Below are 111914 nucleotides of genomic sequence, written 5' to 3'. Positions count from 1 at the left end.
TGCGCTGGACGATGAGCGGGGGGATCACAGCGACGCCCGCGCCCACGACGACGAGCACCGCGGTGAAGACGAGGGACCACGTGTAGGGACGGAAGAGGGCGACCACGCGGCGCCCGAGATGCGGGATCGCCGGTGCGGCCGCGTTGAGCTTCTTCTGCGCCTCGATGTCGACGCCGCGGAAGCCCGGGTGCCCCCCGCCGCCACCACCGCCGCCGCGCATGCTCACCCGATCGAGACTACTGACGGCGGCGGACGTGAGGGCTAGGATTGCGCCATGACTTCGACTCCCGAAACCCCTGCGCACGACGGCTCCGACCTCGCGGCGCTGCGGGCGGAGATCGACGAGCTGAAGTCGATCCCCCAGGAGGAGCTGCTCAACCCGCTTCCCTCCGGCGTGGAGGAACGCGAGCCCGCACCTCGCCCGACCGACGCGATCGGCTCCGAGAAGTGGGACCGCCCCGCGTCGGAGGAGACGCTCGAGAACTAGCGTCCGTTCTCGCCCGGACCCTCCCCGAGTGAGAAGCCGGAGCGATCCGGCCCCCGCGGGAATGCCGTGTCGGACCCCGCAGTTATCGTGATGGTTCGCCGTCTTCGGCACGGCCGTCGCACCGCATCTCCGCATCGCCGATCCCCGCGCTCCGCGCGGCGATCCGCCCTCGCCCAATCCGATCGACCTTCCCGAGGAGACGACCTATGGCCGCCACCGACATGCAGCCCGCCACCGGCAGCGTCGGCATCCCCGCCGCCGCATCGACCCCGACGCTCGGCCCCCGCGAGAGCCGCGTCATCTGGCTCCTGCTGGCCGCGGCGTTCGTCGCGATCCTCAACGAGACCACGATGGGCGTGGCGATCCCCCACCTCATCACCGATCTGGGCATCACCGCGCTGTCGGCGCAGTGGCTCACCACCGCGTTCATGCTGACGATGGCCGTGGTCATCCCGATCACCGGATTCCTCCTGCGGCGATTCACCACGCGCGCGATGTTCATCGCCGCAATGGGACTGTTCTCCCTCGGCACCCTGGTCGCGTTCCTCTCGCCGGGATTCCCCGTGCTGCTCATCGCGCGGGTGGTGCAGGCCTCGGGCACGGCGATCATGATGCCGCTGCTGATGACCACTCTGATGACCGTCGTGCCGGCCGCCATCCGGGGCCGCATGATGGGTCGCGTCAGCATCGTCATCTCGCTCGCCCCGGCGATCGGCCCGACGCTGGCCGGTGCGATCCTGAACACCTTCGAGTGGCGCTGGATCTTCGGCCTCGTGCTCCCGATCGCCGTCGTGGCCCTGTTCGTCGGCGCCCGCTGGATCCACAACCTCGGCGAGACCACCCACGCCCCGATCGATGTGACGTCGGTGATCCTCTCCGCGCTCGGCTTCGGCGGGCTCGTGTTCGGGCTGAGCCAGCTGGGCGCGGGTGGCCACGGGGGCGGGGCGGAGGCCGCCGCCGCGACCGCCGCGTCCACCACGACGCTCGTCGTGGCCCTGTCCGTCGCCGTGGTGGCGCTCGGCCTCTTCGGCTGGCGTCAGGTCGTGCTCCAGCGCACCGACGACGCGCTGCTCGACCTGCGGGTCTTCCGCAGCACCAACTTCTCGCTCTCGATGGGGCAGATGGTGATCATGTCGATGGCGTTCTTCGGCGCGATCACCGTCGTTCCGCTGTACCTGCAGAACGTCCTCGGGGCCGACCCGCTCACCGCCGGGCTGGTCGTGCTCCCGGGTGCGCTCGCCATGGGCCTCGCCGGTCCTCTCATCGGCCGCATCTACGACCGCCGCGGCACGACCGTGCTGCTCGTCCCCGGCGCGATCATCACGAGCGCGATGCTGTGGGTGTACACGACGTTCGGCACCGAGACTCCGGTGTGGATCGTCGCGATCGCGCAGACGGTGCTCTCGCTGGGGCTCGCCCTGTCGTTCACGCCGCTGTTCACCGCCTCGCTCGCATCGCTCCAGCCGCGCTTCTACTCTTACGGCTCGGCGGTCGTGGGTACCGCTCAGCAGGTGGCGGGCGCGGCCGGCATCGCCCTCATGTTCGGGGTGATGGCCGCAGCGTCCTCGGCGGCGTCCGAGGCCGGCGCGAGCGAGGTCGCCGCCGGCTCCGCGGGCACGCACGCCGCGTTCCTCACCGCGGCGTTCCTCTCGCTCCCGCTGCTCGTCGGAGCGTTCCTGATCCGCAAGCCGGCCGACGAGCCGATGGGCGCGCCGGCAGGGCACTGACTCCCGGGCACGGCGACGCGGATGCCCCGCCCCCTCGACGTGGGGCGGGGCATCCGCGATTCTGGTGTCCACGGCGAGCAGACAACCGCCGCGGACGGAGGCGCACATGATCGTGGACACCCCGAACCCGGACTCGGCCACCGGCCACGTCGCGAAGATGTACAGCGACGATCTCGAAGCCGACGGCCTTGTTTACGCCCACACGCGGGCGATGGCCGTCAACCCTGAGGCGCATCAGGCGTTCGAAGCCCTTCTGGGTGCCGTCATCCCGTCGATCGGGGTCCGCACGTACGAACTCGCGACGCTCGGGGCCGCCCGCGCGATCGGATCGCCGCACTGCCTCCTCGCACACGGTCGCAAGACGCTGCGCGCGGACCTGATGGATGAAGAGCAGCTCGAGCGGCTCGTCCGCGATCCCGGCGACGCCGGCCTGAGCGACGCGGACCTCGCCGTGGTCGACTTCGCTGCGCGACTGTCGCGCAATCCCCGGGAGATGACCGATGCCGACTCCGAGCGCCTGCGCGTCGCCGGTTTCACGGATCGGCAGATCGTCGACATCACCCTGGCGGCTGCTGCGCGCAATTTCCTCAGCCGCGCGCTGCTGGCGCTTGCGGTGCCCGTCGACGAGGTCCCCGGCCTGTCGCCCAAGCTCACCGCCGCCCTGCTGTCGCCGCTCGAGACCTGACCCCATCGCGCTCGCGCTCGCGGTCACCGGCCTCAGTGGTGGATGAACGCCTTGAGCAGGATCAGCACGCCGCCGAAAGCGGCGGTGAAGACGGCGCTCAGGAGGCGCGGCCACCAGTGGGTGCTCCACTTCGCGACCGCCGCCCATCCGAGGGCGCCGAGGATCACGGTGTTCACGATCAGCGCGATCCACAGCGAGGTCGCGTCCTCGATCACGCGCGTCGTGCCCAGGAGGAGGACCAGGAGGGGCGCGACCGCCGCAAGCACCATGCCGGACGACTGACGGGCCGCCGCGCGGATGCTCGCGCGAAGTCCGCCCTGCCCCTCCGTCGCCGCGAGGCGCCCGAGGGTGCCGGCGTACACGTGAGCGGCGTAGAACACGAGCACCGTGACGAGCACCGTGACGAACGCGCCCCACGACCCGCCCCCCGCGCTGACGACGATCATGCCGGAGACGAGGATGAGACCGTAGATGGCCTCCTCGGTCATGAGGACCCGCGCGACGCGCGGCGTGATGTACAGCTGATCGTCGGTCATCGGTGGGTCAGCCCCTCGCCCCGCCGTCGACGATTCAGACGGTGCTGCAGCTGCCGCCGCCGCAGCACGAACCCGCCGACTCGACCACCGTGAGGAGGTTCTTGTCATCGGTGACGGGCTGGAGGGTCGCGGGAGTGGGAGTCTGCGAAGTCGTCATGACGCCATGCTACCCGCGCACGCACGCGCGGGATTCCACGGCGTCATAGCACCACACCGCCCGTCTGACACGTCGGACAGTACTGCGCGGTGGTGCTCGCGAACGAGAAATCCCGCACGGTGTCGCCGCAGACGGGGCACGGCTCTCCGCCGCGACCGTGGACACGCATCGCGGCGACCTTGGCGGCTTTCAGTTCGTCGATGGGGATGCCGCGCCGCGCGTCGATCGCTCCCCTCACGGTCTCGACCGTCGCGCGATGGAGGCGATCCACCGCATCGTCGTCCAGTGCTGCGGCGTGCGCCACCGGTGAGATGCGGGCGGCGTGCAGGATCTCGTCGGAGTAGGCGTTCCCGATCCCGGCGAGCGACTCCTGCTCCTGAAGGATCGCCTTCACCTGCTTGCGGCGGCCGCCGAGCGCGGCGACGAGGTCCGCCCGAGAGAATGCCGGATCCGCCGGGTCGGGTCCGAGCTTCGCGATCGCCGGCACGGCGATCGGGTCGTCGACGACGAAGAGGCCGAGGGACACCCACGTTCCGGCATCCGTCATCTCCACCGTCTCGCCTCCGTCCAACCGAAGCTCCGCCAACGCGGGTGGGGCGTCGGTGGCCGAGGCGTCGGCCGCGGGCGTGTCGTCGGTGGCGTCGCGCCACCGCATCCAGCCGTGGCGTCCGAGCGAGACGACGAGCGCCGCGTCCTCGCCCACGTCGAGCGCGACATGCTTGCCGAAGCGACGCGCCGCGGTGATCTCGCGCCCCGACAGCGTGGACGGCGGCGACTGACGCGTCTTCACCGTGCGGAACTCGAGGATGTCGACGTCGGCGATGCGACGGCCGGCGGCGCGCCGCCCGAGGAACTCGACGAGCGACTGCACCTCGGGCGACTCCGGCATGACCACATCCTGGCACCGGGTTCCGACATCGCGCGTCAGGTCAGGGCCTTGCGGAGGAACACCTGCTCGATGCCGTCGTCGCCCTCGACCCGACTGGACTCGCGGTAGCCCGCACGCTCGTAGAGGCGCAGGTTCGCCTCACTCAGCGACCCCGTGAAGAGCTCGGCCTCGAGGCATCCGGCATCCCGGCCCCGCTCCTCGACCGCGTCGAGCAGGCGAGAGCCGATGCCCCGGCCCTGCACGTCCGGCGCGATCGCGAGCCGGCCGATGAGCAGGAGCTCGCCGTCGGCGCGGGCACGGACGACGCCCAGCATGCGCCCGGCCTCCCGCGCGACGCAGCCGACGTTCTCGGCGAGCTCGGCGCGCAATTCCTCGAGGGTCTGGGTCAGCGGCGGCATCTGGACGCTGTTGTAGATCAGCGCCTCCTGCACGAAAGCGGCGCGCTGGAGGGTCAGCGCCTCACCGGCGTCCTCGGGCGTGATCGGCGAGATATCGATGACGTCGTCGGGCATGTCCCCTGTATACGCGGCGAGCGACCTCAGAGGAAACCCCTGGACAACCCTCAGATGGTTAGGCAGGCGAACCGGAATCAGCGTGTGCGCGGCGGCGCAGTACCCTTCCTCCCGTGGGAAGACTCCTCTACGGCAGCGACGGACAGGCGTTCGAGATGGACGACCGCGTTCTGGCGCACCTGCGCGTCGTCTTCATGAACAAGCTGCGCCGCGCCGAGCCCTTTCTCTTCCACTACAGCGAGCACACCGGCACGCGCAGCATGTGGGTGCACCCGGCCGTCCCGATCGTCTTCCACTTCTACGGCGGACGACCGCCCGCCATCAATCGGGGCTGGATCGACGCTCTCATGCGCGAGGCGAACAGCGCGCACGGCCTGCGAATCGTTCCCGAACCCGAGACCGCGGCGCCGCTCGAGACCGCCGAACCGCAGATCTGAGCGGGGTCAGGTGCACTCCTCATCGACCTCGTCGGCGATCTCCTCCAGGAAGCGCGCCAGATGCTCGGCCTCCTGAGCGCCGAGGCGGCTCGCGAGGTCCCGGATGCGCGCAGCCAGCGGGTCGATGTCCTCGAGGTCGGCCGATCGGTCCACGGGCACGACGCGCTTCGAGCGTCCGTCGTCCGGATTGCGCTGGAACGAGATCAGACCGCCGCTGTGCAGGCGATCGAGGATGCTCGTGACCGAGGCCGCAGAGATCCCGAGGTGGTCGGCGATCTGGGTAGGGGTCACATGCTCGCCCGCATCGGACTTCTCCAGGATGTAGCGGGTGGCGGCACGGGCCGTCTCACTCGGGCCGCACTGGGCCTGGCGCCGGCGGGCGAGTCTGGCCTCGGCGAGCCGCAGGCGCTCGACGGCCCGCGCGGCCGCGGTGGCGGCATCCTGCTCCGAGGCGGACAGGGACGTACTGATCGACGGAGGCACGTCCCTCTTGTAACCGGGCACGGGCGCGCGTGTCAAGGCCGCCAGAGGGCCGCCCGTCCCGCACGTGGGACTGAGGGTTCGGAACCCCCATACAGGTCTGAAAATCCGAAGTCAATCCCCTGGACGGATCCCGATTCCCGACGGACTCTATCGTGCTTGCCCGCAGCATCACCCGGAGTCCCCGTGCCGCACCTCGACATCGCGCCCGTCCCCGCGCGCCGCCCTCGCCTTCCCTCGACCACCCCGTGGCCTGCCCGCCGCTCACGTCGAGCGCGTCCGACGGGCGGTCGCTCGTGACGTCCGGGGTCGTGCGGTGGCAGTCCGCACGGACGGCCAGTCCCGCCGAAGCGCGGGAGTCGATCACGGAGCTGTACTCGACCACGGTGGATTTCGCCGCGACATCCGACCGTCGGTTCGGCTACGGGATGTCCGCCGCCGAGGACGACACCGTCTCGGTCGCCGCGCTGCGGTTCGAAGGCCGGTGCCGCTCGGGAGCGGAGTCGTTCGACGACGTGGTGATCGCCCACGCGGTGCGGGGTTCGCATCGGTGGCGGGTCGGGGAGGAGCGGGGCATCGGTTCGGTCCCCTTCATGATTCCGCCGGGCGTGGAGCTGCGCGTGGAGTTCACCAGCGCTCACATCCGCACCGTGAAGCTGGATGCCGCGTACGTGCAGGATGTCGCCGAGTCCTTGAGCGGCAGCCGGGACGAAGTCTTCCGCGCCGAGGGAGTCAACACCCGCCGGCGCCACCCCGGACTCGTGGCCGAGGCCCTCGCCAGCCTCGAGACGATGATGGCGCAGTCCTCGGTGCGGGACTCCGCGCTCGTCCGGGCTCAAGTTCGGCGCCACGCCGTCGTCTCCATCCTGAGTTCGTTCCCGCTCGTCGAGCTGGATCGACAGCCGGACCGCGGCATCCAATCGCGTCGCGTGCGCCTCGCGGTCGCGTTCATGGAGGCGCACGCGCACGAACCGATCACCGTGGGTGACATCGCGATCGCCTCGGCGACGACGACACGCTCGCTGCAGTCGGCGTTCCGTCGCGCGTACGACATGACGCCGATGCAGTACCTGCGGCAGTTCCGTCTGGGCCTCGCGCGCGAGGAGCTGCTCGCGGCGCCGGCACCTCGACTATCGGTGCGGGATGTCGCGTTGCGATGGGGCTTCGCGCATCCGGGTCGATTCGCGCAGCAGTACGCCGCGACTTTCGGCGAGCACCCGTCTGCGACGCTCCGCCGGTAGCGATCTGCCCGCGTGATTCGCTGTCGAGCCGGACTCTGGGCAGCGTCTCGCCGCAGCCGATATGGCACATGCCAGCGGGGAGACCGCGAGACCGCGTCTAGGCTGATCGGGTGCGCGAGTTCGTCCGAGGAGCAGCCCTGCTCGCGCACGGGTTCGCGTTCTGGCGCTCGCGGCCGGGGCTGATGGCCCTGGGCCTCGTCCCCGCGGCGATCGTGGGCGTCGTCTTCCTCGCCGGCCTCATCTCGCTCGGCGTGTTCCTCCCTTCCGTCACCGACGCGCTCACCCCCTTCGCCGACGACTGGCCAGGGATCTGGGCGACCGTGATCCGCGTGACCGTCGGCACCGCACTGTTCGCCGCCGCCCTCGTGCTGGTCGCGGTGTCATTCACCGCGCTGACGCTGATCGTCGGCGACCCGTTCTACGAGCGCATCTGGCGAACGGTGGAGTCCGACGCCGGAACGACGGTCGCCGAGGCACGGTACGGATTCTGGCGATCGGTCGGCGACGGGCTGTGGCTGGTCGTGCGGGGCATCGGGGTCGCGCTGGCGGCGACGCTCATCGCCCTCATCCCCGCCGTCGGCGGCATCCTCAGCACGGTCTTCGCGGTGACCTTCACGGGTTGGCTGCTGGCCGACGAGCTGACCTCGCGCGCGTTCGTGGCCCGTGGACTGCTGCCGCGCGAACGCAAGGCGCTCATGCGCAGGCACCGCGGACGGATGCTCGGATTCGGTGTCGCGACGCAGCTCTGCTTCCTCGTCCCGCTCGGCGCCGTGGTCACCATGCCGGCCGCGGTCGCGGGCGCGACGCTGCTCGGTCGCGAGGTCGTCGGCCCGTCGCCGGACTGACGTCGGCGATCAGGACTTCCGCGGAGAGGCGGCATCCCACCAGACGAGCACGCGGGAAGCGAAGAGCGTCAGCCACTTCGAGGGCTCCCCCTCGGGCACATCGACGTCGAACCACGTGCGCCCCGCGAGCGGCGTCGTCTGCAGCCAGCGCCCGTCGGGCTGACGGGCGGCACGCACGACCTCGACGGCGTCGGCCAAGCGCGGGTCGGGAGCGATGCCGTCGTGCAGCGCGGCTTCTCGGAAGTAGTCGAGCGCAACAAGGGCGCTGTAGCGATGACGGTTCGGGTAGACGAATCGATCGACGAAGGGCCCCACGCGCTCTCCGGTGCTCGCCCGGTACAGCAGGCGCCGCGTCAGCAGGTACTCCTCGCCGCGGCGCCGCGCATCACGCAGGCTCGTGTCTGCGGTGAGCTGCTCGTACTGGAGCAGACCGCGCAGCGCGTTGAGGGTCGAGTGGAACGACGACCGCACCGAGTCGCCCTCCTCGGCCTCGCAGTTCCACCCGCCGTCGGCCAGCTGGTGCTCGGGGAACCAGACGGCGAGCGCGGCGACATCGGCACCGAGCCACGCCCCCGTGGCCAGGGTGTACGCGTTGATGCAGACGTCGACCTCGCCGCCCCAGTACGGGAGATCGTCGTAGTCCCACCTGCTGTTCGCGTCCAGCCGAGCGGCCGTGTCGGACAGGGCCGCGGCATCCGCCCCCCACTCCCGGAGGTCGCGCAGCACCCACGTCGTGGCGATCCACGGCTGGCCGGGCTGGTTCGGCTCATCGCTGTCGAAGAAACCGGCGGGAAAGAACGAGCCGCCGGCCCATTGCCCGTCGGGATCCTGCTCGGCGAGCAGTCGCGCCCCGTACCCCTCCTCCGTCACGCGAGCCCGCGTCGCCTGCCACCGTGCGGGCGGAGCGCCCAGAAGGTCGCGCTCGACCTGCCATCGGAGGGCCGGGTCGGAGTCGAGCAGCCAGTCGCGAACGGTCGGTGAGATCGGCATCCCTGCACGCTACCGATCCCCGACGACATCGGCACCGCCCGCTCCGCCGACGAAGCCAGGGACCGCCGGTCCCTGGATGAACCCGCCCTGAATAGGTCGCCGCAACCCGCGCAGGATCGAGGACGACACGCGCACCACCACCTCGAGGAGAACCCATGCCGCGCACGATCGACATCCCCGTCCCCGACCTCTCCGGCCGCACCGCGCTCATCACGGGCGCGAGCGACGGCGTAGGCCTCGAGATCGCCGCCCGGCTCGCCCGCGCCGGCGCGGACATCCTCATGCCGGTGCGCAACCGGCAGAAGGGAGAGTCCGCGCGGGCGCTCATCCGGGAACGCACGCCGGGCGCCGACATCCGCCTCCTGCCGCTGGATCTGTCGTCGCTCGAGTCCGTCACCGCCCTCACCGAATCGCTCCGCTCCGGCGGCACCCCGATCCACATGCTCATCGCGAATGCCGGCGTCATGACCCCGCCGACCCGGCAGCTCACCGCCGACGGCTTCGAGCTTCAGCTGGGCACCAACCACCTCGGCCACTTCGCGCTCGTGCTCGGTCTGCTGCCGCTGCTGCGCGCGTCCGGTGCGCACGTCACGAGCCAGGTGAGCGTCGCCGCCGATCAGGGCGCGGTCAACTGGGACGACCCGAACTGGGAGCACGACTACGATCCGATGAAGGCCTACAGCTCCTCGAAGATCGCCTTCGGGCTGTTCGCCAGGGAGCTGCAGCGTCGATCGGATGCCGCGGGCTGGGGCATCCGCAGCAACCTCTCTCATCCGGGCATCACCCCGACCAACCTGCTGTCCGCTCAGCCGGAGCTGGGTCGCCCCGACGACACCGCCGCGGTCCGGGTCATCCGCGCGATGTCGCGCCTCGGCCTCTTCGTCGGCACGCCGCAGAGCGCCGCACTGTCGGCCGTGTTCGCCGCCACCGCGCCCGACGCGCAGGGCGGCCGACTCTACGGTCCGAAGGGATTCCGTCATCTCGGCGGACCGCCCGCCGAGCAGCCGCTGTACTCACGTCTGCGCAGCGAAGAGGATGCGCGGCGGGTGTGGCGCCTGTCGGAGGAGCTCACCGGCGTGCGGGTGCCCGCGTGACCGAGGAGGCGAGGATCGACGGTCCCTGGCTGGCGCGAGCGGGATGCCGCAGACTCGGGTGATGGACAGAGCACAGCTGGCCGACTTCCTGCGACGTCGGCGCGAGGCCCTGCAGCCGGAGGACGTCGGGCTGCGCCGAGGGACGCGCCGGAGGACGGCGGGACTCCGGCGCGAGGAGGTCGCCGCTCTCTGCGACATGTCCACCGACTACTACAGCCGCCTCGAGCAGGCCCGCGGCCCCCAGCCGTCGGAGCAGATGCTCGCCGCGATCGCCCGCGGGCTGCGCCTCACGCTCGAGGAGCGGGACCACCTCTTCCGCCTGGCCGGACACACCGCACCGGTGCGCGCGCTGCGCAGCGAGCACGTCTCCCCCGGACTCCTCCGTATCCTCGACCGCCTCTCGGACACTCCGGCGCAGGTGATGACGGAACTCGGAGAGACGCTCGCGCAGACCCCCGCCGCGCGCGCACTCTTCGGCGATGAGACGCGCTTCGAAGGATTCGCGCGCAGCGTGGGCTATCGATGGTTCACGGATGCCTCGGCCCGCGATGTCTATCCGGCCGAGGACCACGCCCATCACTCGCGGGCGTTCGCGGCCGACGTCCGCACCGTCCACGCGAAGTTCGGCGCGTCATCGAGAGCCGGGGCGATGGTCGCCGCGCTCCTGCGGGAATCACCGGAGTTCGCCGCGATCTGGGCCGATCACGAGGTGCGCTCAACCCATGCGCGCGAGAAGCGGCTGCAGCATCCGGAGGTCGGGGTGATGGACCTGCAGTGCCAGTTCCTCATCGACCCCGAGCAGGGGCAGACGCTGCTCGTGCTGACCGCCACCCCGGGGACGGACAGTTACGAGAAGCTGCGGCTTCTCTCCGTCATCGGCACCCAGGAGGTCAGTCCCAGTCCAGGTACTCCTCGATGATCGTCGCGGTCTCGATGGGATCGGAGGACGGGAAGAGGTGACCGTGACCCGCCAGGGTCTTCACGCTCGCTCGCTCGGGGGCGGTCGCCTGCAGCCGCTCGCCGTCGGCCGGGGAGTTCACGTCGTCGTCCGCCCCCTGGACGATGAGCACGGGGATGACCGGCGCCAACGGGATGTCGACGTCCTCGACGCCGAGCAGCAGCAGTCCGTTCGCCCGATCCGAGTGGGCTCCGACCGCCTCGCGGGCGACGGTGCCGCCGAAACCGTGCCCACCGATCCAGGCGTGATCCCAGCCCAGGTGGTCGAGGACCGCGATGACGTCGTCGGCGTGCTGGCCCGCCGGCAACTTCCCTCCGGACCCGGCGCGATAGCCGATGCGCACGACGTGGAACCCCGCCTCCTCGGCGAGGTAGTGGCCGACCACGCCGAGGGCATCCTGACCCCGCTCGGGCACGAGCACGAGCTTGACGGGACCGTCACCCTCCTCGACGAACGGAATGCGGCGGTCCTCGGGCTCGAAGTACCGGATCTCGGTCACGGGGGTCCTTTCGGGTGCGGAATCAGACGTTGAAGCGGAACTTTGATGCTGAATGCATCGAGTTCCACATCGCTGCAATACCCTTGATTTTCCGCGGGTTTCTACGCGTTCTGGTCCGTTTGAATTCGTACGGATTCAAACGTCTTGCGGACTTTCTGCGGACTACGAGGTTACCGAACGCCATACGAGGACGTGCGCCGCTCACCCATGTCCGATACCTCATCTGAGCCCAGGATGATCAGAACCCGGTGCAGCTGACCGGCCGTGCCAGCGACTTGATCAATTGGTAGGCCGGGTTCGCTTGCTGAGAGCCTGACGGCTCAGGCCAGTTCGCGATGAGAGGGATGCCCACGACTCTCCCTCGCTCCGGAGCCTCCGGACCAGCACATCGCGTTCGGCGAGCAGCGCACGTTCGTGTTTGTGCAGCTTGCTGAGCTCCTTCGAGAGATCGGCGATGCGTCGAAGGTCGACGGAGCGAGATGCGCCGCGCTGATCAATCCGTGTCGCCACGCCCTTTCCGATTCGCGACGGGGATCGTCGCGTCTCTGCGGTGGTCACCGGACCCCGCGTAGCCTGCTCTCCCCGTGGAGCATAGAGGGGACGCCCGAACGCGTCGAAGCCCTGCTGATCGACTCCGAGAGCCACGCCTCCTTCCGACTGGCTGTCGTCGTCCGAGTGGGAGGTCGTGGAGCGCTCGGTACCGTCAATCGGCTTCCTTTGTCGCCTTTTCGTCATGCAACCAGGTTGACGTGCGATGCCAGTGAACTCAAGCCGTCGAGAGCCAGCCACCATTTGGTGCCTGCGTGCATCGCCAGTTACGTTGCTGCCTCCGAATTGCTGGTTGGCCGATGGCGCGCCCTGGACGAGTGAGGGTCGGTTATCGCGTGCGGGGTATGGCGTCCATAAGCTCTCGGGCTGATCTTTCCGTTCGGGCGGCCCCGGTTCGCACGCGGCGGGAGGACGCTTTCCGGATAGTTCTGTCGCTTTCGCGAGCAGTTCAGGCCTTGTTCTTCCGCGTGAGCCGTGGGGTGGTTAGTGTGCGGATTACGCACCTTCTTGGACGCCCGAGCCTGTCGGTGATGATCGCGTGGTTGGTTGTCCGAGGGGAAGTGCTGTGGCTGGTCGACGTTCACGGTTCGGGTTGTTTCTGGGCGGCAGACGCGGGTGGGCGGCGGTGTCTGTGGTCACGACGGGGTTGCAGGTTGCGTCGGTGACGCCAGCGCAGGCGTTGGTGGTGCCGCTGGCGTTGCCGACCGCGCCGACGACGACGGGGGTGACGGGGGACCGGCCGGGGGCGACGGAGCTGTCGTTTTTCGTGTCTGATCAGACCACGGTGTTCGTCGATGTGGGCTCGGGGAACCTTCGCGTGCAGAACCGGAGCCTTGCACTTCCCGGGGTGACGGGGTCGGTGGGCATCGGCCAGTCGTACAACTCGCGCAGCACGTCGGCCGGGTCGACGTCGACGCCGGCGGCGCATCGGTGGTCGTGGGATGTCGGTGGCGCGGGGTTGTTGTCGGCGGGTACCGGCGGGAAGGTGGTGTACACCTCGGGTGATGGGGCGACGTGGGTGTTCACGCCGGTGTCGGGATCGCCGGGGGCGTTCACGGCACCGGGTGGGGTGATGGCGGATCTGGCGGCGGTGGGCTCGACGTACACGTTGACGTGGCGCAAGACCCGAACGGTGGTCACGTTCAACGCTGACGGGCAGCCCACCTCGATCGCGGACCGTAACGGCAACAGCACCGCGCTGAGTTACAGCGGCGGCATCCCGTCGACTGTGGTGTCGACGGCGGGGCCGACGCCGGCTCGCACCGCGGCGTTGTCGTACTCTTCCTCGACGTACACGCTGACGGTGACGCAGACCTCGGGCGCTTCGAGCCGGAACGTGAAGTACGTGAAGGACCCGTACTCGAACCTGGTGAAGATCACCGACGCCAACGGCAAGGACACGCTGTTCGGGTACAGCGGAAATCAGCTCACCTCGATCACGGCCCCCGGTGGTGCGGTGATCGGGATCAGCTACAAGTCGGGCACCGACAAAGTTTCCCGCATCAGCCAGAACAACACCACCGCCGGGTCGCCGGGCACCTCGCACACCCGTTTCGAATACGCATCGGGCACGCAGACGTTGGTGGCGCGGCCGAACACGAACCAGTCCGCGTCGGTCAGCTCCGTTCCCCACATCACGTACACCCTCGATTCCGCCTCGCTCCTGGTCACGGGGTCGGTGGATGAGATGGGCCGCTCCCGTGCGGCGACCTACACCCCCAACGGGGATGTCGCCACCGCCACGCAAGGCACCGGCGGGGGCGCGTCCACGACCACCGCGACCTACGGGGCCAACAGCGGCGACTCGCTGACCTCGGTGCAGTCTCCGGCTGGGGCGACCGCGTCAGCGGCGTACACGAACACGGCCGCGTCGACGAAGTACCTTCCGTCATCGACGACGGACTCGGCCGGCAACACCACCACGTACACCTACAACGGGGCGGGCAACCCGCTGACCAGTTCGAACGCGCTGGCTGCCACGAACACGCTGACGTACAAGAGCAACGGCACCGTGGCGACCGCGCTGGCGCCGGGAAACGGCACCAACACCACCCAGTACGGGTACAACAGCAACTCCCAGCTGTCCACCCTGACCCCGGTGACCGGGTCCTCGCTCGGATCCCGCGCGTACACCTACGACGACTTCGGTCGGGTGCGCACCGCCACCGACGGCAAAGGCGTGACCACCACCTACAGTTACGACAACCAGGACCGGCTGCTGTCCACCGCGTTCACCGGCGGCACCGCGACGGTCACCACCACGTACACCGACACCGGGCTGCCCGCCACCAGAGTGGACGGCAACGGGACCACCACCTACGGGTACGACCAGCTCGGCCGGTTGATCACCCGGGTCAACACGTTCGCGGGCGGCACCATCAGCTACGGGTACGACCTGTCCTCCAACCTCACCTCCGTCACCGACAGTCGCGGCACGACCACGAACCAGTTCGATGATTCCGGGGTGGCCACCAAGATCCTCTACCCCTCCGGGTCGGGTGTGAAGACCCTCGCGATCGGCACCGATGACCAGGGCCGCCGCACCGATGTGTGGTTGGACACCAACCCCACCAACTCGGCGTGGAAGGGCCACACCCACCAGGACTACGACGCCAGCGGCCGCGTCTCCCGCTCCATCGCCGAAACCGTCGACACGGGCGGCAACCCGGTCACCGTCACCGACGTGTCCTACTGCTACAACACCACCGGCACCCCACCCACCTGCGGGACGGGGGCCGCCACGGACCGGGCGAAGCTGCAATGGGAGCGGAACAACCTCACCGGGCAGGTCACCACCTACGGGTATGACACGGCCGGTCACCTCACGTCCGCGGCCCAGACCGGCGGCACCAGCCCCACCGCCTGGACGTACACGTACGACGCCCGCGGGAACCGGCTGACCGCCACCGCCACCGGCGGGGTGAGCTCGTCGCAGACGCTGACGTTCAACGCCGGCAACCAGGTCACCACCGCCGGGTACAGCTTCGACGGGGCGGGGAACATGACCGCTGACCCCGCCGGGACGTACACCTACAACGGGGCGCAGCAGATGACCGGTGTCAGTAACGGGTCCGGGTCGTTCGCGTACAAGTACGCCGGGACCAGTCAGGTCGAGGTGGTGCAGCAGCAGACCTCCACCACCACCTACAAGCTGGTGTACGGGCGGCTCAACCAGGTCGGGATGCCGGTGATCGAGCAGGCGAAGATCGGCAGTGTGACGGCGTATGTGGAAAACGACCCGGTCACCGGGCAGCCGCTCATGCTGCGCACCTCGACCGGCGCGGTCAGCTTGTACGTGTACGACGGCACCGGCAACCCCACCGCGATCCTCCGCGATGTCACCGGCACCGGGTACGTGTACACCTACGACCCGTACGGGCTGGCGACCCTCTCCTACACCAGCGGCGGGTCAGGCACCGGGCAGAACCCGTTCCTGTTCAAAGGCGGCATCCAAGACCGCGCCACCGGGTGGGTCCACTACGGCAACCGCTGGTACAACCCCACCACCGGCAGATGGACCCAACAAGACACCCTCGACGCCCCCATCGACCCCCAAAACGCCAACAGGTACGCCTACGCCGGCTGCGACCCCATCAACAACATTGATCCCACCGGCCAGCTAACTTATTGTCAGCAACTCAATTCCGCCGCGGCGTTCTTCGGTGTTGTGGCCGCTGGAGCCACCGCCTACGCCGTGTACACCTCTCCGGGAAACGCCGTTCCTGTCGCCGGTCAAGTCAATACGGGCGGGGCGGTCGTCATTGCAGCTCTTACTGGATTGGCCGGTGCATTCTTCTTCGCCCAGGGAGTACTCGCAGGATGTTGAATACGGTACTGCTTGCACTGGGATTCGCGGCGCTGTTCGTCGCGCTCGCTGCGTTTGTGCTCAGACGACGCCAGAGACGACCGCAAACAAGGTCGGAGTTGGTGTCACTCGGAGCTCTGCTTGCGGTTGCAGTTGTTCTGTTCGTCGTCGTGGTCGTTCGCGTGTTACTGCCTGAGCAGCAATGAGCCTGAGCGTAGGTACAACGACGAAGGGTGCCGCTGCCACGGTCACCGACAGTCGAGGTACGAACGCGAACGAGTTCGATGATTCCGGGGTGGCCACCAAGATCCTCTACCCCTCCGGGTCGGGTGTGAAGACCCTCGCGATCGGCACCGATGACCAGGGCCGCCGCACCGATGTGTGGTTGGACACCAACGCCACCAACTCGGCGTGGAAGGGTCACACCCATCAGGACTACGATGCCAGCGGCCGCGTCTCCCGCTCCATCGCCGAAACCGTCGACACGGGCGGCAACCCGGTCACGGTCATCGACGTGTCCTACTGCTACAACACCACCGGCACCCCACCGACCTGCGGGACGGGGGCCGCCACGGACCGGGCGAAGCTGCAATGGGAGCGGAACAACCTCACCGGGCAGGTCACCGTGTATGGGTATGACACGGCCGGTCACCTGACGTCCGCGGCCCAGACCGGTGGCACCAGCCCCACCGCCTGGACGTACACGTACGACGCCCGCGGGAACCGGCTGACCGCCACCGCCACCGGCGGGGTGAGCTCGTCGCAGACGCTGACGTTCAACGCCGGGAACCAGGTCACCACCGCCGGGTACAGCTTCGACGGGGCGGGGAACATGACCGCTGACCCCGCCGGGACGTACACCTACAACGGGGCGCAGCAGATGACCGGTGTCAGTAACGGGTCCGGGTCGTTCGCGTACAAGTACGCCGGGAGCAGTCAGGTGGAGGTGGTGCAGCAGCAGACCTCCACCACCACCTACAAGCTGGTGTACGGGCGGCTCAACCAGGTCGGGATGCCGGTGATCGAGCAGGCGAAGATCGGCAGTGTGACGGCGTATGTGGAAAACGACCCGGTCACCGGGCAGCCGCTCATGCTGCGCACCTCGACCGGCGCGGTCAGCTTGTACGTGTACGACGGCACCGGCAACCCCACCGCGATCCTGCGCGATGTCACCGGCACCGGGTACGTGTACACCTACGACCCGTACGGGCTGGCGACCCTCTCCTACACCAGCGGCGGGTCGGGCACCGGGCAAAACCCGTTCCTGTTCAAAGGCGGCATCCAAGACCGCGCCACCGGCTGGGTCCACTACGGCAACCGCTGGTACAACCCCACCACCGGACGCTGGACCCAACAAGACACCCTCGACGCACCCCTCGACCCCAACAACGCCAACCGCTACGCCTACGCCGGCTGCGACCCCATCAACAACCTCGACCCCACCGGCCAATTGACACTCGCGTGCACGTCTGCTCTCCTACGCCTGAGCGGGAACATCCTTGGGCAACTGGTTCGCGTCGCCGGGTTCACCGGTTTGATCTTCGGCGCTTCCGTGATTCCGCCCGCGGCCATTCTTACCGCGGGGGCGCTTCTTGCCGCGGGTTCCGCGATCGGGGCGTTCACCACCGCGATATCCATCAACGACGTGGCGCGTCAATGCTGAAGCGTCGCCTCCTATTTTGGACGTGGGGCGCGGCTGGTCTCGGCGTCGTCGCACTCTTGCTCACACTGCTTTCCGGCCAGTTCGATGCAGTCACATGGCTCACTCTCTTGTCACTCATCCTCAGCATCGCTGGCGTGATAACCATCGCCGTCAGCCTGAGCAACAAGAAGCCCGAGGAATGAGGAGCGCGCGTGGCCCATCTATGTGCGGATCGACGTCGGCAGATGACTGGTTCGAGCTCGTCGCCGACCGAGAGACGCGGTAAGTCAGGCATCAGTTCTCGCACCATCCCCCGACCTCCCGCCGACGGTGATGCAGCCGGTCGGATCTGACCTGGCTCCAATGGTTACTTTGCGGTGGCGGTGCAGCACTGGTGCGAGCGGTTGCCGACAAGCCAGGCGTAGGGCATCGCGTCGATAGGCGGCCAGCCAGGGCCGGAGCGTTGGAGATGTCAATGTGGAGCACGCGCAGCGGAGCGAGCATGAACGACATTGACATCAACGAGCGTGGCCGAGGATGGGCATCGAGGCGATTGCCCGTCATTATGGGTCGTGACGTGCTCGGATTCGACTGGCCCGCAGCGCCGGGGCAAGTGGAAAACGACCCGGTCACTGGGCAGCCGCTCATGCTGCGCACCTCGACCGGGGCGGTCAGCCTGTACGTGTACGACGGCACCGGCAACCCCACGGCGATCCTGCGCGATGTCACCGGCACCGGGTACGTGTACGCCTACGACCCGTACGGGCTTCCCACCCTCTCCTACACCAGCGGCGGGTCAGGCACCGGGCAGAACCCGTTCCTGTTCAAGGGCGGCATCCAAGACCGCGCCACCGGGTGGGTGCACTTCGGAAACCGCTGGTACAACCCCACCACCGGACGCTGGACCCAACAAGACACCCTCGACGCACCCCTCGACCCGAACAACGCCAACCGCTACGCCTACGCCGGCTGCGACCCCATCAACAACACCGACCCCACCGGGAATATCTCATCTTCGTGCGCCTGGGACTTGATCGACATCTTTGGAAATTTGACCGCAGCCGCGCTGAACCTCGGCGTACTAGTGGGAGCCTCCTCGACGGGAATAGGCCTCGGACTCGGCGCGCTGACTACGATTAACTTCGTGCTGAACGTTACGAGCGCGGCGTTCGCATTCGGAAGCGCTCTGAGGACATGCCGATGAGCACGACGCCGTCATCAGAGAATGGTGCCCTTCAGAAGCGCCTCGAAGAAATAAGGGTTCAGCTGGTCAAGCTCGCAGCTACCGGCATGCTCTCTGGGGGCGTCGGTCAGGCGGCGGTGTCGCTGGAGTCCAAAAAGCTCGAAGAAGAGGCCGATGCGATCCGCAGGAAGCTACTGGGAGCGGAGACAGCGGACCCGCTTCGCGATCGGGATGTGACCCAATGACCAAGCCCGCGAGGCTCAAGTGGTTTGCGCTGCTCGCGCTCTCGGCGTTCATCCTGCTCACGGGCAGTATCACGCTCGTCTTGACCATTTTGAACAACCGCCCCGGCGTGGCGCTAGTGGTCGCACTCGGCTCCCTGGTGGGAGCCATACTGCTGGGAATTCTGGCTGTTCGAGGTCTGCTGCGAGACCGTTCGAGGCAGTGAGTTGCGTGACAAGCGCGTGCCTCTACGACAACCAGGATCGGTTGCGGTCCACCGTCACCGGCGGGACCTCGTCGTCCGCAGACGGGATGAGTTCACCGCCATCGTCGCGCAACACAAAATTGGTCGCTATGCGTCGCAGCAAGTTTCTTGATGCCGCCAGCAACGGCAACCAAGTAGCGATCCCGCGCCGACGAGTTCAGACTGTCAGTTGAGGTCGAGTCGTCCCACGCGATCGGAGTCACCCTGTGGCGAGCATCAAACAGCGTCCTGACGGCTCGTGGCGCGCCCGCTATCGCGACGAGACGCACAAGGAACTCTCTCGCCATTTCGACACGAAGCGCGACGCCCAGCGCTGGCTGGACGAGGTGACAACATCCGTTATCACAGGGCGCTACGTCGACCCACGCGCTGGCACGATCACTCTCGCGCAGTACTACGCCGACTGGTCGACGCGTCAGCTCTGGGCAGCAGGGACCGTCGTCGCGATGGACCTCGCCATGCGGACATGCACCTTCCGCGATGTCGAGCTTCGTCGGCTCAGCCGGTCGCATGTCGAAGCGTGGGTGAAGGAGATGGCATCGCGGGGTCTGGCTCCCGGCACCATCAAGACCCGCGTCAACAACGTTCGTGGCGTCATCCGCGCGGCCGTTCGTGACCGGAGGATGCCCGAAGATCCGTCGATCGGGGTTACACTCCCCCGCCTGCGCAAGGCCGAGGCGTCAATGCGTGTTCCGACCCCAGAAGAGGTCGGAGCGATCATGGCTGCTGCCGAGTGGTGGTTCCGGCCCTTCGTGGCCGTGTGCGCGTTCGCCGGCCTTCGGCTCGGTGAGGCAGCGGCGCTCCAGGCCGATGACATCAACTTCTTGCGTCGACAGATCCACGTGAGACGCCAGGTGCAGCGGCACGCGGAGAACGAGATCGCGCTGAGTCCGCCGAAGTATGGGTCAGAGCGGGTGGTCTTCGCAGCTGACGAGCTGCTCGCAATCCTCAGCCAGCACTTCGCTGACCACGGCACATTCGGTCCAGAGGGATGGCTTTTCATGGGTCAGTACGGACTACCGCCGCACCAGAACACGGTCGGCTACTGGTGGCGCAAGACGCTCGCGGCCGCGTCTGTCGACGGCATCCGTCTCCATGACCTGCGCCACTTCTACGCATCCGGGTTGATCGCCTCGGGCTGCGACGTCGTCACCGTCCAGCGCGCGCTCGGGCACGCCCGCGCGACCACCACCCTCAACACCTACAGCCATCTCTGGCCAACCGCCGAAGACCGCACTCGCGCCGCCGCCGGCGCGCTCGTCGCGGCGGCGCTGCAATCTGCGGCATCGACCGACAGTGCCGGACAGGGAAGCCGCTAACCACCCGGCGGAGCCCAAACGAGTCGCCCAAGGGTGGTCGTTTCGAGCCCGCGCGGACCCGCTAGCGCGGGTTTTCTGCGGACTTTTTGCGGACTAGATCATCGAAATCCGATCAGAACCCGCGGAATTCCGCGGGCAAGTGACTCGGGTCAGACGTTGAAGCGGAACTCGACGACGTCGCCGTCCTGCATGACGTAGTCCTTGCCCTCGAGGCGGGCCTTGCCCTTCGCGCGGGCCTCGAGGACCGACCCCGACTCGACGAGGTCGTCGAACGAGATCACCTCGGCCTTGATGAAGCCCTTCTCGAAGTCGGTGTGGATGACTCCCGCCGCCTGCGGCGCCTTCCAGCCCTTGCCGATCGTCCAGGCCCGGGCCTCCTTCGGCCCGGCGGTGAGATAGGTCTGGAGCCCCAGGGTGTCGAAGCCGATGCGCGCGAGCTGGTCGAGTCCGGACTCGTCCTGCCCCGTCGAGGCGAGCAGTTCGGCGGCGTCCTCGGGGTCGAGGTCGATGAGCTCGGACTCGATCTTGGCGTCGAGGAAGACCGCCTTGGCCGGGGCGACCAGGGACTCGAGCTCCGCCCGGCGCGCAGCATCCGTCAGCACCGCCTCGTCGACGTTGAAGACGAAGATGAACGGCTTGGCCGTGAGCAGCCCCAGCTCCTTGATGGGCGCGAGGTCGATGCCCGAGGCCGACAGCAGCTCGCCGCGCTGGACGGCGTCGCGCGCCGCCTCGGCAGTCTGGAGCACCGACGGGTCGAGCTTGCGTCCCCGCACTTCCTTCTCGTACCGCGCGATCGCCTTCTCGAGGGTCTCGAGGTCGGCCAGCTGCAGCTCGGCGTTGATGGTCTCCATGTCGCTGCGCGGATCGACGGCACCCTCGACGTGCACGACATCGTCGTCGGAGAATCCGCGCACGACCTGGGCGATCGCGTCGGCCTCGCGGATGTTCGCGAGGAACTTGTTGCCGAGTCCCTCTCCCTCCGACGCTCCGCGCACGATGCCGGCGATGTCGACGAACGAGACCGCGGCCGGCAGGATCCGCTCGCTGTGGAAGATCTCGGCGAGCGTGTCCAGGCGCGGGTCGGGGAGGTTCACCACACCCACGTTGGGCTCGATGGTCGCGAAGGGGTAGTTCGCCGCGAGCACCTGATTCTTGGTGAGGGCGTTGAAGAGGGTGGACTTGCCGACGTTGGGCAGTCCGACGATTCCGATGGTGAGAGCCACGGGGCTCAAGTCTAGTTGCGGAGGGAACGGCGCCGCGCCGAGCGTCAGAGCAGGGCGAGCAGTCCGCGCAGATCGGCGATCGTGTGATGGGGATCGGATGCCACGGCAGCCCCCCTCCGATTGATCCAGACGGCCGTGAGACCGGCGCCGACGGCCCCGCCGACGTCGGCGGTCTGATTGTCGCCGACGTGAATCGCCTCATCGGAGCCCACGCCGAGGACCCCGAGAGCCAGCTCGAAGATCTCGCGCTCGGGCTTGCGGTGCCCTACCTCGCCCGACACCACGACGGCATCGAACCCATCGAGGCCGACCGTTGCGAGCTTGCCGCGCTGGAGCGCGCTCGGACCATTGGTGATGACGGCCGTACGCAGCCCCGCCCGACGCACCGAGGCGAGGACGTCGAGGCTCTCGTCGTACAGCACCGCCGCGGCGGACTCCAGCGCGATCTGCCGCGCGTGGACCGCTTCGGCCGCCTCCCGGTCCTCGACACCGTGCCGCCGCAGCACCGCCTCCCACACATCGAGGGGCAGCGCGTCGGTCGGGATCGTCGACAGCGCCGGGCTCTCGCCGACCCCGAACCAGTAGGCATGGAGCGCCGAGACCGCCTCGTCGACGAAACCCGGAGCGAGCCGCCGCACGACCGCCTCCTCGGAGGCCGCCTGCCGTACGACCTCGTCGACGTGATCGTCGCGCAGCAGCGTGCCGTCCAGATCGAAGCACACCGCCCGGACGCCGATCATGCGGGGTCCACCCGCCACCGCATGAGCACGTTCCCTGATTCCTGCCACTCCCGCACGCCCAGCAGCTTCAGCGCGACGGGCGGGCGGTCGTCGAACAGCGGCACACCCGATCCGGCGATCAGCGGGAAGGTGACCAGATGCAGTTCGTCCACGAGTCCGGCTCGCATCAGGTCGTTCCAGAGCACCCGCCCGAGCAGGACGAGGATGCCTCTCCCCTCGCCCGAACGGAGAGCGGCGACCTCCGACCTCGCTTCGGCGACGGGGACGGTGCGCACGTTGCGATAGGGCGCGAGGTCCTCGGCGGTGATCGTGTCGGACACCACGACCTTCTCGATGTCGAGGATCAGCGCGGCGAACTCGCGGCGGATCGCGGAGGCGCTCGGATCCTCGAGGACGCCGGTCCAGTAGCCGAGATTGCCGAGCGCGGACCGGCGGCCGGACAGCACGAGCGTGCCGGCGTCCCGGAGCAGCGACGTCGTGTAGTGGTCGAAGGTGTCGGCCCCCGCGTAGTCGGGGTGCTGATGCTCGAAGAACGACGCGATGTCGTGGTCGTCGTCTTCGTACCTGCCGTCGACCGTGACGAAGTTGCAGACCGTGAGTGTGCGCATGGGGTCACGCTAGCCCGGACGGCGGACGCCGGGATCGCCGCCGACCGCACAGGCGGGTCGGCGGCGCGCCTCCGCGGCCGCCCGGCCATCGCGGGCGAGGGTGGGGGCGTGGCATTGGACTTCACCGCGATCGACTTCGAGACGGCGAACCCGAGCAATGCCTCGGTGTGCGCCGTCGGCCTCGCCCGGGTCCGCGACGGCGTCGTCGTCGACGAGACCGGGTGGCTGATCCGTCCGCCCGCCGGGCACGACGTGTTCTTCGACCTCAACACCCGCATCCACGGGATCCGGGCGGTGGATGTCGCGGACGCCGCCACCTGGACCGAGCAGCTCCCGGCGCTCGCGGCCTTCATCGGCGATGACGTGCTCGTCGCCCACAACGCGGGCTTCGACATGGCCGTGATCAAACGGACGTGCGAAGCGACCGGCGACGACTGCCCGCCCTACCGCTATGCGTGCAGTCTCCAGGTCGCGCGGCGCGTCTATCAGCTCGAGTCGTATCGCCTTCCGTTCGTCGCCGCGGAGGCCGGCTTCGGGGCGTTCGCCCACCACAACGCGACCGCCGATGCCCTCGCCTGCGCCCACGTGATGATCGACGCGGCCCGACGCGTGGCGGCCGACGACATCGACCTGCTCGCGGAGTACTGCGGCGTCCGGGTCTCGCAGATCGCCGTCGCAGCGCCCCCGGTCACGTCCTTCGTGGTGGCCTGACGAGCGCCGACACCGGCCCGTCTGCGCGCCGATGTCGGCGGCCCCGTTCACGATGGACCCATGGACGCCTTCCTCGTGTCGATCATCGCCGTGGTGACGTTGCTCGCGGGCGCCCTCGCCGGCTGGACCGCCGGGCTCGCGAGGGCCGCCGCTCGCACCGCCCGTGAGCAGGCCGAGCTGCGCGCCCGACTCGCAGCCGCCGACGCCGCGCGGCAGGGTGTGCAGGCACAGCTCGAGCACCAGCAGCTGCTGTACCGCGAACTCGCGGCGCAGGCGCGTCACGACCAAGCCTCCCGCGAAGAGCGGGAGCGACGCGAGCAGACCGTCCTGCGGGCCCTCGCCCCGGTGCACGAGACGCTGACCGCCATGCAGGCGAAGGTCGGCGAGCTCGAGCGCGACCGGCACACCCAGTTCGCGACGCTCGCCGAGCAGCTGCGCAGGGCACAGGAGTCCGACGAGGCGCTGCGGTCGACGACCGAGTCACTGGCCAGCGCCCTGCGGTCGGGATCGACGCGCGGGGTGTGGGGCGAAACGCAGTTGCGGCGCGTCGTGGAGGCGGCGGGCCTCACGCGCTACGTGGACTTCGATGTGCAGACGTCGATCCGGTCGGATGCCGGGGCCGGCCGACCCGATATGGTGATCCGCCTCCCCGGCGACAAGGCCATTGCCGTCGACGCAAAGGTTCCGCTCGACGCGTACCTCGAAGCGAGCGCGATCCCGCTGACGGCGCAAGGGCCGGACGCCGCCCGGCGGCGAGAGCTCCTCGACAAGCACGTCCGAGCACTGCGCGCGCACGTGGACGCGCTCGCGAAGAAGGCCTACTGGTCAGGACTGCCGTCGAGCCCCGAGTTCGTCGTGTGCTTCGTCCCGAGCGAGTCGCTGCTGGCGGCCGCCCTCGAGGAAGATCCGGCGCTGCTCGATCACGCGTTCGGCAAGCGGGTCGCCCTCGCATCGCCCGTGAATCTGTGGGCCGTGCTCAAGACCGTCGCCTACACGTGGACGCAGCAGGACGTCTCGGCCGAAGCGCGGGCGCTGTTCGACCTCGGCAACCAGCTCTACGAGCGTCTCGGTTCGCTCGCCGGCCACGCCGACGATCTGCGCCGCGCGATCGAGCGCACCGTCGACAGCTACAACCGGTTCGCCGGCTCGCTCGAGTCGCGCGTGCTCGTGAGCGCCCGCCGGTTCCCCGGGATCGACGCGACCAAGCTCGACGCCGTCACGGAGCCGGCGACCATCGAGAAGAGCCCGCGTCGCCTCACGGCGCCCGAGCTGCTCGAGGGCACACTCAGCGAGGACGGACCGCCGCGATCGAGCGCGGACGCGTCGAACCTCTCGCGCGAGCACGACATCGACTCCGGCGGAGCGGAGGCCGCCCGTACCACTGCCGCAGCCGACCTCGGAGAACTCCGGAGCCGGATCGCCCCCGCTTCGGACTGACGAAGGTCAGGCGCCGCCGGGCACGAAGCTCAGCAGTCCGATGACCAGCGCCGAGACGCCGACGAAAGCGCCGATCATCCACCATGCGCTGATCTCGTGGCCTTCTTCGCGGCGCACGCGAAGGAGGACATCAGGACGACGGGCGGGGTCCACCGCGTTCGCGACGACCGCCTGCGCGCCCGTCTGCGTCGACGGACTGCTCACCTGTCCGGACATGGGGACTCCCTCGCATCGAGAATTACGTGCGTCACCGTCGACCGCCAACGATTCTGCCAGACGGTTGCCTCGAACGCGTCACGAAACGGTCACAAGAGCCCCACGAGCAACATCTTTCACCGCGACACGCGGCGAAAGATGATCAGAGCCACTTCGACGTGAGGTGCTCCGACGTGATGCGACGCAGGGTTCCCGACGCTCCACGCAGGACGACGCTCTCGGTGTACACGTAGCCGCCCTCCCGGCGGACCCCCGCGACGAGCTGGCCGTCGGTGACACCGGTCGCGACGAAGATCGTGTTGCTCCCCCTCACCAGGTCGTCCGCCTCGTACACGTGGTCGTCGAGCTTCAGGCCGGCATCGATGCCCTTCTGCTTCTCGTCGTCGTCACGCGGCCACAGCCGACCTTGGATGTGGCCGCCCAGCGCCTTGATGGCGCATGCCGTCACGATCCCCTCGGGGCTTCCGCCGATCCCCACGCACATGTCCGTGCGCGCGTTGTGCCGTGCCGCATTGATCCCGCCCGCGACATCGCCGTCGCTCATGAGGCGCGTGCCGGCGCCGGCCTCGCGGATCTGGTCGATCAGATCGTCATGACGGGGCCGATGGAGCACCGATACGACGATCTCGTCCACCGGCTTGCCGAGTGCTTTCGCCAGCAGGCGGATGTTCTCGCCGATCGGGAGGCGGATGTCGACGACGCCGACGCCGGCGGGCCCCGTCACCAGCTTGTCCATGTAGAAGACGCTCGACGCGTCGAGCATCGTGCCGTGATCGGACACCGCGATCACCGAGAGGGCGTTGTTCCTGCCCGCCGCCGTGAGGGAGGTGCCGTCGATCGGGTCGACGGCCACGTCGCACTGCGGACCCCGGCCATTGCCCACTCGCTCGCCGTTGAAGAGCATGGGGGCCTCGTCCTTCTCCCCTTCACCGATCACGATCGTGCCGTCGAAGTTCACCGTGGTGAAGAACGCCCGCATCGCGTCGACGGCGGCACCGTCGGCCGCCTCCTTGGCCCCCCGCCCGATGAACGGCACGGCGCGGATCGCGGCCGCCTCCGTCGCTCGCACCAGCTCGAGCGCGAGGTTCCGGTCGGGGTGGAGGGGGCTCATGTCGGCAGTCAGACTCACCATGTCGCCAGCCTAGCCATGGCCGGTGGTCGGCCACCGTGATTTTCCACGCTCGCAGCGTTAAGGAAGCGCGATTCTTTCGCGTGCGGCAGGACCCGCCCTCGATGGGCGACCTCGCGGCGCCGGAGCATCCTTCGCCGCGACCGAGGCACCGCTAAAGTCGACATGACGCCCCCTCACGACCAAGGAGCACCCATGCCCGTCGCCACGCCCGAGCAGTACGCCGACATGCTGGACCGCGCGAAGGCCGGTGGATTCGCGTACCCCGCCATCAACGTCTCGAGCTCGCAGTCGATCAACGCCGTTCTGCAGGGGCTCACCGAGGCCGGGTCCGACGGCATCATCCAGGTCACCACCGGCGGGGCGGACTACTTCGCCGGCCACACCGTCAAGGCTCGCGCGACCGGGGCGATCGCTTTCGCGAAGTTCGCCACCGAGGTCGCCAAGAGCTACCCGATCACCGTGGCGCTCCACACCGACCACTGCCCCAAGCCCGCACTCGCAGACTTCGTGCTGCCCCTCATCGAGGCCTCCGAGGAGGAGGTTCGGGCCGGACGCAACCCGATCTTCCAGTCGCACATGTGGGACGGCTCGGCCGTGCCGCTGGACGAGAACATCGAGATCGCCCGGGAACTCCTCCCCCGCCTGAAGAACATCAACGCCATCCTCGAGGTCGAGATCGGCGTCGTCGGCGGCGAAGAGGACGGTGTCCAGCACGAGGGATCGAACGAGGCCCTCTACACGACCGTCGCCGATGTCACCAAGGCGGTGGAAGCTCTCGGGCTCGGCGAGAACGGCCGCTACATCTCCGCGCTCACCTTCGGCAACGTCCACGGCGTCTACAAGCCCGGCAACGTCAAGCTCCGTCCCGAGCTCCTCGGCGAGATCCAGGAGGGCATCGCGTCGAAGTTCGGCACCGGGCCGAAGCCGCTCGACCTGGTCTTCCACGGCGGCAGCGGCTCGACCGACGAAGAGATCGCCCTCGCCGTCGCGAACGGGGTCGTGAAGATGAACATCGACACCGACACCCAGTACGCCTTCACGCGCTCGGTCGCCGGCTACATGTTCACCAACTACGACGGCGTCCTCAAGGTCGACGGCGAGGTGGGCAACAAGAAGGCCTACGACCCCCGCGCGTGGGGCAAGGTCGCCGAGTCCGCGATGGCCGCGCGGGTCGTCGAGGCCACGAAGCAGCTCGGCTCGCACGGCAAGTCCCTCGCGGCCTGACCTTCGCGGTCGGGAGCGCGCTGCGGGCAGCGCCGGACTAACGGATGCTGTTCTCCAGCGCGCTCCACACCGCGGGGTCGTTCATCAACGGGATGAGCACGAGGATCGCGGACGCCGACATGAAGACGACGCCGCCCACGAGCGGAATCCACCACGATAAACGGCCGCGCCGCACACTCATCCACGACACGACCGCGGTCACGAACCAGCCCGCGGCCAGCACGATCGCAGCCGCGATGCCCCACGGGCGCCCCGCGGCGGGGTCCGACAGCGTCGCGTCGACGCCCAGCAGCCCGAACATCGTGTCGGTGTACTCGGTGAAATCCACCAGCGCCGGGAAGGACGCCACGACGTTCACGAGTCCGTAGGCGAGCAGCGCGAAGGTCACGATCCGATCGACGGCTCGGGAGCGGGTAGCCGTCTCAGGCGGAGCAGCCGCAGGGCGCTCGGCGGGCGAGACCGGTACGGGCTGCTCCGGGACGGGTGCGGGCTCGTAGACGAGGCCGACGTCCGGTTGCGCGATGCGCGCGCGCTGCTCCTCGGGCGTCGCGTACTCGCCGTACTGCGGCCGCGGCCGCGGGTCGGGCGCCGAGGCCCCGCTCATGAGCGGCCCCGGCCACCCAGCGCACGGTCGTCGCGGCGGCCCGAGGCATCCTGACGGAGCTCCTTCGGGAGCGAGAACATGAGGTCCTCCTCGGCGGTGCGGATCTCTTCGACATCGCGGTAGCCGGCGCCGGCGAGGTCCGACAGGACCTCCTGGACGAGCACCTCGGGAACCGACGCACCGCTGGTCACGCCGACGGTCTCGACGCCGTCGAGCCAGGCCTGGTCGATCTCGTCGGCGTAGTCGACGCGGTACGCGGCCTTCGCGCCGTACTCGAGCGCGACCTCCACGAGCCGAACGCTGTTGGAGGAGTTGGCCGAACCCACCACGATGACGAGATCGGCGTCCTTCGCGACCTTCTTGATGGCGACCTGACGGTTCTGCGTCGCGTAGCAGATGTCGTCGGACGGCGGGTCCTGGAGCTGAGGGAAGCGCTCGCGCAGACGCCGGACGGTCTCCATCGTCTCGTCGACCGAGAGGGTGGTCTGGGAGAGCCACACCACCTTGGACGGATCACGGACCTCGATGGTGTCGGCCTCGTCGGGCGAGTTCACGACGGTGACGTGGTCGGGCGCCTCGCCGGCGGTGCCCTCGACCTCCTCGTGCCCCTCGTGGCCGATCAGGAGGATCTCGAAGTCGTCGCGCGCGAAGCGCACCGCCTCACGGTGCACCTTGGTCACCAGCGGGCACGTTGCGTCGATCGCCCGGAGATTCCTGTCGGATGCCTCGCTCACGACGGCCGGCGAGACTCCGTGCGCGCTGAACACGACGTGCGAGCCCTCGGGGACCTCGTCGACCTCCTCGACGAAGATCGCGCCCTGCGCCTCGAGCTCGGTCACGACGTGGATGTTGTGGACGATCTGCTTGCGGACGTACACGGGCGCGCCGTAGCGCTCGAGCGCCTTCTCGACGGCGATGACCGCGCGGTCCACCCCGGCGCAGTAGCCCCGGGGCGAAGCGAGCAGCACCCGCTTCTGTCCTTGGACCGGGATATCCTGAAGGCGTTCGCGCCGCCGCGGTACGCGCGGGACGGGCATGCTCACAGGTCGGTTCCCCACAGTGCTGCTGGTCACCCCTCGATTCTATGGGCGGCCCCTGGGCGCGGGCCGTGCGACGACATCCGGTGCGAGAGGACTTCATGACGACCTTCCAGCCGGCACCGGTGCCCGGCGAGGCCCCACCCGCGGATTCGGTGCGACCGAAGGACTCCACGCCGCAGGCGCCGACGTCCGTCTCGCGGCTCAACGAGACCATCCGCGGGTTCATCCAGACCTGGGGCTCGGTGTGGGTCGAGGGCGAGATCACGTCATGGAACCTGCGCGGCGGCAATGTGTTCGGGCGGCTCAAGGACAACGTCACCGACGCCACGCTCGCCTTCCGCATCTGGTCCTCCACGCGCGAACGGCTCCCCGCCGACCTCAAGGTCGGCGACCACGTCGTGGCGTGCGTGAAAGCCGACTTCTTCGTCAAGACCGGCGACTTCAGCTTCGGCGTCTCGGCCATGCGCCACGTCGGCCTCGGCGACCAGCTCGAGAAGCTCGAGCGGCTGCGGTCCCAGTTGCGCTCCGAAGGACTGTTCGACGCCGCACGCAAGAAGCGGCTGCCGTTCCTGCCCCACACGATCGGCCTGATCACGGGAGAGAACTCCGACGCCGAGAAGGACGTCCATCGCAACGCCGAGCTGCGCTGGCCGCAGGTGCGCTTCCGCACCAAGTACGCCGCCGTGCAGGGTGAACGGTGCGTCCCCGAGACGATCGCGGCGCTCAAGGCGCTCGACGCCGCTCCGGACGTCGACGTCATCATCATCGCCCGCGGCGGCGGCGACCCGCAGACCCTCCTCGGCTTCAGCGACGAGCGCCTCGTGCGCGCGGTGGCGACGGCATCCACTCCGGTCGTGAGTGCGATCGGCCACGAGAACGACCATCCGCTGCTCGACGACGTCGCCGATCTCCGCGCGTCGACGCCCACCGACGCCGCCAAGCGCGTGGTGCCGGATGTCGCGGAGCAGCGTGCGCTCATCGCCCAGCTCCGCGCGCGCCTGACCGGCCGCCTGAGTCAGCGCGTGAGCCACGACATCGCGCAGCTCGAACAGCTGCGCTCCCGCCCGGCCCTGCGCTCGCCCGAGTCGATCCTCACCTCGCGGGCGCAAGAGGTCGAGCTCCTCGTCGGGCGCGGTCGGTTCCGCGTCGATCGCGCGCTGGACGCGCAGGCGCAGGCCACGTCCGAACTCCGGGCGACGCTCCGCGCGCTCTCCCCCGCGTCGACGCTGGCGCGCGGCTACGCCATCGCCCACCTGTCCGACGGGACCATCGTCCGCGACGCCGCGCAGGCACCGGCATCCGCCCGCGTCGTGGTCACCGTCGGACGCGGCTCCTTCGCGGCCCTCTCGGAGGGGGAGGTCGCCGAAACCCCCTCACCCGACGACCACGACGCCGCCGGCGGTGCCGTCGCACCGATCTAGGATGGAGGCATGACCGAGTCGAGCGGAGCCACGCAGGACGTCTCGTCGCTGACGTTCGAGCAGGCCCGCGATGAGCTCGTCCGCGTCGTCGCGGAGCTCGAGCAGGGCGCCCCGACGCTCGAGCAGTCACTCGCACTGTGGGAGCGCGGCGAAGCTCTCGCCGCTCGGTGCGACGAATGGCTTCTCGGCGCGAAGCGCCGGCTCGATGCGGCACGCTCTGCGACCGAGTCCGCCCCCGCGGAGCGCGTGTGATGGCCCACTCGCCCCGCATCGTCGCCGAGCTCGGCCGCGAAGAGACCCCCGAAGAGACGGCCGCTCGCAAGGCCGAGTCGTCGCGCGTGTACCGCGCGAGCCAGAACAGCCGCAACCTGTTCGCGGCGCTCATCGTGACGATCGCGGTCGTGGTCGTGATCATTCTCGCGGTGCCGCGCGGCACGCCGCCGGAGCCCGAGCCGATCGACGTCGCCGTCGTCGCCGAGCAGGTGTCCGCCGCCGAGGAGCGCGCGGTCATCGCGCCGGAGGTCCCCGAGTCCTGGCGGGTCAACGTTGCCGAGGTCGACGGAGAAGCACCCCGCGAGTGGACGATCGTCTACGCCGACGAGACGTGGTTCCTGCGGGTCGTTCAGGGCTTCGACGCCGATCCGGCGTGGCCGACGCGTGTCCTGTCCGGCGCGAACACCGACGGCACGGTGTCGATCGAGGGCATCGTGTGGGACCGCTACGACATCACCGACCCTTCGCGCGCGGGGAACGTCACGGTCGCCCTGGCCACCCAGGCCGGCGCCGACACCGTCCTCATCTACGGGCGCGCGGGTCAGGACACCCTGGAAGAGGCCGCCGCGGCCGCCGCGCCCGAGATCGAGCGCCTGCGCGAGGCCGCCGAGTGAGCGAGGAGGCACCGTGAGCGAAGAGCCGACGCCCCGCAAGGTGTGGCACGAGATGCAGCGAGGCAATGCGCGGTTCGTCGCCGGAGAACCCCGCCATCCGCGCCAGGACGTCGAGCGTCGCCACGACCTCGCCGCCGGCCAGCGCCCGAGAGCCGCACTGTTCGGCTGCTCCGACTCGCGCCTTGCCGCCGAGATCATCTTCGACAAGGGACTGGGTGACCTCTTCGTCGTCCGCAACGCGGGCCAGGTCATCTCGGACTCCGTGGTCGGCAGCCTCGAGTACGCCGTGGCGGTGCTCGGCGTGCCCCTGATCGTGGTGCTGGGCCATGACGAGTGCGGCGCCGTCAACGCCGCGATCGACAGCACGCGCGCAGATGCCCCGGCCCTGCCCGCCCACATCTGGAAGCAGATCGCCCCCATCGTCCCCGCCGTGCGCCGCGTCGTGCGCGCCGGGACGGTCGACGGCGTGCCGCCCGTGACGATCGACCACGAGCAGGTCGGCCGCGAGCACCTCCGCGACACCGTCGCCGAGCTGCTGCACTCGTCGGAGCTCATCAGCGACGCGGTCGCCGAGGGCCGGCTCGCCATCGTGGGGGCCAACTACCGACTCGCGGAAGGAACCGCCGTCCCCGACGTGATCGTCGGCGACGTCGGGGACGACGCCTGATCACACTCGCCACCAACGGAGGAACGACGAAGTGACCGACATCGAGTACCGCATCGAGCACGACACGATGGGTGAGGTGCGCGTCCCCAAGGACGCCCTCTACGCCGCGCAGACGCAGCGCGCCGTCGAGAACTTCCCCATCTCGGGCGACCCGCTCGAACCCGCCCAGATCGTCGCGCTCGCGCGCATCAAGAAGGCCGCCGCTCTCGCCAACAAGGAGCTCGGCACCCTCGATGCCGACATCGCCGACGCGATCGCGCGGTCCGCGGACCGCATCATCGCGGGCGAGTTCGCCGACCAGTTCCCTATCGACGTCTACCAGACCGGCAGCGGCACCTCGTCGAACATGAACATGAACGAGGTGCTCGCCACCCTCGCGACCCGCGACCTCGGCCGACCGGTGCACCCGAACGACCACGTGAACGCGTCGCAGTCGTCCAACGACGTGTTCCCGACGTCCGTCCACATCGCCGTGACGCAGGAGCTCATCGACGACCTCATCCCGGCGCTCGACCACCTCGCCGTCGCCCTCGAGGCCAAGGCGGACGCGTGGAAGACCGTCGTGAAGTCCGGCCGCACGCACCTGATGGACGCCACACCCGTCACGCTCGGCCAGGAGTTCGGCGGCTACGCGCGCCAGGTCCGTCTGGGCATCGAGCGCGTCCAGGCCGTCCTCCCGCGGGTCGCCGAGGTGCCCCTGGGCGGCACGGCCGTGGGCACCGGGATCAACACGCCCCTCGGGTTCCCGCAGAAGGTTCTCGAGCTGATCGTCTCGGACACCGAGCTTCCGATCACCGAGGCGAAGGACCACTTCGAAGCCCAGGCGAACCGGGACGGCCTGGTTGAGACATCCGGCGCCCTGCGCACGATCGCGGTCTCCCTGACGAAGATCAACAACGACATCCGCTGGATGGGGTCGGGACCCAACACCGGCCTGGGCGAGCTGCACATCCCCGATCTGCAGCCGGGCTCTTCGATCATGCCCGGCAAGGTCAACCCCGTCGTCCCCGAGGCGACGCTCATGGTGTGCGCGCGCGTGATCGGCAACGACGCCACCGTCGCGTGGGCGGGGGCCTCCGGATCGTTCGAACTCAACGTCGCGATCCCCGTGATGGGAACGGCCGTCCTCGAGTCGATCGAACTGCTCGCCAATGCCTCCCGCCTGCTGGCCGACAAGACGATCGACGGTCTCGAGGCCGATGTCGAGCGCGCCGCAGCCTACGCGGGCATGTCGCCCTCGATCGTCACGCCGCTCAACAAGCTGATCGGATACGAGGCGGCGGCGAAGATCGCCAAGCACTCGGTCGCGAAGGGCATCACCGTGCGCGAGGCCGTCATCGACCTCGGTTATGTCGAGCGCGGCGAGCTGACTCTCGACCAGCTCGACGAGAAGCTCGACCTGCTGTCGATGACGCACCCGGGCTGAGCGCACTCCGCGTGTTGCATCGGGCGGCGGGGCGGGATAATCGCAGAGTGGCACGACCGTCACCCCGCCCGATACCCGCGCGCGTCAGGATCCTGGCCGCGATCCTCGCCGTGGCCTGCGTGGGCCTGGCGATCGTGGGCAGTGTGACCTTCCTCGTGCAGCGCGAGCGCGTGATCGTCGAAGTGGACCACCGACTCGACGCGCAGGTGGACGGACTCCGCACCTTCGCCGATCCCTCGTCAGCGGCCGCCGACGACGGCACGTCCGACTCCCCCACCGGACCGACCACCGCGAGCGAGGTGGTCGACGTGCGGGACTTCACGACGCTCGACGACTTCCTCCGCGCGGCCATCGCCACGTTCGTCCCGGCGCGCAACGAGGGCACGGTCGCGGTCATCGACGGCATTCCGCGCTTCCGGCCCGGCACTCTGTCGGGATTCGACATCTCCGACGACTCCGACTTCATCGCGCGTGCGGTCGAGGAGACCTCGGCCGACGAGACGACGCGCGGGACCATCACGACCGACGAGGGATCGCTGCGTTACATCGCGGTGCCCGTGACGATGCAGGGCGACGACCGGCGCGGGGTCTACATCCGCGCGGTCAACATCGCGGCCGAGCTCGAGCCCGTCACGGCGGCGATGGCCACGTACATGATCGCCGCGGTCGCGGTGCTGGCCGCGATCGGCGTGGTCGGCTGGTTCGTGACCGGCCGACTGCTGTCCCCGATCCGCCAGATGCGCGAGACCGCGGATGCCATCTCCATCACAGACCTCTCCCCGCGCCTGTCGACCGCGGGCAACGATGACATCTCCGACCTCTCGCGGACGGTCAACTCGATGCTCGATCGCATCGAGGGCTCGGTCGACGTGCAGCGTCAGCTCCTGGACGACGTCCGCCACGAGCTCAAGACCCCGATCACGATCGTGCGCGGGCACCTCGAGCTCATGGACCCCGCCGACCCGGGCGACGCCGCGTCCACGCGCGAGATCGGCATCGCCGAACTCGATCGCCTGGCCCGCCTGGTGGAGGACATCGACCTGCTCGCCGCCGCCGAAGGCGACTCCTACTCGATGGGGGACGTCGATCTCTCCGCGCTCACGGCGCGCGTCGGCGAACTCGTCGCCGTCATCCCCGAGCACGACTGGAAGGTGGTGGCGACGGCCGACGGCGTCGTGCGCGGTGACCAGGACCGTCTGCTGCAGGCGTGGCTCCAGCTCGCCGACAACGCCGCGAAGTACACACCCGAAGGCTCGCCGATCGAAATCGGCAGCGCCGTCGACGGCGACGGCGCCCATCTGTGGGTGCGCGACCACGGCCCCGGCATCCCGCCTGCCGCGCGTCACCGGATCTTCCGCCGATTCGACCGCGCGTCGGGCAAGCGCACGGTCGGCGGGTCCGGTTTGGGCCTGGCGATCGTCGATGCGATCATGAAGGGTCACTCGGGGAACTGCGTCGTCACCGACACCCCGGGCGGCGGAGCCACGTTCACGATCCACCTGCCCCCCACCGCCGCCGAGCTGCCCGCTCCGGTCCGGGCGGGCGACGTCCTTCAGCGGGAGACAGCGTCATGACCAGGATCCTGATCGTCGAGGACGAGCCCCGCATCGCCGCGTTCGTCAGCCGCGGCCTCGAGTCTGCCGGCTACGACACGATGGTCGTCGAGGACGGTGCCGAGGCCCTCGCGACGGCCCTGCGGGGCGACGCCGACCTGGTCCTCCTGGACGTCGGCCTGCCGACGATGGACGGCTTCGAGGTGCTGCGCGAACTGCGCGCCCAGGGATCGGTCGTCCCGGTGATCATGCTGACCGCGCGTTCCAGCACGCGCGACACCGTCGAAGGCCTGGATGCCGGAGCCAACGACTACGTGCCCAAGCCGTTCACGTTCGAGGAGCTGCTCGCTCGCGTGCGCTCGCGCCTGCGCGAGACGACGTCTCAGCTCGGCGTATCGGTGACCCACGGCGACGTCGTGCTCGACATCCTTGCGCGCCGGGCAACCGTGGACGGACGCGAGATCGATCTGTCCGCACGCGAGTTCGCGCTGGCCGAGCAGTTCCTGCGCAATCCGGGTCGCGTGCTCAGTCGAGAGCAGCTCCTCAGCCGGGTGTGGGGCCTGGACTTCGACCCCGGCTCGAATGTGGTGGACGTCTACGTCCGCTATCTCCGCGGCAAGCTCGGGTCGGATCACATCATCACCGTCCGCGGAGCCGGCTACCGCTGGGAGTGAGCTCGGAGCGCGAGAAGAAACCCCCGGCGCTGGGGGACGCCGGGGGCTGGGAAGACCGGACTGGGGGATCCGGCCGCTATCGATCGCGCCAAGGGGAGTGGCGCGAGCGGTCCTTCTTCTCGCCGATTCCGGGCGTCTTCGACGACTGGTCGGCGCTCGCTCCCGCAGGCGCGGGGCGGTCCTTGGGCTGCACCGAAACCGCGTCGGCATCCGAATCGGCATCGTTGCGGGTCTGCAGGCGGTCGGCGTCCGTGCCGGCGTCGTTCTGGAGCCGCTCGTTCAGCGCGCGCTCCAGGCGGGCGACGAACGCGTCGATGCGGTCCGCACTCCATCCCTCGCGCTCGGCCCAGGCCCGAACGAGCTCCCATGAACCCGACTTCATGGCCCGCTCGACGGCCTCCTCCTTCGTCGAGGGGCCTGCGGGCGACGAGGGCTGCGGAAGGGCCGGAGCAGGCTCAGCCGGCGTCACGACCTGCGCATCCGGCGCCGGCACGATCTCAGCGGGGGAGGTCTGCGGCGCAACGGGGTCGGGCGTCGTCGGCTCCTGTGGCGCGGCAGACGGCGACGGCTGCGCCGGAGAGGTCGGCGTGGGAGTGGGCACCGGTGCGGGATCTGCGGCTGCTCCGTCTGCGGACGCACCCCCTGCGGGCACGACCACGGGCGCCGCACCGACCGGCGCTCCGGCCGATTCGGCAAGAGCCTGCGAGTTCGTCAGCGCGACCACGCAGATGACCGCAACGCTCGCTGCGACCGTGGCCATGCCACCGATCGCCAGTCGCGTACGACTCTCCACACTCAGCCTCCCGTGCCCCAGTGCCGGGAAAGGGCACCCTTTCCATGGTGACAGACCCCGCGTGGCCCCTCGACGTGTGGGCGTGAGACTTTCCTCATGCGAAAGGGCTCGGCATCACGCGCCGCGCAACGGCAGAGGGGCCGGGATGCGGCATCCCGACCCCTCTGCGAAGCCGTCAGGCCAGCTCGCCCGCCTCGAGCAGATCCGTCACGAGTGCCGCGATCGCCGAACGCTCGGACCGCGTCAGCGTGACGTGCCCGAACAGGCCGTGGCCCTTGAGCGTCTCGATCACGGAGGCGACGCCGTCGTGGCGCCCGACCCGGAGGTTGTCGCGCTGGCCGACGTCGTGGGTGAGGACGACCCGCGAGTTCTGACCCATGCGGCTCAGAACCGTCAGCAGCACGTTGCGCTCGAGCGACTGCGCCTCGTCGACGATCACGAAGGCGTCGTGCAGCGACCTCCCCCGAATGTGGGTGAGCGGCATGACCTCGAGGAGACCGCGCTCCACGACCTCTTCGAGGACGTTGGACGAGACCACCGAACCGAGCGTGTCGAAGACGGCCTGGCCCCACGGGTTCATCTTCTCGGCCTGGTCGCCCGGGAGGTACCCCAGCTCCTGCCCGCCGACGGCGAACAGCGGCCGGAACACGATGATCTTGCGCTGCTGCTGACGCTCGAGCACCGCCTCGAGGCCCGCGCAGAGGGCCAGCGCCGACTTGCCGGTCCCGGCGCGACCGCCGAGGGAGACGATGCCGACCTCGGGGTCGAGCAGGAGGTCGATCGCGATGCGCTGCTCCGCCGAGCGTCCGTGGAGGCCGAAGACCTCGCGGTCGCCCCGCACGAGCTTGAAGGACCCCTCGCCGGTCACGCGGCCGAGCGCGGATCCGCGCTCCGAGTGGATGATGAGCCCGGTGTTGACCGGCAGGCCGCGCACGTCGTCGCTCGCGGCGACCTCGCTCTCGTAGAGGTCGGAGATGTCGTCGCCCGAGACGTCGATCGTGGCGATGCCGGTCCACCCCGAGTCGACCGCCTGCTCAGCGAGGTACTCCTCGGCGATGACGCCCAGCGACGCGGCCTTGACGCGCATCGGCAGATCCTTCGAGACCACGGTGACCTCCTGGCCCTCCGAGGCCAGGTGCATCGCCACGGCGAGGATGCGGCTGTCGTTGTCGCCCAGACGCATGCCCGAGGGCAGCACGCTCGCATCGGTGTTGTTCAGCTCGACGCGCAGCGTTCCGCCCGCGCCGACGGGGACCGGGAAGTCGAGACGACCGTGCTCGACCCGCAGCTCGTCGAGGTGTCGCAGCGCCTGGCGGGCGAAGTAGCCGATCTCGGGGTCGTGACGCTTGCCCTCGAGCTCTGTGATCACCACGACGGGGATCACGACGTTGTGCTCGGCGAAGCGGAAGAACGCCCGCGGATCGCTCAGCAGCACCGACGTGTCGAGAACGTACGTGCGGAGATCCGTGTCGAGATCGTCCGTCTGCTCGATGCGCTGACCGTGCTGCTTCTGTGGTGCTCGTGTGGTCACAACCCACTCCCGCCCCGGGTGGAGAACCCGGCAGTCACGAGTCGACCTGGGTCACGAGTCGTGGTCCGAACGGCCGACTCGAACGGGCGCCTTGCCCGATGTGATGAACGTACGTCGCACCGCGGACATCGGGCGGGCACGACACGCGCGGGATCGTGTCGCGCAGGTTAACTTTGCGGATGCCTCGGCTGAGGCATCCCGCTCACCAGACCCGCGCCGACGAGAACGCGGCGAGCGCGTCGCCGAACAGGCGCAGCGTGTCCGCTCCCGTCCCCACGTGCGGGGCGACGCGCACGAGGCCGGAGCGGACGGTGACCGTGAGGCCGTGGTTGGCGAGCGAAGCGGCGAGCGGGCCGGCGTCCGACGGCGCAGGCGCGAGCGCGACGATCCCCCCGCGCCGCTCCGGCTCACGGGGTGTGACGACGGGAACGTCGTAGCGATCGGCGAAGTACATCACGTCGCCGGTGCGCGCGGCCAGCTCCGCCTCGATCGCGCCGACCCCGGCATCCGCCACCTCCCGCAGCGCGGTCGCGAGCCGTGCCGCGGCGAGCGTGTCGATGCCGCTCACCGTGAAGGCGTCGGCGGATGCCGCGGGCGGGGGCACCTCGTCGAGGGGCAGCCCCGCCTCCGTGCCGCGGTAGCCCGAGAGCACGGGTGCGAGGCGCTCGAGGGCCCGGTCCCCGTACCACGCGAATCCTGTCCCCCGGCCGGCGCGCAGCCACTTGTACCCGTTGCCGCACACCACGTCGGCCGCCGTGTAGTCGGCCTCCATCGTGCCGAAGCCCTGGATGGCGTCGACGATGAGGAGCCGGTCGCCGATGACGTCGCGGATCGCACCGAGATCGGCGCGATACCCGGTCCGGAAGTCCACCAGACTCACCGCGACCGCGCGGGTGTCGTCGGTGAGGACGTCGCGGATCGCGTCGGGGGTGACGAAGCCGGCCTCGGGCTCGATCCACTGGAGATCGATCGAGCCGAGCGCGGCCGCCGCACGTGATGCGGCGACCGTCAGGCTGGGGAACTCCCCCCGCGCCAGCACGAGCCCTCCCGCCAGTCCGTAGATCGCCTGCATGAGTCCGTAGGTCGTCGACGGCTGGAGCACCACCTGGGCGGCGTCGGCACCGATCAGACCGGCGATGAGCTCGCGTGCCTCTTTCACGTGGACGTCGACGAGCTCGATGCTGCTGCGCCGACCCGAGCCGAGCAGCTCGGCGTCGGCGTGCGACTCGGCGCGCACGGCGGGCGAGAGCGGACCGAACGCCGCCCAGTCGAGATACCCCGGCTCCCCGTCGAACGACGCCAGGAAGGGGTCCAGATCCGTCACCCGGACATTCTGGCACGGACGGGTCGTGCGCGGAGGTGCCCGTCAGCTCCCGTAGCGGCGGTCCCGCGTGGTGAAGTCGCGGATCGCGCGGAGGAAGTCCACTTCGCGAAGATCCGGCCCGAGTGCCTCGACGAAGTAGAACTCGGAGTGCGCCGACTGCCACAGGAGGAAGTCGCTCAGGCGCTGCTCGCCCGACGTGCGGATGACCAGGTCGGGGTCGGGCTGCCCGCCGGTGTACAGATGCTCGCCGATCTGCTCCGGCGTGAGGCTCGCGGCGAGCTCTTCGAGCGAGCCGCCCTCTCCGTCGTGCTGGGCGATGATGCTGCGGACCGCGTCGACGATCTCGCTGCGACCGCCGTAGCCGACGGCGAGATTGACGTGCAGCCCGGTGTTCCCCTTCGTCCGGGTCTCGGCTTCGGCGAGCACGCGGGCGAGATCGGGAGGCAGGAGATCGGCGCGTCCGACGTGCTGCACGCGCCAGTCGCGTTCGTGGGAGAGCTCGTGCGCCAGTTCGGCGATGATCTCGATGAGGTCCGACAGCTCTCGCGAATCCCGCTTGCGAAGATTGTCGGTCGACAGCAGGTACAGGGAGACGACTTTCACTCCGACGTCGTCGCACCACTCGAGGAAGTCGCGCATCTTCGCGGCGCCCGCCCGGTGTCCGTGCGCGGCGGAATCGTAGCCGAGCTGCTTGGCCCAGCGGCGGTTGCCGTCGATCATCATCGCGACATGGCGCGGCACGGCCTCGCGCTCGAGGCGCCGCCGGAGCCGATTGATGTAGAGCCGGTAGAGGGGTCCCCTGCCCTCGTTCGACCACGCGCGCGCCACGGTCCAAAGGTACCCCTCGCACGACCCCTCCCCCAAGGTGACACCGGGTCTCATCGATCGCGGGACTCGGTATGTGCCGCTCGGGGCATGCCGCGGGGCCTACCCTTGAGAAATGAGCCGCAGCCGCTTCCGCCGAGGTCCCGACGTCCCGGTCCTCCCGCTCCTGGATGCCGCCGCCGTCGACGCCGCGGCGCCCGAGCTCAAACCGACGTGGCGCGGGTGGATCCACGCGGCGACCTTCCCCGTCGCGATCGCCGCGGGGATCGTCCTCATCGTGTTGGCCCAGGGTGCCCCTGCCAAGTGGGCGTCGGCGGTCTTCATGGCGACCTCGCTCCTGCTCTTCGGCAACTCGGCGCTGTACCACCGCTTCAACTGGGGTCCGACGACCCGGGCGGTGCTCAAGCGGATCGACCACGCCAACATCCTGCTCCTCATCGCCGGCACGTACACCCCCGTCGCCGTGCTCGCCCTGCCGCCCGAGCAGGGGGCGATCCTGCTGATCGTCGTATGGACGGGCGCGCTGCTCGGCATCCTGTTCCGCGTCTTCTGGCTCCACGCACCCCGCTGGCTGTATGTCGCGCTCTACCTCGCGCTCGGGTGGGCGGCGGTCATGTACCTGCCCGACCTGCTGCGCGCCAGCGTGTCGATGATGATCCTCATCGCGGTCGGCGGCGTGCTCTACACGGTCGGCGCGGTCATCTACGCCCTCAAGCGGCCGAACCCGTGGCCGGGCCACTTCGGCTTCCACGAGATCTTCCACGTGTGCACGGTCCTGGCGTTCCTGTGCCATTGGACGGCGTGCCTCATCATCGCCCTCCAGCCGTTCTCGCCGTCGCTCGGCCTCCCCGGCTGAGCAGGGCGGTTCACGCGCGCGGTTCGCGTCCGCCCGCGTCGTCCGGCGCGGGGCCGCCTGCCTCGGGGGCCGAGTCGCCCGCGGCAGCCGAGGCGTCATCGGTCTCGGTCGCCTCGACGGCTCGCGCCGCCTCCGCTTCCGCGTCGAGCTGCTCGTTGATGTCGGCGCGAACGCGTCCGCGGCGGATGCGGCGGTTCATGTCCCACACGAGGAAGATCACGGCGAGCGCCACCAGTGCGATGGCGACGAAGCCGACCACACCGGGGGTGACCGTGTCGGGATCGGGCAGGGACGGCGTCGGGCTGGGCGTCACAGTCGTCGCCGCGCGCGCGACGGCGACGAGCGCATCGTGCATGGGTGGTCCTCGTTCTGCTCCGGACGGGTCGGCGGCCTGGCGTCGACCGCGCCCCGGAGCGCATAGCCTGGAGGTCCAGCCTAATCTTCCGACGGGGCGACGATGACGACACAGGACATGCTCGACGACCGCTACGGGCGCACGCGCTCACCGCGGCGACGCTGGGCGATCGGCGCGGGCATCGCGGTCGCCGCGGTCGTCGTGGGCTTCCTCGCGTGGACCACGGCGCAGAACGCGGCGAACGCGGTCGACGTGGACACCACGGGGTTCGAGGTCGTCGACGACCACTCCGTGAACCTCCGCTTCCAGTTCACCGCACCGGTCGGACGCCCGGTCGCGTGCGCGATCGAGGCCCAGGACGAGGAGCACGGCGTCGTGGGATGGCGGGTCGTCGAATTGCCCGCCTCGGACGAGCACACGAGGGCCGTCAGCGAGACGATTCCCACGACCGCGCCCGCCACGACCGGTTTTGTCAACTCCTGCTGGGTGACGTAGTCTGGCCCGACTGCAGTTCACCCACGCCCTGGCCGCGAGCCGGGGCGTTCGGTTTATCGACCGTCCCCGCAGACCGAAGGAGTCAGCCGTGTCGAACGATGCCCCCGTGACCTTCCTCACGCAGGAGGCCTACGACCGTCTCGCCGCCGAACTCGAGCACCTCTCGACCACGGGCCGCGAGGAGATCGCCAAGCGCATCGAGGCCGCGCGCGAGGAGGGCGACCTGAAAGAGAATGGCGGCTACCACGCCGCCAAAGACGAGCAGGGCAAGCAGGAGGCCCGCATCCGCACTCTGCAGCACCTGCTGAAGACGGCGACCGTGTCGGAGGCGCCCGAGTCGACGGGAGTCGTGGAACCGGGGACCGTGATCACGGCCGTCGTCGCCGGTGGCGAAGAGGTGTTCCTTCTCGGCAACCGCGAGATCGCCGTCGGGTCCGAGCTCGACGTGTACAGCGAGGCCTCCCCGCTGGGTGCGGCGATCCTCGGCCGCAAGGAGGGCGAGACCACCTCGTATACGGCGCCGAACGGTCGCGAGATCACCGTCGAGATCGTCAAGGTGGAGACCTACACCGGCCAGTGACCAGCGGCAGGTCATGAGCCGGCGAGCGCTCAGTCCGGCCTGACCGTGGGAACGTAGCCCGCCTGCTCGAGCACCGAGATGACGTGGGCGCGGTGCTCCTCCCCTCGGGTCTCGACGCTCAGCTGCAGGATCACCTCACTGATCTGCAGTCCCTGGCCGTGGCGCGTGTGCAGCACCTCGATCACGTTGGCTCCCGCCTGCGCGAGGAGCTCCGACACCCGGGCGAGCTGCCCGGGCCGGTCGGGCAGGGGGATCTGGAGGGTCATGTAGCGCCCGGATGCCGCGAGCCCGTGCGCGACCACACGCTGCAGCAGGAGTGGGTCGATGTTGCCGCCGGACAGGACGCTGACGGTGGGGCCGGATGCCTCCACCTTGCCTGCGAGGATCGCGGCGACCCCGACCGCGCCGGCCGGCTCGACCACCTGCTTGGCCCTTTCGAGCAGCACGAGGAGCGCGCGGGCGATGTCGTCCTCGCTCACTGTGACGACGTCGTCGACGAGATCCTTGATGATCGAGAACGGCAGGTCTCCCGGGCGCGCCACGGCGATGCCGTCGGCGATCGTCGGGCGCGTGGCGACCTCGAGCGGATGCCCCGCGCGGAGCGACGACGGGTAGGCCGCCGAGTTCTCGGCCTGAACCCCGATCACCCGCACGGTGCGACCTTCCGCGGCCGCGCGGGCCTTCACGGCGGCCGCGACGCCCGCGATCAGTCCGCCGCCGCCGATGCCCAGCACGATCGTGTCGAGGTCCGGCAGGTCGTCCATCAGCTCGAGGCCGAGAGTTCCCTGCCCCGCGATGACGTCCGGATGGTCGAACGGGTGGATGAACACCGCGCCGGTCCGCTCGGCGAACTCGGCGGCCAGACGCAGCGGCGTCTCGACGGTCGCGCCCTCCAGCACGACGTCGGCGCCGTAGCCCCGCGTGGCCAGCAGCTTGGGGACGGGAACGCCCAGCGGCATGAAGATGGTTGCGGGGATGCCGAGCGACTGCGCGGCGAGCGCCACACCCTGCGCGTGATTGCCGGCGGATGCGGCGACGACGCCGCGGGATCGCTCCTCGGCCGTGAGGCGGGAGAGCCGGTAGGTCGCTCCGCGGATCTTGAACGAGCCCGTCCGCTGCAGGTTCTCGAGCTTGAGGTGCACGGGCACGCCGAGCAGCTCGGTCAGGTGGAGGGACTCGTCGAGCGGCGTGTGCGTGATCGTGCCCTCGAGGACGGCGGCGGCATCCTCGAAGTCGCGGAGGGTGGGAGGCGCCGCGGGCTGTGCGATGGGCGAGGTCGTGGTCATGGGCGGAGTCTCCTCGGGCGCGGAACGGTGCTCCAGATCAGGTCGCCGGTCGGTCTGCGCCCGGTCTCCCACGCGCGTTCGCCCAGGTAGACGGCCACGACATTGACGAAGGCGGCCAGCGGGACGGCGAAAAGCGCGCCCGGGATGCCGGCGATCATCGCGCCGCCCGCGACGACGAGCACGACCGCGAGCGGGTGGACCTTGACGGCGGATCCCATGAGCAACGGCTGCAGGACGTGGCCCTCGAGCTGTTGCACGCCGAGGACCACCGCGAGCATCGCGAGGGCGATCCAGGGCCCGTTGTAGACGAGGGCGAGGAAGACGGCGATCGCTCCGGTGACGACGGCACCGACGATGGGCACGAAGGCGCCGAGGAAGACCAGCACCGCGACGGGGATGGCGAGCGGCACGCCGAGCAGGAACGCGCCCAGGCCGATTCCGACCGCGTCGATGGACGCGACCAGCATCTGCGTGCGGGCGTAGTTGACCACGGTCACCCACCCCGCGCGTCCGGCGCCGTCGGCGGCGGCGCGGGCCTTCTTGGGGAAGAGCCGGAGGGTCCACCGCCAGATCCCCGCACCGTCGGCGAGGAGGCACAGCAGGATGAAGAACGCCAGGATGCCGCCGGTCAGGACGTGCCCGACGGTCGACCCGATCGCGAGCGCCCCCGACCACAGCAGTTCGGCCTGCTCCTGCAGGAACGCCCACCCCTGAGCGAGAAGGTCGTCGATCTGGGTCGCGGTCAGGTGGAGCGGGCCGTCGATGAGGTATGCCCGGAAGCGCTCCACGGCCTCGACGGTGCTGGACTGCACGGACGGCCACTCGCGGGCGACCTGCCAGGCGACGAGCCACAGCAGCCCGGAGACGATCGCGAGGGTCCCGGCCACGGCGATCACGATCGCGAGCCATCGCGGCACGCGGTGCCGCAGCATCCAGCTGAACACGGGCCACAGCAGCGCGGTGAGCAGGATGGCGATGAGCAGAGGGATGACGAGCAGCTTGAGCTGGATGACGAGCCAGATGCCGACGCCGATCGCGGCGGCGACGACGAGGAACCGCCAGGAGTAGGCGGTGGCTATCCGCAGACCGCGGGGCACGCTCGCGGACAGCTCGGTGGAGACGACCCTGCTGCGGTCGCGGAGGGCGTCGAACACCGAGCCGCGGGGCTTGTCGTCGTGGCCGGTCATTCGGCCAGTCTAGGCGCGCCGCATGCCCCGCCGTTCATGCGTCTGACGGCGTGCGGGAGCCGGGACGGCGGTGTCGGAACGGCTCGTTAGGCTGGCGCGCGTGAGGTCTTCCCTGAGTGCCGGAGAGGCACGTCGCATCGCCCTCGCGGCCCAGGGGTTCGCGCGTCCGCGGCCGGCAGACCCCGGCACCCGGCAGCTCAACCTCGTCCTCGCGCGCATGGGGACGCTGCAGATCGACTCGGTGAACGTCTTCGCACGGTCGCACTACATGCCCCTCTTCTCCCGCCTGGGCCCGTACGACACCGATGCCCTCGATCGGCTGCTCTTCGCCCGCCGTCCCTCCTACGTCGAGTACTGGGCCCACGTGGCGTCCTTCATCCCGGCCGCTGACTGGGCGCTCTTCCGGTTCCGCATGCGCGACCTGCGGACGAGGTACGGCAGCAAGCCCGGGAACTGGTACGACAGCCACAGGTCCGTCGTCGGCCAGGTCCGCGCCGAGCTGGCCGATCGCGGACCCCTCCGTGCGGCGCAGATCGAGCATGAGGCCAAGACCGGCGCACGCGGGCCGTGGTGGGACTGGGATGTCGTCAAGAACGCGCTCGAGTACCTCTGGATGTTCGGGGAGGTCGCGATCGCCGGCCGTCGGGGCTTCGAGCGACGGTACGGCCTCGCCGAGCACGTGATCCCTGCCGACGCGCTGACAGCCGACATCCCGCGCGCCGACGCGATCCGCGAACTCGTGAGACGCGCGATGGCCGCCTCGGGGGTCGCGACCGCCGCCGACGTCGCCGACTACTGGCGCATCGCCGACCGACCGTCGGTTCTTCAGGCCCTGTCCGACCTCACCGACGCCGGAGAGGTGCAGCCCGTCGGCGTGGCGGGGTGGACGACGGCGGGGCGTCCTGCGAAGGCTTGGCTGCACCGGGACGCCCGCATCCCGCGTCGCATCGACGCCACGGCACTGCTCACCCCCTTCGATCCCGTCGTGTGGTTCCGCGAGCGGGCCGAGAGGCTCTTCGACTTCGACTACCGCATCGAGATCTACACGCCGCCGGCCAAGCGGCGATACGGCTACTACTCGCTGCCGGTGCTCGTCGACGACGACATCGTCGGCCGGATCGATCTCAAGGCCGACCGCGCGGCATCCACCCTCCGCGTCCAGTCCGCGTGGTGGGAGCCCGGCAGGCCGGCGGATGCCGCAGCCCGCGTGGCCGACGAACTCCGTGCGGCCGCGCGCTGGCAGTCGCTCGAGAGGATCTCCGTCTCGAGCTGGGGCGACGCGGTCGACGACCTCGCCGACGTCCTCCCCGAAGCGACGCGCCATGACGGACGCCCGGGGGTCGACGTCCTCGCCGGCGAACGGGCCGATAGCGTTGGTCTGTGAAGCGCGGCGCAGTCGTCGGAATCGTGGTGGGGGCGGTGGCCGTCGTCGCCGTCGTCGTCGGCGCCGCGGTCTGGTGGTCCTCCGCTCAGCCGCAGACAGTGGATGCCGCGGCACGCGAGTATCTGCGCGCCCTCGAGGAGGGCGATGCCGCCGCCATCGAGTCGCTCCGTGACGCACCGCTCGACGACGTCACGCGGTCCGCTTTCGCGTCTGCCGACGCGTACATCGTCGATCCGCGGATCGCGCGCGTCGACGAGGACGCGGCGAGGGCGGCCGTCACCGCGGATGCGGAGATCGCCGGTGAGCGGCGGAAGATCTCGTTCGCACTCGAGGAGGCGGAGGGCGAGTGGCGGCTGACCGACGACATTCCCGTCGTGCGGATCGAGACCGCCTTCGGCGGCTCCCCCGGCGGTGGCGACTCCGTCTGGATCGGCGACGCGCTCGTAGGGACGGCCGACGACGTGGGTCTGCTCCCGGCCGTCTACACCGTCCGGGCCGCTCCCCGGGGCATCTTGGCCGGCGAGGTGAGAGCGATCGTGGCCGAGACGGGCGCAACGGTGGAGCTCGACACCTCCCTCGCGGCCGACGCCGCGTCGCTCGCGCAGGAGCAGCTCGATGCTTACCTCGACGGCTGCACGGCTCCGGCCGCAGCAGTGCCCGACAACTGCGGCATCCGCGTGCCGTGGGCAGCCGACCTCGCCTCCCTCGAGCGCATCGCGTTCCGCGTCGAGCAGTACCCCGCCCTCCGGCTCGCGGACGACGGAGCGTCCTTCGAGGCCACCGGCGGGATCCTCGTCGCCACCGCCACCGGACAGACCCGCGGCGGCGAGCTCGCGTCGTTCACCTATCGCGCCGAGGACTGGGCCGTGCGCGGCGCGGTACGGTTCACCGGCGACGAAATGGTGCTCTCGGTCGACTGATCACGCTTCCGGCACCCCTCGCGTCTCGAGACCGAGCCAGGTTGCCAGGTCACGGATTTCGCGGTTCACAGCCGCAGCGGTCTCGAGGTCGAACGGCACATCCTCGTGGATCGCGTGAACGGCGAGGACTCCGGCTTTACGGTCCGCCTTCGCGTCGAGCTTTCCCACGAACCGGTCGCCGTGGAGGATCGGAAGGGCGAAGTACCCCCAGCGGCGCTTCGCCGCAGGCTTGTACATCTCGAGGAGGTACTCGTACTCGAAGATCTCTTCGAGGCGTCGCCGATCGAAGACCAGACGGTCGAACGGCGACAGGAGCGCGGTGCGACCGGCGAACGCGTCCAGCTCGGCGACGGCGTGCGGATCGACCCGCCACGTGCCCGCGACCCCTTCGACCACGGCCTCCTCACCCACCGTGCCGACGTCGATCGGCTCGATGGGCTGGGCGAGCCCCTTGGCGCGGCTGATCCCGAGCGAGGTCAGGCGACGCTCGGCGCGCTCCCTCGCCGCGTCCGCGGCGTCGATCTCCTCGGCATCCGGTGGATAGACCCGCTCGGCGATGTCGAACAGACGCCCGGCGGAGTCGCGCCCGGCGATCGCGACCTCGCCGCGGAGCACCAGCATCTCGAGCATCTGGAGGGTGTTGCGGTTGTTCGTCCACCCGGTCGAGCGCCACGACACCTGTGCCGTATCGGGTATCTCGGCGGGGCGCAGCGGACCGTCGGCGCGAAGACGCTCGAGGATCTCCGCCCGGAACACCGCATTGGCCGTGAGCCACTCCCTCGCCTCGCGCGATTGGGGACGCACCGCCATCTCGGGTCTCAGGAGCGGCAGGTCGGCCATCGTGCGGTAGAAGCCGCCCCACTCGAAGACGGCGCGGTCCTCCTCGACCAGTCGCACGAGGTCGGCGGGCTGGTACGGCCAGCCGAGGCGCGACCACAGGATGAGGTCGGCGCTCGGCGCGATCGCGGCCGTCGGCTCGATGTTGACCACCGTGAGAGCGTCGATCGTCTCGACGATGCCCGCCGGCCGTTCGGCCGCGAGCAGTTGCGCCCGAACGGCGATGCGTCGCGCCTGCTCGCGCGTGAGCTCATGCATGGAGCGAGGCTAGCGGGAGGCTCGGACGCTGATGATCCCGCGGACCCGAGCCGCATGAAGGCCGCTTCGCGGCATTGATCCGGCTCGCGTCAGAACTGGACGCGGGGAGGCTCGGAGATGGCGGCGCCGTCGATGACCTCGAAGAACTCCCTCTCCTGGAATCCGAGATTGCGCGCGAAGAGGTTGTTCGGGAAGACCTTGATCTTGGTGTTGAGCTCGCGCACCCCGCCGTTGTAGAAGCGGCGCGACGCCTGGATCTTGTCCTCCGTGTCGACGATCGACTGCTGCAGCTGCAGGAAGTTCTGGCTCGCCTGCAGCTGCGGATACGCCTCGGCCACCGCGAACAGCGACCGCAGCGCCTGCTGCATGTGCCCCTCGGCAACGCCCGCTTCTGCCGGGCCGCCGGCGGTGAGGGTCTCGGCGCGTGCGCGGGTGACGTTCTCGAAGACCGCCTTCTCGTGGGCCGCATAGCCCTTGACGGTCTCGATCAGGTTCGGGAGCAGGTCGGCACGCCTCTTCAGCTGGACGGTGATGTCGCTCCAGGCTTCGTCGACACGGACGTTGAGCTGAACGAGCGAGTTGTAAGTCGCCCACAGGTAGATGCCCGCGATGGCGATCAACGCCACCACGATCACCACCGGGATCAGCACTTCCCACATAACCGTGACTCCGTTCGAGGTTTCCCTCATCCTAGCGACGGGTTCCGTTGGGGCGAACGCCGCTCCGCACTACTCCCAGGGGTTACCCACCGAGGACCCGATCGAGGTACGGGTTCGCGAACACCCGGTCCGGGTCGAGGCGGTCGCGCAGCGCGGTGAAGTCGTCGAAGCGCGGATACCGGTCACGCAGGGCCGCGGCATCCAACGTGTGCATCTTGCCCCAGTGAGGTCGCCCGCCGAGGTCGAGCATGATGTGCTCGACGGCGTCGAAGTACTCTCGCGGGTCGTCGCGCCAGTAGCGGTGCACCGCGATGTAGGCGGAGTCGCGGCCGTGCGCGGTCGAGAGCCACCGATCGTCGGCCGCCGCGAAGCGGACCTCGACCGGGAAGGAGATCCGCCACCCCCGCTCGTCGACGAGCGCGCGCAGCGCCTCGAACGCGGGGCGGGCGTGGGCGACCGGAAGCGCGTACTCCATCTCACGGAATCGGACGGACCGCGAGGTGGCGAAGACGCGGTGGGAGGCATCCGTGAACTCCCGATCGCCCCACATCGTGACCGAGAGCCGATTGATACGTGGGATCGTCGCCGGCACCGTCCGCGCCACGCTGCAGGCGACCTGGTGCAGCGCGCCGCCGACGAGGCGGTCGTCGACCCATTTGCCGAAGGCCGGCAGGGGATGCCGCGGCGCGCTCTCGGGGAGGCGGGTGTTCGTCTTCGTCATGGCGCGATCGGTGTGGGGGAACCAGTAGAACTCGAAGTGGTCGGGCTCGGCCGCACGGGCGTCGAGGCCGTCGAGCACGGCGGCGAGCTCTTCGGGCTGTTCCACGGCATGGAGCACGAAGGCGGGAACGCACTGCAGCGTGACCTCGACGAGGATGCCGAGCGCACCGAGTCCGAGAGCCACCGCGGGCACGAGGTCGGGGTCGTGCTCCTCGTCCACGGTGAGCAGGTCGCCGGATGCCGTGACCAGCGTCGCCCCGACGACCTGCGCGGCGATTCCCCGGAACCGGGCACCTGTGCCGTGGGTTCCCGTGGAGATCGCCCCGGAGATCGACTGGCGGTCGATGTCACCGAGATTCTCCATCGCGAGGCCGTAGGGCGCCAGCAGGCCCGGGATGTCGTACAGGCGGGTGCCCGCGCGCAGGGTCACACGCGCGCGCTCGCGATCCACGGCGACGAGCCCCGACAGGTCCGTGAGGTCCAGCAGCACTCCCGGTGCAAGGGCGATGCCCGTGAAGCTGTGGCCCGCGCCGACGGCCTTGATCGTCAAGCTCTGGGCGGCCGCCGCGGTGACCGCGCGCTGGACGGCCTCGGTGGTGCGGGGGAACTCCACCCGCCGCGGGCGGACGGACTCGGTCCGCCCCCAGTTCTGCCAGGTGCCACCGGGCCGGGTCACAGGAACGCCTTCCCCTCGCCGCGGTAGGTGGGCACCTCGCCGACCAGGTGTTCGCCGTCCACGACGTGATACCGGTCGATCCGCTCGGCCAGTTCGCCGCTCTTCGCGTGACGGAACCACACCCGGTCCCCCACCCGGAGGCGGCGGGCCGCCGCCCCCGCGAGCGGCGTCTGGACCTCGCCGGCACCCTCGCGAGACATCGCCTTCAGCCCTGGGGGCCACACCGGGAGGGGCTGGCGTGATGCCGCGGGCGGCCCCGACGCGATCCAGCCGCCGCCGAGGACGGTGGCCACCTCGGCGGACGGCTTGCGGACCACCTCCAGCGAGAAGGCCGCCGCCGGAGCAGGATCGAACGCGCGGTAGCCGTCGAAGAGATGCCCGGCCAGCAGACCGCTGCCCGCCGTGAGCTCGGTGACCGACTGATCCGATGCCGTGTACTCGAGCGACCCGGTCCCGCCACCGTTCACGAACTCGAGGGGCGCGACGTCGCGGAGAGCGGCGACGATGCCGGCCCGGCGGTCGAGCAGTTCCGCCGACGAGCGTCGCTGCATCCAGCGGATCACCGCATCGCCGGACCCCGTCGCGTCGCCCTGACCCGCGATCTGCGCCTCGTACATCATGAGCCCGACGAGCCGGAATCCCGGACGGGCGACGATCGTCCGGCCGAGAGCAGCCACCTCGCCGGGATCGTGCACGGGCGACCGGTGCACGCCGATGTGTCCGAGGCCCGGAGCCCGCCACGAGGCATCCGCATCGATCGCGACACGGACGAACGGGCGCGAGCCGGGCGCGGAGACGCCGTCGATGAGATCGAGCTGCGCCGGGTCGTCGACCATGAGAGTCACCCGCGCCGCGGCCTCCTCATCGGCGAGGAGCGCCGCGATCGCCGCCCGATCGGCGGTCGGGTAGCCGAGCACGACGTCGTCATGCCTCCGGGCGAGCCACAGCGCCTCCGGGAGGGTGAAGGCGAGGATGCCGCGATAGCCCGCCATGGCGAGCGTGGCGTCGATCACCTCGCGCACGCGCACGGACTTGCTGGCCACCCGAATGGGCACGCCGCCGGCGCGCACCACCATGTCGATCGCGTTGAAGCGGAGGGCGGGCAGACTGAGGACGCCGATGGGGCCGGAGATGCCGGCGACAGCCTCGTCGAGGGCATTCCAGTACGACGCGGGATCCTTCCAGGTCTCGGTCGCAACGGTCGAGGAAAGCAGGTCGAGGCTCATTCGGCCCGCTTCGGGTGCGCGCACATGGGGCCAGCCTAAGCCCCGGCGCGACCCGGCTCCTCACCCTCCGGGAGCGATCCCGTCTGAACGACGCAGCTCGGCGCAGACGTCGAGGCTACGCACGTACCCCCGCTGGGACTCGAACCCAGACTGAAGCGATTTTAAGTCGCCTGCCTCTGCCGATTGGGCTACGGGGGCGCCGCCTGCGCGGACCCCTCCACGGTAGCGGTCAGCCGGTGGCGCCGGCGGTCGCCTTCTCGGTGGGTGCCTTCTCGGCCTTCTCGGGCTTCGCGCCGGCAACCGGGGCCTTGTCGCCCGCCACGCTCTTCGGGTCGATCGCGGGAGCCGCCGGGCGCGGGCGCGCGGCGAACTCTTCGAAGACGTAGCGCGGGTTCTGGACGGTGGAGAGGTTGACCATGTCGCGGCCGAGCCAGAAGTTGTTCCACCAGCCCCACAGCACGCGCCACTTGCGCTCCCACGTCGGCATCGCCAGGCCGTGGTAGCCGCGGTGGGCGAGCCACGCGATCCACCCCTTGAGAGCGATGTTGCCGGACTGGAAGACACCGACCCACAAGCCGAGGCCCGCGACGGCACCCATGTTCTTGTGGAAGTACTCGCGCGGCTCTTCGCCGCGCAGCACCGCGACCAGGTTCTTCGCGAGGAGCTTGGCCTGACGAACCGCGTGCTGTGCGTTGGGCACGCAGTAGCCGCCGACACCGCCGCCCGAGAGGTCGGGGACTGCGGACACGTCACCGGCCGCCCATGCACCTTCGACGACGTCTTCGGCGGTGCCCACGCGCAGATCGGCGCGGGTCTGGATACGGCCGCGCTCCTCGACGGGAAGGTCGCCACCGCGCACGACGGTCGGGTTGGCCATCACGCCCGCGGTCCAGATGATGAGGTCGCTCGGGATCGTCTCGCCGGTGGAGAGCTCGATGTTGCCGTCGATCGCCCCGGTCACCTGCGTGTCGAGGTGCACGGCAGCGCCGCGCTGCGCGAGGTTCTTCAGCACCCACTCGCTCGTCTTCAGCGACACCTCGGGCATGATGCGACCCATCGCCTCGACGAGGTGGAAGTGGGTGTCGTCGAAGGTCAGCTCGGGGTAGCTCTTCACGAGCGACGAGGCCAGCGAGCGCAGCTCGGCGAAGACCTCGATGCCCGCGAACCCACCGCCGACGACGACCACGGTCAGCAGGCGGTCGCGCTCGGGACCGGGAGGAAGCGTCGCGGCCTTGTCGAAGTTCGACATCAGGCGGTCGCGGATCGCGACGGCCTCTTCGATCGTCTTGAGGCCGATCGCGTTGTCGGCGATTCCCGGAATGGGGAACGTGCGAGAGACCGCACCCGCGGTCACCACGATCTGGTCGTACTCGAACTCATACGGGTCGCCGGCGATCGGCGTGATCGTCGCGATTTTGTTCGCGTGATTGATCCCGGTGACCTTCGCGGCGACGACGTGCGTCTTCTTGAGATGACGACGCAGCGCGACGACGGAGTGGCGAGCCTCGATCGAGCCCGCGGCGACCTCCGGCAGGAAAGGCTGGTACGTCATGTAGGGCAGCGGATCGACGATGGTCACGTCGGCCTCGCCCTTGCGCAGGTGCTTCTCGAGCTTCCAGGCCGTGTAGAAGCCTGCGTATCCGCCACCGACGATGAGGATCTTGGGCACGGTGTTGGTCACGTTTGGAGGCTCCTGGAGTGTCAGCGGCTCGGCGCGCGGGACGCCAATCGGATGCGTCGGACAGCTGCGGTGACGCCGAGCGCCACCAGTATAGCCGTCGCCGTCGCGACCGAGAGGGGCAGAGTGCCGTAGATGACGGTCTCGCGTGACGGCAGCAGGGGGGATGCCGCGCGATCGACGACGTCGGCCGGTGGCAGCGGAGCGACCTCGAACGGCTCGACCGGACGCGTCGGCACCGGATCGCTCTGCGCCCGCCGGTAGATGCGGATCCACTCCGAGAGACTGCCCATCGGATTGGCGGCGACCGTGGGGACCGAAGCGGACACGGCGGCCGCGGCATCCACCAGCCCGTAGCCGTAGAGCGGATCGGGGACCGCGCTCGCCCCCGAGGCGGGACGCGCGGTCTCGACGATGCGGTTGATCACGTTGGCGGCGTCGAGCTCGGGATGGGCCGAGCGCACCAGGGCCACGATGCCCGCGACGATGGGCGCGGCGCCGCTCGTGCCGTTCCACAACACCAGCCGTCCGTCCGCCGAGACGCCGACGAGGTTCTCGCTGGGGGCGGAGACCCCGATCGTGATGCCCTGCGTGGATGCCTCAACGCTCGCCTTGCCGAGCGGATCGACGCCCGCCACGGTCAGCACTCCCGGGATCGTCGCGGGGGCGCCGACGCGCGTCGTCCCGCTCCCCCGGTTGCCCGCGGCGACGACGACCACCACGTCGTTCTCCATCGCGTAGAGGAACGCGTCGTCCCACGAGCGGTCCCAGTCGGGCACGTTCGTCGTGAGCGACATGTTGATGACGTCGGCGCCGTTGTCGACCGACCAGCGGATGGCCTCGGCGATCTGCTCGGTGAAGCTGCGCGTCGCAGACGCCCCGAAGCCCACCGACACCGAGAGCAGCTCGGCTTCGGGGGCCACACCGATCATCCCGGTGTCGGGGCCGGTGCCGCGGCCCGCCGCGAGCGACGCGACCCAGCTGCCGTGGTTCGAGTCGACGGCTCCCACCGGTGTGCGTCCGTCGGGCGTGCCGATGCCCGACACATCGGTTCCGCCGACGACGGCACCCTCGAACTCGACCGGACCGCGACCGATGCCGGTGTCGATCACCGCGATCCGCACGCCGTCTCCGCGCGTGGTCTCCCACGCCTTCTCGATGCCGTAGTCCTCGAGCCAGTACTCGGCCGAGCGGACCGGATCCTCGTCGGGCGCCTCCGGAGTGGCGGCGGCCGCCGGTGTCGCGCCGACGAGCGTCAGCGCGAGGACGGATGCGGCCGCCGCGGCCAGGAGCCGTCGGCTCATCCGGCCGCCCCGGGCTGGGCGCACACGCAGCGGCGCGGCGACCAGGACGAGCGTGCGAGTGCGAGGTCCCCGATGGGATTGACCCCGGGCCCCGCGGCGAGCGCATGGCCGGCGAGGGCGTGGAGGCACTTGACGCGTGTCGGCATGCCGCCGGCGGAGATCCCCTCGATCTCGGGCACCTCGCCGTAGGCCGCGCGGTCCGCCAGGTAGGACTCGTGGGCGCGGAGGTACGCGGCCTGCAGGTCCTCGTCCTCCGCGAGCGCGTCGGCGAGCTCCCGCATCACATGGTCGGCCTCGAGCACCGACATCGCGGCGGTCGCGGCCGGGTGCGTCAGGTAGTAGAACGTGGGGAACGGCGTGCCGTCGGGCAGCCGCGGCGACGTCGCCACGACAGTGGGATTGCCGCACACGCACCGCGCCGCGATGCCCACCACCCCGCGCGCGGGACGACCCAGCTGCTCGCGGAGCACCGCCAGGTCGGCGTCGGTGGCAGGGGGCAAGAGCGCGGTCGTCACGTCGGCAAGGCTACCGGCGGCGGCTGGGATGCGGCTGGAACCGCATGGCGTGAGACGAGTGTCAGGGAGTCACGGACGGCGTGGGATCGGGGACGCCGATGGTCGGCACGGACACGGTCGGCGACAGCCCGGCCTCGGTCACGGATCGCACGAGCTGCGACATCCAGTCGGTGCGGGTCTGTTCGACGTCCTCGCTCACGGGCGCCTGCTCCTGCGGTGCGAGTTCGGGCGGCAGGTCGTTGTCGACGAGGTACACCACCTCGCCGGGACGCACGTAGTAGAGCCGCTCGCGCGCCTGGGTCGTGATGTAGGCCGGATCGGACCACCGCTGGCGTTCGGCCTCGAGGTCGGCCACCTCCTCGCGGCTGAGCTCGACCGCCGACTCGAGCGCCGCGATCTGCTGCCGCTGATCGACATAGGTGCCGATCGTGGGGACCAGCACGAACGCGGCGAGCACGACGAGCCCGAGCATGATCACCATGAACCCCGACAGGCGGATGCCGCCGAGCCACGCGCGCACGTCCACGGGCGCCCGCGGCGGACGCCGCGAGGGACGGGAAGGGGGACCCGTCGTCTTCGCCACGGCTCCCCCTCTCGTCGATGTCAGCCCTGGAAGCGCGGGAAGGCCGCGCGGCCGATGAACGTCGCCGCGTCGCCCAGCTCTTCCTCGATGCGCAGAAGCTGATTGTATTTCGCCACGCGCTCGCTGCGGGCGGGCGCGCCGCTCTTGATCTGACCGGCTCCGGTGGCCACCACCAGGTCGGCGATCGTGGTGTCCTCGGTCTCGCCCGACCGGTGGGACAGCATCGCGGTGTAGCCGGCACGGTGGGCCATGTCGACCGCGTCGAGCGTCTCGGAGAGGGTGCCGATCTGGTTGACCTTCACGAGCAGCGAGTTGGCGACGCCGCGCTTGATGCCGTCGGCCAGGCGCGTGGGGTTCGTCACGAACAGGTCGTCGCCGACGAGCTGCGTCTTGGTGCCCAGTGCGTCGGTCAGAGCCTTCCAGTTGTCCCAGTCGTCCTCGGCGAGGGCGTCCTCGATCGTGACGATCGGGTAGTCGTTCACGAGGCCGACGTAGTACTCGGTCAGCTCGGCGGCGGTCCAGTCCTTCTGGTCGAGGCGGTACACGCCGTTGTCGAAGAACTCGGTGGCCGCGACATCCAGACCCAAGGCGATGTCGCGTCCGGGGGTGAAGCCGGCCTTCTCGATCGCCTTGACGAGGAAGTCGAGACCCTCGCGGTTGCTCGGCAGGTCGGGGGCGAAGCCGCCCTCGTCGCCGAGGCCGGTCGCGAAGCCCGCGGCCTTGAGCTCGCCCTTGAGGACGTGGTACACCTCGGTGCCCCAGCGCAAGGACTCGGAGAACGTCTCGGCGCCGATGGGTGCGAGGAAGAACTCCTGCATGTCGATGCCGTTGTCGGCGTGCTCGCCGCCGTTGATGACGTTGAACAGCGGCACGGGGAGGATGTGCGCGTTGGGGCCGCCGAGGTACCGGAAGAGCGGGAGGTCGGCCGAGTCCGCCGCCGCCTTCGCCACCGCCAGCGACACGCCCAGGATGGCGTTGGCGCCCACGCGGCTCTTGTTCTCGGTGCCGTCGACCTCGATGAGGATCTCGTCGACGATGCGCTGCTCGCTGGCCTCGACCCCCTCGATCGCGGGGCCGAGCTCGTCGATGACGGCGCCGACGGCCTTGAGCACGCCCTTGCCTCCGTAGCGGCTCTTGTCGCCGTCGCGCAGCTCGTACGCCTCGAACGCGCCGGTCGACGCGCCGGAGGGGACGGCGGCGCGCTGGACGATCCCGTCGTCGAGCAGCACCTCCACCTCGACGGTCGGGTTTCCGCGCGAGTCGAGGATCTCGCGCGCGCCTACAGCCTCGATCAGTGCCACAGGGGACTCCTTGCTTGTGGAGGGTGGATCTTGGGAGCGTCGTCGGTCCGCGTCCGAGTCTAGTGATGGCGGATGCGCCGCACAGGCGCCGGCGTCAGGTCACGACGGCGAGCGCCACGCCGTCCCATCCCTTGAGGTCGAGGGTCTGCAGCGCCGTGGCGTCGAAGCGCGGATCCCGCCCGAGCATTTCGAGGCCGCGCTGGACGCCGATGATCTGCGGGTTCTCGGTCGCGGGGTTGGCGACCTCTCCCCCGCGCACGGTGTTGTCGACGACGACCACCGTCCCGGACCTGCCGAGGCGGGCCGCCCAATCGAGGTATACGGTGTTCGACTCCTTGTCGGCGTCGATGAACACCAGGTCGAACGGCTCCTGGCCCTCGAGGGTCGGCAGCACGTCGGCACCGCGGCCGAGCCGGATGTCGACCTTGTGCCCGACGCCCGCCCGATCGAGGTTCGCCCGTGCGATCTCGGCGATGCGGGGCTCCGCCTCGATCGTCACCACCCGGCCGTCATCCGGGATGCCGCGGGCCATCCAGATGGTGGAGTACGCGCCGAGCGTCCCGATCTCCAGCACCCGCCGCGCGCCGCTGATACGAGCCAGCAGGTGCAGGAACTTGCCGTTGACCGGCGCCACCTCGATCGCCGGCAGCCCGGCCGCGTTCTGGTCGGCGACGGCCCCCTCGAGAGCCGGATCGTGGCCGATCAGAGTCTCGGTGAGGTAGGCGTCCACGCGGCGCCACTGATCGGGGGTCGGATCGCTCATGGCCCCAGCCAACAAGCCCTGCGGAGGCGCCGTCAAGAGCCGTGATTGTGGGCGCCCCACAACGGATGCCGCATCCTCGGCGGACGTGGGCAGGATGGGCGGATGCGAATCACACCGCGCCGGCTCGCAATCGGGATGAGCCTGTGGGCGCCGAACCTGTGGAGCGGCATCCGCGTCACGCACTTCGCCGAGGACTGGACGCAGGCCACCGTCGAGCTGCACGTCAACGCGCTCACGCGCAACTACGTGGGGACCGCGTTCGGCGGGTCGATGTCGGCGATGACCGACCCCTACTTCTTCATGCTCGTGATGCACCAGCTCGGACGCGACTACGTCGTGTGGGACACGCGGGGAGAGATCGAGTTCGTCAAGCCCGGTCGCGGAGTGCTCACGGCGCACTTCGCGGTCCCCCGCGAGAGGGCCGAGGAGCTGCGCGAGCGCGCGCGAGGCGGTGCCAGCGTGCGGGAGTGGTTCGAGACCGAGATCACCGATGCCGCCGGGGACGTCGTGGCCCGTGTGCGGCGCGAGGTCTACGTCCGCGAGAAGCGACGCGTCACCGAGTCCGCCGCCGCCGTGTGACCGACGTCACGTGTCGCGCTCGGCGATCGCCTCGTCCTCCCGGTGGTCGTCGGCCTCCCCCGGCGGGTACTCGGCGACGTCGGCTCGACCGCGCAGGAACAGCACGCTGGCGATCAGTCCGCCCCACACGATGAGGATGGACAGCACCAGGAACACGATGGCGATGGGGGTCACGAGCGCACCTCCTTGCGCGCGGTGCCGGTACTCCCGGTCGATTCCGGCGGGAAGGCGGGCCACGGCGTGAAGTCGTCGGGCGAGCGGCGCCAGGGCAGGATCGAGAGCACGATCGCCCCCACGAACAGCAGCGCGATCGCTCCCCACCCGAACACGGCGAGGTAGAGGGGCGGCAACCCTCCGTAGCCGTCGACGATGAGCGTCACGATCCGCGCGACGAGCATGTAGCCGAGGACCACGGGACCGAGGACCCCGACCAGCACGACCCAGATGGAGCCGACGCGGAACGTGGAGAGCGCGTTGAGGTGATACCTGAGCTCTCCGCCCTTGCGCGCGACCCAGATGACGAGGATCGACGTGAGGATCGCCGACACGACGATGCCGATGTTGTTGGTCCACTGATCCACGACGTCGAGGGCGAGGAGGCCGGTCGTGGTGGAGAAGACGAGCACCGACAGGATGGCCGAGACCACTCCGACGCCGAGCGCGGCGGCTCGCCGCGAGATCGCGAGCTTCTCCTGCACTGCCGCGGAGACGACCTGCAGCACCGAGATCAGCGAGGTGAAGCCCGCGAGGGCGAGCGAGCCGAAGAAGAGCGCCCCGAAGATCGGACCGCCGGGCATCTGGGAGACGATCGCGGGGAACGTGATGAACGACAGGCCGACGCCCGTCAGTCCGTCCAGTTCGGCGATGGAGACACCCCGCTCGAACGCGAAGAAGCCGAGCGTCGCGAAGACGCCGATCCCCGCGAGGATCTCGAACGACGAGTTCGAGAAGGCGACCACGAGCCCGGGGGTTGTGAGGTTCGACCGACGCCGCCGGTAGGAGGCGTAGGTGATCATGATCCCGAACGCGATGGAGAGGGAGAAGAAGATCTGGCTGTACGCCGCGATCCAGACGTTCGGATCGGCGAGAGCGGCCCACTCCGGGGTGAACAGCGCGTTGAGCCCCTCGGCGGCGCCGTCGAGGAAGAGGGCGCGCACCACGAGGATGACGAACGCCACGACGAGGATCGGCAGCACGATGACATTCGCGCGCTGCACGCCCTTGGCGATTCCGGCGGCGAGCACGACGATCGCCATGACCCACACCGCGACGAGCGGGATGAGCACGCCCGGGACGAACTCGAAGCTGAACCCGGGGTCACCGACCTGGAGATAGTCGCCGGTGAAGAAGGCGGCGGGGTCCTCGCCCCAGCGCAGGTCGAACGAGAAGACGAAGAAGCTCAGCGCCCACGCGATCACCACGGTGTAGTACAGGCCGATCACGAACGCGATCGTCGCCTGGAACCAGCCGAGCGACTCCATCCACCGACCCGCACGGCCGCCCAGTCGGCGGAAGGCCGTCGGCGCGGCGCCGCGGAACCGGTGCCCGATGGCGTAGTCGAGGAAGAGGATCGGGATGCCGGCGGTCAGCAGGGCGACGAGGTACGGGATGAGGAAGGCGCCGCCCCCGTTCTCGTAGGCGACCCCGGGGAAGCGCCAGATGTTGCCGAGGCCGACGGCCGAGCCGATCGCTGACAGGATGAAGCCGACCTGACCGGTCCACTGCTCACGCGGAGCCGGGGCGCCCGCCGGTCGGCTGTCGGTGTCGGTGCGGGTCATGGGACCTCCTCGCGTCCACCGCGCAGGCTATCAGGACGATCCCCACGCGGCGATCACCTCCGGGAGGAGTGCGTCGGCGGTGCGCCGGTACCCCAGAGCGCTCGGATGGAACCGATCCAGGCTGAACATCTCATCGGGCTGCGTGACGAAGAACGGTCCCACGGCGCGTCGGAGCGACACCACGCGCGCACCCGCGAAGGCGGACGCCTCCGCCTGCGCGTCGGCGAGCTGCCGCGACAGGCGCGACCCCAGCGAGCGCAGCGGCTGCGGAACCGGCCGCAGCGCTCCGAGGTCCGGACACGTGCCGACGACGACGTCTGCGCCGAGGGCGCGGAGGCGCTCCACCGCGGCGACCAGGTGGGCGATCGCGGTCGAGACGGGAACCCGGTGGGTGACGTCGTTGCCGCCCACGATCACGACCGCCACGTGCGGGCGATAGTCATGCGGAAGACTGTCGAGCTGGACGGCGAGCATGGACGACTCGGCGCCGACGAGGGCCGCCGTGTGCAGGCGGACGGGACGGTTCGCGGCGCGGGCGAGTCCCTTCGCGAGCCGTGCCCCGAGGGTGTCCTTGCGGCGCTCGGCTCCGAGTCCGGCCGCGATCGAGTCTCCGAACATCGCCAGCTCGATCGGCTCGCCCTCGTGACGCCTGCCCCAGACCCGGTCGGCGTCGAGCGCTACCTCGCCGAGCGGCTTGCCGATGCGCCGGCGGGCGATGCGGGCCTGGCGCTGCAAGAGCACGCGCGCCCCTGCGAGGCCCGCACCGACGGCGGCGACCGTCGCGGCGCTCGCGACGACGGCACGTGCGGGACGCATGGGCACATCCGACCTTCCCGGCGTGAACGACGGACGTCGCCGCGGTGACGCGGCGGTGACCGGCGCAGCCGCACAGGCGGATGCCGCGGCATCCGTGTCCGGTGCGACACCTCGTGCCGCTAGGGTTCGCTCGTGAGTTCCCCATCGCTGCAGCGCCGGCTCGGGCTCGGCGATGCGGTGTTCATCGGCCTGGGCTCGATGATCGGGGCGGGCGTGTTCGCGGCGTTCGGCCCGGCGGCCGCGGCGGCGGGGGCGGGCCTGCTCATCGGGCTGGCGCTCGCGGCGGTCGTCGCGTTCGGCAACGCCACCTCGACGGCGCAGCTCGCGGCCGTTCATCCGACGTCGGGCGGCGTGTACGCGTACGGTCGGGCCGAGCTCGGCCCGTGGTGGGGCTTCGTCGCCGGCTGGGGGTTCGTGATCGGCAAGACCGCGAGCTGCGCCGCGATGGCGCTGACCTTCGCGGCCTATGCCGCGCCCGCCGGCTGGGAGCGCCCGGTGGCGATCGCCGCGGTGGCGGCCCTCGCCACCGTGAACTGGTTCGGCGTGACCCGCACGGCTCAGCTCACGCGGATCCTCGTCGTGGTCGTCCTCCTCACCCTCGCCGTCGCCGTCGCCGCGGGCGCGGCCGCCCCCGACTCTGCCGGGTGGCTCGCACCGCGCGAGCTGTGGCCCGGCGGCGTCTACGGCGTCCTGCAGTCCGCCGGGCTGCTGTTCTTCGCGTTCGCGGGCTACGCCCGGATCGCCACCATGGGCGAGGAGGTCCGGGATCCGGCGCGCACGATCCCCCGGGCCATCGTGCTCGCATTCGCCGGAGCCGTGGTCGTGTACACACTGGTGGCGCTCACCGTGCTCTCGACGCTCGGCCCCGCCGGGACCGCCGCCTCGACGGAGCCCGTCGCCGCTGCGACGGCGGCATCGGGATGGCCGTTCGCGGAGCCCGTCGTGCGCGTCGGCGCTGCCGCCGCGTCGCTCGGCGCGCTCCTCGCCCTCATCGCGGGCATCGGGCGCACGTCGTTCGCGATGGCCCGCGAGGGCGACCTTCCGCGCGTGCTCGCCGTGGTCCACCCGCGCTGGCACGTCCCGCACCGGGCGGATGCCGCGATCGGGGTGGTCGTCGTGCTCCTGGTGGCCGTGGTCGACCTGCGCGGCGCGATCGGATTCTCGTCGTTCGGCGTGCTGCTGTACTACCTCGTCGCGAACATCGCCGCGTTCCGCCAGCGCGGCGAGGCGCGGCGATACCCGCGTGCGCTGCAGGTCGTCGGCGCCATCGGATGCGTCGTGCTCGGCGTGACGCTGCCGTGGCAGGCGGTCGTCGCCGGAGTGGTGGTCGCCGCCGTCGGCGTCGCCTACCGGATGCTGCGGCTGAGGTTCACGCGAGCGGCTTGACCTCGAGCGACCCCGGTGCGGCCCCGGCCTGCACCGCGGCGAACGACGTGTACCCGTCGGCGGCCGCGCGCTCGAGCAGCGCCTTGAGGTTCTTCGTGCGTTGCTCCAGGCGCACGCGAGACCCGGCCGCGACGAACCCCGCCTTGTGAGCGAGCAGCTCGCCGTCCGGCACGTCCCGGTCGTGGACGAGGACGATCGCGGCGGCCGCGCCGCCGTCGGCGGCGGGCACGAGGTCGACGATCCGCTCGAAGCCGATCGAGAATCCGACGGCGGGGACGTCCTGGCCGAGGAAGCGGCCGATCATGCCGTCGTAGCGGCCGCCGCCGCCGAGCGAGTAGTCGACCGACGGGTGGGCGAGCTCGAAGATGGTCCCCGTGTAGTACCCCATGCCCCGCACGAGGAACGGGTCGAACACGAGCGGCACCTCGGGGGACCCCTCGCTCGATCCGCCCCGCGCCGCGGCGACGGCCTCGCCGATGCCGACGAGGTGCGCGACCACCTCGTCCGGTGCGCTTCCCGGGAGGAGCTTCCGGATCTGGCGCTCCCCGAACGGGTGGTACTCCATGGTCACCGGGCGGGTGAGGAATCCCTCGAACGCGTCGACGGCCACGGCGGTCGCTCCGCGCTCGCGCAGCTCCGCGGCCACGCCCGCCGGTCCGATCTTGTCGAGCTTGTCGATCGTGATCAGCACCTCGGGGCGCTCGTCGGCGCCGAAGCCGAAGGAGTCGAGCATCCAGTCCAGCGCGCGGCGGTCGTTGATGCGCACGGTGCCGCCCTCGAGCCCGAGCGCATCGAGCGTGTCGAGGGTCGCGGCGATGAGCTCCGACTCGGCGCGGGCCGAGGCATCCCCCATGATGTCGATGTCGCACTGGACGAACTGGCGGTAGCGGCCCTTCTGGGGACGCTCCGCGCGCCACACCGGCGCGATCTGGATCGCGCGGAACACGGTCGGCAGCTGGCCCCGGTGGGTGGCGTAGAAGCGCGCGAGCGGGACGGTCAGGTCGTAGCGCAGGCCGAGGTCGGTCAGCTGCGAGGGATCGTCGGCGGCGGCCGCGATCGCGTCCGCGTCGAGGCCGCGCTTGAGGACGTTGTAGGCGAGCTTCTCGTTGTCGCCGCCGATCCCGGCGTGCAGGCGGGCGTACTCCTCCATCACCGGCGTCTCGATCTCGTCGAACCCGTGCGCGCGATAGCGGTCGCGGATGACGGCGAGCACGCGCTCGCGGCGGGCCTTCTCGGCGGGGAGGAAGTCGCGCATGCCGCGCGGCGGGTTCACGGATGCCACGGCACTAGCTTTCCAGATCGCCGAGGTCGCTCTCGGCGGACCGGATGTCGGCGCTCAGCGCCCGGAGTCGCTCGCGCAGGGCGCGCTCGGCATCCCACCCGTGCGCGCGGGCCATCACGACGAGCGCGAGCAGGGCATCGCCGAGCTCTGCCTCGGAGGAAGGCCCGTCGGCGGGCTCGACCGCGACGCCGACCGCGGCGGCCTTGCCCAGCAGCTTCTGCGCGAGCGCGAGCGGCGGCATCCGGTCGCTCACGCCGTCCAGCACGCTCGTCCGGGCGCTCTTCTCCGCGGCCTTCGCGGCGTTCCAGTGCACGAGCACCTCTTCGGGGGTGCGCGCCACCGCGTCGCCGAACACGTGCGGATGCCGTCGCACCATCTTCTCGGTGAGGCCCCGGGCGACGTCGTCGATGTCGAAGGGATCCTCGGCGTCGCGCGAGGCGATCTCGGCGTGGAAGAGCACCTGCCACAGCAGGTCGCCGAGCTCCTCGCGCAGTTCGGCGCGGTCGTCCTCCTCGACCGCGTCGATGAGCTCCGCGCTCTCCTCGACGAGGTAGGGGACGAGCGCCCGGTGGTCGATCTGCTGCGTCCACACGCAGCGGTCCCGCACCGCACGCATGGTGTCGGCGGCCGTCCGCAGCGGATCCGGCGGCGCGGTCTCGCCCGTCACCGGAGCTGACCCTCGGTCTCGGGCGGCAGCTCCTCCGCGGGCTCGGCCGGTCGCAGACGACGGTAGTGCGCCGCGCGCGCGCTCACGAGGATCGCCGCCAGGACCATCGAGATCATCGATCCGCCGAGCACGCCGAGTGTCGCCTCGTCGCGGATCAGCGGCTCACCCGCGAACGCGAGCTCGGAGAGCAGGAGCGAGACCGTGAACCCGATCCCGCCGAGCGCCCCGGCGGCCAGCAGATCGGCGAACGACAGTTTCGGCGTCTCGCCGCGATGGACGACCCGCAGCGAGATCCACCCCGCGAGCGAGATACCGACGATCTTTCCGACCGGGAGGGCGACCAGCACACCCCAGAACGCGGGCGAGAGCTGTGTCGGCGAGACGGCGGGGATGACCACCAGCGCCGCCGAGAACGCGAACAACGGCAGCACGATGCCGTTCACCCAGGGCTCGAGCTCGTGACGGGTGCGCAGAGCGGGACGCTGGGCCATCGCGAGGCCGAGAGCGACGCCGGCGATCGTCGCGTGCACGCCCGACTTGTAGACGAGCACCCAGGTCGCCAGCGCGAGCACGACGAGCACGATCGCGATCGGCACGCGTGCCCGCGTGTCGAGCCGACGGCTGAGGAGGCCGAACGCGACGACGGCGAGCGCCGCCAGCGCGAGCAGCCCGATGTTGACGTCGTCGGTGAAGAGCACCGCGATGAACACGATCCCCACGATGTCGTCGAGGATCGCCAAGGCGAGAAGGAAGATCCGGATGCCGGAGGGCAGGCCCTTTCCGAACACCGCGAGCACTCCGAGGGCGAAGGCGATGTCGGTCGCCGTCGGGATCGGCCAGCCATCGGAGGCGTTCGAGCCTCCTGCGAAGGCGAGGAAGACCCCGACGGGGACGATCACGCCTCCGGCCGCGGCGATCGCGGGCTGGAGGGCCTTGCGAGCGGAGTTGAGCTCGCCGTTGGTGAGCTCGAACTGGAGCTCGACGGCGACGATGAAGAAGAACACGGCCAGGAGTCCGTCCTGGACCCAGTGGCCCACCGACATCTCGAAGACGCCGGGGATCCCGATGTAGGTCTCCTTCACGCCGACGATCGCCGGCCCCCACGGCGAGTTGGCGAGCAGCAGGGCGAGCACCGCCGAGCACAGCAGGACGATCGCCGGGAAACGGGCAGAGCGCAGCAGGGACACACGGGTCCTTTCGTCGGAGACGGGTCGGCGCAGTCGCACCACGCCGACCAGACTTCCCGGCACACCAGTGAACGAGTCTACCGACCGCGCATCCGGGGTGAGCGGCGGCGCCCGTCACAGAGGGACGCGCGTGACATCGACGAAACGTGACGGCGTTAGCGTGGATCCATGCGCGAACTCACCCGAACCGAAGCGATCGACCTCGTCGGGCGCTTCGAGGCCGAGCAGGAGATCCCGGAGCGCATGCGCGCCGACGTAAGCATGCTCGGGTCCCTCCTGGGACAGGTTCTCCGCGAGAGCGGGTCACCCGGCCTCTACGACGACGTCGAGCGTCTCCGCATCGCCACCATCCAGGCCTACACCGATGAGACGCCGGAGGCGTTCGAGCGGGCCGCGGCGATCGCCGACTCCTTCACCGTCCAGCGGGCCGACGAGGTCGCTCGGGCGTTCACCGCCTACTTCCATCTCGTGAACCTCGCCGAGGAGCACCAGCGCGTGCGCATCCTGCGCGAGCGCGACGGACGACCCGACCGCGAGCAGGCGACCGACTCCGTCGCCGCCGCATTCGTGCGTCTCGCCGCGGAGGTCGGCGACGACACGGCCCTCGAGCGGCTGCAGTCGCTGCGCTTCCACCCGGTCTTCACCGCCCACCCGACCGAGGCCCGGCGGCGCGCGGTGTCCTCCAGCATCCGCCGGCTCGCCGCGCTCCTCGAAGAACACGACGCGTCGCTGCGCAACGGCGCGGACCAGCGGCGCGCGGAGCGTCGGATGCTCGAAGAGGTCGACACCCTGTGGCGCACGGCGCCGCTGCGGCCCGAGAAGCCGTCTCCGACCGACGAGGTGCGCGCCGTCATGGCGGTGTTCGACGAGACCCTGTACACCGCCGTGCCGCACGTCTACCGACGGGTCGACGACGCCCTCCAGGGTCCCGCCGCCGGCGGGCGCGCGCCAGTCGTGCGCCCGTTCGTCCGCGTCGGCTCGTGGGTGGGCGGCGACCGCGACGGCAACCCCTTCGTGACGGCATCGGTCACGCGCAAGGCCGCCAAGATCGCCAGCGAGCACGTCCTGCTGGGCCTGGAGCGCACGACGAGCCGGATCGGCCGCACGCTCACGCTCGATGCGACCACCACCCCGCCCAGCGCCGCCCTGGCCGCCCTCTGGCAGCGGCTCTCGGCCGCCGACGAGGACGCCGCGAAGGAGATCGCCAAGCGCTCCCCCGACGAGCCGCACCGCCGCATCCTCCTGCTCCTCGCCCGCAAGCTCACCGCGACCCGCGAGCGCAACGCCGACCTGGCGTACCGCGATCCCGAGCACTTCCTCGCCGACCTGCGCACCGTGCAGGAGTCGCTCGTGCAGGCCGGCGCGCCTCGCCAGGCGTACGGGCACCTGCAGCAGCTGCTGTGGCAGGTCGAGACGTACGGGTTCCACCTCGCCGAGCTCGAGGTGCGCCAACACTCGGCGGTCCACGCGAAGGTGCTCGCCGAACTCGAGGAAGGCGGACCGCGCAGCGAGCAGACCGAGGAGGTCCTCGACGTCTTCCGCGCCGTCGCGTTCCTCCAGGAGCGCTACGGCCCCCGCGCGGCAGGCCGCTACATCGTGTCGTTCACGCAGTCGGCCGACGACCTGGCCGCCGTCCACCGACTGGCGCGCCATGCCGTCGGACCGGAGGGCGACGTGCCGACCCTCGACGTCATCCCGCTGTTCGAGACCTTCGCCGACCTTCAGGCCGCGCCCGCCATCCTGGCCGAGATCGTCGAGCACCCCGAGTTCGCCGCGCGGCTCGAGGCGACGGGACGCCGACTGGAGGTCATGCTCGGCTACTCGGACTCGTCGAAGGACGTCGGCCCGGTCGCCGCGAACCTCGCCCTGTACGAGGCGCAGGCGGCCATCTCGGCGTGGGCGCGCGAGAAGGGCATCCAGCTCACCCTCTTCCACGGTCGCGGCGGCGCGCTCGGCCGAGGCGGCGGCCCGGCGAACTCCGCGATCCTCGCGCAGCCGCCCCACTCGGTCGACGGCCGGTTCAAGCTCACCGAGCAGGGCGAGGTCATCTTCGCCCGCTACGGCGACCCGGCGATCGCCATGCGTCACATCGACCAGGTCGCCGCGGCGATCCTGCTCGCGTCGTCCCCGTCGAACGAGGAGCGCAACCGGGAGGCCGCCGAACGGTACGCCGACGTGGCGTCCACCATGGATGAGGCATCCCGCGCCCGTTTCTTCTCCCTGGTCAAGGCGCCCGGATTCGCCCCGTGGTTCGCGCGCGTGACGCCCATGGAGGAGCTCGGCCAGCTCGCGCTCGGCTCGCGGCCCGCCCGTCGCGGACTCTCGGTCGAATCGCTCGCCGACCTCCGCGCCATCCCGTGGGTGTTCGCGTGGACCCAGGCGCGCATCAACCTCGCCGGCTGGTTCGGGCTGGGAACGGCGCTCGAGGCGGTCGGCGACGAGTCCAGGCTGCGGCGCGCGTACGAGGAGTGGCCGCTGTTCCGCACGCTGATCGACAACGTCGGGATGAGTCTGGCCAAGGCCGACGACCGCATCGCGCGTCACTACCTGCAGCTCGGCGACCGGGACGACCTCGCCGACCTCGTCCGCGAGGAGATGGCGCTGACCCGCTCGTGGGTCATCCGCCTCACCGGCGGGACCGAGCTGCTCGCCAACAAGCCGGTTCTCCAGCGAGCCGTCAAGATGCGCAGCCCGTACGTCGACGCGCTGTCGCTCCTCCAGCTGCGCGCCCTGCGTGCGTTGCGGGATGCGCCGGAGGGATCCCCCGTCGACCCCGACCAGCAGCGGCTGCTCCTGCTGTCGGTGAGCGGCGTGGCGGCCGGACTGCAGAACACGGGCTGACACGCGCGTCGCTGCCGGGCCGCGCATCTCGGAGGGTTACCGTGTCGGCATGGCACGGACGATCGTCGCCGAAGTGTGTCCCCACTGCCGTTCGCTCGATGTGCGTGCGACCGAGCCGCGGTGGTTCGTCGTCGAGTTCCCCCGACGGGGCGAGCTCGACGACGGCTGGGTGGACCGCCTCGAATTCGCGTGCCGCACGTGCGGCGGCACCTGGGACTGACGGGCCCGGGAGGAATCGGATGCCGCGGGCCGCGGCATCCCGTCAGTCGACCCGTCGATCGTCCAGGTGGCGCGCGAGGCTGCGGCCGTACCGCTCGGTGAGCTGCACCATCAGGTCGGGCGTCTCGCGGTCGAGGCCGAACACGTAGCCCGGGAAGTCGAGATCGCGCTGCGCGGCCCAGATCTCCTCGTGACGATCCGGCGGGAGCACCTGCGGCGGATCACCCACCGCGACCCACGCGATCGGCACCACGGTCTCGGGCGGCAGTGTCGTGCGCAGGTGGACGACGCCGTTGATGCGCACCTCGCTGCGCTCGCCGATGCGCGCGCCGTTGAACACCCGCGTGCCGGTCGCGAGGAACACCTCGTCACCGACGGTCGCGCCCGAGATGCTGGCCATCGGGCCGACCAGCACGTGGTCGCCGATGTGCACGGGATTGGTCGCCGTGGCGCGGATGAGCGCGTTCTCCATCACGATGACGTTGTCGCCGAGGGTGATCGCCCCGCCTTCGGCCGTGATCACGGCGCCGTGCAGGACCTGGCAGTCGGCGCCGATGGTCACGTCGCCGCTGATCACCGCCGTCGGCGCGATCACGGCGGTGGGGTGGATGCGGGGCTGCGCCCCGAGGTGCTCGAACCGCATCGTTCCTCCTCGGTCGGTGCCAGCGTAGCGGCCGGGCCCCTCGCGCGCGTCAGTCCGCGGCGGGTGCGGCCTGGTCGGGCTTGCGCTCGGGCCACAGCTGATCGAGCAGCTGCCCGACCCACGCGATCAGGTCGGCATCGGAGACCGCTTCGCCGCCCGCCGTCGGCAGCGGCACGACGAGGGCGTCGCCCCCCGCGAGCAGCTTCGCCTTCGGGTAGAGGCGCTGCACGCGCACCCGCATCGAGTCGGGCAGGTTCGCCGGTGCGATCCGCAGGTTCGGCCCCATCGCGACGACGTCGGCGAGCCCGGCCCGCGCGGCGCGCCGGCGCAGGCGCGCGACGGCGAGAAGCCCCTCGACATCGGCGGGCGGATCGCCGTACCGGTCGGTGAGCTCCTCGACCACGAGGTCGATCGCGTCATCCTTTGCGGTGGCGGATGCCGCGGCCGACAGCTTCTGGTACGCCTCGAGGCGCAGCCGCTCGCTGTCGATGTACGACTCGGGGATCCGCGCCTGAACCGGCAGCTCGAGCCGCAGCTCGGTGGGTCCTTCGACGTCGTCGCCGCGGAAGGCCGACACCGCCTCGCCGATCATCCGCAGGTACAGGTCGAACCCGACTCCCGCGATGTGGCCGGCCTGCTCGGCGCCGAGGAGGTTGCCGGCCCCGCGGATCTCGAGATCCTTGAGCGCGACCTGCATGCCGCTGCCCAGGTCGTTGTTGACCGCGATCGTCTCGAGGCGGTCGGCCGCGGTCTCGCTGAGCGGCTTCTGCTCGTCGTAGAGGAAGTACGCGTAGGCCCGCTCGCGCGCGCGCCCGACGCGGCCGCGCAGCTGGTGCAGCTGAGACAGCCCGTACTTGTCGGCGCGGTCGATGATGATCGTGTTCGCGTTGGAGATGTCCAGCCCGGTCTCGACGATCGTCGTCGACACGAGCACGTCGGCGCGGCGCTCCCAGAAGTCGTCCACGACCTGCTCGAGCTGGTGCTCCCCCATCTGGCCGTGCGCGACGGCGATGCGCGCCTCGGGCACGAGCTCGGCGAGGTGCGCCGCCACCCGCTGGATGGACTGGACCCGGTTGTGGACGTAGAACACCTGGCCCTCCCGCAGCAGTTCGCGGCGGATCGCCGCGGCGATCTGCTTGTCGTTGCGGGGGCCGACGAAGGAGAGGATCGGATGCCGGTCCTCGGGCGGGGTCTGGAGCGTCGACATCTCGCGGATGCCCGTGACCGCCATCTCGAGGGTGCGCGGGATCGGGGTCGCGCTCATGGCGAGGATGTCGACGTTGGTCTTGAGCTTCTTGAGCGCGTCCTTGTGTTCGACCCCGAACCGCTGCTCCTCGTCGACGATGAGCAGCCCCAGATCCTTGAACACGACCTTCTCGGTGAGGATGCGATGCGTGCCGATCACCATGTCGAGGGTGCCGTCGGCGAGGCCGGCGACGATCTCGCGCGCCTGCTTGTCGGACTGGAATCGCGACAGCGCCTTGACCTTGACCGGGAAGCCCGCGAACCGCTCGGAGAAGGTCTCGAGATGCTGCTTGACCAGGAGCGTCGTCGGGACGAGCATCGCCACCTGCTTGCCGTCCTGGATCGCCTTGAACGCTGCGCGGACGGCCACCTCGGTCTTGCCGAATCCGACGTCGCCCGACAGCAGCCGGTCCATCGGGATGGGCTTCTCCATGTCGGCCTTGATCTCGTCGATCGTCTGGAGCTGGTCGGGCGTCTCGGCGAACGGGAAGGCCTCTTCGAGCTCGCGCTGCCAGGGGGTGTCGGGACCGAACGCGTAGCCCTTCGCCGCCATCCGCGCGGAGTACAGCTTGACGAGCTCGACGGCGATGTCGCGCACCGCCTTGCGGGCACGGCCCTTCGCGGCCGCCCAATCGCTGCCCCCCATCTTCGACAGTGCGGGCGCCTCGCCTCCGACGTAGCGCGAGAGGAGGTCGAGCTGATCGGTGGGGACGAAGAGCTTGTCGCCGGGGTAGCCGCGCTTGGACGGGGCGTACTCGAGCACGAGGTACTCACGCACGCTCTTGACGGCGTTGCGTCCGCCGCTGGAGACCTCGCGCTGGGTGAGCTCGACGAAGCGGCCGATGCCGTGGGTGGCGTGCACGACATGGTCGCCGGGCTTCAGCTGGAGCGGATCGACGACGTTCCGACGCCGCGAGGCGAGCTTCTTCACGACGCGCTGGTCGCCGCCGATCGTGCGGCCGTAGAACTCGGTCTCGGTGAGCACGGCGAGCTTGGCGTCGGGCTGCTCGAATCCGCGCTCCAGCGAACAGGCGACGAGGTGGGCGACGCCCGCCTCGGGAGCCTCGGCGAGATCGTCGACCTTGCGGGCGGCGATGCCGCGCTCGGCGAGCACGTCCCGCGCGCGCTCGACGAGCCCCGTGCCCTCCGCGGCGACGACGACGCGCCATCCCTCCGCGAGCAGCGCGCCGACGTGCTCCGTCGCGCCCTCGACGTTGCCGTGGAAGGACGGCACCGCGGTGCCGGGCACGCGGACCGCGGCAGAGGCCTCGAGCGCGCTGTCGACGTCGAGCAGGCCCTCTGCCGCGGCATCCGCCTCTCCGGAGTCGAAGGCGCTCAGCGACCACCAGACCTGCCCGCGCGCCCGTGCGGCGTCGCGCAGCGCGGGGAGGCTGAGGAAGTCTCCCGCACCGAGGTCGATCGGGGTGCGGGCGCCCGCCGTCGCGGCGCTCCACGCGGCCTCGAGGAACTCGCGATTCGTCTCGCCGAGGGTGATCGCGCGCGTGACGGCGCGCTCGGGGTCGACGAGGGCCACCGCGGCATCCTCGGGCAGATAGTCGGCGAGGGTCACGAGGTGGTCCACGACCGCGGGGAGCAGCGACTCCATGCCCTCGACGGGGATGCCCTCGGACATGCGCTCGAGCATGCCGGCGAGCCCGGGGAACTCGTCCTTCAGCTGCCGTGCGCGCCCGCGGACCGCCTCGGTCAGAAGCAGTTCGCGGCTCGGGATGAGTGAGACCTCGCCGACCTCTCCGGGAAGCGAACGCTGGTCGGCGACCGAGAACGCCCGGATCTGATCGACCTCGTCGCCGAAGAACTCCACGCGGTACGGGTGCGCGGCGGTCGGCGGGAAGACGTCCAGGATGCCGCCGCGCACGGCGAACTCGCCGCGCCGCGACACCATGTCGACGCGGTGATAGGCCAGTTCGACGAGGCGCAGCGCGATGTCGCTCAGCGACTCCGCGCCCTCGGTGCGACCGACCACGAGCTCGATCGGCGGGACGTCGGCCAGCCCCGGCGCAAGCGGCTGGATCGCACCGCGCACCGACGCCGTCACGACGAGCGGCTGCTCGCCGGACCAGCGGCCGATGCGGCCGAGCACGTCCAGCCGGTTGCCGACGATCTCGGCGCTCGGGCTGAGGCGCTCGTGCGGCAGGGTCTCCCACGCGGGGAAGTGGAGCACCTCGGCACCGGGCAGCAGTGCGCCGAGCGCGGGGCCGAGCGATTCGGCGCGGCGACCGGTCGGGGTGATGAGCAGGATCGCGGGCGGGCGACCGGCCGCGCGCCGACGCTCGAGGAGTGCCGCGAGGAGCGGGGCGGTGAGCCCCTCCACGAGCGAGAAGTCGGCGTCGACGGATGCTGCGGCCACGGCATCCCGGAAAGACTCTGCCTGTTCGAGGGCGCGCACGATCCCGGGAACTGTCACCGGACGAGTCTATTCGCTGGCCCGGACACCGGTCGCACGATGCGGCGGGCGCAGACCTCGGCCGACACTGCGCACCCGTCGGCGCGCCACGCCGCCTGCGCGCCCGGACCGATCGGTCTCGGCGGGCGGCCTCGTAGGATGAGCGCGTGAGCGAACCCCGACCGGAGAGCCCGTCGACCGAGCAGGCACCCACCCCGCAGGTGCCCGCGTGGACGCCTCCGGGAGCGCCTCCGTTCGGGGCTCCGACTCCGACGCCGCCGGTCGGATACGCTCCCCCGGCCGGATACGCGCCCCCGGCGGGATACGCGCCCCCGACCGGATACGCGCGCCCTGGGGCTCACCTCCCTCCCGGGGGCATCCCTGCGCCGGCCGCGACAAGATCGGGCGCTTCGGCTCCCGCACGTCGCGGACTGGGGGTCGTGGCCCTCGTCGTCGCACTCGTCGCCGTCGTCGGCTCGGCGCTGGCCGCAGCGGCCGCCGCGTTCGGAATCGGTCTCGGCACCGGTCGGGAGATCGCACTGCAGCCGATGGGCGCCAACTTCGACTGGTCGCTGCTCACCCCGGTGCGCGACTGGGTGCTGCTGGCCGAGGCGTCGTTCTGGATCGGCACGGCGCTCGGCGTGTGGGCCCTGATCCAGGGGATCGTCGCGATCGCCACGGTGCGCGGACGCGGAGCCGGGATCGCGGCCGTCGTCATCGCCGCGATCGGGCCGATCGTCTTCGTCGCGATGCTGCAGGGGTTCCTCACCGCGGGGTACGCCGCCGGCTCGGGCATCGGCGGCTGACGCGGGTGCGCGCGGGCAGTCGCGCGCAGGGTCAGACCCTCGGGGCGTGGTGCTTCTGCTGCGCCGCGAGAAGCCCCTCCCCGACGACCAGCTCGACCGCATCGGCCGCATCCGCCAGCAGGACGGGCAGGTTCGCGCGCTCACTCGCCCCGAAGGGGTCGAGCACCCAATCGGCGGGATCCTGACGGCCGGGCGGACGGCCGATCCCCACGCGCACCCGCGCGAAGTCGGGCGACCCGAGGGCCTTGGCCACGTCGCGGACGCCGTTGTGCCCGCCGTGACCGCCGCCGGACTTCAGCTTGATCGTGTCGAACGGGATGTCGAGCTCGTCGTGGACGACGACGATCCGGTCCGCGTCGATCCCGTAGAACTTCGCGAGTCCCGCGACGGGTCCGCCCGAGACGTTCATGTACGTGTTGGGCTTCGCGAGGATCAGCTTCGCCGAGCCCGGACGCAGCCACGTCTCGGCGACGCGCGCGTTCGCCTTATGCGCCCGGAAGGACTCGCCGCGTCGCTCCGCGAGCTCGTCGACGACCATCTGGCCGACGTTGTGCCGGGTGAGCTCGTATCGCGGCCCGGGATTGCCCAGCCCGACGATCAGCCACGCCTCTGCCATGTGTTGCCCGTTCCCTCCGACGACGAAGCCCGTCCCTTCAGTATCGGGGACGGGCTTCGTCGGATGCTGCGGTGAGCCCTTACTCGGACTCGGCCTCCTTGGCCTCCTCGGCCTCCTCGGCCTGCTCGGCGGCGACCTCGGCGTCGGCCTCGGCGATCTCGTCCTCGGCGGCGAGCGTGGCCGCCGGGACCGAGATCGCCACGATGAGCGTCTCGGGGTCCGCCACGAGCGAGGCGCCCTTCGGGAGCTTCAGGTCGGCCGCGGTGATGTGCGTGCCGTCCTCGAGGCCCTCGACGTCGACCTCGACGTGCTCGGGGATGTGGGTCGCCTCGACCTCGAGCGCCACCGTCTGGGCGTCGAGGTTGGCGATCGTGCCGGGGAAGGGCTCGCCCAGGACGAGGACGGGGACATCGACCTGGATCTTCTCGCCCTTCTTCACGACGAGGAGGTCGATGTGCTCGATGAGCTGGTGCACGGGATCCTTCTGGACGTCCTTCACCAGCGTCAGCTGCTGCGTGCCGTTGACCTCGAGCTCGAGCACCGCGTTGGCGCGGCGGATGAGCAGCGCGACCTGGTGGCCCGGCAGGGCGACGTGGACGGGGGCGGTGCCGTGCCCGTAGATGACGGCGGGGATCTTGCCGGCGGCGCGCAGGCGGCGGGCGAAGCCCTTGCCGAAGTTCTCGCGGACTTCGGCGTGGACCTTCGTGTCGGTCTCGGTGGCCATGATGTCTCCTCGCGGGCGTGAGCCCGTTCTGATCGCGGGTCCGCGCGGATGGCGGGCCCAGGTATGTGGGTCTTCTCGACTCGAACGCGCGCGCGTGAGGAAAGCCGTGGGCCTGCTCCACTGCGTCGATCACGGATGCCGCACCCGCCGAAACCGGCCGGCCCGAGGCATCCCTCGCCGAAGTTCAGCCCCGAGTTTACCAGCCTCCCCGCTACGATGAGGACCGTACTCGATCCCCACCCGGAGGACCCCGATGGAATACGGCTTCCTGTCCCACCTGCTGCTGTGGCTGATCGGCGCGATGGCCGCGGTGGGCGCGGTCCTCACCGTCGGCGCGTTCTGGTCGATGGGGCGCGCCGGGTACCGCAAGGACTGACGATCCAGCTCGCGTCCCCTCCGCCGGCGCGGTGAGGGACGCGGCGTCCGCGCGTAACACGGAGGGCCCAGACTCTAGGCTGGAAGAACCCTCCCCCGAGAACCCAGGAGTGCGTGTGTCTCAGAGCGACCCTTCAGCCCAGACGAATGTGTCGAATGACCGGGATGACCAGCCGGGCTCGACACGGGAGCATGAGGGGGCGCCGGCGCCGGAAGAGGTTTCGCGGCCGACTCCCGAGCCGACCGGTCCCGCGGGCACGGGCGCACCGACGGCGAACATCGGTGTCGTGGGGCTTGCGGTGATGGGGTCGAACCTGGCCCGCAATCTCGCGAGCCGCGAGGGCAACACCGTCGCGATCTACAACCGCAGCCACGAGAAGACCGATGTCCTGGTGGCCGAGCACCCCGAGGCAGGATTCGTGCCGGCGTTCTCCTATGAGGAGTTCGCGGCCGCGCTCGCCACGCCGCGGACCGCGATCATCATGGTCAAGGCGGGGCGCCCGACCGACGCGGTGATCGATTCCCTCGTCGACGTTTTCGAGCCGGGCGACATCATCGTCGACGGCGGCAACGCCCTGTTCACAGACACCATCCGCCGCGAGAAGGCGGTGCGCGAGACGGGCATCAACTTCGTCGGCGCCGGGATCTCCGGTGGCGAGGAGGGGGCGCTGCACGGGCCTTCGATCATGCCCGGCGGCTCAGACGAGTCGTGGGTCACCCTCGGCCCGATCCTGCGCTCGATCGCCGCGATCGCCGAGGGCGAGCCGTGCGTGACCCACATCGGGCACGACGGTGCGGGGCACTTCGTGAAGATGGTGCACAACGGCATCGAATACGCCGACATGCAGCTCATCGCCGAGGCGTACGATCTGATCCGCCGCGGCACCGGCAAGACCCCCGCCGAGATCGCCGACGTGTTCGCCCGGTGGAACGAGGGCGAGCTGGAGTCCTACCTGATCGAGATCACCGCCGAGGTGCTGCGCCAGGTGGATGCCGCGACCGGCCGGCCGCTGGTCGACGTGATCCTCGACCAGGCCGGCGCGAAGGGCACCGGCGCCTGGACGGTGCAGACCGCACTGGACCTGGGCGTTCCCGTGTCGGGCATCGCCGAGGCGGTGTTCGCGCGATCGCTGTCCAGCCACCCCGAGCAGCGTGCCGTCGCCGGCGACCTCCCCGGACCCGTCGAAGGCCTCGAGGTGGAGGACGACGACGCGTTCATCGAGGACGTGCGCCTGGCGCTGTACGCGTCGAAGATCGTCGCCTACTCGCAGGGCTTCGACGAGATCCGCGCCGGCGCCGCCCAGTACGACTGGACCATCGACCTCGGCGCGGTCTCGAAGATCTGGCGCGGCGGCTGCATCATCCGCGCCCAGTTCCTCAACCGCATCGCCGACGCGTACGCCCAGACGCCCGACCTGCCGGTGCTGCTGACCGCGCCCTACTTCGTCGAGGCGCTCGGCCGCGCCCAGGGAGCGTGGCGCCGAATCGTCCAGACCGCGGCCGGAGCCGGCATCCCCGCGCCCGCGTTCTCCTCCTCGCTGGCCTACTACGACGGGCTGCGGGCGGAGCGGCTCCCGGCCGCTCTCGTGCAGGGACAGCGCGACTTCTTCGGCGCGCACACCTACCAGCGCATCGACAAGCCCGGAACCTTCCACACCCTGTGGTCGGGCGACCGCACCGAGATCGAAGCCGAAGACACGCACTGACCCGAGGCTCGCCGGGGCGTCAGCGACGCCTCAGGGCACCACGTTGTGGTTGCGGCAGAAGAGGTTCTGCGGGTCGTAGCGACGCTTGACCTCGGCGAGACGTGCCATCGTCTCAGGCGGGAACATGCGCGTCACGAGCCCGGGATCGGTCGACGGCGTGAAGTTGCCGTACAACCCCGCGCCGAGCGCCTCGATGGCGTCCCACTCGGCCTGGATGAGCGCGCGGTTCTCGTCGTGGACGAGACCGGGCACGTCGAACGCACCCGCCATCGCGAACCACTGCGCGTCGCGCGCGGGGAAGGCGGTGGCGCTCTGCGGGACGTCGCCGAAGGCTCCGCCCAGCGAGCGGAGGAACAGCACCGACGCGGCGTTGGCCTCGCGGAAGGCGCACAGCCGGTCGATCACATCATCACCCAGCTCGACGAGCAGCGTGTTGCCCCCGAGGAATCCCGGCGCAGGCTGCTCGGGGTCGGCCGGCGGCATGTCCATGAGCACGTCAGGGTAGGACCTCACGCCGAGCTCGGACTCGGAGACGCCCTCGACGGCGAGAAGGGGCGCAATGGCCGAGCGGAGGGCGTCTTCGTCGTCGCCGACCCAGCACACGGTGATCGAGGCGCCGGCGGGCGCGTTCGGATCCATTGCCGGGATGTCCATGTAGGTGACGGTGAGCTCCCGTGGCGCGGAGCGCATCACGTCGCGCAACTCGCGCAGCACCGGACGCGCGTCGCCGGACACCGCGAGCGCGCCGAACACCACATGCGGGAGCGGATGAGCACGGAAGTCGAATCGCGTGACCACGCCGAAGTTGCCGCCGCCGCCGCGCAGCGCCCACCACAGCTCGGGGTGCGAGGTGGCGTCTACCTCGAGGACCTCGCCGCGCGCGGTCACGAGCTGCGCGCCCTCGAGCTGATCGACGGCGAGGCCCCATGCCCGCACCATCCAGCCGATGCCGCCCCCGAGCGTGAGGCCGCCGACCCCCACCGACGCGGTGTCGCCGGAGCTGATGCCCAGCCCGTGCTCGGCCAGCGCGTGCGCCACGCCGCCCCACGTGGCCCCGCCGCCGATGTGCACGAGTGAGCCGTCGACGCGGACGTCGTCGAGGGCCGCGAGATCGAGCGTGAGGCCACCGGGCACGGCGCCCCACGCGCTGTGGCCGCCGCCGCGGACCATGACGTCGAGCCGCTCGGCGGCCGCGTACCGAAGTGCCGCCCGCACATCGTCGACCTCGGACGCGCGCACGACCACGGTCGGCTCGCCGACGCCGGAGTGGAAGGCCCGAGCCGAGTCCCAGTCGGCGTCACCCGGTCGGACGACGGTGCCACGGGAGAGGGAGAGATCAGTCACCCGCGTCACGCTAACCGTGGCCGCCGACATCCGCCACCCTTCTCGTGCCGAGCGGGCTCGCACGACCGCCTCGCTGACCCCCGCGCGGTCGTCTGCACCCGCTCGGGCAGGATGTCGGGAACGATGACTAGGGTCGGATGATGACCAGCAGGCGAGTGCTCTACATCGGCGGGACCGGAACCATCAGCGCGGCGTGCGTGCGGCGCAGTCTGGAACGCGGCGACGAGGTGACCGTGCTCAACCGCGGCACCTCACGGCGACCGCTCCCCGAAGGCGTGCGCGAGGTCGTCGCCGATATCCGCGACGCCGCGTCGGTGCGGGAGGCCGTGGGCTCCGCGGAGTACGACGTGGTGTCGGACTTCCTGTCGTTCACGCCGCACCACGTAGCGACCGCGCTCGACCTGTTCGAGGGCCGCACCTCGCAGTACGTGTTCGTCAGCTCCGCGTCGGCGTACGAGAAGCCTCCGCGGCGCCTGCCCGTGACGGAGTCGACCCCCCTGCGCAACCCCTTCTGGCAGTACTCGCGCGACAAGATCGCGTGCGAGGATCTGCTCGTGGCCGCCCATCGCGACCGCGGACTGCCCGTGACGATCGTGCGCCCGTCGCACACCTACGACGAGCGGCTCATCCCCACCCTCGGCGGCTGGAACGACCTCTCCCGCATGCGGAACGGCCGGCCCGTCGTGATCCACGGCGACGGCACGAGCCTGTGGACCATCACGCACGCCGACGATTTCGCCGTGGCATTCACAGGGCTCCTCGGCCACCCCGAGGCGATCGGCGATGCGTTCACGATCACCGGCTCGCACGCCCCGACGTGGAATGCGATCTACGCGTGGCTGGCCGAGGCGGCCGGCGTCTCGTCGCCGGACTTCGTGCACGTGGCATCCGACACGATCGCCGCCTTCGCGCCGGACCTCGGTCCCACGCTGATCGGCGACAAAGCGCACTCGATGGTCTTCGACAACAGCAAGGTGACGGCGCTGGTGCCCGAGTTCGGCACGACGATCCTGTTCGACGAAGGCGCGCGCCGCATCGTCGAGCACTACGACGCTCACCCTGACCTCCGGCGCCCCGACGCGGACCGCGACGCGCTGTTCGATCGCATCGCGGCCCACGGTCGCTCCGCCGGATGAGGCGGGTCAGCGGGTGATGTCGCGCACCGTCCCCCTCTCGAGCCGCAAGCGTCGGCGCGCGCGCGTCGCGACTGCCGAGTCGTGGGTGACGACGACGAGGGTGAGGCCTTCCGCGCAGAGCGACTCGAGCATCGCCAGGATCTCGTCGCGCATCGACTCGTCGAGGTTTCCCGTCGGCTCATCGGCCAGCAGCACGCGAGGACGCTTGACGATGGCCCGCGCGATCGCGACGCGCTGCTGCTGACCTCCCGACAGCTCGAGCGGTCGGTGATCGGCGCGGTCGGACAGCCCCACCTGGGTGAGCGCGGCGGCGATCCGCTCCGCCCGCTCCCCCGCGTGCAGGCGGAGGGGCTCGAGTGCCATGTCGACGTTCTCGGCCGCCGTCAGAGTCGGGACGAGGTTGAAGCCCTGGAACACGAACCCGATGTCGCGCGCGCGCACGCGTCCGAGCTCGGCATCCGAGGCCCGGGCGAGGTCGACCCCGCTGAGCATCACGGAACCCCCCGTCGGCCGGTCGAGCGCGCCGAGCAGCTGGAGCAGGGTCGACTTCCCCCCGCCGGTCGGGCCCTGGATGGTCACGAAGTCGCCCTCGGCGATGTCGAGGTCGATGCCGGCGAGCGCCGTCACGGCGCGGTCTTTCTGCTGGTAGGTGCGCGTGACCCCCGCGAGACGGTAGAGCGCGGCGGGGGCGGCACCCGTCCCGCTGTCGTGCGCGCTGTCGATCATGGTCATTGTGCTCTCTCCTGTCGGATGGGTCGGGGGCGTCGGGGGTATCGGTCGTGTCGCGGCGGCGGCGCCTGCCGCGGTGGGTTCGGCCATGGGATGCCTCACCCCACCGACCGCAGGGCTTCGGCCGGGCTGAGCCGCGCCGCGCGCCAGCCGCCGAACGCGCCGGCGACGAGGCCGCCGAGGAGGGCGAGGCCGACGGCGGCCAGCACCACCCAGAGGGTGACCGGCGCTTGGAGGACGATCTCGGCGGTCTGCGGCGAGAAGGGGTTCCCCGCGAGTCCGCCCCCCGGTCCGCCCATCACCGTGTCCGCGCTCGGCACGCCCTGCGTGCCGGGTCCCGCGGCCGGCGCCGTCGAGATGGTCGGCGCGATGAGGTTGATCGCGGCGATCCCGGCCAAGCCGAGCACGAGACCCGCCGCACCGCCGAGCAGTCCCTGCACGAGCGACTCGCCCCCGACCTGGGCGACGACGCGGCGGTTCGACCATCCCAGAGCCTTGAGCGTGCCGAACTCGCGCGTGCGGCGTGCGACGCCCGAGATCGTGAACAGGACGGCGAGGACGAGGGCCACGACGAGGACGATGACCGAGAGCCACGTCCCGAGGCCGGCGATGAGGGCGGACGCGCTGGAGAGCGAGCCGGAGACCGACGCGGCCAGATCCGACTGCGAGCTGACCACAGCCTCCGGCAGGGTGTCCTCGAGGGCCGCCTGGACGGTGTCGATCGCGTCGGACGACTCGGCCCGCACGTACACGGTCGAGACGACCTCGCCCGCGCCCGAGAGCTCCTGCGCGACCTCCAGCGGAACGTAGACGTTGGCCGCGGTGTCGGCATCGCTCGAGGTCGAGGCCACGATGCCTACGACCTCGAAGTCCTCGCCGCCGATGTCGATCGTGTCGCCGACGGCGACCTGGGCCGTCGCCGCGTACGCGGCGTCGAGCACCGCGACGTTCGCGCCGCCGTCCTCGGCCGTGAGTGCGCGGCCCTCGGCGATCGCGACAGCCGACAGGGGCCCGACCGAGCTCGCGGCCGGGTCGACGCCCAGCACGCTGAACGAGTCGACGCCGAACGAGCCGCCGGCGAAGCCGCCTCCTCCGCTTGCGCCACCGCCGGGCGGCGCCTGATCGGTCGTGCCCGGCTCTGCGCTTTCGTCGGGAGGCTGCGGCAGCTCTCCCGAGAACGTCACGTTGGTGAGGCTCAGGGCGCCGGATGCCTCGGCCACGCCGTCCACGGCTGCGACGTCGTCGACCGTCCCGGACTCGAGGTCGGTGCGCAGGGGTTGAGAGACGAGTCGCGACTGGCTGAGCTCGGTCGTTCCGTCCTCTCCCGTCTGCCCGCCGTCCTCGCCGAAGTCGAAGCGTGCGCCGCCCTCGCCGGGCTCGGCCGTCGCTCCGCTCACCGTGAGGTCGGTGCCGACGCCGTAGACGGACTCCAGCGCCGCGGCCTGCGCGTCGCGGACTCCCGCCGCGAGCGCGTTGACGATCATCACGAGTGCGATCGCGATCGCGAGTCCGGTCGCGACGATGATCGTCTGCTTCTTGCGGCCGGCCAGCTCCCGCCGCAGGTACGTTGCGTACATGGGTCTCCTCCCGGCGGGCGGGGTGCCTGCCGTCGAGGCGACGCTAGGGACGGAAGCGATGCGCATCGTCGGTCCCCGCTATGCACGGCATATGGAGCACCGCGGGCGACGCCGCATTCTCACAGCACCCGCATAGCGTGCTCCATAGGAAGCCCATAGGTCCGGGAGCACAATGGACGCATGACCTCCGCGACGCCTGCCCTGCTGCGACCCGACGGCTCCCCCCTGCGCGTGCTCGTCGTGGACGACGAGCAGATGCTCACCGATCTGCTGTCGATGGCGCTGCGCATGGAGGGCTGGGAGGTGCGCACGGCGGCTTCGGGGTTCGAGGCGCTCCAGTCCGCGAAGGAGTTCTCTCCCGATGCCATGGTGCTCGACATCATGATGCCCGACCTCGACGGAATGGCGGTGCTCCAGCGTCTGCGTCACTCGGGCGATGACGTCCCCGTCCTGTTCCTCACGGCGAAGGATGCCGTCAGCGACCGCGTCGCCGGGCTCACCGCGGGCGGGGACGACTACGTCACGAAGCCGTTCAGCCTCGAAGAGGTCGTCGCTCGCCTGCGCGGGCTGATGCGCCGGGCGGGCACGGCGCATGCGTCCGGCGCCGAGCCGATCCTGCGCGTCGCCGACCTCACGCTCAACGAGGACAGCCACGAGGTCGAGCGCGGCGGCGAGGGCATCGAGCTGACCGCCACCGAGTTCGAGCTGCTCCGCTATCTGATGCGCAATCAGCGCCGGGTCGTGTCCAAGGCGCAGATCCTCGACCGGGTGTGGAACTACGATTTCGGGGGCCGGTCCAGCGTCGTCGAGCTGTACATCTCCTACCTGCGCAAGAAGATCGACCAGGGTCGCGAGCCGCTCATCCACACCGTGCGCGGCGTCGGCTACATGATCAAGGCGCCGCAGTGACGACCGAGGCGCCGGCAGCGCACGCGGATGCCGCGCGCCCGCGCGGTGCCGAGGCATCCGGTCGCCGCCCCTGGACCCTCCAGCGCAAGCTCATCGTCACGGTCGTCTCGATCACGTCGTTCATCATGGTGCTCGTGGGCGTCGCCACCAGCGCGATCCTCGGCTCCGTCCTCGAGGCGAATCTGGCGGCGCAGGTCGCCAACGCCGCCTCGCGCACCTCCGCGCTCGTGCAGCGGGAGCTCGCCTCGGGCATGACCGCCGCGCAGATCCTCCGCGAGCAGCCGCAACAGCCCGGTCTGCTGCTCGCCGTCCAGCAGGCTCCGGGACTCGCGCCGACCGGCGCCGTGATGGGATCGGACTCCACCGTCACGCCCCTGACGGACGATCAGATCGCACAACTGCTCGAGACCGAGGAGGAGACCTTCGTCGTGTCGATCGACGAGGTCGGCACGTATCGTGTCGAGGGACGCGCGACCCCCGCCGGCATCGTGGTGGTGGGCATCCCCCGCAACGAGGTGGCCGCGAACATCGGCCAGATGCTGACGACGATCGGGCTCCTGACCGCCGGCGGGCTGATCCTGCTGGGCCTTGCGACCGCATGGACGATCCGCGCCGGGCTTGCGCCGCTGCGCGCGGTGGCGGACACGGCCGAACGCGTCTCGAAGCTGCCCCTCGACCGCGGCGAGGTGTCGATCGTCGAACGCGTCCCCGTCGCGCAGGCCGACCCCGCAACGGAGATCGGGCGCGTGGGCGAGGCGCTCAACACCCTGCTCGACCACGTCGGCGATTCGCTGTCGGCCCGCCAGCGCAACGAGGAGCGGATGCGCGCGTTCGTCGCCGACGCGAGCCACGAGCTGCGCACGCCGCTCGCGTCGATCCGCGGCTACTCCGAGCTCTCGCTGCGCGCACTGTCGCAGAACCACGACGACGCCACGATCGACACCGCCGAGGCATCCCTGGACCGCATCCAGGCGCAGTCGCTGCGCATGACCACGCTCGTCGAGGACCTTCTGCTCCTGGCACGGCTCGACGAGGGGCAAGAGCTCGTGTACGGCGCCGTCGACCTCACGCGCCTCGTCGTCGAGGCGGTCGGCGACGCCCGACCAGCGGGTCCCGGGCACACGTGGGTGCTGGACGTCACGGACGAGCCCGTGCAGGTCGCCGGCGACACCGGGCGCCTGCACCAGGTCGTGGCGAACCTCCTCGCCAATGCGCGCACACACACGCCCGAGGGGACGACCGTCACCGTGACGGTCCGGCGCGACGGCGACACGGCGGTGCTCCGCGTGCACGACGACGGACCCGGCATCGACCCGCGCGTCCGTGACGAGATCTTCGAGCGCTTCTCACGGGCCGACCGCTCCCGCGCGCGCCAGACCGGCGGTACGGGGCTCGGGCTCTCGATCGCGCGCGCCATCGTCGATGCGCATGGCGGCACGATCACCGTCACGAGCGAACCCGGCGACACCGCCTTCGAGGTGCGCCTGCCCGCGCGACCCGAGGATCCGGTCCCCGCGGCGTGAGCACGCGGCTCAGTACCCGCTGAAGGCGTCCGTCGTGATCGACCGTGCGCGCTCCAGAGCGGGCGCGAGGTCGGCGATGAGTCCCGCCGGACCCGAGATGTACGCATGGCGTACGGCGATGTCGGGCACGATCCGCAGCAGTCCTTCCGCGTCCAGGCGCACCCCGCGCGCCCAGACCCAGTTCGCCGGGAGCCCGGCCGGCTCGTCGCGCGTGAACACGATCACGGGGATCCCCGATGCCTCGAGATCGGCGCGGTACGCCAGCTCCGAGGCCTCCGAGGCCACGTAGACGAGCACGATGTCGCGGTTCTGGCCGAGGGCCTGCAGGTGCCGCAGCTGAGAGACGAAGGGCGTGACGCCGATGCCGGCGGCGACCATCAGGATCGGCGCCGCGTCGCGCTTGGGCAGGACGAAGTCGCCCCACACTCCCGTGATCGCCAGGCGCTCGCCCTCACCCACGTGCGCCAGGGCCTTCTTGAACGAGCTCTGGGGCGTGGAGGTCTTGCCGTCCTTGAACGCCACGCGCAGCAGCGGGAGGTCCTCGGGGGCCGATGCGATGCTGAACTCGCGGCGCGTCCCCCGCGCGTCGGGATGGGGGTGCGGCACCTCGAGCTCGAGATACTGGCCCGGCACGAACGACAGCCGGTCCTGCACGCGGAACGTGAGCTCCTGCACGGTGGGCGTGGGCGCCGCGCGAGCCGCCAGAGTCAGCCGCACGGCGGTGCGGAGGGCGAACGCGAAGGCCACGAGGTTGCCGATGAGGAGCGCACGCTCCTGTCCGAGCGAGATGCCGCCGACGAAGATCGGCCAGCCCGCGAGCGCGCCGACGATCCCGGCGACGAGGAACTGCTGCCAGCGACGCGGCGGCAGGGTGAGGGGCTCCGACAGCATGAAGGCGCCGAGGAACAGGAACGGCGACGACAGCAGCACCTGCCAGAACAGCCCCAGGGCGTCGACCTCGACGCCGGCGAGGTTGTATTGCGCGGCGGTGCGCAGCACGGCCACCGCCACCGCGACGACGAGGAACACCGCCACCACCCGGACCTTCTCGGTGCGCCACAGCACGGCGAGCCCGAGCAGGATCACCGGGGCCGCCAGTGCGGGGGTGCCCACCCACCACGACGACGCGCCGAGTGCCGGCCATACGAGCGCGAGCAGCGTGAGGACCGTCGCGCCGACCGCCGCGGGGTTGAAGATGTGGCGTCCTCGCCAGGCGAGCACGTACTTGGAGAGGGATGCCGCGGCCGCGGCGATCGCGATGCCGGTGAGCGCGACGGGATCGAGCGTGGGGCGCAGGACGAAGAGCAGGATGTGCGCCGTGATGAGCGACGACTCGACGCGCCAGGCGAGTCCGAGCAAGCGCTGGGCCGAGGCATCCACCCCCGCGCACACCGCCGCGAGCACCGCGAGCGTCGCGAGGAGCTCGAGCGGGTCGGGAGCGACCAGGTCGAAGAAGGACAGAGCGAAAGACACCACCGCGAGCGCGGCGAGCGCCACGTAGACGACGCGGTACATCGAGACGCGGCCGAGGAGGGCGAAGACGCGGTTCCACACCGCCGTGACCGTGCCGAGCACGTCACACCGCCCGGAGCGGCTGCGGGGCGCCCACGGGGAGGATCACGCGGATGCCGTCGCCCGGGCGCACCTCTCCCCCGGCCACCACCACCGACATCACACCGGCCAGGCGCACGGTCTCGCCGCGGTCGTCGACGTGCACCAGCTCCTTCATGAGTCCCTTCGAGAGCCCGTCGATCTGCCGGCACGGATTGCGCAGGCCCGTGAGCTCGACGACCGCGTCGTCGCCGATCGCCAGCCGGGTGCCGAGCGGCAGCGCGAGCAGGTCGACGCCCGCCGTGGTGACGTTCTCGCCGAGGGCTCCCGGCGCGATCCCGTGGCCGCGCCGCGCCATGTCGGCGAACAGCTCGGAGTGCAGCAGGTGCACCTGCCGCAGATTCGGGGCGGCCGGATCGCGCCGCACGCGCGAGAGATGGGTCACGGTCGATCCCGCGTGCACGTCTCCCTCGACACCGTGGTTCGCGATGAGCACGATGCTGTCGCGGGTGGGCTTGCTGAAGCGGTGCGCGTCGTCGCGGGCGACGGCGACGACGTGTCCGGACGGGGAATCGCTCACGCCTCCACGCTAGCCTCTCGCGTGAACAGTTCGGCGCGGCATCCCGGCGACCACTCCACCGTTCCGGCCGACGTCATGCGCACCCATGCGACGCCCCACTCGGCGGCCAGGCGCGGGCCGCCGTCGAAGAACAGCGCGGTCGCGACGGCGTCCGCGTGCATCGCGTCGCGCGCGACCGCCCACGTCGCCGCGACGGTGCGCACCGGCACGCCCGTGCGGGCGTCGAGCACATGGTGGAGGCCGTCTCCCCACGCCCTGCGGTTCGTCGCCGACGCGCAGAGGGCGGCATCGGTCACCTCCCACACGCCCACGGCACGCCGAGGATCGAACGGATGCTCCAGCCCGATGCGCTGCGCCCGGCCGCTGACCGCGAGATCCCCACCGGCGTCGACGATCACCGGCCCGGGCGAGAGCTCGCTCACGAGGGCGTGCACGAGGTCGACGAGGCGCCCTTTGCCGAGGGCGCCGACGTCGATCATCGCCGGCGCGTCGAGGGAGAGCATCCCGTCGCCCCACGCGAGCAGCGACGTCCACGCGCGCGGCGCGGGGACCGGCCCCGTCGACGCGAGCGAGTAGCCGGGGTCGTAGCCGAGCCGCTCCAGCGAACGGCCGACGAGGGGGTTCACGGCACCGTCCGTGGCGTCCGAAAGCGCACGGAAGGCGTCGAGCATGACCGTCGCGTCCGGGGGTGCGACGACGCGGCCGCCCGTCGCCGCGAGTCGGCCCACGGTCGAATCCGGCCGGAATCGGGACCAGTCCGCGTCGAACTGCGCGACGACCCCCGACACGGCGGCACGCGCGCCCGCGTCGAGCGGCGTCGCGGTGACGATCTCCCACGCCGTGCCGATCGCGTCGAACCGCCAGGACGCGTTCGCGTCCGGGAGCGGAGCGCCCACGGGCTACGCGGCCGCCTCGGACTTGATCGCCTCGATGGCCTGATTGAACCCGGCGCTGGTGAGCGACGATCCCGCCACTCGGCTCACGGCGAGGTCGTCGATGTCCTGGCCGACGACGGCATCGGAGATCCCGCCGATGAACTGGCCCTGATACTGCTCGGACTCGGGCCGCTGCGGATCGCCGGTCACCTCGACGGACGTGACGATGTCGTCCTGCAGGGTGACGGTCACCGAGATGGACTCCACCGACTCGGGCGTCGCGTACGACCCCTCCGCCGTATAGGTGCCGTCCGCGTAGGAGCCGCCCGACGAGCCGCCGTCCGCGGTGTCGTCGACGGAGACGTCGCCCGTCGTACCCGTCGTGCCGGGAGCACAGCCGGCGAGGACCGCGATCCCGGCTGCGGCGGCGAGGGTCATCCCGGCGCGAACGGAACGGGGGGCGACGGCGGTGCGGATCATGGGTCCTCCTCGGTCGTGGGTTTCGCGGCGGCCGCTCGACGGCGCCTGCGCAGCATCCTGACAGCGCTCGCTATGAGCGCCCTAGGAACGAGCGACGATCCGGCCCAGCGGCGAGTCAGGCGGCGCCGTCGAACATGCTCGTCACCGAGCCGTCTTCGAACACCTCGTGGATGGCGCGCGCCAGGAGCGGCGCGATCGGCAGGATCGTGAGGCTCGGGAAGCGCTTCTCTTCGGGGACGGGGATCGTGTCGGTCACGACGACCTCGTCGATCGCGGTGCTCTGGAGGCGCTGGGTCGCCGGGTCGCTGAAGATCGGGTGCGTGGCGGCGACGATGACCTTGATCGCGCCGTTCGCCTTGAGCGCCTCGGCCGCCTTCACGATCGTGCCGCCGGTGTCGATCATGTCGTCGACGAGCAGGCACACGCGTCCGTCGACGTCGCCGACGATCTCGTTCACGGTGACCTGATTGGCCACCTTGGGGTCCCGCCGCTTGTGGATGATGGCCAGCGGCGCGCCCAGGCTGTCGGACCACGTGTCGGCGACCCGCACGCGGCCGGTGTCGGGCGAGACCACGGTGAGCTTCGCCCGGTCGTCCTGGGTCAGGGTGGTCTCGAAGTACTCGAGCAGCACCGGCTTGGCGAAGAGGTGGTCGACGGGGCCGTCGAAGAAGCCCTGGATCTGCGCCGCGTGCAGGTCGACGCTCATGACCCGATCGGCACCGGCGGTCTTGAGCAGATCCGAGACGAGCCGCGCGCTGATGGGCTCTCGGCCGCGGCCCTTCTTGTCCTGGCGGGAGTAGGGGTAGTAGGGCGCGACCACGGTGATGCGCTTGGCCGACGCGCGCTTGGCCGCGTCGAGCATGATGAGGGTCTCCATGAGCCACTCGTTGACGGGCGGCCCGAAGCTCTGGATCAGGAAGAAGTCGCAGCCGCGGATCGAGACCTCGAAGCGGGTCAGGATCTCCCCGGAGGCGAAGGTTCGGTACTCGGTGGGAACGAGCTCGGTGCCCAGCTGCGCCGCGACGTCGGTCGCGAGTTCGACGTGCGAGCTGCCCCGCGCGACCACCAGCCGCTTCTTGGTCTTGGCGACCAGACCCGGCGCGATGTCGTTGTCGCGGTCGAGCTCAACCGTCTTCTTCTTGCGCGCCATCGTCCGCCTTCTGTGCGGACCGAGCCCTGGCCGCGACCTCTGCGGCGCCGGTTCCCGGTCTGTTCTTCTCGACCCACCCCTCGACGTTGCGCTGAGGGGCGACGCTGAGAGCGAGGGCGCCGGCGGGCACATCCTTTCGGATGACCGCCCCGGCCCCGGTCTTCGCGCCGTCTCCGATCCTAACGGGCGCGACGAAGACGTTGTGCGAGCCGGTGTGGACCTCGTCGCCGATCTCGGTGCGGTGCTTGGCGAGATCGTCGTAGTTCGCGGTGATGGCCCCGGCGCCCAGGTTCACGCCGGTGCCGATCGTGGTGTCGCCGATGTACGACAGGTGCGGCACCTTGCTCCGCTCCCCGATGGTGGAGTTCTTCGTCTCGACGAAGGTGCCGATCTTCCCGCGATCGCCGAGGTAGGTGCCGGGGCGGAGGTAGGCGAAGGGCCCGACGTTCGCACCGGCGCCGATGACCGCGAGCGTGGCGTCCGCGCGCGTGACGACGGCGTTCTCGCCGACCTCGCAGTCCACGAGGCTCGTGTCGGGACCGACCGTCGCACCGGCGGCGATCGCCGTGGAGCGCAGGATGTGCGTGTTGGGCAGCACCGTCACATCCGGCCCGAGCGTCGCGGTGACGTCGATCCACGTCGTGGCGGGATCGAGGATCGTCGCACCCTCGAGCTGCCAGCGGCGCACGGTGCGGGCGTTGAGCAGACGCGCCGCCTCGGACAGCTGCACGCGGTCGTTCACGCCCAGGGCGGCCGCGGCATCCGGCGCACTCGAGGCCGCCACGGGGCGTCCTGCGTCGCGCAGCAGCGCCACCACGTCGGTGAGGTACTTCTCGCCCTGCACGTTGGCGGTTCCGACGCGAGCGAGCTGCGTGCGGAGCTCGGCGGCGCGGAACACGTACACGCCCACGTTGATCTCGGTGACGGATGCCTCGTCCGCCGTGGCGTCCTTCTGCTCCACGATGCGGGCGACGCCGCCGTCGACGTCGCGGAGGACGCGGCCGTATCCCGTCGGGTCCTCCACGACGGCGCTGAGGAGCGTCGCGGCCGATGCGCCCCCGCGGTGGGCGCTCAGGAGCGCGGCGAGAGTGTCGCCCTCGAGGAGCGGCACGTCGCCGCTCAGGACGAGCACGTCGCCCGCGAAATCGTCGAGCGCCGCGAGCGCGAGCTCGACGGCCCGGCCGGTGCCCGGCACCTCGTCCTGGTCGACGATCACCGCTCCCGGCGCCTGCTCGGCGATCGCCGCGGCCACGAGATCGCGCTCGTGGCGCACGACGACGGCGAGCGTGTCGGGCGCAAGGGTCGCGGCCGTCTCGATCACGTGCCCGACGAGGGGGCGGCCGCCGATGCGGTGCAGCACCTTCGGCAGCGAGGACTTCATTCGTGTGCCCTGACCCGCGGCCAGCACGATGACGGCGAGGGAGGGGGCGTCGGTCTTGTCGGTCATGCTCCGCCGCCAGGATTCGAACCTGGGCCTCACAGCTCCAAAGGCTGTCGTGCTGCCGTTACACCACGGCGGATCGCCGCGTCGGCGGCCGTCGTCAAGTCTGCCACGCCCTCGACGACAGGCCCGGCCCGCCGACGTCGATAATGGGGGGATGCCCAAGGAGACGGACGAGGTCGACCGCATCGTCGGCGCGTGGACGACGCAACGCCCCGACCTCGACTTCTCGCCGCTGGAGGTGCTCTCGCGCGTCGATCGGCTGTCGCGCCACCTCGACCGCGCGCGGCGCGAGGCGTTCCGGCGCAGCGAGCTCGAGCCGTGGGAGTGGGATGTGCTGTCCGCCCTCCGCCGCGCGGGCGAGCCGTTCCAGCTCAGCCCCAAGCACCTCCTGCAGCAGACGCTCGTCTCGAGCGGGACGATGACGAACCGCATCGATCGCCTCGTCGGCCGCCGGCTGGTCCGCCGCGAGGCCGACCCGGACGATGGCCGCAGCATCCTGGTGACCCTCACCGACGAGGGCAGAACACGGGTGGATGCCGCGATCACACGCCTCGTGGATGCCGAGGCCGTGCTGCTGGCGACCCTCTCGCGCAGCGATCGGGAGCGCCTGGCCGGACTCCTGCGCAAGCTCAGCCTCGGCTTCGACGTCTGAGCCGCCGCCGGGACGGTCCCGCGTCAGTCCATCTGCTCGGTCAGCTCGAACCAGCGCGCCTCGATCTCGTCGCGCTCGGACTCGAGGGTGCCGATGCGGGCCATCTCGTCGCCGAGCCCCACGTAGTCGGACTGGTCGTGATCGGCCAGCGCCGTGCGCGCGGCGGCGATCCGCGCCTCCAGCTTCTCCAGACGGCGCTCCAGTGCGGTGGCCTCCTTCTGCGCGGCGCGCAGGTCGGCGCCGGTCAGTCCGGACGGCACTGCGGGGGACGCCGCGGCATCCGTCCCCCTTGACGGAGCTGCCGACCGCTCGCGCTCACGGAGCCGCAGGTACTCGTCGACGCCGCCGGGCAGATGACGCAGACGACCGCCGAGGATGGCGAACTGCTGATCGGTCACGCGCTCGATGAAGTAGCGGTCGTGCGACACCACCAGGAGCGTCCCCGGCCACGAGTCCAGCAGGTCCTCCATCGCGGCGAGCATGTCGGTGTCGAGGTCGTTCGTCGGCTCGTCGAGGATCAGCACGTTGGGCTGCTCGAGCAGGATCAGCAGCAGCTGCAGGCGGCGCTTCTGGCCGCCCGAGAGGTCCTTGACCGGAGTGGACAGCTGAGCGCTCGAGAAGCCCATGCGCTCGAGGAGCTGGCCCGGCGTGAGCTCCTGCGCCTTCGACCCCGCGCCGAACGTGTAGCTGGTGCGCAGCCCGGCGATCACGATGCGCACCGCGTCGTCGAGGTGCTCCTCCAGCTCGTCCAGCCGCTGGGTGAGCGTCGCGACGCGGACGGTCTTGCCGCGCTTGACGCGCCCCGCGGTCGGCTCGAGGTCGCCCGAGACCAGGGCGAGGAGCGTGGACTTGCCCGCGCCGTTGACGCCGAGGATGCCGGTGCGCTCCCCCGGTGCGATGCGCCACTCCACGGGGTGCAGCACCTCGCGGGCGGGGCCGCCGTCGGGGGACGGATAGCTGACCGCCGCGTCGAGGAGGTCCACGACGTCCTTGCCGAGACGGGAGACGGCGAGCGACTGGAGCTCGGTCTTGTCGCGGATCTCGGGCACGTCGGCGATGAGCGCGTTGGCCGCGTCGATGCGGAACTTCGGCTTCGAGGTCCGTGCCGGGGCCCCGCGCCGCAGCCACGCGAGCTCTTTGCGCGCCAGGTTCTGCCGGCGCGCCTCGATCGAGGCCGCTTGACGGTCGCGCTCCACGCGCTGCAGGATGTAGGCCGCATAGCCGCCGTCGAACGGCTCGACGATGCCGTCGTGCACCTCCCACGTGCGCGTGCACACCTCGTCGAGGAACCAGCGGTCGTGGGTCACGACGAGGAGACCGCCGGCGCCGGTGGCCCAGCGCCGCGTGAGGTGATCGGCCAGCCACGCGATCGCCTCGACATCGAGGTGGTTGGTGGGCTCGTCCAGGAAGAGCACGTCGTGGTCGCCCGCCAGCAGGGCGGCGAGCGCGACGCGGCGTCGCTGGCCGCCCGAGAGCCCGGCCACCGGCCCGTCCCACGCGACGTCGGCGAGGAGGCCCGCGATCACCTCGCGCGTGCGGGGGTCGCCCGCCCACTCGTGCGAGGGGCGGCTCCCCACGACCGTCTCGGCGACGGTGAGCGCGTCGTCGAGCGTGTCCGCCTGGTCGAGGACGCCCACCCGCACACCGCTGCGCACCGTGACGCGCCCCGCGTCGGGGACGAGTCTTCCCGCGAGCATCGCGAGCAGGCTGGACTTCCCGTCGCCGTTGCGGCCGACGATGCCGATGCGGTCGCCCTCGTCGACGCCGAGCGAGACGCCGTCGAAGACGACCTTTGTCGGGAACTCCAGGTGAAGGGCCTCGGCCCCGAGAAGATGTGCCATGTCCCCTCCAGGCTAGGCGAGGCTCGCCCGGCGCCTCGCTCCGATTTGAGTTTTGAATACCCCCTGGGGTATCGTTTGCTGGGCCCCAGGGATACCCCCCGGGGTATGGGAGGACATCGTGAGACTGATCATCGTGGGCGGAGTCGCCGCAGGCATGAGCACGGCTGCGCGCGCCCGCCGGCTGGACGAGAGCGCCGAGATCATCGTGCTCGAGCGCGGGCCCGTCGTATCGTTCGCCAACTGCGGCCTGCCCTATCACGTGAGCGGGGAGATCCCCGCCGAGGCCGACCTGCTCCTGCACGATCCGGCGTCCCTGCGGGCCTCGCTCGATCTCGACGTGCGCGTCGGGCACGAGGTGATCGCGGTCGACACCGCCGCGCGAACGGTGACCGCCCGGGCGATGGACGCGGTCGTCACCCTCCCCTACGACGCGCTCGTGCTCGCCCCGGGGGCGTCGGCCGTGACGCCGCCGATCCCCGGCCTGGACTCACCCCGCGTGCACACCCTGCGCACCGTCGCCGACGCCGTCGCCCTGCGCGGCCACGTCGTGCGCGGAGACCGCCGCGCCGTGGTGCTCGGAGCGGGATTCATCGGGCTCGAAGCCGCGGAGGCCTTCCGGCACGCAGGACTCGACGTCGACCTCGTCGAGCGCGCCGATCAGGTGCTGCCGCCGCTCGAGCGCGAGCTCGCCGCTCCCCTGCGCGACGAACTGCTCCGGCTCGGCATCCGTGTCCACGAAGGCATCGGCGCCGCCCGCATCGAACGAGGCGTCGTTTCGGACGAGGTCGTCCTCGACGACGGCACCCGCGTAGAGGCCGACGTCGTCGTGCTGTCGGTCGGTGTGCGGCCCGACACCGGGTTCGCCCGTGACGCCGGCATCGAGACCGAACGCGACGCCATCGTGGTCGACGCGCACGGACGCACGTCGGCTCGCGGAGTGTGGGCTGCCGGAGACGCGACGGCGGTGCGCAACGCGATCACGGGCGCCATCGCGCCCGTCGCCCTCGCCGGACCCGCGAACCGCGCCGGACGACTGGTCGCCGACGACATCTTCGGTGTCCCCGGCGCCCGCGTCCAGGCGCCCGCGCAGGGGACCGCGATCGTGCGCGTCGGCCGACTGGCCGTCGCGATGACCGGGGCCACGAGGGCACAGCTCGAGGCTGCCGGCATCGGCTTCCGCACTCTCCACCTGCACCCGAACCAGCACGCGGGCTACTTCCCCGGCGCGGCGCCGATGCATGTCGTCGTGCACATCGGCGATGACGGAAGGCTGCTCGGCGCACAGGCGGTCGGCACCGAAGGCGTCGACAAGCGCATCGACGTCCTCGCGACGGCGATGCGCGCGGGAATGGGCGCCGCCGATCTGATCGACCTCGACCTGGCCTACTCCCCGCCCTTCGGACAGGCGAAGGATGCCGTCAACCTCATCGGGATGGTCGCCGAGAACGTGCTCACGGGTCGCCTCCGGCTCTGGTACGCCGCAGACCTCGACCGGATGCGCGAGGACGCGATGATCCTCGACGTCCGCTCATCCGCGGAGTACGCGTCCGGGCACATCCCCGGCTCACTCAACGTGCCGCACACCGAGTTGCGGGCGCGAATCGACGAGGTCCGCGACGCGGCCGCCGGCCGACCGGTGCGCGTCCTGTGCGCGGCGGGCGTGCGATCGAACATCGCCCACCGCGTGCTCGTCGCGCACGGGTTCGACTCGGCCTCGCTGTCCGGCGGGATGCGCACCCTCGAGCACTGGTACGGCGCCGATCTCGATCGCATCCTCACCCGCGAAGGAGCCTACGCATGATCATCACCGGAACCGCCGAGGAGCAGGAGGCGACCCGCAAGCGCATCGCCAACCGGCTGCGTCGCGCGCAGGGGCAGCTCGCGGGCGTGATCGCGGCCGTCGAGTCCGGCCGATCGTGCCGCGACGTCGTGACCCAGCTCGCCGCCGTCACGAGCGCGCTCGACCGCGCCGGCTTCGCGATCGTGTCGGCGGCGATGCGCGACTGCGTCACAGATCCCGCCGGCGCCGAGGAAGCCGAGGGCCTCACGGCCGAAGAGCTCGAGAAGCTCTTCCTCGCGCTCGCCTGACCGGTGCGCGCCGAAAGAACGAGAAGGAGGACATGATGTGCAGAAGAGTGACATGCGCGGTGTGCGGCAAGGCCACGTGGGACGGCTGCGGTCAGCACGTGGAGGAGGCGCTGGCCGGAGTGCCGCAGGCGCAGCGGTGCGCCGGGCACGACCCCGCCCCCCGCGGCGGAGGGCTGTTCGCCGCTCTCCGACGCCGCTGACGCGTCAGTACCAGATGCTCAGGCGCGGCGGGGTGTTCCACGAGAACACCCGCGCCGCGGTGACGATGTCGGTCGACCGTACCCGGCCCGCCACGGCGAGCGTCGCGAGCGACACGCCGCCCAGGTAGGCCGCGGACAGTTCCTCGATGCCGAGCGACACCTCGACGGCCTCCGTCGGTGCGTCGTCGCCCGCCGGGCGCACACGCCCCACGCCGTCGCCGTCCACCTCGAGAAGGAATCGTCCGGCGGCGTGCCCGAGCGGATCGGCGACGTCGAGCAGCAGGGCACCGGGCGCGTTGTAGCGGCGCACCTCGAGAGCGGCGAGCACGTCGAGGATGCGCACGTACTGGTGGTCCCGCACGCTCACCTGAGCGGCGCGCTGATCGGCGATCATCCACCGCAGCGGCTCGTCGACCGACAGCTCGTCGGCGTGCACCTCGGCCACCAGGTCGAGCTCGAGAAGGAAGCGCCACAGCGCCGCGTAGGCGTCGTCGCCGTCGGCCAGCAGGTAGGCCACGCGCACCGTCGCCTTCGTGAAGTCGTCGTGGTTCTCGCTCACGGTGTACAGCGCCAGTCCGCGCACGACGCCGGACGGATCGGTGTACTGGACGGCGCGCTTGTCTCCGGCCTTCTCGGCGGTGGGTGTCGTCCCCGCGAAACCGTCCCAGTGCGAGCCGGGCACGTCGATCTCGCCGGCGACCCGCAGACGGACGCGCTCGTGGAGGTCGGGGACGAGCGCACGCAGCGTCTCGCGCGAGATGAAGTCCACTCGCCCGTCGGGTCGGGGCCCGATCCAGCCCGCGCGTCGCGTCTCGATGCGCCACGACGCGCTGGCCGCTGCCGGCGCGAAGCCGTAGCGCCCGTACAGGGGCGACTCGCTCACGGTGAGCATGGCCATCGGGATGCCGCCTGCCGCCGCCGCACGGAGCTCGCCCTCGAGCATCGCCCGCGCGATCCCCCGACGTCGGTGGGTCGGAGCGACCGTGACGGCGGAGATCGCGCACGAGGGAAGGGCGCTGCCACCCGGGACGGTCAGCTCGCCGAGCCAGGACGCGATCGTCGCGACGGGCGCCTCGGGCACCGGCGCCGTCGGGTCGTAGACACCGGTGAGCCGCCGGTACGCCGACCGCTCGCGCGCGGACGCGATGTGCTCCGCGGTGCGCTCGCCGTCCTGGAACCCGCGTGCGACCGACTGCAGCCAGGGCGCGAAGTCGTCGCCCTCGACGCTCGTGCGCCGGTAGTCCAGCCCGCCGCCCGCGAGCCTCACGCGCGACTGCTCGTCGACCGGTGCGGCGCGGAACGCCGCGCGGTCGGTGTCGGGTGCCGCCGGACCGTTCGTGGTCATCGTGCGTCCTCCAGGGTCGATCGTCAGAGCCGGATCACCCGCGCGCCCGCGACGGGCCCGTGCACGTGGAGCGCGGTCAGTCCCGCGGCCGAGAGCATGACCTGCACCTCGAGAGCGGACTCGGGATCCGGTGCCAGGAATGCCAGCGTAGGCCCGGACCCCGACACCAGGCCCACCAGCGCACCCGAGCGCTCGCCGAGGTCGAGGACCTCGCGCAGCGCGGGCCGCAGCGAGAGCGCCGCCGCCTGCAGGTCGTTGCGCGTGTGCTCCGCGAGGGCGACGGGGTCCGCGGCGCGCAGGGCGTGGAGGACCGAGCGATCCACCTCGGGCGCCCCGACGGGGGGCGCGATGTCGTTCCGGGCGCGCAGCGCGTCGAGGTGCGCGTACACCTCAGGAGTGGACAGCCCCTCCTCGGCGGGCACGACGACCCAGTCGAAGCGGCCCTTGGCCAGCGCCGGGCTCAGCTGGTCCCCGCGTCCGGTTCCGATCGCGGTCCCGCCCATCAGCGCGAAAGGCACGTCCGCGCCGAGTCGCGCGGCGAGCTTGTGCAGTTCTGTCGTCCCCAGATCGGCCCCCCACAGCGCATCGCACGCGACGAGCGCGGCCGCGGCATCCGCGGAGCCCCCGCCCATGCCACCCGCGACCGGCACCGCCTTGACGATGTCGAGGTGCACGCCACCGCTGTGGCCGATGCGCTGGGCGACGAGCCGGGCCGCGCGCAGGGCGAGGTTGCGATCGTCCGAGGGGACACCCGACACGTCGACCGTGCCGGAGACCGAGACGGTGAAGTCCACCGCCTCGGTGGCCCAGACCTCCTCGTACAGCGACACGGCCTGGTAGGCCGAGGCGACGTCGTGGTAGCCGTCGGACTGCACCTCGCCGACCTCGAAGAAGAGGTTGAGCTTCCCGGGGGCGCGCACGTGCACCCGGTTCTCGGCCAGGGCTTCGCTCACGAGGTGGCCGACTCCGCCCACAGGTCGACGTCGATGCCGTCCGAGAGGGCGTCGATCTGCTCGAGCTCCTCGGTCGTGAAGGCCGGTCCGTCCAGAGCGGCGAGGTTCTCGTCGAGCTGCGAGGGGCGGGACGCCCCGATGAGCGCCGAGGCGACCACGGGGTCGCGCAGCACCCACTGGATCGCCATCTGCGCGAGAGACTGGCCGCGCTCCTTGGCGACGACATCCAGTCCGCGCAGCGTCGCCAGCCCCTTGTCGCTGAGCGGCCCCGCGGGCAGGGAGCGCCGCTGCTGCGCGCGATCGGCCTCTCCCCCGCCGAGGTACTTGTCGGTGAGGAGTCCCTGCGCGAGCGGGGTGAAGGCGATCGCGCCCATCCCCTCCTGCTTCAGCACACCCGTCAGGCCGTCCTCGACCCAGCGGTTGAGGATCGAGTACGCCGGCTGGTGGATCACCAGCGGCGTCCCGAGCGAGCGGGCGACGGATGCCGCGACCGCCGTGCGCTCGGCGCTGTAGGACGAGATGCCGACGTACAGCGCCTTGCCCTGGCGCACCAGGGTGTCCAGCGCGCCGACCGTCTCCTCGACGGGCACGTCGGGGTCGACGCGGTGGGAGTAGAAGATGTCGACGTAATCGACACTCATCCGCTTGAGCGACTGCTCGGCGCTGGAGATGAGGTATTTGCGCGATCCGCCGTTGCCGTACGGACCGTGCCACATGTCGTAGCCGGCCTTGGACGAGAGGATGAGCTCGTCGCGGTACGGGGCGAAGTCCTCGCGCATCATCCGCCCGAAGTTCGTCTCCGCGGTTCCGTACGGCGGGCCGTAGTTGTTGGCGAGGTCGAAGTGCGTGATCCCCTTGTCGAACGCGTGGCGGAGCAGGGCGCGCTGGTTGTCGAAGGGGATGTTGTCGCCGAAGTTCCACCACAGCCCGAGGGACACCGGTGGAAGGGTGAGGCCCGAGGTGCCCACGCGGCGGTAGTCGCGCAGATCGTAGCGGTCGTCGGCGGCGGTGTACGGGCGGTGGAGGTCTCCTCCGCCGGAGCGGTAGTTCGGCTGGTCGGTCACCGGTCCAGGCTAGCGGCGGAGGCCGCCGGGTCGCAGGGTGTGCGCGAAGAGGCCAGGCACACCCGCCGAGACGCTGTCAAGGGCATCGGCGGAAACGTCGCCGTAACGCAGAGTGCCTAGGGTGAGAAGGCCCGGCCGCGCGATGCGGCCCTCACCCCCCGCAGCGAAGGAGGATCCGTTGCCCGCACTCTCGGTCGTGCCGAACCCCCAGGACAGCTGGTCGTCGCTCCTCGCGCGCCCCGACATCGCGCTCGAGGGCGGCTGGCTCCATCTCGTGCACGACTCGGTCACCCCCGAAGAGGCGCGCACCGCGGATCTGCTCCTCGTCGCCGACGCCCTCGAGTCCGCCGGCATCCCGGTCCTCCTCATCCGCCACGACCGTCGGGTCCCGGCGCTCGTCGTCGATCTGTCGCGGCGCGTCGAAGCGATGACGGCGCTCGCATCGGCCGGTGAGCGCGAACCCCTCTACGTCAAGGGCAAGGGGAAGCAGGCCCAGCGGGCGACGGAGGCGACCGTTCCGCCCGATGCCCCGCGAATGCTGCGCGTCTTCCGTCCGCGGCTCGCGCGCGCGGGCGGACTGCGCTACGGCGCATCGCTGGGCGCGCGAGTCGAGTTCTGGCGATTCGGGGAGGAGCTCGTCGAGGCCCCGCACGACAACGCGCTCACCCGGCGCCTCACCCCCGTCACCGACCTCGAGCCGGTCATGGTCGAGCGCTACGGGAGGATGTGGCCCTCCCTCGCGGGCATGTTCGACCTGCAGCCGCACGAGTTCGCCGAGGACGTCGACATGGTGTTCTCGTGGGTCGACGGCTCGTCCAGCGAGTTCCAGCGGCAGCGCGCCGCACGCATGGAGGAGTACGTCGTCGGCGAGGGCGACGCCGGACCGGCCCGGTACCGGCACGTCGATGAGCTGCGGTACGCCCTGCGCAGCGTGCACATGTACGCCCCGTGGGTGCGGCGCATCTTCATCGCGACCGATTCGCCCGCTCCCTCGTGGCTGGTCGAGCACCCGAAGGTGACGATCGTGCGCAGCGAGGAGTTCTTCGCCGACCCCGCCGTCCTCCCGACGCACAACTCCCACGCCGTCGAGGCGCAGCTCCACCGGATTCCCGGGCTGGCCGAGCACTTCCTGTACTCCAACGACGACATGTTCTTCGGCCGGCTCGTGGAGCCCGAGATGTTCTTCACCCCCGGCGGCCTGACGAAGTTCGTCGAGTGCGAGGTGCGTATCGGCGCCGGCGGTCCCGCGGCTCATCGCAGCGGTCACGACAACGGGCTGCGCGTGAACCGTGCCCTGCTGGCCGATCGATTCGGCCGCTCGATCGTGCGCGACCTCGAGCACTGCGCCACGCCGCTGCGCCGCAGCGTGATGGCCGAGCTCGAGCAGACCTTCCCCGAAGACTTCGCGAGGACCGCGGCATCCCGTTTCCGTTCCGCGACGGACATCTCGGTGACCAACAGCCTGTACCACTACTACGCGCTCATGACCGGGCGGGCCGTCGCGACGCGGCAGCCGCGGACGCGGTACGTGCAGACCACGCTCGCGGCCTCGCTCGCGCGCATGGAGCGTCTCGCGCGGCGGACCGACGTCGACATGTTCTGCCTCAACGACGGCGGCGAGACCGAGGTGCCCGAGCAGCTGCGCACGCGGGTCGTGCGGGACACGCTCGAGCGCATGTTCCCGGTGCGCGCCCCGTGGGAGCGCGCCGAGCTCACCGCGGCAGAGCGATCGGCGCGGTCGGCGCATCCCTCCGCGCGTCGCTGAACGGTCCGATCCCCGCGTCTGCCAGGCGGCGCTGCGCCTCGGCGGCGTCGATGTGCTCGAGAGTCCGCGGCGCGTCCACGGGGACGACGGAGTGCACCACGGTGTCGTCGTACAGGTGGATGAGGTTGAACGCCTGCGCGCCGTCCTGCGGCCGCGTCCCGCCCGTCGGGACGGTGAGGTCCTGCGCGTAGCAGGTCGACGACGCCACCGACACCGGGATGCCGGCGAACGTCGCGAACGTCGAATAGTGCAGGTGCCCCGCGATGATGGCGCGCACGTCGCTGCCGCGGAGGACCTCGCCCAGGCGTCGCTGATCGCGGAGTTCGACGCTCGCCGCGAGGGGCAGCACGCTCGGAACGGGCGGGTGGTGCATCGCGAGGATGGTGCCCAGCGGTGCGGGGGTCGCAAGGACGTCCGCCAGCCACGCCAGCTGCTCGTCTCGGAGCTCTCCGTGGTGGTGGCCGGGCACGGTGGAGTCCAGAGTGATCAGCCGCAGACCGTCGAGCTCCGCGACGTCGTCCACCGGCGCGGTCCCTCCGGGCTGATCCAGCAGCGCGCGGCGGAAGCCGTCGCGGTCGTCGTGGTTGCCCATGACCCAGAAGACACGGGCGCCGATGCGCTCGGCGAACGGCTCGACGAGACCGCGCAGGTCGGCGTAGGCGCCGGGCTCGCCCAGGTCGGCGAGATCGCCGGTGAACACCACGGCATCGGGACGGATGCCGCTGCCCTCGATGGCGGTGAGGGCGCGCGCGAGGCGCTCGGCGCCGTCGACGAGGTCGAAGAGGCGCGAACCGTGCGCGCGCAGGTGGGTGTCGCTGATATGAAGCAGGACCCGCTCCGGGTCCGGGTGCTCGGCGGTCGGCATCTCCACTCCCCGCCCCGTGGACGAGACGGGACTTGCGGGAATGTTACCGGCGTGTTTCGTCGCTCCCAGGTGAAACGCGGTGAACGCTGAGGGAACCCTTGGGGTCAGATCACCCGCGCGATGCGCGCGAAGTCGTCGATCGACAGCTCCTCGCCGCGCGCGGTGGGCGCGACATCCGCCCTCTCGAGAACGGCGGATGCCTCGGCCGCGGTGCCTCCGAGCACACCCGCGAGCGCCTGACGCAGCATCTTCCGGCGCTGCTGGAACGCCGCGTCGATGATCGCGAAGACGCGGCGGCGCTCCGCCTCGCTCCCCCGCGGCTCCGGGTCGCGATGGAAGCCGACGAGCACGCTGTCGACGTTGGGCACCGGCCAGAAGACCTGACGCGACACCGTGCCGGCCAGGCGCCACCGCCCGTACCACGCCGCCTTCGCGCTGGGGGCTCCGTACACCTTGGATCCGGGTGGGGCGGCGAGGCGCTCGCCGACCTCCGCCTGGACCATGACCACTCCGCGCTCGAGGCGTGGGAACGTCTCGAGGAAATGCAGCAGCACCGGGACGGACACGTTGTACGGCAGGTTCGCCACGAGCACCGTCGGGTCGCCGGGGAGCTCGGTGATCCGCAGCGCGTCCGCGTCGACGACGGTGAGCGCGCCGTCCGCCACGCCGTGCGCGGCGGCGGTCGCCGGAAGCCGCGCGGCGAGGCGATGATCGATCTCGACGGCGGTGACGGATGCTCCGGCCTCGAGGATCGCGAGGGTCAGGGAGCCGAGCCCGGGGCCCACCTCGACCACGGAGTCGCCCGCCGCGACCTCGGCCACGTGCACGATCTTGCGCACCGTGTTGGCGTCGACGACGAAGTTCTGACCCAGCTTCTTGGTGGGAGTGACGTCGAGGTCGGCGGCCAGCGCGCGGATCTCGGCGGCGCCGAGGAGGGACACGGGCATGGGTTCACCCTACCGACTGATCTTCCGCGCGCCGTGCGGCCCTCTCGCCCCTGTCCGCGGCGCACGCTAGCGTGACGGAATGGCCGGCACCGGATCGATCCCCGCGGACGCGTTCTCCCTCAAGAGTCCCTACGGACGACGAGCGATCGGCCTCTCGGTCGCGGCTGCCGTCGGGGGCTTCCTCTTCGGCTTCGACTCCTCGGTGATCAACGGCGCCGTGGACTCGATCTCCCAGGACTTCGCCATCAACGACGTCCTCACCGGCTTCGTCGTCGCGATCGCGCTGCTGGGCTGCGCGGTCGGGGCGATCGTCGCCGGCAACCTGTCGGACCGCTGGGGCCGGCTGCGGGTGATGTTCCTCGGCGCGATCATGTTCTTCGTCAGCTCGCTCGGCGCCGGTCTCGCCTTCGCCGTGTGGGATCTCGCGCTGTGGCGCGTGATCGGCGGACTCGGCATCGGCATCGCCTCGGTCGTCGCACCCGCCTACATCGCCGAGATCGCCCCACGCCAGATCCGCGGCGGCCTGGCGTCGCTGCAGCAGCTGGCGATCACGATCGGCATCTTCTCGGCGCTGCTCTCGGACGCCCTGCTCGCGGGTGCGGCGGGCGGCGCCGACAACGTCCTGTGGTTCGGCCTGGAGGCCTGGCGATGGATGTTCATCGTGGGGGTCGTCCCGTCGGCCGTGTACGGCATCCTCGCGTTCACGCTTCCCGAGTCCCCGCGGTACCTGCTGGCGAAAGGGAGGACCGACGAGGCCCGCGCGATCTTCGCGCAGCTCGTGCCGCCCGCCGACCTCGACCACACGATCCGCGATCTGCAGACCGCGATCGAGACCGACCGCAAGAACGCCGGGGTGTCGCTGCGCGGACCGGTGCTGGGGCTCCAGCGGATCGTGTGGGTGGGCATCATCCTGTCGGTCTTCCAGCAGTTCGTCGGCATCAACGTGATCTTCTACTACTCGACGAGCCTGTGGCAGTCGGTCGGGTTCGACGAGGGCGACTCGTTCCTGATCAGCGTCGTGACCTCGATCACCAACGTGCTGGTGACCCTCGTGGCGATCTTCCTCGTCGACCGGGTGGGTCGGAAGCCCATCCTGCTCACGGGCTCGGTGATGATGACCCTGTCGCTCGGCCTCATGGCGGTCTCGTTCCTGTTCTCGACCACCAACGCGCAGGGCGAGGTCGAGCTCGGCGCACCGTGGGGACCCATCGCGCTCGTGGCCGCCAACGTCTTCGTGATCGGCTTCGGCGCGTCGTGGGGGCCGCTCGTGTGGGTGCTGCTCGGCGAGATCTTCCCGAGCCGCATCCGCGGAAAGGCGCTGGGCGTGGCGGCGGGCGCCCAGTGGATCGCCAACTTCCTCATCACGATCTCGTTCCCCGCGATGTCGTCGTGGTCCCTCCCGCTCACGTACGGCATGTACGCGGTGTTCGCCGCCCTCTCGTTCGTCTACGTCGCGTGGCGCATCCCCGAGACGAAGGGCATGGACATCGAGCAGACCGAGACGCTCTTCACCCACCGCGGGGCCGCGCCCTCGTCCTGACACCCACGGGCACGCCGCGCGCGCGGGCATAGGATCGTGGGATGCCCTCTCTCGGCGAGCTGATCGCGCCCCGCCGGATGGGACGGGACTTCCGCTGGCTCCTGTCCTCCTCGTGGACCAGCAACCTGGGCGACGGGATCGCCCTGGCCGCCGCACCCCTGCTGATCGCCTCGCTCACCGATTCGGCGGTGCTCGTCGCCGCGGGCGCCATGATGCAGTTCCTGCCGTGGCTGCTGTTCGGCCTGCTGGCCGGTGCTGTCGCCGACCATCACGACCGGCGCCGACTGGTGATGCTGGCCAACGGGCTGCGGGCGGTCATCGTGGGGCTCCTGGTGGTGTTCCTCCTCACCGGACAGGCGACCGTCTGGATCGTGCTGGCCACCGCTTTCCTCTACGGCACCGCCGAGGTGTTCGCCGACTCGGCCGGCAGCACCCTCCTGCCGATGGTCGTGAAGCCCGCCGACCTCGGCATCGGCAACGCGCGCATGCAGGCCGGCTTCCTCGTCGCCAATCAGCTGGCCGGTCCGCCCCTGGGCGCGTTCCTCTTCGCCGTCGGCTCGTTCTGGCCCTTCGTCCTGCAGGTGCTGTGCGTGAGCCTCGCCGTGCTGCTCATCTCGAGGATCTCGCGCACTCCGGTGCCGGAGCATCCCGCCGCCGACCGCGGAACGAAGGTGCACGCGATCCGGGAGGGACTGCGCTGGCTGCGTCACAACGCACCGGTGCGCACGCTCGTCGTCATCATCCTCGTCTTCAACATCACGTGGGCGGCGCCGTGGGGCGTGCTCGTGCTGTACGCCACCGAGTACCTCGGCATGGGTCCGGTCGGCTACGGGGCACTCACGACCGCCTCCGCGCTCGGAGGATTCGTCGCGGTCTTCGCGTTCGGATGGCTCGAGAAGCGCGTGTCATTCGCGACGCTCATGCGGGTATGCCTGTCGTGCGAGGTGCTGATGCACCTCGGGTTCGCGCTGACGACCTCGCCCGTCGTGGCGTTCGCGATCATGTTCGGCTTCGGCCTGTACGCCTTCATCTGGGCGACCATCTCGACGACCGTCCGCCAGCGACTGGTGCCGATGGCACTGCAGGGCCGCATCGCGTCGGTCAACATGGTCGGCGTGTTCGGCGGGCTCGTGATCGGGCAGTTCATCGGGGGCGTCCTCGCGCAGCTGTTCGGGCTCACGGCTCCGTGGTGGTTCGCGTTCGCCGGTTCCGCGATCACGCTCGCCCTCGTGTGGCGCTCGATCTCCCATATCGCCGCGGCCAAGCCCGTTCTCGACCCGGACGAGGTCGACCGGATCCGTCCCGAGGACGAGCCGGGCGCGGGCGGGATGCCGCTGCCGGACTGAGCCGTCGCTCGGGCGGTCGCCCGCCGGAGCCCTGGCGCTGCAGTTCGCGGCATCCGCAGCGTCGCGCGACGCAGCGCTCGCCGGAAACTGCCGCCGGTGCGTCGCCGCGCTCAGTCCTCGAACGGACCGTAGACCTCGAGCGTGTTCGCGGCGATCTGGGCGCACAGCTCGTCGAGGTCGACGCCGAGCTCCTGCGCCAGGAAACGCACCGTCACCGGGATCAGGTAGGGGGCGTTCGGGCGGCCCCGGTGCGGCGTCGGCGTCAGGAACGGGGCATCCGTCTCGACCAGGATGCGCTCGCGCGGCGTCACCCGGAGCGCGTCGCGGAGGTTCTGGGCGTTTTTGAACGTGACGTTGCCCGCGAACGAGAGGTAGTACCCCTCCTCGGCGGCGATTCGCGCCATCGCCTCGTCCCCCGAGAAGCAGTGGAACACCGTCTTCTCGGGCGCGCCGACCCGTTCGAGGGTCGCGAGCACGGCGTCGTGGGCGTCGCGGTCGTGGATCTGCATCGCGAGGCCGTGCGTCTTCGCCAGCGCGATGTGCGCCTCGAAGCTCTCGAACTGGGTCGGCTGCCCGGACTCATCGGTCCGGAAGAAGTCGAGCCCGGTCTCGCCGATCGCCCGCACGCGGGGCTGCGCGGCCAGCTCATCGATCACGCCGATCGCCTCGTCCAGGCGTCCTGCGGCCGCATACGCGGGCGCTTCGTTCGGGTGGATGGCGACGGCGGCGAGCACGCGCGGATGGGACGCCGCCGCCCACGCCGACCAGCGGCTGGACTCGATGTCGCCTCCGGCCTGCACCACGCCGATCACGCCCACCTCCCCCGCTCGGGAGAGCTGCTCGTCGAGCGACAACCCGACGCCGTCCTCGATCTCGAGATGGGCGTGGTTGTCGTACACGGGCACGGCGAGCGGTTCCGGCGCGTCGGGGTAGCTGACGTCGCGCGACCCCTGCTCGCGGGTCCGGACGTAGTTGCTGGGGTCAGTCACCGGGTCGCTCAGACCGACTGCTCGACGCGCGGGAAGAGCGGGGCGAGTCCGTTCACCGACGTGCCCGGCTTCAGGATGCCCCAGCCCCCGGCCTCGCGGATCGGCTGGTCCTGCAGCCGACCGAGCGTCTCGGCCGCACCGAGCGCGATCCACAGCTTCTCGGTCGACACGGGCATGACCGGCGACAGCAGGACCGCGAGCGCGCGGAGCCCTTCGGCGGCGGTGTACAGCACGGTGCCGAGGCGCTCGCGCTGGGCCTCGTCCTTCGCGAGCGCCCACGGCTCGTTCTCGGTGATGTAGAGGTTCAAGGCGTCCACGATCGTCCAGACCGAGGTGATCGCCTCGTCGATCCGGAACCGCTCGATCGCCGCGTCCGCGGCGGCCGCGGCATCCGCCACCGTCTTCTGGATGTGCAGGTCGGCCTCGGCGTACGAGCCTGCGGGTGGCACGATGCCCTCGAAGTAGCGCTCGATCATCGCGGTGGTGCGCGAGGCGAGGTTGCCGAAGCCGTTGGCGAGCTCGGCCTGGTAGCGGGCCGACAGGTCCTCCCACGAGAACGAGCCGTCCTGCCCGAAGGCGATGGCCGACAGGAAGTAGAAGCGATAGGCGTCGGAGCCGAACACGTCGGTGATCTCGGTCGGCGCGATGCCGGTGAGCTTCGACTTGGACATCTTCTCGCCGCCGACGAGGAGCCAGCCGTGCGCGAACACCCCGCGCGGCACCTCGACACCCGCGGCCATCAGCATGGCGGGCCAGATGACGGCGTGGAAGCGCAGGATGTCCTTGCCGACCACGTGGAAGGCCGGCCAGCGGCGCGCGAACTGCTCGGGGTCCCCGCCGTAGCCGACGGCTGTGGCGTAGTTGAGCAGCGCGTCGACCCACACGTAGATCACGTGCGACTCGTCCCACGGCACGGTGATGCCCCAGTCGAAGGCGGAGCGCGAGATCGACAGGTCCTTCAGACCCTGCTTCACGAACGAGACGACCTCGTTGCGTGCCGACTCCGGGCGAATGAAGTCGCTGCCGGCGTAGAGCTCAAGCAGGCGATCCTGGAACTCGGAGAGCTTGAAGAAGTAGTTCTTCTCCTGGAGCAGCTCGAGCGGCTTCGAGTGGATCGCGCACACCTTCAGGCCCTCGAAGGGACCGGTGCCGTCGACGATCTCGGACTCCGGCTTGAATTCCTCGCACCCCACGCAGTACAGCGCCTCGTACTCGCCGGCGTAGATGTACCCGCGGTCGTAGATGGCCTGGACGAACTGCTTCACGCGCTCCTCGTGACGCGGCTGCGTCGTGCGGATGAAGTCGTCGTTGGCGACGTCGAGGGTCTTCAGCAGCGGGAACCACGATTCGCCGACGAGCTTGTCGACCCACTCCTGCGGCGTGACGCCGTTCGCCGAGGCGGCGCGCATCATCTTCTGGCCGTGCTCGTCGGTGCCCGTCAGCATCCAGGTGTCGTCGCCGGCCTGGCGGTGCCAGCGCGCGAGCGTGTCGACCGCCACGGTCGTGTAGCCGTGGCCGATGTGGGGCACGTCGCTCGGATAGTAGATCGGCGTCGTGATGTAGAAGGAACGGCCGGAAGTCACCCGAGGATTCTAGTCGCGCGGGGCGGGCGCCCCGGCCGGTGTTACCCGCGGACGGCGAGCGCCGCCTGGTAGAGCTCGCGCGACGAGTGGCCGGTGTACGCGGAGACCTCGCCCGCGGCATCCTTCAGACGCGTCCCCGACCGGACGAGCTCGAGGACCTGCGTGACCGCGTCGGGGAAGGCGACCTCGCGCCGCGCCGCACCGGCGACGACGATCACGAGCTCGCCGCGAACGCCCCCCTCTGCCCACGCGACGAGTTCGGACAGCGTCCCCCGCGCGACCTCCTCGTGGAGCTTGGTGAGCTCGCGGCACACCGCGGCACGTCGGTCGTCGCCGAACGCGGAAGCCATGTCGGACAGGGTCCCGGCCACGCGGCCGGGCGCCTCGAAGAACACGAGCGTGCGCGGTTCGGCCGCGAGGGCGCGCAGCGCGGCGGCCCGCTCCCCCGGTTTGCGGGGGACGAAGCCCTCGAACGCAAACCGGTCCGTCGGCAGACCGGAGACGGCGAGCGCCGTGAGGACGGCGCTCGGTCCGGGGATCGCCGTCACGGTGACGCCGGCCGCCGCAGCGGCGGCGACCACCCCGTAGCCCGGGTCGCTCACGGTGGGCATGCCGGCGTCGCTCAGCAGGAGCACGTCCCGGTCGCGGGCGAGCTCGACGAGCTCGGAGGCACGGTCCTTCTCGTTGTGGTCGTGCAGGGCGATGAGCCGCGGCCGATTCGCGATTCCGAGGGCGGCGAGCAGGCGCTGCGTGGTGCGGGTGTCCTCGGCCGCGACGACCGTCACGGTCTCGAGCGCCTCCACGAGCCGTCTCGACGCGTCGCCGAGGTTGCCGATCGGGGTCGCCGCGAGGATGATCACGCCCTCAGCCTACGGCGGCTCGCCGCGCTCCCAGAGTGGTCGCGCGGAGCCCGCCTACACTGTCACCGTGACGCACGCCGCCCCTCGACTGGACGACAGCACGCCGGCCGAGCCGCTGCTGCCCGCCGTGCGTCCGAGCCTCTACGAGCGCTTCTCCGATCGCCTGGCGCGGGATGTCTCGGCCCGCCGCCTCTACGCGTGGCTCGGTCCCGCGCTCGTGGTCCTGCTGGCGGCCGTTCTGCGCCTGTGGAACCTCGCGGCGGCCCACGACTTGATGAACCAGTTCGACGAGACGTACTACGTCAAGGACGCGTGGACGCTGTCGCAGCTGGGGTACGAGGCATCCTGGCCGTCCGAGGGCAACGCGAGCTTCCTGGCCGGCGATGTCGACGTGTTCAGCCAGAGCGCGGCGTTCGTCATCCATCCCCCGCTGGGCAAGTGGATCATCGCGCTGGGGATGATGGTGCTCGGTCCCGAGTCGGGGTGGGGATGGCGCATCACGACGGCGCTTCTGGGCACGGCGGCCGTGCTCGTGCTCATGCTGATCGCCCGGCGACTGACCGGCTCGACGACGTTCGCGGTGGTCGCGGGGCTCCTGATGGCCGTGGACGGCATGGCGATCGCGATGAGCCGCGTCGCTCTGCTGGACACCCCGCTGACCTTCTTCGTGCTGCTGGGGTTCCTCTTCGTGCTGCTGGATCGCGAGCGCACGATGACCCGCATCGCCACGACCGTGGCGGCGCGCTACGACGGCGACGAGCCGCCCGCGTGGGGACCGATCCTGTGGAACCGGCCATGGATCCTCGCCGCGGGCGTCGCGCTGGGCGCGGCGTCGGCGGTCAAGTGGTCGGGCGCCTGGGTGCTCGCCGGGCTCGGCATCTACCTGGTCGTGACCGATGCCCTCGCGCGGCGACGTGCCGGCGTGCTGTTCTGGCCCACGGATGCGATCCGCCAGGGCGTGGCGACGTTCGTCCTGCTCGTCCCCGTCGCCGTCGGCGTCTACCTCGCGTCGTGGACCGGCTGGCTGGTGACCGACGGCGGATACGACCGGCACGCGGCCGACGCGGCGCCGGCGACCGGGCTCTTCTCGTGGGTGCCGCTGCCGCTGCAGAGCCTGTGGATCTACCACACGACGATGCTGAACTCCGCTTCCTCGATCACGTCGGGGCACACCTACGCCAGTCCGGCCTGGCAGTGGCCGCTGCTCATCCGTCCGACCGGCATGTACTACCACCACGACGCACTCGGAGTCGACGGGTGCACCGCCGTGAACGGCTGCTCGTCGGTGATCTCCAGCATCCCGAACCCGCTGGTCTGGTACGCCGGCGTCGCCGCCGTGCTGTACCTCGCGTATCGCTTCGTGGTCGCGCGCGACTGGCGGTACGCGTTCGTCCTGACCGGGATCGGCCTGACCTACGTCCCGTGGCTGTTCTTCCCCGAGCGGACGATCTTCCAGTTCTACACGGTGCTCGTGCTCCCCTTCGTCCTGCTCGCCCTGACCTTCGCGCTCCGCGACATCGCCGGGCCGCGGCACGCGGAGGCCTACCGGCGCCATACGGGTCAGCGGCTCGTGTGGGTGTTCCTCGGCGTCGCGCTGGCGCTCGCGGCGTTCTGGTATCCGGTGATCTCCGCGATGCCCGTTCCGTACGACTTCTGGCGGCTGCACAACTGGCTGCCCACCTGGGTCTAGTCTCCGCCGAGCAGGGCGGGTTCGGTGACGGGGAGGCGGCACGCGAAGTCGCGGCAGTCGTACGCGGTCGCCGGAGAGGTGGAAGTCTTGGCCTCGAAGAGCGCGAATCCCGCCGCGGCGAACTCCCGTGCCCGGGCGGCGGAAACGACGGCGATGACGTCCGCGTCGAGGCTCCGCGCCGCAGCGGCGAGCGGGTGGACTGCGTCGTCGGTGACGACGACGACCTGCCGGGGCGGGATCGTCAGGGCTGCCGCGGTCCGCAGCAGCGCGGCGTGTGCGAGCGGCTGGGCGAGGGCCGCGGCGACACCGGATGCGACGATCCGCTCGGCGACCTCGCGGTAGCGTGGTCCGGCTCCGAGTGTCCATAGCGCGAGGGCGGCTTCGGCGAGGGCCGCGGGGCCGGACGGCTCGTCGCCGTCGGAGGAGGCGTCCGGCGCGGCGAGTCCCTGAGCGGCGAGAACCGGGTCTCCCCCGCCCGGAACGGCGAGGGTGCCGTCGGGGGCGACGCACGCCTCGACGAGCTCACCCGCGCGCAGGGCGTAGGCGGGTTCTGCGGTCGCGACGGCGAGGGCGACGAGGCCGCCCGCGAGCTGGCCGTAGTCGGAGAGGGTCGCTGCCGCGCGCGAGGGGATCTCGTCGAGCGACGCGCGCACCAGGCGGCCGTCCGCGGTGGTGTTGGTCTCGAGCACGGCATCGGCGGCCCAGCGCGCCGCCTCGATCCAGGATTCCTCGCCCACGCGCGCGCCCGCCCGGGCGAGGGCCCCGATGGCGAGACCGTTCCAGCCGGTGACGATCTTGCCGTCGACGGCCGGCGGCTCGAGGGCGGCGCGGGCCGCGGCATCCTGTTCGTAGTAGCCGCCTTCGCTGCGCGCGCCGTCGATCCAGGACTCCGAGTCCTGCGCCGCGCCGAATCCACCGGAAGGCTGTTGCAGCACGTCGATGAGGAACCGTGCGATGCCGCGCGCGGTGGGCTCATGTCCGGCCGCGAGCGCGACATCGAGCAGCTGCGCGTTGTCGGTGAGCATGCGTTCGAAGTGCGGAACGGACCAGTCGCGCCGCGTGGCGTAGCGGAAGAGGCCGCCCTCGACCGGATCCCGCAGCGCGGAGGACGCCATAGCGGCGAGGGCGCGGTCGGCGACCGCGGATGCCTCGGGTGCGTTCTCCCGCACGAGCCGAGCTTGCAGGAACCTCAGCGCTGTCGCGACGGGGAACTTCGGGCCCTCTCCGGCGCCGAAGCCGCCGTACTCGGGATCCTCGCGGCCGGCGAGGGCGCGGGCGGCAGCGGTGAGGTCATCGACCGTGGGGAGGGTGGATGCCTCGTCCCCCGCGCGCGCCCGGACGTCGGCGAGAGCCTCGACGACCGCGCCGGCGGTACCGTCGATCTCGTCGCGACGCTCCTCCCAGGCCTCCCGCACGGCCGCGAGCACCTGCCGGAACGCCGGCAGTCCGCCGCGCGGCTCCGGGGGGAAGTAG

109 protein-coding genes and 2 tRNA genes (2 of these 111 cut by a window edge) are annotated in these 111914 nt (G+C 70.7%); 48 read left to right on the top strand and 63 right to left on the bottom strand.

Features of this window, described 5'->3' with window-relative positions:
• On the bottom strand, nt 1-220 hold the 5' end (the start) of the coding sequence (locus ACFQ0P_RS12370; protein WP_204981391.1) for an ABC transporter ATP-binding protein. It extends 1793 nt beyond the left edge of the window; the window shows 220 of its 2013 coding nt (coding positions 1-220); the start codon lies at nt 218-220; its stop codon lies beyond the left edge, outside the window.
• A gap of 54 nt (nt 221-274) precedes the next feature.
• Between ACFQ0P_RS12370 and ACFQ0P_RS12365 the strand changes: the two genes are divergently transcribed.
• From ACFQ0P_RS12365 to ACFQ0P_RS12355, 3 genes are all read left to right on the top strand, one after another.
• On the top strand, nt 275-487 hold the full coding sequence (locus ACFQ0P_RS12365; RefSeq protein ID WP_204978981.1) for a hypothetical protein: 213 nt from the start codon (nt 275-277) through the stop codon (nt 485-487).
• A 206-nt stretch (nt 488-693) separates the two neighbouring features.
• A complete protein-coding gene (locus tag ACFQ0P_RS12360; protein ID WP_204978980.1) occupies nt 694-2214 on the top strand; it encodes a DHA2 family efflux MFS transporter permease subunit in 1521 nt (506 codons plus the stop codon).
• A gap of 106 nt (nt 2215-2320) precedes the next feature.
• Nucleotides 2321-2899, top strand: coding sequence for a carboxymuconolactone decarboxylase family protein (locus ACFQ0P_RS12355; protein ID WP_204978979.1), 579 nt, complete (start codon nt 2321-2323; stop codon nt 2897-2899).
• A gap of 32 nt (nt 2900-2931) precedes the next feature.
• Here the strand turns inward: ACFQ0P_RS12355 and ACFQ0P_RS12350 are convergent, their stop codons facing one another.
• From ACFQ0P_RS12350 to ACFQ0P_RS12335, 4 genes are read right to left on the bottom strand one after another with little or no spacing between them, the layout of a single operon-like run.
• Nucleotides 2932-3435 carry a hypothetical protein gene (locus tag ACFQ0P_RS12350; protein ID WP_204978978.1) on the bottom strand — a complete coding sequence of 168 codons (504 nt, stop codon included), beginning with the start codon at nt 3433-3435 and terminating at the stop codon, nt 2932-2934.
• Between the two features lie 34 nt (nt 3436-3469).
• Nucleotides 3470-3592: a hypothetical protein gene (locus tag ACFQ0P_RS12345; protein ID WP_378772302.1), complete on the bottom strand. Its 123-nt coding sequence runs from the start codon at nt 3590-3592 to the stop codon at nt 3470-3472.
• A gap of 43 nt (nt 3593-3635) precedes the next feature.
• Nucleotides 3636-4481: a DNA-formamidopyrimidine glycosylase family protein gene (locus ACFQ0P_RS12340; protein WP_204978977.1), complete on the bottom strand. Its 846-nt coding sequence runs from the start codon at nt 4479-4481 to the stop codon at nt 3636-3638.
• A 35-nt stretch (nt 4482-4516) separates the two neighbouring features.
• A complete protein-coding gene (locus ACFQ0P_RS12335; RefSeq protein WP_204978976.1) occupies nt 4517-4993 on the bottom strand; it encodes a GNAT family N-acetyltransferase in 477 nt (158 codons plus the stop codon).
• Between the two features lie 113 nt (nt 4994-5106).
• Here ACFQ0P_RS12335 and ACFQ0P_RS12330 point away from each other — a divergent pair, with 113 nt between their 5' ends.
• Complete coding sequence (locus tag ACFQ0P_RS12330; protein WP_204978975.1) at nt 5107-5430, top strand: DUF7882 family protein; 324 nt, start codon at nt 5107-5109, stop codon at nt 5428-5430.
• A gap of 6 nt (nt 5431-5436) precedes the next feature.
• Here the strand turns inward: ACFQ0P_RS12330 and ACFQ0P_RS12325 are convergent, their stop codons facing one another.
• Nucleotides 5437-5913 carry a MarR family winged helix-turn-helix transcriptional regulator gene (locus ACFQ0P_RS12325; protein ID WP_204978974.1) on the bottom strand — a complete coding sequence of 159 codons (477 nt, stop codon included), beginning with the start codon at nt 5911-5913 and terminating at the stop codon, nt 5437-5439.
• Between the two features lie 245 nt (nt 5914-6158).
• Here ACFQ0P_RS12325 and ACFQ0P_RS12320 point away from each other — a divergent pair, with 245 nt between their 5' ends.
• Nucleotides 6159-7151, top strand: coding sequence for an AraC family transcriptional regulator (locus tag ACFQ0P_RS12320; RefSeq protein WP_378772299.1), 993 nt, complete (start codon nt 6159-6161; stop codon nt 7149-7151).
• Between the two features lie 110 nt (nt 7152-7261).
• Nucleotides 7262-7996: an EI24 domain-containing protein gene (locus ACFQ0P_RS12315; RefSeq protein ID WP_378772296.1), complete on the top strand. Its 735-nt coding sequence runs from the start codon at nt 7262-7264 to the stop codon at nt 7994-7996.
• 9 nt (nt 7997-8005) lie between these two features.
• Here ACFQ0P_RS12315 and ACFQ0P_RS12310 read toward each other — a convergent pair whose 3' ends face one another.
• On the bottom strand, nt 8006-8986 hold the full coding sequence (locus tag ACFQ0P_RS12310) for a squalene cyclase (protein ID WP_204978973.1): 981 nt from the start codon (nt 8984-8986) through the stop codon (nt 8006-8008).
• Nucleotides 8987-9141: 155 nt separating this feature from the next.
• Between ACFQ0P_RS12310 and ACFQ0P_RS12305 the strand changes: the two genes are divergently transcribed.
• Together ACFQ0P_RS12305 and ACFQ0P_RS12300 are read left to right on the top strand one after the other, a co-directional pair.
• Entirely contained in the window at nt 9142-10080 is a 939-nt protein-coding gene (locus tag ACFQ0P_RS12305; protein ID WP_204978972.1) for an SDR family oxidoreductase, read from the top strand.
• Between the two features lie 61 nt (nt 10081-10141).
• Nucleotides 10142-10999 carry a helix-turn-helix transcriptional regulator gene (locus ACFQ0P_RS12300; protein WP_204978971.1) on the top strand — a complete coding sequence of 286 codons (858 nt, stop codon included), beginning with the start codon at nt 10142-10144 and terminating at the stop codon, nt 10997-10999.
• Here ACFQ0P_RS12300 and ACFQ0P_RS12295 read toward each other — a convergent pair.
• Nucleotides 10971-11537, bottom strand: a complete 567-nt coding sequence (locus ACFQ0P_RS12295; protein ID WP_204978970.1) for an alpha/beta fold hydrolase — start codon at nt 11535-11537, stop codon at nt 10971-10973. The genes ACFQ0P_RS12300 and ACFQ0P_RS12295 overlap by 29 nt on opposite strands.
• A 1210-nt stretch (nt 11538-12747) precedes the next feature.
• Here ACFQ0P_RS12295 and ACFQ0P_RS12290 point away from each other — a divergent pair.
• The 7 genes from ACFQ0P_RS12290 (at nt 12748) to ACFQ0P_RS12260 (ending at nt 20522) form a co-directional block, all read left to right on the top strand.
• Nucleotides 12748-15912, top strand: coding sequence for an RHS repeat domain-containing protein (locus ACFQ0P_RS12290; RefSeq protein ID WP_204978969.1), 3165 nt, complete (start codon nt 12748-12750; stop codon nt 15910-15912).
• Nucleotides 15913-16186: 274 nt separating this feature from the next.
• Complete coding sequence (locus tag ACFQ0P_RS12285) at nt 16187-17554, top strand: RHS repeat-associated core domain-containing protein (RefSeq protein ID WP_204978968.1); 1368 nt, start codon at nt 16187-16189, stop codon at nt 17552-17554.
• Nucleotides 17548-17736: a hypothetical protein gene (locus ACFQ0P_RS12280; RefSeq protein WP_204978967.1), complete on the top strand. Its 189-nt coding sequence runs from the start codon at nt 17548-17550 to the stop codon at nt 17734-17736. The genes ACFQ0P_RS12285 and ACFQ0P_RS12280 overlap by 7 nt, the downstream gene beginning before the upstream one ends.
• Nucleotides 17737-18179: 443 nt before the next feature.
• Nucleotides 18180-18737, top strand: coding sequence for an RHS repeat-associated core domain-containing protein (locus ACFQ0P_RS12275; protein WP_204978966.1), 558 nt, complete (start codon nt 18180-18182; stop codon nt 18735-18737).
• Nucleotides 18734-18961, top strand: a complete 228-nt coding sequence (locus tag ACFQ0P_RS12270) for a hypothetical protein (RefSeq protein WP_204978965.1) — start codon at nt 18734-18736, stop codon at nt 18959-18961. Before ACFQ0P_RS12275 ends, ACFQ0P_RS12270 begins: the two co-directional genes overlap by 4 nt.
• Nucleotides 18958-19164, top strand: coding sequence for a hypothetical protein (locus tag ACFQ0P_RS12265; protein WP_204978964.1), 207 nt, complete (start codon nt 18958-18960; stop codon nt 19162-19164). Before ACFQ0P_RS12270 ends, ACFQ0P_RS12265 begins: the two co-directional genes overlap by 4 nt.
• 245 nt (nt 19165-19409) lie before the next feature.
• Nucleotides 19410-20522 (top strand): tyrosine-type recombinase/integrase, encoded by a 1113-nt coding sequence (locus ACFQ0P_RS12260; protein WP_378772290.1) that lies wholly within the window; start codon nt 19410-19412, stop codon nt 20520-20522.
• 149 nt (nt 20523-20671) lie between these two features.
• Here ACFQ0P_RS12260 and ychF read toward each other — a convergent pair whose 3' ends face one another.
• From ychF to ACFQ0P_RS12245, 3 genes are read right to left on the bottom strand one after another with little or no spacing between them, the layout of a single operon-like run.
• The gene (ychF, locus tag ACFQ0P_RS12255) at nt 20672-21745 is read right to left on the bottom strand and encodes a redox-regulated ATPase YchF (protein WP_204978963.1); all 1074 of its coding nucleotides are present in this window, start codon (nt 21743-21745) and stop codon (nt 20672-20674) included.
• Between the two features lie 44 nt (nt 21746-21789).
• Complete coding sequence (locus tag ACFQ0P_RS12250; RefSeq protein WP_204978962.1) at nt 21790-22485, bottom strand: HAD family hydrolase; 696 nt, start codon at nt 22483-22485, stop codon at nt 21790-21792.
• Entirely contained in the window at nt 22482-23093 is a 612-nt protein-coding gene (locus ACFQ0P_RS12245; RefSeq protein ID WP_204978961.1) for a dihydrofolate reductase family protein, read from the bottom strand. The genes ACFQ0P_RS12250 and ACFQ0P_RS12245 overlap by 4 nt, the downstream gene beginning before the upstream one ends.
• A gap of 108 nt (nt 23094-23201) precedes the next feature.
• Between ACFQ0P_RS12245 and ACFQ0P_RS12240 the strand changes: the two genes are divergently transcribed.
• On the top strand, nt 23202-23804 hold the full coding sequence (locus tag ACFQ0P_RS12240) for a 3'-5' exonuclease (RefSeq protein WP_204978960.1): 603 nt from the start codon (nt 23202-23204) through the stop codon (nt 23802-23804).
• A 60-nt stretch (nt 23805-23864) separates the two neighbouring features.
• On the top strand, nt 23865-25241 hold the full coding sequence (locus ACFQ0P_RS12235; RefSeq protein WP_204978959.1) for a DNA recombination protein RmuC: 1377 nt from the start codon (nt 23865-23867) through the stop codon (nt 25239-25241).
• Nucleotides 25242-25247: 6 nt separating this feature from the next.
• On the opposite strand, the gene ACFQ0P_RS12230 is transcribed toward ACFQ0P_RS12235, so the two are convergent.
• Nucleotides 25248-25457: a UDP-N-acetylmuramyl pentapeptide phosphotransferase gene (locus ACFQ0P_RS12230; RefSeq protein ID WP_204978958.1), complete on the bottom strand. Its 210-nt coding sequence runs from the start codon at nt 25455-25457 to the stop codon at nt 25248-25250.
• A gap of 142 nt (nt 25458-25599) precedes the next feature.
• Nucleotides 25600-26589 (bottom strand): class II fructose-bisphosphatase, encoded by a 990-nt coding sequence (gene glpX / locus ACFQ0P_RS12225; RefSeq protein ID WP_204978957.1) that lies wholly within the window; start codon nt 26587-26589, stop codon nt 25600-25602.
• A 192-nt stretch (nt 26590-26781) separates the two neighbouring features.
• Here glpX and fbaA point away from each other — a divergent pair, with 192 nt between their 5' ends.
• Nucleotides 26782-27813, top strand: a complete 1032-nt coding sequence (gene fbaA, locus ACFQ0P_RS12220; protein ID WP_204978956.1) for a class II fructose-bisphosphate aldolase — start codon at nt 26782-26784, stop codon at nt 27811-27813.
• A gap of 37 nt (nt 27814-27850) precedes the next feature.
• Here the strand turns inward: fbaA and ACFQ0P_RS12215 are convergent, their stop codons facing one another.
• Both ACFQ0P_RS12215 and ACFQ0P_RS12210 read right to left on the bottom strand, forming a co-directional pair.
• Nucleotides 27851-28417 (bottom strand): DUF6264 family protein, encoded by a 567-nt coding sequence (locus ACFQ0P_RS12215; protein WP_204978955.1) that lies wholly within the window; start codon nt 28415-28417, stop codon nt 27851-27853.
• Nucleotides 28414-29454 (bottom strand): 4-hydroxy-3-methylbut-2-enyl diphosphate reductase, encoded by a 1041-nt coding sequence (locus ACFQ0P_RS12210; protein ID WP_204981386.1) that lies wholly within the window; start codon nt 29452-29454, stop codon nt 28414-28416. The genes ACFQ0P_RS12215 and ACFQ0P_RS12210 overlap by 4 nt, the downstream gene beginning before the upstream one ends.
• Before the next feature lie 101 nt (nt 29455-29555).
• On the opposite strand from ACFQ0P_RS12210, the gene xseA reads away from it, so the two are divergent.
• Genes xseA through ACFQ0P_RS12175 form a run of 7 tightly spaced genes read left to right on the top strand, consistent with a single transcriptional unit; the run spans nt 29556 to nt 36085 of the window.
• The gene (xseA, locus tag ACFQ0P_RS12205) at nt 29556-30878 is read left to right on the top strand and encodes an exodeoxyribonuclease VII large subunit (protein ID WP_204978954.1); all 1323 of its coding nucleotides are present in this window, start codon (nt 29556-29558) and stop codon (nt 30876-30878) included.
• Nucleotides 30879-30887: 9 nt separating this feature from the next.
• Nucleotides 30888-31130: an exodeoxyribonuclease VII small subunit gene (locus ACFQ0P_RS12200; RefSeq protein WP_204978953.1), complete on the top strand. Its 243-nt coding sequence runs from the start codon at nt 30888-30890 to the stop codon at nt 31128-31130.
• Nucleotides 31130-31765 carry a DUF4245 family protein gene (locus tag ACFQ0P_RS12195; protein ID WP_204978952.1) on the top strand — a complete coding sequence of 212 codons (636 nt, stop codon included), beginning with the start codon at nt 31130-31132 and terminating at the stop codon, nt 31763-31765. The genes ACFQ0P_RS12200 and ACFQ0P_RS12195 overlap by 1 nt, the downstream gene beginning before the upstream one ends.
• 52 nt (nt 31766-31817) lie before the next feature.
• Nucleotides 31818-32432 carry a carbonic anhydrase gene (locus ACFQ0P_RS12190; protein WP_204981384.1) on the top strand — a complete coding sequence of 205 codons (615 nt, stop codon included), beginning with the start codon at nt 31818-31820 and terminating at the stop codon, nt 32430-32432.
• Between the two features lie 31 nt (nt 32433-32463).
• Complete coding sequence (locus ACFQ0P_RS12185; RefSeq protein WP_204978951.1) at nt 32464-33858, top strand: class II fumarate hydratase; 1395 nt, start codon at nt 32464-32466, stop codon at nt 33856-33858.
• A gap of 47 nt (nt 33859-33905) precedes the next feature.
• Nucleotides 33906-35432, top strand: coding sequence for a sensor histidine kinase (locus ACFQ0P_RS12180; protein ID WP_204978950.1), 1527 nt, complete (start codon nt 33906-33908; stop codon nt 35430-35432).
• Nucleotides 35429-36085: a response regulator transcription factor gene (locus ACFQ0P_RS12175; protein WP_204978949.1), complete on the top strand. Its 657-nt coding sequence runs from the start codon at nt 35429-35431 to the stop codon at nt 36083-36085. The genes ACFQ0P_RS12180 and ACFQ0P_RS12175 overlap by 4 nt, the downstream gene beginning before the upstream one ends.
• A 76-nt stretch (nt 36086-36161) precedes the next feature.
• Here ACFQ0P_RS12175 and ACFQ0P_RS12170 read toward each other — a convergent pair whose 3' ends face one another.
• The 4 genes from ACFQ0P_RS12170 to ACFQ0P_RS12155 all read right to left on the bottom strand — a co-directional run bounded on the left by ACFQ0P_RS12170 (nt 36162) and on the right by ACFQ0P_RS12155 (nt 40561).
• The gene (locus tag ACFQ0P_RS12170) at nt 36162-36845 is read right to left on the bottom strand and encodes a hypothetical protein (protein WP_204978948.1); all 684 of its coding nucleotides are present in this window, start codon (nt 36843-36845) and stop codon (nt 36162-36164) included.
• A 208-nt stretch (nt 36846-37053) separates the two neighbouring features.
• Entirely contained in the window at nt 37054-38409 is a 1356-nt protein-coding gene (locus ACFQ0P_RS12165) for a PhoH family protein (protein ID WP_204978947.1), read from the bottom strand.
• 202 nt (nt 38410-38611) lie between these two features.
• A complete protein-coding gene (locus ACFQ0P_RS12160; RefSeq protein WP_204978946.1) occupies nt 38612-39733 on the bottom strand; it encodes an aminotransferase class V-fold PLP-dependent enzyme in 1122 nt (373 codons plus the stop codon).
• 42 nt (nt 39734-39775) lie between these two features.
• A complete protein-coding gene (locus tag ACFQ0P_RS12155; RefSeq protein WP_378772281.1) occupies nt 39776-40561 on the bottom strand; it encodes an isoprenyl transferase in 786 nt (261 codons plus the stop codon).
• A gap of 112 nt (nt 40562-40673) precedes the next feature.
• Between ACFQ0P_RS12155 and trhA the strand changes: the two genes are divergently transcribed.
• Nucleotides 40674-41414, top strand: a complete 741-nt coding sequence (gene trhA, locus ACFQ0P_RS12150; RefSeq protein ID WP_204978944.1) for a PAQR family membrane homeostasis protein TrhA — start codon at nt 40674-40676, stop codon at nt 41412-41414.
• Nucleotides 41415-41424: 10 nt separating this feature from the next.
• Here the strand turns inward: trhA and ACFQ0P_RS12145 are convergent, their stop codons facing one another.
• Nucleotides 41425-41769 (bottom strand): hypothetical protein, encoded by a 345-nt coding sequence (locus tag ACFQ0P_RS12145; RefSeq protein WP_204978943.1) that lies wholly within the window; start codon nt 41767-41769, stop codon nt 41425-41427.
• Nucleotides 41770-41871: 102 nt separating this feature from the next.
• On the opposite strand from ACFQ0P_RS12145, the gene ACFQ0P_RS12140 reads away from it, so the two are divergent.
• Entirely contained in the window at nt 41872-42264 is a 393-nt protein-coding gene (locus ACFQ0P_RS12140) for a DUF4307 domain-containing protein (protein ID WP_204978942.1), read from the top strand.
• 88 nt (nt 42265-42352) lie between these two features.
• Nucleotides 42353-42844, top strand: coding sequence for a transcription elongation factor GreA (greA, locus tag ACFQ0P_RS12135; RefSeq protein ID WP_204978941.1), 492 nt, complete (start codon nt 42353-42355; stop codon nt 42842-42844).
• Nucleotides 42845-42873: 29 nt separating this feature from the next.
• Here the strand turns inward: greA and ilvA are convergent, their stop codons facing one another.
• Entirely contained in the window at nt 42874-44130 is a 1257-nt protein-coding gene (ilvA, locus tag ACFQ0P_RS12130; RefSeq protein ID WP_204978940.1) for a threonine ammonia-lyase, read from the bottom strand.
• A complete protein-coding gene (locus ACFQ0P_RS12125) occupies nt 44127-45317 on the bottom strand; it encodes an AI-2E family transporter (RefSeq protein WP_204978939.1) in 1191 nt (396 codons plus the stop codon). Before ACFQ0P_RS12125 ends, ilvA begins: the two co-directional genes overlap by 4 nt.
• A 100-nt stretch (nt 45318-45417) precedes the next feature.
• Here ACFQ0P_RS12125 and ACFQ0P_RS12120 point away from each other — a divergent pair, with 100 nt between their 5' ends.
• Nucleotides 45418-46701: a winged helix-turn-helix domain-containing protein gene (locus ACFQ0P_RS12120; RefSeq protein WP_204978938.1), complete on the top strand. Its 1284-nt coding sequence runs from the start codon at nt 45418-45420 to the stop codon at nt 46699-46701.
• The gene (locus ACFQ0P_RS12115) at nt 46698-47621 is read left to right on the top strand and encodes a hypothetical protein (protein ID WP_204978937.1); all 924 of its coding nucleotides are present in this window, start codon (nt 46698-46700) and stop codon (nt 47619-47621) included. Before ACFQ0P_RS12120 ends, ACFQ0P_RS12115 begins: the two co-directional genes overlap by 4 nt.
• Here ACFQ0P_RS12115 and ACFQ0P_RS12110 read toward each other — a convergent pair whose 3' ends face one another.
• The 11 genes from ACFQ0P_RS12110 to ACFQ0P_RS12060 all read right to left on the bottom strand — a co-directional run bounded on the left by ACFQ0P_RS12110 (nt 47622) and on the right by ACFQ0P_RS12060 (nt 58141).
• Nucleotides 47622-48716, bottom strand: a complete 1095-nt coding sequence (locus ACFQ0P_RS12110) for a DNA glycosylase AlkZ-like family protein (RefSeq protein WP_204978936.1) — start codon at nt 48714-48716, stop codon at nt 47622-47624.
• An 89-nt stretch (nt 48717-48805) separates the two neighbouring features.
• Nucleotides 48806-49375 carry a LemA family protein gene (locus tag ACFQ0P_RS12105; protein ID WP_204978935.1) on the bottom strand — a complete coding sequence of 190 codons (570 nt, stop codon included), beginning with the start codon at nt 49373-49375 and terminating at the stop codon, nt 48806-48808.
• Nucleotides 49376-49457: 82 nt separating this feature from the next.
• Nucleotides 49458-50771 carry a D-arabinono-1,4-lactone oxidase gene (locus ACFQ0P_RS12100; protein ID WP_204978934.1) on the bottom strand — a complete coding sequence of 438 codons (1314 nt, stop codon included), beginning with the start codon at nt 50769-50771 and terminating at the stop codon, nt 49458-49460.
• Entirely contained in the window at nt 50768-51997 is a 1230-nt protein-coding gene (locus ACFQ0P_RS12095; RefSeq protein WP_204981382.1) for an alanine racemase, read from the bottom strand. Before ACFQ0P_RS12095 ends, ACFQ0P_RS12100 begins: the two co-directional genes overlap by 4 nt.
• A 124-nt stretch (nt 51998-52121) precedes the next feature.
• A tRNA-Leu gene (locus ACFQ0P_RS12090) sits at nt 52122-52195 on the bottom strand.
• A 31-nt stretch (nt 52196-52226) separates the two neighbouring features.
• Complete coding sequence (locus ACFQ0P_RS12085) at nt 52227-53678, bottom strand: NAD(P)/FAD-dependent oxidoreductase (protein ID WP_378772274.1); 1452 nt, start codon at nt 53676-53678, stop codon at nt 52227-52229.
• Between the two features lie 20 nt (nt 53679-53698).
• Nucleotides 53699-54979: a S8 family serine peptidase gene (locus ACFQ0P_RS12080; protein WP_204978933.1), complete on the bottom strand. Its 1281-nt coding sequence runs from the start codon at nt 54977-54979 to the stop codon at nt 53699-53701.
• The gene (locus ACFQ0P_RS12075; protein WP_204978932.1) at nt 54976-55494 is read right to left on the bottom strand and encodes a DUF501 domain-containing protein; all 519 of its coding nucleotides are present in this window, start codon (nt 55492-55494) and stop codon (nt 54976-54978) included. The genes ACFQ0P_RS12080 and ACFQ0P_RS12075 overlap by 4 nt, the downstream gene beginning before the upstream one ends.
• Nucleotides 55495-55555: 61 nt before the next feature.
• Nucleotides 55556-56077: an FtsB family cell division protein gene (locus ACFQ0P_RS12070; protein WP_378772271.1), complete on the bottom strand. Its 522-nt coding sequence runs from the start codon at nt 56075-56077 to the stop codon at nt 55556-55558.
• 20 nt (nt 56078-56097) lie between these two features.
• Complete coding sequence (gene eno, locus ACFQ0P_RS12065; RefSeq protein ID WP_204978931.1) at nt 56098-57378, bottom strand: phosphopyruvate hydratase; 1281 nt, start codon at nt 57376-57378, stop codon at nt 56098-56100.
• Nucleotides 57379-57472: 94 nt separating this feature from the next.
• Complete coding sequence (locus ACFQ0P_RS12060; protein WP_204978930.1) at nt 57473-58141, bottom strand: O-methyltransferase; 669 nt, start codon at nt 58139-58141, stop codon at nt 57473-57475.
• Nucleotides 58142-58243: 102 nt separating this feature from the next.
• Between ACFQ0P_RS12060 and ACFQ0P_RS12055 the strand changes: the two genes are divergently transcribed.
• Nucleotides 58244-58720, top strand: coding sequence for a DUF4442 domain-containing protein (locus tag ACFQ0P_RS12055; RefSeq protein ID WP_204978929.1), 477 nt, complete (start codon nt 58244-58246; stop codon nt 58718-58720).
• 6 nt (nt 58721-58726) lie between these two features.
• Here ACFQ0P_RS12055 and ACFQ0P_RS12050 read toward each other — a convergent pair whose 3' ends face one another.
• From ACFQ0P_RS12050 to ACFQ0P_RS12040, 3 genes are read right to left on the bottom strand one after another with little or no spacing between them, the layout of a single operon-like run.
• Nucleotides 58727-58894 carry a methionine/alanine import family NSS transporter small subunit gene (locus ACFQ0P_RS12050; protein WP_204978928.1) on the bottom strand — a complete coding sequence of 56 codons (168 nt, stop codon included), beginning with the start codon at nt 58892-58894 and terminating at the stop codon, nt 58727-58729.
• A complete protein-coding gene (locus tag ACFQ0P_RS12045; protein ID WP_204978927.1) occupies nt 58891-60498 on the bottom strand; it encodes a sodium-dependent transporter in 1608 nt (535 codons plus the stop codon). The genes ACFQ0P_RS12050 and ACFQ0P_RS12045 overlap by 4 nt, the downstream gene beginning before the upstream one ends.
• 30 nt (nt 60499-60528) lie before the next feature.
• Nucleotides 60529-61314: an SGNH/GDSL hydrolase family protein gene (locus ACFQ0P_RS12040; protein ID WP_204978926.1), complete on the bottom strand. Its 786-nt coding sequence runs from the start codon at nt 61312-61314 to the stop codon at nt 60529-60531.
• Between the two features lie 132 nt (nt 61315-61446).
• Between ACFQ0P_RS12040 and ACFQ0P_RS12035 the strand changes: the two genes are divergently transcribed.
• Nucleotides 61447-62700, top strand: coding sequence for an APC family permease (locus ACFQ0P_RS12035; protein ID WP_204978925.1), 1254 nt, complete (start codon nt 61447-61449; stop codon nt 62698-62700).
• Here the strand turns inward: ACFQ0P_RS12035 and ACFQ0P_RS12030 are convergent.
• The 3 genes from ACFQ0P_RS12030 to ACFQ0P_RS12020 are packed head-to-tail and all read right to left on the bottom strand — an operon-like array spanning nt 62684 to nt 65836.
• Nucleotides 62684-63955: a histidine--tRNA ligase gene (locus ACFQ0P_RS12030; RefSeq protein WP_378772398.1), complete on the bottom strand. Its 1272-nt coding sequence runs from the start codon at nt 63953-63955 to the stop codon at nt 62684-62686. The two genes, ACFQ0P_RS12035 and ACFQ0P_RS12030, sit on opposite strands and share 17 nt — an antisense overlap.
• 31 nt (nt 63956-63986) lie before the next feature.
• Nucleotides 63987-64598 (bottom strand): MazG family protein, encoded by a 612-nt coding sequence (locus tag ACFQ0P_RS12025; RefSeq protein WP_204981377.1) that lies wholly within the window; start codon nt 64596-64598, stop codon nt 63987-63989.
• A gap of 47 nt (nt 64599-64645) precedes the next feature.
• Nucleotides 64646-65836, bottom strand: coding sequence for a Na+/H+ antiporter NhaA (locus tag ACFQ0P_RS12020; protein WP_204978923.1), 1191 nt, complete (start codon nt 65834-65836; stop codon nt 64646-64648).
• 168 nt (nt 65837-66004) lie between these two features.
• Here ACFQ0P_RS12020 and ACFQ0P_RS12015 point away from each other — a divergent pair, with 168 nt between their 5' ends.
• Both ACFQ0P_RS12015 and ACFQ0P_RS12010 read left to right on the top strand, forming a co-directional pair.
• Complete coding sequence (locus ACFQ0P_RS12015; RefSeq protein ID WP_204978922.1) at nt 66005-68677, top strand: phosphoenolpyruvate carboxylase; 2673 nt, start codon at nt 66005-66007, stop codon at nt 68675-68677.
• 49 nt (nt 68678-68726) lie between these two features.
• Nucleotides 68727-68897, top strand: a complete 171-nt coding sequence (locus ACFQ0P_RS12010; protein WP_204978921.1) for a hypothetical protein — start codon at nt 68727-68729, stop codon at nt 68895-68897.
• A gap of 42 nt (nt 68898-68939) precedes the next feature.
• Here the strand turns inward: ACFQ0P_RS12010 and ACFQ0P_RS12005 are convergent, their stop codons facing one another.
• Nucleotides 68940-69539, bottom strand: a complete 600-nt coding sequence (locus tag ACFQ0P_RS12005) for a gamma carbonic anhydrase family protein (RefSeq protein ID WP_204978920.1) — start codon at nt 69537-69539, stop codon at nt 68940-68942.
• A gap of 49 nt (nt 69540-69588) precedes the next feature.
• Nucleotides 69589-73209, bottom strand: coding sequence for a transcription-repair coupling factor (gene mfd, locus ACFQ0P_RS12000; RefSeq protein ID WP_204978919.1), 3621 nt, complete (start codon nt 73207-73209; stop codon nt 69589-69591).
• 419 nt (nt 73210-73628) lie between these two features.
• Here mfd and ACFQ0P_RS11995 point away from each other — a divergent pair, with 419 nt between their 5' ends.
• Nucleotides 73629-73994, top strand: coding sequence for a hypothetical protein (locus ACFQ0P_RS11995; protein WP_378772262.1), 366 nt, complete (start codon nt 73629-73631; stop codon nt 73992-73994).
• A gap of 31 nt (nt 73995-74025) precedes the next feature.
• Here the strand turns inward: ACFQ0P_RS11995 and pth are convergent, their stop codons facing one another.
• Nucleotides 74026-74610 (bottom strand): aminoacyl-tRNA hydrolase, encoded by a 585-nt coding sequence (gene pth, locus ACFQ0P_RS11990; RefSeq protein WP_204978918.1) that lies wholly within the window; start codon nt 74608-74610, stop codon nt 74026-74028.
• A 79-nt stretch (nt 74611-74689) separates the two neighbouring features.
• Nucleotides 74690-75334 carry a 50S ribosomal protein L25/general stress protein Ctc gene (locus tag ACFQ0P_RS11985; protein WP_204978917.1) on the bottom strand — a complete coding sequence of 215 codons (645 nt, stop codon included), beginning with the start codon at nt 75332-75334 and terminating at the stop codon, nt 74690-74692.
• A 253-nt stretch (nt 75335-75587) separates the two neighbouring features.
• Here ACFQ0P_RS11985 and ACFQ0P_RS11980 point away from each other — a divergent pair, with 253 nt between their 5' ends.
• Together ACFQ0P_RS11980 and gndA are read left to right on the top strand one after the other, a co-directional pair.
• Complete coding sequence (locus ACFQ0P_RS11980) at nt 75588-75710, top strand: hypothetical protein (protein WP_378772259.1); 123 nt, start codon at nt 75588-75590, stop codon at nt 75708-75710.
• Nucleotides 75711-75987: 277 nt separating this feature from the next.
• The gene (gene gndA / locus ACFQ0P_RS11975; RefSeq protein WP_378772395.1) at nt 75988-77415 is read left to right on the top strand and encodes an NADP-dependent phosphogluconate dehydrogenase; all 1428 of its coding nucleotides are present in this window, start codon (nt 75988-75990) and stop codon (nt 77413-77415) included.
• A gap of 30 nt (nt 77416-77445) precedes the next feature.
• Here gndA and ACFQ0P_RS11970 read toward each other — a convergent pair whose 3' ends face one another.
• Nucleotides 77446-78759 (bottom strand): FAD-binding oxidoreductase, encoded by a 1314-nt coding sequence (locus ACFQ0P_RS11970; protein ID WP_378772257.1) that lies wholly within the window; start codon nt 78757-78759, stop codon nt 77446-77448.
• 140 nt (nt 78760-78899) lie between these two features.
• On the opposite strand from ACFQ0P_RS11970, the gene ACFQ0P_RS11965 reads away from it, so the two are divergent.
• The gene (locus ACFQ0P_RS11965) at nt 78900-79895 is read left to right on the top strand and encodes an SDR family oxidoreductase (RefSeq protein WP_204978914.1); all 996 of its coding nucleotides are present in this window, start codon (nt 78900-78902) and stop codon (nt 79893-79895) included.
• 6 nt (nt 79896-79901) lie between these two features.
• Here the strand turns inward: ACFQ0P_RS11965 and ACFQ0P_RS11960 are convergent, their stop codons facing one another.
• The gene (locus tag ACFQ0P_RS11960) at nt 79902-80627 is read right to left on the bottom strand and encodes an ABC transporter ATP-binding protein (RefSeq protein WP_204978913.1); all 726 of its coding nucleotides are present in this window, start codon (nt 80625-80627) and stop codon (nt 79902-79904) included.
• Nucleotides 80628-80722: 95 nt separating this feature from the next.
• Entirely contained in the window at nt 80723-82201 is a 1479-nt protein-coding gene (locus ACFQ0P_RS11955; protein ID WP_204978912.1) for an ABC transporter permease, read from the bottom strand.
• A 180-nt stretch (nt 82202-82381) separates the two neighbouring features.
• Here ACFQ0P_RS11955 and ACFQ0P_RS11950 point away from each other — a divergent pair, with 180 nt between their 5' ends.
• Together ACFQ0P_RS11950 and ACFQ0P_RS11945 are read left to right on the top strand one after the other, a co-directional pair.
• Complete coding sequence (locus tag ACFQ0P_RS11950; RefSeq protein ID WP_204978911.1) at nt 82382-83110, top strand: response regulator transcription factor; 729 nt, start codon at nt 82382-82384, stop codon at nt 83108-83110.
• A 125-nt stretch (nt 83111-83235) separates the two neighbouring features.
• A complete protein-coding gene (locus ACFQ0P_RS11945; RefSeq protein ID WP_204981374.1) occupies nt 83236-84633 on the top strand; it encodes an ATP-binding protein in 1398 nt (465 codons plus the stop codon).
• 9 nt (nt 84634-84642) lie between these two features.
• On the opposite strand, the gene ACFQ0P_RS11940 is transcribed toward ACFQ0P_RS11945, so the two are convergent.
• From ACFQ0P_RS11940 to ACFQ0P_RS11910, 7 genes are all read right to left on the bottom strand, one after another.
• Nucleotides 84643-86208, bottom strand: a complete 1566-nt coding sequence (locus tag ACFQ0P_RS11940) for an FAD-dependent oxidoreductase (protein ID WP_378772250.1) — start codon at nt 86206-86208, stop codon at nt 84643-84645.
• A gap of 1 nt (nt 86209) precedes the next feature.
• Entirely contained in the window at nt 86210-86764 is a 555-nt protein-coding gene (locus ACFQ0P_RS11935) for an MOSC domain-containing protein (protein ID WP_204978910.1), read from the bottom strand.
• On the bottom strand, nt 86761-87660 hold the full coding sequence (locus ACFQ0P_RS11930) for an FAD:protein FMN transferase (RefSeq protein WP_204978909.1): 900 nt from the start codon (nt 87658-87660) through the stop codon (nt 86761-86763). Before ACFQ0P_RS11930 ends, ACFQ0P_RS11935 begins: the two co-directional genes overlap by 4 nt.
• 3 nt (nt 87661-87663) lie before the next feature.
• Nucleotides 87664-88119 (bottom strand): FMN-binding protein, encoded by a 456-nt coding sequence (locus tag ACFQ0P_RS11925; RefSeq protein WP_204978908.1) that lies wholly within the window; start codon nt 88117-88119, stop codon nt 87664-87666.
• Between the two features lie 115 nt (nt 88120-88234).
• Entirely contained in the window at nt 88235-89269 is a 1035-nt protein-coding gene (locus ACFQ0P_RS11920) for a ribose-phosphate diphosphokinase (protein ID WP_204978907.1), read from the bottom strand.
• The gene (gene glmU / locus ACFQ0P_RS11915) at nt 89244-90716 is read right to left on the bottom strand and encodes a bifunctional UDP-N-acetylglucosamine diphosphorylase/glucosamine-1-phosphate N-acetyltransferase GlmU (protein WP_204978906.1); all 1473 of its coding nucleotides are present in this window, start codon (nt 90714-90716) and stop codon (nt 89244-89246) included. Before glmU ends, ACFQ0P_RS11920 begins: the two co-directional genes overlap by 26 nt.
• A gap of 1 nt (nt 90717) precedes the next feature.
• Nucleotides 90718-90789, bottom strand: a tRNA-Gln gene (locus ACFQ0P_RS11910).
• Between the two features lie 78 nt (nt 90790-90867).
• Between ACFQ0P_RS11910 and ACFQ0P_RS11905 the strand changes: the two genes are divergently transcribed.
• Complete coding sequence (locus tag ACFQ0P_RS11905; protein WP_204978905.1) at nt 90868-91365, top strand: MarR family winged helix-turn-helix transcriptional regulator; 498 nt, start codon at nt 90868-90870, stop codon at nt 91363-91365.
• A gap of 23 nt (nt 91366-91388) precedes the next feature.
• Here ACFQ0P_RS11905 and ACFQ0P_RS11900 read toward each other — a convergent pair whose 3' ends face one another.
• Nucleotides 91389-93206, bottom strand: coding sequence for an ABC-F family ATP-binding cassette domain-containing protein (locus ACFQ0P_RS11900; RefSeq protein WP_204978904.1), 1818 nt, complete (start codon nt 93204-93206; stop codon nt 91389-91391).
• A gap of 118 nt (nt 93207-93324) precedes the next feature.
• Between ACFQ0P_RS11900 and ACFQ0P_RS11895 the strand changes: the two genes are divergently transcribed.
• Genes ACFQ0P_RS11895 through ACFQ0P_RS11885 form a run of 3 tightly spaced genes read left to right on the top strand, consistent with a single transcriptional unit; the run spans nt 93325 to nt 95494 of the window.
• A complete protein-coding gene (locus ACFQ0P_RS11895) occupies nt 93325-95007 on the top strand; it encodes an FAD-dependent oxidoreductase (RefSeq protein WP_204978903.1) in 1683 nt (560 codons plus the stop codon).
• On the top strand, nt 95004-95294 hold the full coding sequence (locus tag ACFQ0P_RS11890) for a metal-sensitive transcriptional regulator (protein ID WP_204978902.1): 291 nt from the start codon (nt 95004-95006) through the stop codon (nt 95292-95294). Before ACFQ0P_RS11895 ends, ACFQ0P_RS11890 begins: the two co-directional genes overlap by 4 nt.
• A gap of 32 nt (nt 95295-95326) precedes the next feature.
• Nucleotides 95327-95494 carry a hypothetical protein gene (locus ACFQ0P_RS11885; protein WP_204981559.1) on the top strand — a complete coding sequence of 56 codons (168 nt, stop codon included), beginning with the start codon at nt 95327-95329 and terminating at the stop codon, nt 95492-95494.
• Between the two features lie 4 nt (nt 95495-95498).
• On the opposite strand, the gene ACFQ0P_RS11880 is transcribed toward ACFQ0P_RS11885, so the two are convergent.
• From ACFQ0P_RS11880 to ACFQ0P_RS11870, 3 genes are read right to left on the bottom strand one after another with little or no spacing between them, the layout of a single operon-like run.
• Entirely contained in the window at nt 95499-96839 is a 1341-nt protein-coding gene (locus ACFQ0P_RS11880) for a GNAT family N-acetyltransferase (protein ID WP_204978901.1), read from the bottom strand.
• A gap of 23 nt (nt 96840-96862) precedes the next feature.
• Complete coding sequence (locus tag ACFQ0P_RS11875; protein ID WP_204978900.1) at nt 96863-97792, bottom strand: 4-(cytidine 5'-diphospho)-2-C-methyl-D-erythritol kinase; 930 nt, start codon at nt 97790-97792, stop codon at nt 96863-96865.
• Nucleotides 97789-98856 carry an aldo/keto reductase gene (locus ACFQ0P_RS11870; protein WP_378772245.1) on the bottom strand — a complete coding sequence of 356 codons (1068 nt, stop codon included), beginning with the start codon at nt 98854-98856 and terminating at the stop codon, nt 97789-97791. The genes ACFQ0P_RS11875 and ACFQ0P_RS11870 overlap by 4 nt, the downstream gene beginning before the upstream one ends.
• Before the next feature lie 142 nt (nt 98857-98998).
• Between ACFQ0P_RS11870 and ACFQ0P_RS11865 the strand changes: the two genes are divergently transcribed.
• On the top strand, nt 98999-100621 hold the full coding sequence (locus tag ACFQ0P_RS11865; protein ID WP_204978899.1) for a stealth family protein: 1623 nt from the start codon (nt 98999-99001) through the stop codon (nt 100619-100621).
• Here ACFQ0P_RS11865 and ACFQ0P_RS11860 read toward each other — a convergent pair.
• Entirely contained in the window at nt 100569-101486 is a 918-nt protein-coding gene (locus ACFQ0P_RS11860) for a phosphodiesterase (protein ID WP_204978898.1), read from the bottom strand. The genes ACFQ0P_RS11865 and ACFQ0P_RS11860 overlap by 53 nt on opposite strands.
• A 104-nt stretch (nt 101487-101590) precedes the next feature.
• Nucleotides 101591-102433: a 16S rRNA (adenine(1518)-N(6)/adenine(1519)-N(6))-dimethyltransferase RsmA gene (gene rsmA / locus ACFQ0P_RS11855; RefSeq protein ID WP_204978897.1), complete on the bottom strand. Its 843-nt coding sequence runs from the start codon at nt 102431-102433 to the stop codon at nt 101591-101593.
• Between the two features lie 79 nt (nt 102434-102512).
• On the opposite strand from rsmA, the gene ACFQ0P_RS11850 reads away from it, so the two are divergent.
• Entirely contained in the window at nt 102513-103973 is a 1461-nt protein-coding gene (locus ACFQ0P_RS11850) for a sugar porter family MFS transporter (protein ID WP_204978896.1), read from the top strand.
• 41 nt (nt 103974-104014) lie between these two features.
• On the top strand, nt 104015-105319 hold the full coding sequence (locus ACFQ0P_RS11845; protein ID WP_204978895.1) for an MFS transporter: 1305 nt from the start codon (nt 104015-104017) through the stop codon (nt 105317-105319).
• Nucleotides 105320-105429: 110 nt separating this feature from the next.
• Here ACFQ0P_RS11845 and ACFQ0P_RS11840 read toward each other — a convergent pair whose 3' ends face one another.
• Genes ACFQ0P_RS11840 through rsmI form a run of 3 tightly spaced genes read right to left on the bottom strand, consistent with a single transcriptional unit; the run spans nt 105430 to nt 108751 of the window.
• Nucleotides 105430-106308, bottom strand: coding sequence for a TatD family hydrolase (locus ACFQ0P_RS11840; RefSeq protein WP_378772243.1), 879 nt, complete (start codon nt 106306-106308; stop codon nt 105430-105432).
• Between the two features lie 8 nt (nt 106309-106316).
• Complete coding sequence (metG, locus tag ACFQ0P_RS11835; protein WP_204978894.1) at nt 106317-107891, bottom strand: methionine--tRNA ligase; 1575 nt, start codon at nt 107889-107891, stop codon at nt 106317-106319.
• A 41-nt stretch (nt 107892-107932) separates the two neighbouring features.
• Entirely contained in the window at nt 107933-108751 is an 819-nt protein-coding gene (gene rsmI / locus ACFQ0P_RS11830; protein WP_204978893.1) for a 16S rRNA (cytidine(1402)-2'-O)-methyltransferase, read from the bottom strand.
• Between the two features lie 67 nt (nt 108752-108818).
• Here rsmI and ACFQ0P_RS11825 point away from each other — a divergent pair, with 67 nt between their 5' ends.
• A complete protein-coding gene (locus ACFQ0P_RS11825) occupies nt 108819-110441 on the top strand; it encodes a dolichyl-phosphate-mannose--protein mannosyltransferase (protein WP_378772242.1) in 1623 nt (540 codons plus the stop codon).
• Here ACFQ0P_RS11825 and ACFQ0P_RS11820 read toward each other — a convergent pair.
• Nucleotides 110438-111914, bottom strand: partial view of a thioredoxin domain-containing protein gene (locus ACFQ0P_RS11820; RefSeq protein ID WP_204978891.1) — the 3' portion only. The gene runs 362 nt beyond the window's last position; only the last 1477 of its 1839 coding nucleotides appear in the window; its start codon lies beyond the right edge, outside the window; the stop codon is at nt 110438-110440. The genes ACFQ0P_RS11825 and ACFQ0P_RS11820 overlap by 4 nt on opposite strands.

Origin of the sequence: Microbacterium insulae, from assembly GCF_042677065.1 — a bacterium.
Classification (GTDB): domain Bacteria; phylum Actinomycetota; class Actinomycetes; order Actinomycetales; family Microbacteriaceae; genus Microbacterium; species Microbacterium insulae.
The sequence above is the reverse complement of the archived record's forward strand: the minus strand, read 5'-3'. Positions and strand labels throughout refer to the sequence as shown.

Bases quoted from the DNA above. Each gene is read 5' to 3' on its own strand.
- ACFQ0P_RS12005 (WP_204978920.1), bottom strand. From the start codon at position 69,539: ATGCGGTTCGAGCACCTCGGGGCGCAGCCCCGCATCCACCCCACCGCC.
- ACFQ0P_RS12080 (WP_204978933.1), bottom strand. From the start codon at position 54,979: ATGAGCCGACGGCTCCTGGCCGCGGCGGCCGCATCCGTCCTCGCGCTG.
- ACFQ0P_RS12355 (WP_204978979.1), top strand. From the start codon at position 2,321: ATGATCGTGGACACCCCGAACCCGGACTCGGCCACCGGCCACGTCGCG.
- fbaA (WP_204978956.1), top strand. From the start codon at position 26,782: ATGCCCGTCGCCACGCCCGAGCAGTACGCCGACATGCTGGACCGCGCG.
- ACFQ0P_RS12265 (WP_204978964.1), top strand. From the start codon at position 18,958: ATGACCAAGCCCGCGAGGCTCAAGTGGTTTGCGCTGCTCGCGCTCTCG.
- ACFQ0P_RS12195 (WP_204978952.1), top strand. From the start codon at position 31,130: ATGGCCCACTCGCCCCGCATCGTCGCCGAGCTCGGCCGCGAAGAGACC.
- ACFQ0P_RS12110 (WP_204978936.1), bottom strand. From the start codon at position 48,716: ATGCATGAGCTCACGCGCGAGCAGGCGCGACGCATCGCCGTTCGGGCG.
- ACFQ0P_RS12215 (WP_204978955.1), bottom strand. From the start codon at position 28,417: ATGAGCGGGGCCTCGGCGCCCGACCCGCGGCCGCGGCCGCAGTACGGC.
- trhA (WP_204978944.1), top strand. From the start codon at position 40,674: ATGAGCCGCAGCCGCTTCCGCCGAGGTCCCGACGTCCCGGTCCTCCCG.
- ACFQ0P_RS11845 (WP_204978895.1), top strand. From the start codon at position 104,015: ATGCCCTCTCTCGGCGAGCTGATCGCGCCCCGCCGGATGGGACGGGAC.
- glpX (WP_204978957.1), bottom strand. From the start codon at position 26,589: ATGGTGAGTCTGACTGCCGACATGAGCCCCCTCCACCCCGACCGGAAC.
- ACFQ0P_RS12015 (WP_204978922.1), top strand. From the start codon at position 66,005: ATGCGCGAACTCACCCGAACCGAAGCGATCGACCTCGTCGGGCGCTTC.
- ACFQ0P_RS12030 (WP_378772398.1), bottom strand. From the start codon at position 63,955: ATGCGCGACTTCCTCCCCGCCGAGAAGGCCCGCCGCGAGCGCGTGCTC.
- ACFQ0P_RS12230 (WP_204978958.1), bottom strand. From the start codon at position 25,457: ATGTCCGGACAGGTGAGCAGTCCGTCGACGCAGACGGGCGCGCAGGCG.
- ACFQ0P_RS12060 (WP_204978930.1), bottom strand. From the start codon at position 58,141: ATGAGCGATCCGACCCCCGATCAGTGGCGCCGCGTGGACGCCTACCTC.
- ACFQ0P_RS12275 (WP_204978966.1), top strand. From the start codon at position 18,180: ATGCTGCGCACCTCGACCGGGGCGGTCAGCCTGTACGTGTACGACGGC.
- glmU (WP_204978906.1), bottom strand. From the start codon at position 90,716: ATGACCGACAAGACCGACGCCCCCTCCCTCGCCGTCATCGTGCTGGCC.
- ACFQ0P_RS12055 (WP_204978929.1), top strand. From the start codon at position 58,244: ATGCGAATCACACCGCGCCGGCTCGCAATCGGGATGAGCCTGTGGGCG.
- ACFQ0P_RS12025 (WP_204981377.1), bottom strand. From the start codon at position 64,598: ATGCGTGCGGTGCGGGACCGCTGCGTGTGGACGCAGCAGATCGACCAC.
- ACFQ0P_RS12105 (WP_204978935.1), bottom strand. From the start codon at position 49,375: ATGTGGGAAGTGCTGATCCCGGTGGTGATCGTGGTGGCGTTGATCGCC.
- ACFQ0P_RS12190 (WP_204981384.1), top strand. From the start codon at position 31,818: ATGCAGCGAGGCAATGCGCGGTTCGTCGCCGGAGAACCCCGCCATCCG.
- ACFQ0P_RS11890 (WP_204978902.1), top strand. From the start codon at position 95,004: ATGATCATCACCGGAACCGCCGAGGAGCAGGAGGCGACCCGCAAGCGC.
- ACFQ0P_RS12345 (WP_378772302.1), bottom strand. From the start codon at position 3,592: ATGACGACTTCGCAGACTCCCACTCCCGCGACCCTCCAGCCCGTCACC.
- xseA (WP_204978954.1), top strand. From the start codon at position 29,556: ATGACGACCTTCCAGCCGGCACCGGTGCCCGGCGAGGCCCCACCCGCG.
- ACFQ0P_RS12340 (WP_204978977.1), bottom strand. From the start codon at position 4,481: ATGCCGGAGTCGCCCGAGGTGCAGTCGCTCGTCGAGTTCCTCGGGCGG.
- ACFQ0P_RS11880 (WP_204978901.1), bottom strand. From the start codon at position 96,839: ATGACCACGAACGGTCCGGCGGCACCCGACACCGACCGCGCGGCGTTC.
- ACFQ0P_RS12335 (WP_204978976.1), bottom strand. From the start codon at position 4,993: ATGCCCGACGACGTCATCGATATCTCGCCGATCACGCCCGAGGACGCC.
- ACFQ0P_RS12360 (WP_204978980.1), top strand. From the start codon at position 694: ATGGCCGCCACCGACATGCAGCCCGCCACCGGCAGCGTCGGCATCCCC.
- ACFQ0P_RS12250 (WP_204978962.1), bottom strand. From the start codon at position 22,485: ATGATCGGCGTCCGGGCGGTGTGCTTCGATCTGGACGGCACGCTGCTG.
- ACFQ0P_RS11885 (WP_204981559.1), top strand. From the start codon at position 95,327: ATGATGTGCAGAAGAGTGACATGCGCGGTGTGCGGCAAGGCCACGTGG.
- ACFQ0P_RS12095 (WP_204981382.1), bottom strand. From the start codon at position 51,997: ATGAGCCTCGACCTGCTTTCCTCGACCGTTGCGACCGAGACCTGGAAG.
- ACFQ0P_RS11920 (WP_204978907.1), bottom strand. From the start codon at position 89,269: ATGGCGCGCAAGAAGAAGACGGTTGAGCTCGACCGCGACAACGACATC.
- ACFQ0P_RS11850 (WP_204978896.1), top strand. From the start codon at position 102,513: ATGGCCGGCACCGGATCGATCCCCGCGGACGCGTTCTCCCTCAAGAGT.
- ACFQ0P_RS11965 (WP_204978914.1), top strand. From the start codon at position 78,900: ATGACCAGCAGGCGAGTGCTCTACATCGGCGGGACCGGAACCATCAGC.
- ACFQ0P_RS11950 (WP_204978911.1), top strand. From the start codon at position 82,382: ATGACCTCCGCGACGCCTGCCCTGCTGCGACCCGACGGCTCCCCCCTG.
- ACFQ0P_RS12235 (WP_204978959.1), top strand. From the start codon at position 23,865: ATGGACGCCTTCCTCGTGTCGATCATCGCCGTGGTGACGTTGCTCGCG.
- ACFQ0P_RS11945 (WP_204981374.1), top strand. From the start codon at position 83,236: ATGGTGCTCGTGGGCGTCGCCACCAGCGCGATCCTCGGCTCCGTCCTC.
- ACFQ0P_RS12270 (WP_204978965.1), top strand. From the start codon at position 18,734: ATGAGCACGACGCCGTCATCAGAGAATGGTGCCCTTCAGAAGCGCCTC.
- ACFQ0P_RS12300 (WP_204978971.1), top strand. From the start codon at position 10,142: ATGGACAGAGCACAGCTGGCCGACTTCCTGCGACGTCGGCGCGAGGCC.
- ACFQ0P_RS11905 (WP_204978905.1), top strand. From the start codon at position 90,868: ATGCCCAAGGAGACGGACGAGGTCGACCGCATCGTCGGCGCGTGGACG.
- ACFQ0P_RS12170 (WP_204978948.1), bottom strand. From the start codon at position 36,845: ATGGCCACGGTCGCAGCGAGCGTTGCGGTCATCTGCGTGGTCGCGCTG.
- ACFQ0P_RS12045 (WP_204978927.1), bottom strand. From the start codon at position 60,498: ATGACCCGCACCGACACCGACAGCCGACCGGCGGGCGCCCCGGCTCCG.
- ACFQ0P_RS12125 (WP_204978939.1), bottom strand. From the start codon at position 45,317: ATGACCGGCCACGACGACAAGCCCCGCGGCTCGGTGTTCGACGCCCTC.
- ACFQ0P_RS12200 (WP_204978953.1), top strand. From the start codon at position 30,888: ATGACCGAGTCGAGCGGAGCCACGCAGGACGTCTCGTCGCTGACGTTC.
- ACFQ0P_RS12040 (WP_204978926.1), bottom strand. From the start codon at position 61,314: ATGCGTCCCGCACGTGCCGTCGTCGCGAGCGCCGCGACGGTCGCCGCC.
- ACFQ0P_RS11925 (WP_204978908.1), bottom strand. From the start codon at position 88,119: ATGATCCGCACCGCCGTCGCCCCCCGTTCCGTTCGCGCCGGGATGACC.
- ACFQ0P_RS12140 (WP_204978942.1), top strand. From the start codon at position 41,872: ATGACGACACAGGACATGCTCGACGACCGCTACGGGCGCACGCGCTCA.
- ACFQ0P_RS12305 (WP_204978972.1), top strand. From the start codon at position 9,142: ATGCCGCGCACGATCGACATCCCCGTCCCCGACCTCTCCGGCCGCACC.
- ACFQ0P_RS11865 (WP_204978899.1), top strand. From the start codon at position 98,999: ATGCGGCCCTCACCCCCCGCAGCGAAGGAGGATCCGTTGCCCGCACTC.
- ACFQ0P_RS12350 (WP_204978978.1), bottom strand. From the start codon at position 3,435: ATGACCGACGATCAGCTGTACATCACGCCGCGCGTCGCGCGGGTCCTC.
- ACFQ0P_RS12210 (WP_204981386.1), bottom strand. From the start codon at position 29,454: ATGCCCGTCCCGCGCGTACCGCGGCGGCGCGAACGCCTTCAGGATATC.
- ACFQ0P_RS12310 (WP_204978973.1), bottom strand. From the start codon at position 8,986: ATGCCGATCTCACCGACCGTTCGCGACTGGCTGCTCGACTCCGACCCG.
- ACFQ0P_RS12010 (WP_204978921.1), top strand. From the start codon at position 68,727: ATGGCACGGACGATCGTCGCCGAAGTGTGTCCCCACTGCCGTTCGCTC.
- ACFQ0P_RS12145 (WP_204978943.1), bottom strand. From the start codon at position 41,769: ATGCACGATGCGCTCGTCGCCGTCGCGCGCGCGGCGACGACTGTGACG.
- ilvA (WP_204978940.1), bottom strand. From the start codon at position 44,130: ATGACCACGACCTCGCCCATCGCACAGCCCGCGGCGCCTCCCACCCTC.
- ACFQ0P_RS11980 (WP_378772259.1), top strand. From the start codon at position 75,588: ATGGAATACGGCTTCCTGTCCCACCTGCTGCTGTGGCTGATCGGCGCG.
- ACFQ0P_RS11985 (WP_204978917.1), bottom strand. From the start codon at position 75,334: ATGGCCACCGAGACCGACACGAAGGTCCACGCCGAAGTCCGCGAGAAC.
- ACFQ0P_RS11960 (WP_204978913.1), bottom strand. From the start codon at position 80,627: ATGACCATGATCGACAGCGCGCACGACAGCGGGACGGGTGCCGCCCCC.
- ACFQ0P_RS12175 (WP_204978949.1), top strand. From the start codon at position 35,429: ATGACCAGGATCCTGATCGTCGAGGACGAGCCCCGCATCGCCGCGTTC.
- ACFQ0P_RS11860 (WP_204978898.1), bottom strand. From the start codon at position 101,486: ATGCCGACCGCCGAGCACCCGGACCCGGAGCGGGTCCTGCTTCATATC.
- rsmA (WP_204978897.1), bottom strand. From the start codon at position 102,433: ATGCCCGTGTCCCTCCTCGGCGCCGCCGAGATCCGCGCGCTGGCCGCC.
- pth (WP_204978918.1), bottom strand. From the start codon at position 74,610: ATGGCAGAGGCGTGGCTGATCGTCGGGCTGGGCAATCCCGGGCCGCGA.
- ACFQ0P_RS11900 (WP_204978904.1), bottom strand. From the start codon at position 93,206: ATGGCACATCTTCTCGGGGCCGAGGCCCTTCACCTGGAGTTCCCGACA.
- ACFQ0P_RS12280 (WP_204978967.1), top strand. From the start codon at position 17,548: ATGCTGAAGCGTCGCCTCCTATTTTGGACGTGGGGCGCGGCTGGTCTC.
- ACFQ0P_RS12245 (WP_204978961.1), bottom strand. From the start codon at position 23,093: ATGCGCACACTCACGGTCTGCAACTTCGTCACGGTCGACGGCAGGTAC.
- ACFQ0P_RS12365 (WP_204978981.1), top strand. From the start codon at position 275: ATGACTTCGACTCCCGAAACCCCTGCGCACGACGGCTCCGACCTCGCG.
- ACFQ0P_RS11955 (WP_204978912.1), bottom strand. From the start codon at position 82,201: ATGTACGCAACGTACCTGCGGCGGGAGCTGGCCGGCCGCAAGAAGCAG.